Below are 112129 nucleotides of genomic sequence, written 5' to 3' on the forward strand. Positions count from 1 at the left end.
GGATCAAGGTACAAGGCCTGGGAATATGCCAGGCTGGATCTTTATAAACATCGCATAATGTGGCTTTATGTTAAGTCGCCTGTTTATTGGAATTTTTTATAAAGTAATTTAAGCAGAAATTTCGTTGATTTTTCAACGGGGTTTTTAAATGCTTACATTCACAACTGTTGCTACTAAAGGTGGCGTTGGCAAGACCACATTAACTGCCAATTTAGGCGGATTGCTTGCTGATTTCGGATATCGCGTTCTTTTAATTGATGCAGATATTCAGCCATCTCTGACACGCTATTTCAAACTGGCTCATCAAGCTCCTTATGGCTTAACACAGATGGTGATGTCGGGAGCACTCACCACGGATTGCATTAGTCACGTCGAATTTCCACCTGCTGAATATGAGGGTGACCGTTCAAGTTTGAATGTGCAGGGCGGCTTCTTGCATATTGTGTGCTCTGACACTCAGCGCGATGACAGCCCCCTCCAAATTTGGTTGTCAAATCAGCTTGATCGCCTGGTGCGCATTCGGATGGCTCTGAGTAACCCGGATATCCGTGCTCAATACGATGTCTGCATCATCGATACTCAAGGGGCAGTGGGCCATTTGCAAGACGCTGCAGTCAATGCAGCGGATGTGCTACTCGCACCTGTAGCACCGGATGTTTTGTCGGCCCGTGAGTTCGTTGACGGTACGATCAAACTGGTGGCTCGTCACGAATCTGCCTCCAATCTTGGCTACAAGGTGCCCGCCATTCAGTGCGTGATAAATCGTACCGAAAATACCGTCGATAGCCGCACCATGTCCAGCTTAATCCGCAATCAGTTCATTGAAATGAGCGGGCGTGTCACCGTGCTGGCCACCCAGATTCCACAAGCGGTCGCGTACAAAAAAGCCGCTACCGCTCAAGTCCCGGCTCACTGGATTGATCCGGTTAGGGCGGGCGATCACATGCACAGTTTGCTATGGGAATTGATCCCCAATCTGAGCAATAAATTCACTCCAAATCACCGCAATGAGTTAGCTCCCGCGCTAGCGGCATTGCATGTCCCTATCTCCACGTCAGACGAGCCAGACAGCCCGCTAACGACTAACTCGTAGAGCGTGCCATGTCTAAAACTCCGGAATTGCTGACCGCCAGTCAGCGTGCCGCGCAGTTGCGCATGAACGCTGAGTTGAGCTCAATATCAAGAGAGACCAGTCCCGTGTCCTCAAAAAAATCGAACTATCAAGACATTGCAAAACGTTCCCTGATGGGTACGCCTCCACCGCTAAACGCCATGGGAGCTATGACGCCGATGGATGTGGTCGATGGCAGTATCTCAAATTTGGCGATTACCGATATTGATCGGTACGAATTTGATCCGCGTACCGAAATAAACCCACTCTATGACGAGATCAAGGCGTCGATTCGGGCCAATGGCATCTTGAACCATATCAGCGTTACCAGGCGTCCTGGTCAGCCGCGCTATATGGTCTACGGTGGAGGAAATACACGGCTGCGTATTGCGAAAGAGCTTTACGAAGAGGGTGACCAACGCTTCGCACGTCTGACGGTCATCGTCAAGGTCTGGAAAGGGGATGCTCCGACTATTGCGGCGCACCTGGCTGAAAACGAGCAGCGTGGCGATATTTCGTTTTGGGAAAAAGCCCAGGGAGTGCTGTCGTTTAAGGAGCATTTCGAGAAGGAATCGGGCAAAACACTTTCGACTACAGAATTGAACCGAGAGTTGCGCCAGGCCAGTGGCCTGAATTTCGGCATGAGCATGCTGCAAAACTTCCTTTTCGCTGTTGAGTATTTAGCTCCAATAGGTCCTTGGCTCAAAATTAGTGACGTTAATCTGGTTCTTAAACCTCGTTTAACACAGCTTTTAAAACTAGCTGACAAATTCAACCAACAGCCTATTGCTGAAACAGCATTACAAACAATCCTGCATAAATATGCCGCGTTGCTTAGCCAGCAATCCGCTGCCCGTCAACTGAGTAACCGTACTAGTGCGGAAGAGGTCAGCGATCGGGATGTGCCTGCACTTTTACAAGTGGAGCAACTACTCGAAGAGGTCACCATAGCGGTTGCTGCGGCTTTGGAGGTGATTCCCGATAAGTTATTAGCCATGGCTCAGGCTTTGGAAGCTAACCCACGTATGGCGGTTGAAACCCTTACGTTGATTGAGGCGACAGTTTCAACCCCCGTAGGCCAATCGTCCGCTGTTCCTGAACCGACATTAAAGCAAACTCCAACGCAACCTCCGCTAGGTCGAATGTTGGCCAGTGTGCCCCCGCCTATGAGTAAGCCCGACAGTTCTGGCGGTGTCTTCCTACCAGTCTCACCATCGGTTTCGCAAAGCGTGATTATGAGCGGAGAGGGTGAAGGGTTCGATCCACAGCCGATATTTACGGTGTTAGGCGAGTTTCAGAGCCTGATCGACATGTCGGATGTGCTTTTTAAAAGCGATCAGCCACACCACATCTTTGGCTTTTACCTGGACTTTCCTTCACAAGGTATTGGGTATGTCGATGGGATTGAGCTGGAACCAGAATTGGTCATTTACCGCAGAGCCCTATGGAAAATCCTGGTCAGTCTCACCGGTCAGCTTGATCGTCGATTTACGCAGCTCATCCCACACGAAGCCGACGGCTTCACCATTGCTTGGAAACAGCTTTGGGAGCAGGGCGAGGAGCAGTTTCAGGCAGGAGCACAGGAGTTGCTGGGCGAGGCATTTGAGCATGTCTCGCTCCAAAGCGTGAGCCTGGTATTGCGGCATGAGCAATTGGGGCCGTTGGTCATACGTTTGCTCTCAGAAATGGAGCGGGTTCGGACCTGTTACCCAGAGCGTCAACTGGACGGGTTTGTGCCCTTGTTCATGCCGGATGTGACGGAGGAGATTTCATGAACAAAATTCCCATTCAATGTCCTGTTCTACGGCGCATGTTGCTGGCCCACATTATTGAGCAAATCGATGGCGGGCACATGGACTCTCTACTGCGTGCGGGCTACTCACCCGAGTTTCTCGATGATTTGCGTTACCGAACCACTCGGGACATCACGAATCTAGCCAACTCTCCGCAGGAAATGTGGTTCTCACTTTCTGAACAAGTCATCAGCAAGGGGCTACATCTGCTCGATATGCGTCGTGAACACGCCAAGTTACGCGAATACTTTGTGATTCATGGCGCTTCGCGTCGGATGGTGTGTGCGTACTTCAAGTTGTCCCACGAGGAGTATCGGGACTTGCGCGCTCAGCTCAGACCTGGAGGGGAGCCCGGTGGCCGTACAGCCCTACCTCCAGTCGCTGTGCGTGATGCCATCCATCGAGCTTGGTTCGATATTCAGCAATCGATGTCTGATCAACCCTGCCGAGACCGAATCTACGCCTTACACCAACAGTTTCCTGAGCTGCGAATCAGTGTACTCCAGCAAACCATTGTCGAGTTTGCTGAAGATGATGAGCTTGGTTTGGAAATAAAGCCGACGACGCCACCACTGCAAGGATAAAGCCACATGGACGAAATTATGACTATGCCAAGTACTTCTACAACTGCGTTGCATCCGGCGACTGTCCCTGCGTCAGAGCGTGATTATTGTGGTCAGTCTCAGGGCGAGTGGGCCTTACCGTCTTCTCATGTCGGTGGCTCTCAGAACAGTAAAGACGCGCCAAGAGAAGACTTTCTAGCGCAGGCGGCGCTGTTGAATTTGATGGGGCAAACGCCAATCAGCTTTCATCGTCTGTATGTCGACATTACGGGCAATGTCATCACGGGCTTATGGCTTTCGTCTGTGTTGGAACGGGTTGCTCAAGCTAAGCCCGAGGAGTTCCAGGAGGATGATTATGTGTTTCGACTATCAGCGACGCAGTGTCATCAGGTCACAGGGATTACTGCCTCTCAGCAGCGGACATGCCGACGAGATTTGATCTCATTGGGCATGCTAAGTGAACAGTCGGGACCTGGCCGTGTACCGGAATACCGCTTGCATCTGAATGTTGTCGCAGATGCCATTCTCCAAGCGTCCGCTTCATTGGCCAACTCGCTCGAGGAGGTTCATCAACAACAAGGTTCATCGTCGTCACAACCCGTTATTTCCAAGCGATACGGATGAGATGGCTATGGGTGCCGCATTAAACACCGATACAACAACGGCGTCTCTAATTGATGAGGCTATGCAGTTGCTCACCAGCCAAGGGTTTGTACAGTACTACCCAAACCTGGCTGAAACGCTGGGCAATTTCAAAGCTGCTTTGTTTTTGGGGCATGCGCTCTACTGGGCTCGGCATACTGCCGTTCACTATAAAAATCGTGATGGCTGGTTTTTTCTGACGGCAAAACAGTGTACGCAAGCAACGGGATTGACCACCCGAGAGCAGGAGAGCGCTCGTCTCTTGCTCGTTCAACATTCGTTGATCCAGGAAAAGTTGGCTGGTAGACCGGCCAAGCTCCACTATCGTATTAACCTTGATCGTCTCGCTTCTTGCCTGGGGATCTCAGTTGTTGATCAGAAAGCAAACTGGGCGCAACTCGCACCATTGCTGAAACGCTACGTGAGCTTCTATCGGCCATTGGCGGACATTGCGGGCAATGTGGCCTCTGGCTTGTACCTATCGTATCTGCTGATTCAGCAACGGCATGTTCTTACTTACAGCCGAAGCATCGAAGGTGAATTTACGCTGTCTCAACAGGCGATTCGTAACGCCCTATGCTTGACCAGTAAAACACAACGCAATGCCCGTGATCGCCTGAAACAAATGGGTTTACTCCAGGAGGCAGGTAATCGCATACGCATTAACTTGTTGGCCTTATGCCCTTTGTTACACGGTCAGGAGCAGTACCCCCTCAAGTCTGAGTCTACCGATCAGCCACCCATTGCTGCTACACCGAAACTGACACCGGTATCCAAACCTGACCCTGTTAATGGGCAGAAGCCTGCACCATCACGATCAAGCAAATTATTTGGAGCTGGCACACAGTCACAAAGGCAGCTGTTTGATTTGGATAGTGCTGGCGCAGCACGGGCGAAGGCTACCCTCCAGCACGCGCTGCGTGACCCTGCCAGTATGAATCCTGGACGTCTCTTTGCTCAGGCCTCAGTCAGTCCTGGTGCAGCTTGTGGACAACTCACAAAAATTAGCGATCTCCCAACTGGCCCAGTTGCCCAAACCGCGAAACTTGATGCCCAAACCGCAAAACTAACTTGCCCAAAACGCGAAACTAAGCTGCCCAAACCGCGAAACAACAATACAACAATATCTCTTCAAACAACTACAAGACCCGTCATCATCACGGCGTCTGCAGGGGATAAGTCCAAGGCACTGGCCGAGATAGCGGGTTGTCGTCGTGACGATTTGAATTTTCAAAACGACGAGGTTGATATCAACCTACCCAGTGTGCTTGGCAAGCAATGGCATGAGGCTGTGCGGAAAGTGCTGGCCACAGCTAAACCCGAACATCGTCAGTGTTTACTGGATGAACTGGAAGGCCAGTTGCGCAATCCAGGTAAGCAAATCGCAAATCCTCCTGGTTACTTGCATTCGCTGCGTGTTGGCTTGGAATCGGGGCGTGTGCATCTGGCGTATGCACAAAGCATCGCGAGCCAGCGTGAACAAAATCGACATGCGCAGGACGCCGTCCAAGAGCACATCAAGGCGCTCAATACAAACCTAACGACTTCTCTGCCTCCAATGACAAAAGAGGAGGCTTTTGCCCAGTTGCGCCAGCAAGTGCAAGCCATGAGGAAGCAGTCATGAGGACCTGGCTGACCAGAACTTCATTCAGTAGGACATTTTGTCCTAATCCCAAACAGTTGGGAGGTAGCCCATTTTGGGCCACCGCACACAGTGTGGGAGGTGGCCCGTTTTGGGCCACTTAACAGAACACATTCAGGAGATCGTATTAATGACCAACGAACAATTGTTTATCCATCTTCTGCATAGACTACAGAAATACAGCGATGCCCTGGTTCTTCATGTACTGCTACAAGACCACGGAGATGAGCGCCGAGTTCGGACGTCCGCTACCAAGATGGCTTTGGACTCATTGCGAGGTCAGATCAACCGTCGTCAAGTTCAACGTGCCTTCGAGCGATTGGAATCAATGGGGCTTATTAACGTGATGCCTCAGCCTAATTACCGCACCTTGGTCACAGTCAACAGTGACGCCTTGTTGGAATTCCTCAATCAAGACCCTTTGAGCGGCATGTTGCCTGGGTTCCGTACCAACACGTTTCCGTTTCTGGATGCTGTCAACGCAACACCGCTGGCAGATTTCAAGGGGTCGACGATCTGATGATGTCCGTCACCTCCTATTCATTTTTCTTCTCAGTGACTACCTATGCCTACTTCGACTGATAAGCAGCCACGACTCAAGTCCAGCGACAAGCCCGCTGCCATTCCCGCACCCAAGTCTTTTATTGGCTTCTCTACGGAGGAGAATTCCCCCTTCGCCGATGGATATTCGATCACCGGCGAAGGGGCCTTGCTGGCCGCGTATATGGCAGGGCCGATGCGTGAGGATGATCCACTTTATGAGCGGTATATCGAACTGGAAGATCGTAAAGATCAACTGGCACGTATGCAGGCCAAGTTCCAGACGCGCAAGGGTTCGGACCCTGACGTCAAACCAGCTGAGTTCTTCGCTATGGATGACCTGGGCTCTCTGGTCGATTCAGAAGACGATCTGATGACCCTGCATACCAAGGAGGCATTTAGGCTGTTTATGGGGCGTGTGCGTGAGCCTGGCTCAGATGTGGCCCCTATCGTAGGTGGTCGCCGTGTTGCCAGTTCGTTGCGCAGCTTATGGCTATTGACGGGCAATGACAATCCCTACGCTGACTGGTCTTTGCTGCGTCATGAGCAATCCATGGAAGAAGTGAATGAGCGGCTGCAAGAGGAGATCAAGGCTGCCGAGACTTTGCTGTCAAGCCAGCAGCAACGTGGGTTGAGTTATTCCGTGTTGAAGTCTGCTCAACCGCAGTCTTTGCAGTTGGGATTCCGATCCCCCTACGGATACAGCATCAGCCGCTTGATTGTTGATTATGACTACTTCATCCGTTTGCAGAAAACACTGGGTCGCAAGACGCTCTTAAGCGATCAGCAAATGCGCCGCTCGATCACAGAAATGACTCGCTTTATCCGTCGCGTATTCAATGAGGTCGCCAGGTTTTCACGTTGGCTCATGCAGCCAGACATCAATGCGCTGTCCCGACTGGACTTCATTACGGAACATGCTTCAGAAGAGGGTAAGCAGCGTGTGGAATTCGTGCGCGAAGTATTCGGCATGGTGCCTGCCGACGTCTTTACCGCCAAGCTGCAACCACGACATTCTCGGCGTCGGTACACATTAACTGAGAAGGAAAGGAGCCTGTTGCAGTCAGTAGGTGTGCAACTGGCCGAAGCTGAAGCACAGCGCGAAGCCAATCAGTTTCAAGATGCCGATTCGGATTTGGTGTGAAGAAAGGGATTTGTGAGGGAAGGGCGAAAGGATGACGAAGCGAACTCGAAGTCTACGTGTCAATGTGGTTGAGTGGGCAAGGAAGACCTTGGAGAACGAAACGTGTCAGAGTGTGATTGACACAAAGCCCTTTACGGGTAGGGGCACCGCCCAGTCGCTGCGCCACCATCTCATGCAAGTTGACCAGGTTGAAGCAGATATGGTCGCTCTCTGTGCTGCCACAAAGAAAGTGGCTGGCTATTCCATGTATCTGGCTGAGCACCGTCGTAAAGCGGACGGCTATATGGCGCTGCGTTGGCGAGAGATTGGCACAAGAAAGCATCTGTCATGGGAAGAGGCGCACGCAAGATATTCGGTCTTACCGACCGTGCTGCGGCAGTGGTACGAACAGGCCAATGCTCAGGCACAAGAATTCAATTCGCAACATCTCAAATTGCGTGGGCTCGTACGTGAGCTGAAGTTACTGAGTCAGCAACGCAAAGTGCCCACGTTTGCCAGGACAATTCCGAGACGAAGTGGGACGTGATCCAGTTAATGCAGGGCAATCCGACCATATGGTCAAGTCGTTTGTTTTTCACCGAAAGGAGTTGATATGCAGAACTTGTTTATTGGTAAGGGCAACCTGGGTGACTCACCCACCTTGAAACGTATTCCTCGTAAGAACAATTCGGGGGAAGAGTTTAGTGTGTGCAGTATGCGTGTGTACTTTGGGCGTTATGGGGTGGACCAGGCCACCGGCGAAGTTGGGCAGATTGGGGGCTTCTGGCGCGAGGTTGAGATCTACGGCAGCAAGGCCGAGGCGTGCGCACAGTTTTTGCGCAAGGGAGCTCGCGTGCTGGTCATTGGTGAGGAGCGGGATTTCTTTGCCAAAGATGAGACCACGAATGCCGAGGTACAGGTGATCAAGATCGTCGCTGAGGATGTGGCCCTGCAGCTCACACGCATTGAATCGATCACCTACAAGCAAGCAAACCGGCCTGCGGCAGCTCGTGATCAAGATGTGCCGTCGGATGAGGATGTTCCAGCGTAATTAACAAGATAGGGGGCAATGTTCATAGATATGGAGGTGTTATGAAAGTAAGGTGCTGCCGTTGAATATTGTCCCAATCTCGCTTAAGGCCCCTGAGTTACTTATTCAAGCTGTTTTTGATGGGCGCAGGCTTGGGCTACAACTGTTCAATATTTCAGGAATGGCCGCCCGGTTGTCTAAAGCTGGAGCATGGTGGTGCCCAGGACGGCGGATGTGGGTATTGGAGCAGGGCAGTGCAGACCATGCCCTGGCGTGGTTGCAGGCGCTCTATCAGCATGAGCACGTTGACTTTGAAAGAGCGTCTGCACTTTTAAGAGCGGCTATTAGGGTACCAGAGCCTGATTATTTTACCCAACTGCTCGACATTCAAATTTTTGAACTGGCTAGACGCGAGCTTATTAGCCATTCAATAACTTCGGGGGATAAAGCATGCCTGGAAGATCGATGAAAACGATCATGAGATTTCGGCTATTAAGCCTGACGACGATATCTTTGTTCCGGCAGGTCTAGAAAATCTTCCAATCAGCCGCGCATTGGCGAAGATTCGTTCATTTGAAGCAAGATAAGGATTCATCATCGATCTCATATATCCCATCAGCATAACCCTAGGGGCTTTCGAAAGATGACGCCCCAACTTTTAGCCGATAGCATCTCTATCATCACGAGTCGCGTCACGGTGTTAGCGGAGCGAGCATGCACATGTTGCCTCTATCGACAGAACATCTGTTCGAAATCGATGAGCTGTGAAGTTGCGGCCACGAGATCAATCTTGATTCATATGCTGACAAGCCCTGCATGTCTCGACTGCTATGCAGTAGCGTGGTCTTATACTCGTCTTGGATGCGACGTAACAGTCGCCGGTTGCTTTTAGCGCTTAATGGTAAAGTACGATAATGCGCTGCTCGGCCAGCGAATAGCTTTGTTACCCAAGGTGTTGCAGTTTCTCCTGGTAATCTGCTTTGAGCAGTAGGTCGTAGGAACGTTCTGCATCGTTTTGAATACGGTTCGACAAGACAGACTGGTACCAGCTACTCGATGCAACTTACTCGTGGCGAGGAGCAGGCCATCCTGTCTCAGGCTATCGATGGATACAGGGTGGGCCATAGCATTTAATAATCGCGCCTTTAACCTGCGCATGGGCGCTCAGAGCGTTTCACAGAAACTTACTATGATGTCACCAAAATATGACACCTTCTAATAACCAGCCGCTCGAACTTGACAATGAGCTTGCTCCAGATGTCGTCGACGACGAAGACACAGGAGGGGAGGGGTTCACCGTTCAGCCGTGGAATCCGTCGAAGATCCGGATCACGACGAAGAACTTCTCGCTTAGGGAAGTCGTCGAACAAATCCGAATGGATGAAATTGACCTGTCGCCCGACTTCCAACGCGAATACGTCTGGAAGCGGCGCCAAAGAACCCGTCTCATCGAGTCCATCTTGCTTGGGATTCCATTGCCCGCGTTCTACTTTAATCAAGAGGAAGACGCCACCTATCAAGTCGTCGACGGGGTGCAGCGTCTATCGACGATTCATCTTTTCATGAACAATGAGCACGAACTCGCCGCTGCCGATCTCGAGTACCTAAAGGAGCTCGACGGCCTCAGATATGACCAACTCGATCAAGCGGTGATGCGACGTTTCCGAGCTGCGCAGATCGTTGTCCACATCATCGAGCCTCAGACGCCCGACGAGGTAAAATACGACATTTTCAGTCGAGTCAACACTCTTGGTAGCCCCCTCTCTGCCCAAGAGATTCGCCACGCAATGAGCCGTCAGCGGTCGCGTGAGTTCCTATTAGTGCTGTCCGAACTCCCGTCATTTGATGAGGCGACAGCGCGGAATTTCTTTCGAAAGGACCGCAACGACTCCTCGCGCTGGGTGAGAGACACCGGCCGCATGATGAACCGGGAGCTGGCACTTCGATTTTGTGCCTTCTTGAACTTCGATGAGGAGGTCTACCGACAGTTCTCGAGCCTCGATGCTTATCTCGCCGACTTTACTAAGCGGATCGACGGTCGTCCCGCGAGCGGCCCAAGCTTTGACGACAGCCAACTCATCGACATGTGTCAAAAGTTCGACCTCGCTATGAGGAACGCCATCTGTGTCCTTGGCAAATACGCATTCCGACGAAACCCCGCTTACGCAAGCAAACGCGGACCGCTCAATCGGGCGGTCTTCGAGGCCCAGGCGATCGCGCTGGCAAAGTTCCCTCACGACTTGTTAGCTTCACACGCAGACGAGGTTCGGGGGAGACTGTTATCGCTTTTCGAAGAGGATGAGTACGTTCGTTGCATCACTGTTGGAACAGGCGATTGGCGCCGTGTTGCACTAAGGCTGCATTGCACATATGACGCGATTCGCGAGGCGTTCTTATGATCGATCATTTGACTATTTGTGGATTCAAGCGATTCGACACCGTCTTGTTATCGCTGAAACCGTTGACAGTCCTGACAGGTTTGAATGGCGCAGGGAAGACTTCCGTCATCCAAGCGCTGCTGATGATGCGTGAAGCTAATAGCAGCCAGCACGTCAAGCTGCGTGGCCCGTTCGACCTGGAACTTGGCACCGCAACCGACGTTGTCAACTGGCAACATGCCTCCGACGTCGAGTTTCATGTTCGCGAAGATGGCAGGACATTCGACTGGGTCCTCAAAGCTCCTAATGAAGAGGCACGTCATCTCCAGGTCATCTCCAGGCCGGACCCTCCGCCTATTGCCTTTCAAGCAGGGCCAGGCAGGTTTACCTACCTGTCTGCGGAGCGTATTGGTCCGCGTGTGCGCGTCGACGCATCGTCTCTACCAGTAAATGAGCTTGAGGTCGGGGTACGAGGCGAGTTTACTGCTGAGATAATCGAGACACGGGGTTTGCGACCTGGGATCGATGGCCGGCATCACCCGAATCTGGACGATCAGTCGTTGCTGAAGTATCAGATCGAGATGTGGTTGGGAGAGATCACTAGGCCGTTGCAGATCAACGCCGAACATCACGCGGGCGCGGATGCGTACGCGCTGAGCTTCCAGGCGCCCGATGGAGAATGGGTGAGGGCGCCGAATATGGGTTTTGGGGTGTCCTACTCCCTTCCGATTATCGTGGCAGGACTGACAGCGGCGACAGGTGGCTTGATGATTGTAGAGAACCCCGAAGCTCATCTCCATCCCGCAGGACAGTCACGGATGGGGGCCTTTCTCGCTTGGCTGGCGTCCAAGGGAGTACAAGTAGTTGTCGAAACGCATTCGGACCACGTCCTTAATGGCATGCGCCGCGCAATCGGCGAGCATGCATTCTTGAGTCCAGATAAGGCCATAGTTCATTTCTTTGATCATTCGACACCTCTCAACGTGCAAGAGCTTTGCTTCACGGAGCGCGGTGGCATCTCGCATTGGCCACAAGGTTTCTTCGACCAGTATCAGATCGACGTCGCTGCGCTAGGACGCCTGCGTCGAAAAGGGACGACCGATGGCATTCGTAGTTGACGGTAATGATTGGAAGTTTGACGGGAAAGCCACTGCTCAGATTCAGGCCGCGATCGAACAGTTCCTGGGGATTCTCGGTGACGCCAAGAATGCGGGGGTGCCAGTTTGGTTCGGTGAGGATTTTCAAGTTGATCCTGTTCTTGGAGACCAAATTATCTGGGATCTGATGAGCTCAGACTCGCCTTTGCCTTTGCCGACGGAGGTTTGGCAAGAGTTGACAGTATACCTTGCTCAACCTTTACACTACGTCGACGAAGAGAGGCAACCGCCAGATTTTCCGACCTACGTTGACATTGCAATAGATGTCGGCCCTACTGTACTCAATCGAGACGTTGCCTGGGCGCACCATTCGGTTCGTGATGGGCGTGCGGTCGCCTGCATCGGATTGTGGCGCGAAGGAGTACTTGATACGTCATCAGCCGTTGCCACTCAACGCCTTCACTGGTTAAGCAATCCCAGTTCGGTTGTCGAATTTTGGCGTGAGGGCATCGACATTGAGGGTAATTCCCCTAGGGCATTCGAGCGTTTGGCGACTCGTGCTTATCCTGAGCTACATTTTGTCGGTAACGTGCTCCATCAGGCAGGCAATTTTGTTGGTGGATATTACGCCAACGCACCGAATCTGAAGCGGCATCTGGCCGTTCTCAACGACTATGGTCACTGGGCGTTCACTGCTGCACCTCCAGCGCAAGATCCTGCTGATTCGCCCGGCAATGCAGGCGACCATCCCTCGGACCAACTCGTGCAGATTAGATTCTCGCGTAAGCAAATCGACATCGCCCCAGAGCATGCGAATGTTAAGTCGAATAAGAGCTGCCGGGTTGCTCGGGAAGTGACTTTGAATGGAAAGGTGCTGTACTGCGAGTGGCATTGCAAGTTAGAGGGTCATCAGAACCGTATCCATGTCCATCGGCCCGTCACGGAGAGCAACGACAAATTGGTCGTCGCTATCTTCGCCGATCATCTCCCTTTGCCGGGCGTTTGATCGAAAGCTCTTTGGAAGAACTGCTCTGTAGACTGCCATCGTAAATAGATAAAGACCGCCCGATAGTTTGTCGGCCGTGACTCTCTCCGCTGCTGGCTGGAGGCGGGCATTTCTAGGCCGCTGAGAACTGATCAGTTAATACTTTCCAGTTCAAGTCTGAGTTTATGTATTTACCTCGTGCTCTTGACTTTATCATTACTCATTGATAACTTTGCTACGTGAATCGCCATAAGGCACCCCGCAGCGGCGTCTCAACTCTTGAAAGACGCACGTACTGATCCTCTAAGACAGTACCAGAGTACATCTTCTTCTTTGCTACCCGGACAGGGAACCCGCTTTCCCTGTCCAGGCCATTCGGCTCTTGGGTGGGTGCGTGTTCCTCCAGTCCATTTTTCTGGAGTTCACTATCATGACTAACGCTTCCACTCAAACTTCTAACCACTTCAATCTTCACGTTAACGGTGTCGGTTATCTGAACCGTATTCGTTGGGTTGAAACCAAGGGTTCTGGCCGCAAAGCAAAGCCTTTTCTTTCTTGCTCGATTTCTGCCATGCGTGGAAAAACGGACGAACCTGACTACACCTACTTTGACCTCCGGGTCTCGGGGAGTGAAGCCATCGAAATGGTGGAAAAACTCAAGGGTGATGTCGAGGCTAAACGCAAGGTTTTCGTCTCGTTCCGTGTGGGTGATATTTACGCCCATTCCTACATGCGCAACCTTCGAGATGAGAATGGGCGCACTACTGGCGAGCAAGAGCCTGCCGCACTTATCAAGGGACGTCTGTTGTTGATCAACAGTGTCACTGTTGATGGCGTTAATATTTTCCGACGTGAATCGCAAGAAGAGTCCAGCGTGGATGACACTCCTTTTCAAGAGGAGACTCCTCTGCAGAACCCCTCGACCGATGATGAGTCTTCTCAGGATGTGCCTGAGCAAGTGCAGTCTGAAAATAAAGCACCACAGGAAAACGCTCAAGGTACAGCAACGCCAAAGTTCAACAGCACTCCGGTGCCCGTGAACCAAGGCGCTGCGGCATATCAAGCAGGATATGGAGCAAGTAGTGCGCTTCGATACGCTGCAAGTTATGCCCATCAGAGCGTCGCTTAACTTTTAATGCCTCATCAAAACCCTCGTTGCTGTTCCCACTAGGGGCTGTGCGAGGGTTTTCTTCTCCTTGATGCTGCAAAAATTAGCGACTAAACTAATTCGGTTTTGCGAGTGTTTTCAGGTGTCACTTGAATAACCTGGTCGCCTTCGGGCACGACACGTCAACCCCTGAAACGTGAACGCTCTGTATAGAGTTGGGGTACATCTCATACGAGTACGTCCGTTGAATTGCACGTTCAAACAGGAACCTCACGTGCTCTAAAGTACTATCCGATCGCAAGTTGGATGGCCACCATTCAAGCCCCCCTGTACCCGTCCGGCGTAAGCTGAACGGGTACTTTCATTTCACACCCCACCGGGAGATCTCTTCCGGCTGGATGTGGTTTCCCTATCTTTATGAAGGAGATCACGATGATCCGTATAGATGGAGCGCAGTTGCGCGTAAAGCGGATTCGACAAAGTCGAAATGGTGCGTTCTGCGTTGCAGACCTCTCAACTGCTTATGGTGAGTTCAAGGTCAAAGACCCTCTCCTGGATCAGTTTGAGGAAGGTGAGTACCAGGCAACTGTGTGGATTAGTGAAATCTATCTGTCGCAATACATCGCGTTTGGCAAAGGTGTGACAGAAATTCGTGCTCGTTTGCACGATTTACAAGTTGAGAGCCAGGCCGAATTATCGACTGCTCATGAGCAAGCTGAGCCTGACCCCATTGACGAGCAAAGACCTGTACGGGTTGCACCACCTAAAAAGCCAGTACCCCCGCCATCTACCGCAAAAGACTTTAGCCACTTTAACAAGGGTGGGAAGCCCCAGTCAGGGTCTTCGGGTTCTGGACCACAAGAGTCAACGCAGGGAGGGCACGATGGGTTGCTTGACGCAGAAATGCTCCGAGCTATTGCCAACCGAGATCCCATCAAACTTGATGCGACTGTAGAACGTGCGCTGCTACGACGGCAAGCAGCTGAACTTGGCCAACGTCATGGCTACCGTTTCGATGCGAAACAACAAATCTGGTTTGCCCAGTAAACCCTCATTTCTAAACCGCCCGAAGGTGGCGGTTTGACTTATGTTCTTGATGATATCGAGACCATGAGCCAGACCGCACAGTGCATTGGTGCATCGTTGAATCTGGGAGGCGGCGTCCTTATGCGTCCGCAGCTTTTGCGCTAAGCCGGAGCTGGTGATAGCAAAACCAGCCACGTACCTTGCGCGCCGTTTCTTTTGTCACCAGGACCTCCATTTCGGTGACGCACACCTTGGGTTCGCCAAGGGGAGTGAGGGGGTATGAATTTTAATTTGTTATTTAAGCCCGGAACCTAGATGGGTTCCCTTGCGAGCCAGGACAATCATTCCCGGCCTTCAAGGGAAATCATCTAAGCAAACCAACGATGGTTTCAAACAGGTGCGTTCAACCCTGTAAACGCACCAAGGTGGCTTTGGCTACCTGGGTATTTGCTTTTAACCGATGCATGCGGGGTTCTCCTGCGCTTCTTATTCATCCCATGGGGACACCGTGTCCCTGGGGGCTTGGTCGTCCCCTTTTCTTAGAGGACGATCATGGCTCAACTGCATTTTTTTCCTATCACCGTGGCTCAGCGTAAGAATCTGCACTCGATCTTCAATGACTGGCTCTCTCAAGCGAGTGATGAAGGTTTTGAACAGTTCCTGGCGGTTCGACATGAGCTTGCACCTGCACAGGTGTGCTCCTTCGTACGCCTCGTTCAAGGTTGCTCCGTTCGGCAGGATGTGGCTCAGCGTCTACCTGGCGATCTTAAACAACGTCTGCAAGCTCATCGTTGGCTGCGATCCGGGGCTACAGTCGTAGCCGCTTAACGTATTAACTCACCCTTGAGGGCTTTGACCCTCAAGGGTAATAGCCCTCTTTATTTTTTAAGAGGTACTATATGTCAATGAGTCCATCTGACTTGTTCCTGCTACGGCAAGGTCTGGTCGATGCCGGTATGAAGCAAGAGGTTGCCGAAAAGGTGGCCATCGCAATGGAGGGTGCAATGGCACTCACACTTGATCAAGTGCTGGAGAAGTGGTCAACCAAGGTTGAACACGACATTGCCGCGCTTCGCACTGAACTGAAGCACGATATTGAAGTGACCAGAAAAGACATCGAGGTGACCAAGCGGGATATGACCATCCGTCTTGGCTTGATGCTGGCTGGTTTTGCCGGTCTGATCTTAAGCGGCATGAAGATGTTCATGCCCTAGCGTTTAGCACGCGACCATTTCAGCACACCTCGGTGTGCCCGATGAGGAGTCCGCTCCTCCAAATTAGCGAATGTCTACCAGGTCTTTCATAGGCTTGGTGACATTCGCTTTTCTTTTGTTTTTCCATTTTCACCCCTGCGGGCACAGACCCGCATGGGTATGGCCTGCGCATTTTTTAGTGAGGCCGACTATGACTGAACAGACTCAACCAGTGTGCAGAGATTTCTTCGATCTCTCGCCTCTTGCCGATGTGCTGCCGCGCTTTGAGCTCGGTGTGGTTGTGGCTACGCCAGGTGTTACCAAGCTGGATCAAGAAGGCACGATCAACGCTTGTGAGTACCTGGCTCGTCACGCTGTTGGTGATTGGGGGGATCTGTGCCACGAAGATTGGCGATTTAACCAGCGGTCCCTAGCGTGTGGAGGGCGACTGATGTCGTCGTATCGCGTCAATGACCAACTCAAAATCTGGATCGTTACAGAATCGGATCGATCCTGCACCACGCTGACATTGCCATCGGAGTACTGATCCTCTAACCCATGCAAACCCATCTGAATGGGTTTGCATTATCTCTATCACTTTCCCGGCGGGACGATCCGTCTGGGTCTCTCGTCGTTTATTTTTCGGAGACCTACATGCTCGTTGTCCGCTATTTCACCTTACCGCTGTACACAACTGACAGAAACCGTACCGATGATCGACTGATCTGGACCGGGCCAGAACCTGTTCCAGCCATTGGCGAAACTGTGATGGTCAGGTTTAACAATATTGGTAAATGCAGAATCGTTTGCTTTGCCTCACAAGGTCCATACCTTGGCCTGCTTGTTTACCCCCTTCAACCACCCAGTTGGTGGATATCTCAGAATGGCGAGCCATCGCCTGAAACAGCAGGTTTGGTGTTTGGCCGCGAGATCTCACTCATTGATGCTCAGGAGGCGTGACATGGCTCTTTTGTTCACTCGCTTGGCACGTAACTTCGTCAAAGCCGGGTACTACCCGACCGATGATGAGACTTTGCAGCGGATTCAACACTTCCTCATGCCAGCATCAAAACCTATGCGATTGCTTGACCCATGTTGCGGGGAAGGTGCGGCGCTGGCTGACATTCGTCTTGGCCTACAGGAGCGGGCTGGTGAGGTTTCAGTAAGCATTGAGGCTCTGGGTGTTGAGTTTGATAAAGAACGTGCCTGGCATGCGAAAACCCTCTTGGATAGGGTTATTCACGCGGACCTTCATGACGTTGTGGTTAAGGCTCGTAGTATTGGCCTACTGTTTCTGAATCCTCCTTACGGGTTTGGAATCAGTGATGCGGCGAACATGGCCAACGCCGACTCTGACAAAGCCGAACGTCTGGAGCGTACGTTCTTAAAGAAAACGGCATCATTCCTGGTTGAGGGCGGGGTACTTATCTACATCATTCCGTACTACGCCTTAGATGCTGAGATTCGGACATTTTTGGCCCGTAATTTCGACAATTTACGGTTCTTTATGGCCCCTGAGCAGCAATTCAAACAATGTGTCATTTTCGGGACCAAAATCCGAAGCACACATCCACGTAAAAGCGTTCTTGACTGGCTTGCGCAGGCTCAGGCCGGAGAGTTTGTAGATCAAGTATTGCCAGAGGTCTGGGATGATGAACCCTACCAGGTGCCAGCAGCTGATGCGGAGCTTGACTTTCATGCGGTGCGAATCGATGCCGCTCAATTGAAAGACGAGCTCAATACATGGAAGGCGAGTCTATTGTGGCAAGGCTTTGATGTTCATTTCTCTCAGGTGCGGACCAGTCACAGAAGACCACTTCGTACGATGACTCAATGGCACCTGGCGCTTGCGCTGGCGGCCGGCCAGGTGACTGGCTGCATTAAATCGAAAGACGGCCGGATTTTTCTGATAAAGGGGGATACCTTTAAGAAGAAAGAACGTATCCAGAACCTGGAGGTGGATGAGAAAGGGAATGTCTCAGAGACCATCACGATGCTGGATAAGTTTGTACCTACGATCAATGCCATTGAATTTACTGCCGATCATCGGCTTGGTCAGATAGTAAAGATCAGCTGATGCTTTATTCCTCGGTGCCAATAGTTGGCGCTATTCACCCTTCGTTAGAAGGGTTCCTCAAGGGGCCTGGTCCAGGCCATTTGGGGAAACCTTCTCATCAAGCCAAAAGTGGTTTCAAACAGGTGCGTTCAACCCTGAAAACGCATCAAGGTGGTCTTTTACTGCCTGGGTAGTTTTTTTTTATCTGCTGCAGTCATGCATGGTATGTCAGCAGCCCGTCTTATCCCTTGGGGACATCCGTCCTCAAGGGGCCGGCTGTCTCCACTTTTTGGAGATACCCATGTCTTCTTTTGATACGTCGATTTTACCCATTGCGCCGCCTGTCTACGCTCAGGCAGCGCCTGAACCCGCGCAACTGCATGTTGCTGATGCGCATGGGCACTACGTGTTGGCGACGCCAGGGCAGATATTGGAGGCCGCACGTGAGGCGATTGTGTCTTTAGTGCCTTCGGGAACTCCCATGTCAACGCCGAGCATTGCGGAACGCTATGCCGTCGCTCGTTTGGCTGGCCTAGAACACGAGGTTTTTGCTGTCTTCTTTTTAGACAACCAGCTTCGCCTGATCCAGTATCGGGAGTTGTTCCAAGGCACCCTGAATCAAACGGCTGTCTATCCTCGTGAGGTCGTTAAAGAGGTGCTCAAAAACAATGCTGGCGCGGTCATTTTGGCTCACAACCATCCAAGCGGAAAATTAGAGCCTAGCCAGGTAGACCGCCAACTTACTGAGCGGCTTAAAAAAGCATTGGAGCTGATCGATGTAAGGGTTCTGGATCATTTGATCGTCGGGCCTTCAGCCGACAACACTAGCTATTCGTTCGCTGAGCACGGCGACCTGTAACTTGAGTCATTTCTTGTTTGTTTAGCCCGCATTTGGGCGTTTTTAACCTGTACCCATAGGGTCGCTGCGGCCCTTATGGGGCCTTGCGACTCATTTTCTGGAGTTTGTCATGAGTCGTCATTACTTTGAAACCACGTATAAAGATCATCCCGTCACTGTGCTCTTGGGCTGGGATAGGCCTTTGGGTCATTATTTTCTGGTCATCGAAAAGCAGGTGGATTTTGTGGATCCGGATGTGACCGGGTTCGATGATCAGTATCTGTATAGCAATCTTTATGAGTCCAACCCATTTGGTTTGAGCCTGGAGCATTTTAAAGCGGTGTTGCACCGGCTCAAAATCACTGTGCCAGCAAATATGTTCACTGAGGTCGAACGCGACTCCTGGAACAACTTGGGGAATCGAGACATCACCCATCAAGCTGACGGCTCATTTGCCGTGCGCTCGGCTTGATCATCTCTCTAAACGACGCGGCCTGGCCTCTTCCTCCTTTTTGCGAGGAAGGGGCTAGTCGCATAACTATGGAGCTCGGTGATGTACCAAGTAGAGGAGTTTCCTGAAGTCTGGGCAGATGCCTGCATCCGAGAGTCGGACGGCCGCTTTTTATTCGTTTCACTGTATGGGCGCGATGGATCGCTGATGCAATTCATGGCTGCGATGCAGTTGGGCAATAAGGAAGGCGGTATACAACGCTTTCACTTGCGCGGCGATGATGGCCAACGCCACTTAGTGGAGGTTGGCGGTGTGGATCGCTTAGGTAAACACACCGGCAGGTTGCCTAAGCAAAACCTGTTTGGTCCTCTGGGGCAACTGTGGGTATTTGACAAGAATCTACAGGAGCCAGACCGTGCGAATCGAATCGGTTGGGCTCTTCACTACTCAGCAGAGAGCGACCTGGCCAGCCTTAACGAGGCTCAGGAGCATGATCTTGATGATCGTGCCTGGCAACTGATCAAAAGCTTGTCGCCGGTGGCCCTTCTGGACCATTGGCGTGCAGAGGTTTTGGCGTGGTGCCGTGATAAGCAAGCTGTGCAGATAATGGGCAGCGATCTGTATCCCACGCTTGGCCCTGTCAAGGCAGTTCGGGTGAGCCTAAGTGAGCATTTTCTTGATTTCATCTCTGATGGGGTCAGGGTAGGGCGCCTACGTTTGCAGTTGTAGTTTTTCTAAGCTGATTGGCTGATTTCCGGATCCAGCCTTTTCTACATTTTTTTCTAACCCATGCGGGGAGCAGCCCCGCTGGCTCCCCGTATCCCTTTTGTGGAGAGCCAGTATGGGCGCTATACATCCCCAGCTAGATACCCTAGAGCAAGATGCCGATGAGCTGCATATGCCTCTGGCCAATTTTATTGATCAGTTTGGTGAGGGCTTGTTGGAGCAAGTCCGTCGCCAGAACCCGCCTATTTACGATCCGGACCTGGACACTCAAACTCCCGTTTGGCGTGCGCGGCAACACGTTCTGGACAATCTGACTCGTCAGCCATTTGAAGCCCAGGCCCATGCTGTACACGCCGTTGTGAAGCTGTTGTTGGATCACAATGAACCGGCCGCGGTACTCAATGCGGATATGGGCACGGGCAAAACCATGATGGCCATATGTGTTGCGGCTTTAATGCAGAGTACGCATCCACGTACCCTGATCGTTTCGCCGCCTCACCTGGTCTATAAGTGGCGACGTGAGATTCTGGCCACCGTCCCTGGCGCCAAGGTTTGGATTCTGAACGGGCCGGATACGTTACGCAAACTGTTGGCGTTACGAAATGCCCTCAGTTTGAAAACCAGCAAGCCAGAGTTCTTTGTGCTTGGGCGTGTGCGTATGCGCATGGGGTTTCACTGGAAACCGGCATTTTTGACTCGCCAGGTATTGCAAGATGGTCAACGGTTTAGGTTTGCTTGCTGCCCTGATTGCATGGAACCCATCGAACGTGAGAATGCGGATGGTGAAATGATGCCGCTCTCCGTTGAGGCGGCCGCACTCATGCTTGCTGATAGACGCTGCAAATGCAGCCACTGCGATAGCACGTTTTGGACGTTGATTCGTGCAGGTAAGCGTATCGACTCCATGCACGATCTGGTGTTGGGTGCTTTGAAGCAAATGCCGACGATCGGAGATAAAACCGCTCGCAAGTTGCTCTCGATTTTTGGAGAGGATCTGCTTGGGGGAATGCTCGACGATAACGTCTATGAGTTTCTCAACCTCATGGATGAGTCTGGCGAGCTTGTTTTCTCCGATCGGCAGGCCATGCGTATGGAGCGATCCCTCGCGTCCTTTGAGTTCAGTATAGGGGAGGGGGGCTATCAAGCCACTGAGTTCATCAAACGCTACTTGCCTCGTGGGTATTTCGGTCTTTTGGTTGTAGATGAAGGCCATGAATACAAAAATGAGGGCTCAGCCCAAGGCCAAGCCATGGGCGTGCTGGCCAGCCAATGCCAAAAAACACTGCTGCTCACTGGGACACTGATGGGGGGCTATGCCGATGACTTGTTTCATCTTTTGTGGAGAATAAATCCGACACAGATGATTCAAGATGGCTTCAAACCTGCTCGTAATGGGTCAATGGGAAGCGCAGCTATGGCGTTCATGCGTGAGCATGGCGTGCTCAAAGACGTGTACAAGGAAAGTACTGGCCCATCGCATCGCACCGCTAAAGGTAAGCAGATGACGGTACGGACCAGTAAAGCTCCTGGCTTTGGTCCGGTTGGCATTATGCGGTATGTAGTGCCGATCACCGTTTTCCTGAAGTTGCGCGACATTGGCCAGAACGTCTTGCCTGACTATGACGAGCACTTCATTAACGTACCAATGAGCCAGGCGCAGGATGAGGCCTATCAGCGCATGGCAAAGCACCTGGTGTACGAGCTCAAGAAGGCGTTGGCCCAAAAGGACAATAGCTTGCTTGGGGTTGTGATGAATACGCTACTGGCTTGGCCAGAGTGCTGCTTTCGCCCAGAAACCGTCCGGCACCCTCGAAGTAAGGCAGTCTTGTTTTCGCAAGGGCCTGTTTTTCAGGAGTCAGAGCTTACCCCCAAAGAGCAACAGCTCTTGGATCTGTGCAAACAGGAGAAAGCCCAAGGAAGAAAGGTGCTGGTGTACTCGATTTACTCGGGTACACGTGACACCACCGCTCGACTCAAAAGCCACCTTGAGATGAACGGCTTCAAAGTTGCTGTGTTGCGTGCTTCTGTTGACGCAGCTCGACGCGAAGACTGGGTTGCTGACCAGGTGGAGCGGGGTATTGACGTCCTTGTCACCAATCCAGAGCTGGTCAAGACTGGCCTGGATCTGCTGGAGTTTCCTACGATTGTGTTCATGCAGTCTGGCTTTAACGTCTACACGTTAATGCAGGCGGCCAGACGGTCATGGCGGATTGGCCAGAAGCATCCAGTCAAGGTCGTGTTCTTGGGCTACTCAGGTTCCAGCCAGGTGGAGTGTTTAAGGCTGATGGCCAAGAAGATCGCTGTTACGCAGTCAACGTCAGGGGATATGCCTGATTGTGGTTTGGATGTTCTGAATGATGCTGGTGACAGCATTGAGGTCCAGTTGGCCAAGCAGTTGTTGGCCAACGCTTAGCATATTTTTTCCTTACACTTTGCCCCTCAATATGAGGGGCTTTTTTTTGTTTCACGATGACTCCAACATCGCAATTCGCTGGACTACGCCAAGGCTTCACCTTCGTCGGGCGGCAACGTCGGTTGCGTATCGACCGGACCTGGTACTGGATGGATCTGTTGTTCTTCCATAGCAAGCTGCGCTGTCTGGTCATCATCGACCTGAAGTTGAGCCGCCTGACTCATGCCGATATGGGGCAGATTCATATGTACTGCAATTATGCCAAGGAGCATTGGACCTACCCGGACGAGAACCCGCCGGTGGGCCTGATCCTGTGCGCTGACAAGGGCCATGCTTTGGCGCGAGATGCGTTGGACGGCTTGCCGACCAAGGTGATGGCAGCGAACTATCGCACCGTGCTGCTGGATGCCGAGTTGCTACAAAAAGAGTTGGAGAACACGCGGCGTCTGCTCGAATCTCGTGGAGCCGCGCTCGCTAAAAAAGAACAAAGACTCTTCCGTAGACTCTGACAAGTCTCAGAACTAATGACCACGTAAGTTTAGGTGGCGAGAACAGGGGGCCTGCCAATCTCTTGGAAACCGCTCGCAACTAATTTAGGCCGTAGTTCAGATAGCGAATTGGCTGGAACGCCCAGCCACAAGAGGTCCCTGGCGCGCGTCACCGCGACGTATCCTATGCGTCCTACCTCTGAGGTCACTCCATCCAGCATGGCCGTGACATGTTCTTTGGTTGCTATGTAGAGAACAGCGTCCAGGCTTTCGCCTTTCACCTGATGAACTGTATCCACACGAATTCTGGCATCATTGGATGCCGACAGGTCTGCGGCAGCGGCAAGAGGTGCATTGGGCAATTTCGTCTTGGCGAGTTTCATGCCTATGTTGTCAACAATCTTGATCTGCAAGGGAATGATCGCCATCGACGCCCAGGACTGAGGCAGCAGTTCGAGTGCGCCGTTGAGCAGCGCGTAGTTGAGGATGGATTTGTCCAGTTCGGCATCGCTCGCCAGGGCTGGTGACGCAGCGACCGCTGCGGCGCCAGCCGCAGGGGCGAGCGGAATGACTGCGCTCGCTTGATCGGCAAGCAGGTCTGCCTCGCCTTCGATCAGGTCGGTTTCGCTCGCCGTCAATGCCAGCAGGCGTTTCAGTTCGTCGAGAAAATGCCGCTCGCTGTCAATCAGACGGCCATCGGATTCGCACACGCACAAGGCCATTTCATAAGCCAGCTGGCGCTGGCTGGCGTCGGCCACCGCCATACTGGCCGACGCCAGCGTCAGGCGCTTGAGCAGCACGTCCTGATACAGACGGGCGAGATCCGGCGCCGCCGTCTGTTCGGCCAGGGATTCCGCGATACGCCGAATTTCCTCCCGTTCGCGATCATCCTTGTTGCTGTCGGCAAAAGCGGCGTGAATGGCTATGGCAAGAATGGCCTTGATGTTTTCCTGAGTTATGGATTTACCTTTCATGTCCGGTGGTGGCGTTGGTGTTGCTGCGGCAAACAAGCGAAACGAGCAACTTGCGTAGCTCTTCAATGAAGAGCACCGAGGAAGCCACGGCGGTTGCCAGCAGCCATTCGTTCAACGACAGATCCACCGTGTCAAAAATCACCTGTGCCGGCGCCCAATGCACCGCGACGATCTGCAGCAGGACTACGCCGGCCAGCGCCAGCCACAGCTTGCCGTTGGCGAAGAACTGCCGGTTGAAGGCACTGCCGTGTTCGGCACGGGCATTGAAGATGTTGAAGAACTGGAAGAGGACGAAGGTGGTGAAGGCCAGGGTCATCGCCTTGGCTTCGCCGGAGGCCTCTATCGCCCAGGCGTAGAGGCCGAGCGTGCCGACGGCCATGGTCGCACCGTACAGACCGATGCGCCACAGGCGCTGCACCGAGAGGATGCCGGCATCGGCCTGACGCGGCGTATCGCGCATGATGCCCGAGCGCGCCGGTTCGACACCCAGGGTCATGGCCGGCGGGCCGTCCATGATGATGTTGACCCAAAGGATCTGGATGGCAGTGAAGGGCGTGGCCAGGCCGAGGAAGGGCGCGCCGAGGACGGTGAGAATCGCCCCGACGTTGGTCGATAGCTGGAAACGGACGAACTTGATGATGTTCTCGTAGATGGTGCGACCTTCTTCCACGGCGCGGACGATAGAGGCAAAGTTGTCGTCGGTCAGCACCAGCGTGGCTGCTTCCTTGGTTACTTCGGTGCCGGTAATTCCCATGGCCACGCCGATGTCGGCGGTTTTCAGGGCCGGCGCGTCGTTGACCCCGTCGCCGGTCATTGCCACGACATGGCCCTTGGCTTGCAGGGCTTCGACAATGCGCATCTTGTGCTCGGGCGCGACCCGGGCGAAGACGGCACTCTTTTCGACCAGCCGGGCAATTTCGTCCTGACTCAAACCATCGAGATCGCGTCCTTCGTGAACTTCGCCCTTGAGTCCCAGTTCGCGGGCGATGGCCGCAGCCGTCGCTCGGTGGTCGCCGGTGATCATTTTCACCTGAATGCCGGCGGCGTTGCAGGTGGCGATGGCCTCCTTCGCTTCGGCCCGCGGCGGATCGATGATGCCGACCAGCGCATTCAGGGTCAGGTCCTGCACCCAGAACAAGAGGTCGCCGGCCGGATCGAAATCCGCCGCTGGAATGACCCGGCCAGCCAGCGCCAACACGCGCAAGGCCTGATCGGCCAGCGCCTCGTTTTCGGCAACGAAGGCAGCCCGGATCGCTTCGTCGATCGGCAACGCACTGTCGCTTGTCCCGATATACGAGGAGGTGCGCGCCAGCAGCACGTCAGGAGCACCCTTGACGCACATCATGACTCGGTCGCCATCGTGGTGGAAAGTGGCCATGTACTTGGTGGCCGAGTCGAACGGAATTTCGGCGATCCGCGGCCGGTGTTCAAGCACTTCATCGGGCAGCAGCCCCGCCTTGGCCGCCAGGGTCAGCAAGGCTCCCTCGGTTGGATCGCCGATCAGGGCGCCATCCTTGATCCGGGCATCGACGCACAAGGCCGCCGGCAACAGGACATGACCCAGTGTTGGCGCGCCGGAGGCGACGCCTTCGAAGCGGCCTTCACCGCCGTAACCCTCGCCGCTGACCAGGTAACGCTGGCCCTGGGTGTAGACGGCGCGGGCGGTCATCTGATTGAGTGTCAGCGTGCCGGTTTTGTCGGAGCAGATTACCGTCGTGCAGCCGAGAGTCTCGACTGCGGCCAGCTTCTTGACGATGGCGTTACGCTTGGCCATCCGGTGCATGCCCAGGGCCAGCGTCACCGTCACCACCGCCGGCAGGCCTTCGGGAATGGCGGCCACGGCCAGGGCGATGGCGGTCATCGCGGTCTTGATCAGTTCATCCCCGCGCATCAGGCCCATGAAGAACATCAGGCCGACCACGACGGTGGCGATGATCGCCAGCCGCTTGCCCAGGCCATCGAGTTGAATCTGCAAGGGGGTTTCGCCTTCTGCGGTCTCGGCCAGCAGACCGGCCAGGCGCCCCATTTCGGTGTGCATCCCGGTAGCGGTTACCACGGCTTCGAGGCGGCCCCGGGTGACCACGGTGTTCATGAACACCATGTTGTAGCGTTCTGCCAGCACCGCCGATTCCGCCACCACATCCGGCAGCTTCGCCACGGCATGGGATTCGCCGGTCAATGCCGCTTCCGCGACCTCGGCACTGTGCGCGCTCAGCACCCGGGCATCGGCCGGAATGCGGTCGCCGGCTTCGAGCAGCAAAATGTCGCCGGGCACCAGATCAGCCGCCTCGATCTGCTGCATCTGACCATCGCGACGCACCCGGGCGCCGGGCGCCAGCATGTTTTTCAATGCCGCTAGTGCCGCCTCCGCACGATGCTCCTGGAAAAACCCAAGGGCAGCGTTGAGCAGCACGACGATGCCGATCACGATGGCATCCTTGAAGTCACCAATCGCACCTGCCAGTACGGCAGCACCGATCAGGATCAGCACCAACAAGCTCTTGAACTGGTCGAAGAATTTCAACCAGGCGGAACGCGGTGGCTTTTCCGCCAGGCGGTTGGGGCCGTGTTCGGCTAGGCGGTTTATCACTTCCACGCTGCTCAGTCCGGCGGTCGGATTGACCGCTAGTTGCTCAATGCAGTGTTCATGGGCTTGTGCGTGCCAAGAGTCGGCCTGGTGTGTCGCCATGGTGTTTCTCCCTTATGTGGCGCCAATCATGGCTGCCGAGTCGTGATGCTTACCAAAACCCTGTTTTCTTTCTGCTGCACGAAGGTTACGCCAATACGTTCTTCTCCCTTGTGGTAATCATGGCGCTCCTCGCTTGGTGTGGCGGCGAGGAGTTCCTGTCGATAACCATGCTCGGCAAAGCCCTTGGCATAATGGTCCAGGACCGCTGCCAGATCAGCCTTTCCTTCGTAACGTACCGTGATGCCTTGATCTTCACGTTGCCAGTGCGTACGGGCTAGGCCAGGAAAACGCGCCACGGGAATCGGGTCGGTTCCTGAAACATCGCGGGCAGGCGGCGCCGCTTGACCGATCGCCCGCAGATCCTCGATGGCCTGGGTTGCCCCCGGCACGACTTTCTCAACTTGTTGAACGGCACTGCGCGCGACATCCGGCACAGCCGAAACCCCCTCCTGAGCCATGCCGAACAGCCATCCAGCCAAGCTGATCGTCAGCCAGACGGCCAGAATTGTGAACATCAGGATGACGACCGAAATCAGAATCCAGGTCCGGCGGCTGATTGCAAAAATCCGGCTCGCCAGCATGCTGAACAGGGAAAGTTTGGAAAGGCTCATTTCAGTCCTCCGTCGGGCAGGATGGCGGCAACGGGCCGAACTCACGCTGTCGCGACAAGCGACGCTCCAGACTACGGGACGCCCGGTCGACGGATCGGGCGATAGCGATCTGGAGATCATCGGCAACTTCCTCGATCACGACATCGCGCATCCGGGGTAGCGGTATTCTTAGCTGACACCGCTTATCGTTGCCACCACGCGGTCCATTGATGTCAGACAGTGTGATGACGACGCGATCTACATCTTGCTGGGCCCAATCCAGGCCAAAATTGAGGCAGCGCTCGGTATGATCACGCAAGCCTTCGCTCATTTCGATGCCTTTGGCGCGGATGTCGATCTGCATGTTTGCTCCTTCGTTGTGAATATGAGAGCACGATAGGAGCAAAAAATGCTTTAATAAACACGAATTTTTATTAACAATATTTCGGCAATTAACGAACAGTCACATGAACCTCAAGCATCTTCGGTATTTCTGGACGGTTGCCCAGGTGGGTGGCATCAGCCGTGCTGCTGAGACGTTGAATCTCACGCCGCAGACCATTAGCGGACAGATCCGCCATCTTGAAGAGGACCTCGGGGCGGCGCTGTTTCGTCCGGCTGGACGTGGCCTGGAACTTACCGAAGCGGGCCGGCAGGTTCTGTCCTACGCCGATGAAATCCTGCATCTGAGCGGGGAGTTGAAGCAGGCATTGTCGGCCCGCCAAAGACAACCGATCCCGGTACTGCGCATTGGCATCACGGACGTCGTCCCGAAAACATTCGCATACCGTTTGCTGGCCCCTGTTGGCAAACTACCTGAGTCCGTTAGGCTGGTTTGCCGGGAAGGCACTATCGACATGCTGCTGGCCGAATTGGCCTTGCAGCGTCTTGACATGGTCGTGGCAGATCGTCCGATGCCGTCCGGGCTGGCCATCCGCGGGCACAGCCATAAGTTGGGGGAAAGCCCCTTGGCGTTTTTCGGGGGGGCGTCTTTGTGCGCAGAACTTGGCGATTTTCCGCAATGCCTGAACGATGCGCCGCTGCTTCTACCGGGGGGACATTCCGCTATTCGTGGTCATATCGATCGCTGGTTGAGCGACCTGCGCTTAGTGCCGCGGCTGATGGGCGAGTTCGACGATGGTGCATTGATGAAAGCTTTTGGGCAGGCGGGCGCTGGGTTTTTCCCGGGGCCCGCCGTTCAGAGGGATGAAATATGCACACGCTACAATACGCGCTGCATCGGCGTGGTCAATGAGATTCATGAGGGGTTCTGGGCCATAACGGCCGAGCGACGGGTTGTTCACCCGGCGATCATGACAGTCATGGAATCCGCACGTTCAGCATTATTTCCCAGCATCACCCAGCCAGTTCCAACAACGTGAGTTTCCTCAATCGGCAGCCATCATGCAAACAAACGAACAGTCAAATCACCAAACACAGGATCCTGTACTGTCCTTCTTCAACAGGGTAATCTCCCAAGTTGCACGCGTACTCGCTGCGGTCATGGTAATGGTCATCATCTGGGGCGTGGCGGATGTGGTCTATGTGCTTTACCAGCGCTTGATGGCACCGCCATTCATGCTGCTTGAAATCAAGGATATTCTCGCAACCTTCGGTGCATTCATGGCAGTGCTGATCGCAGTTGAAATATTTCACAACATCATTCTTTATGTCGAAGACAACCATAACCGGCAACTGGCCGTTGAGATTGTCCTCGGGACGGCTCTGATGGCCATTGCTCGCAAGGTCATCGTGCTGGACTTCAACGAGGTGGGGGCTGAGCATGTCTATGCAACAGCCGCGGTAACGCTGGCATTGTCCGTGGGATACTACTTGATCGTTATCCGGAGAAAAGGCTCGAATTCGTGAATGCCAGGCTCCATTATTCCTTCTGTCAATGGCTGACCGGAGCGCCGCGTTGATGCCCATGCTGCATGAACTGTTTGTCGCCATTCCTGGCCAATGGGAGAGGGTCATTGCGACCTTCTTCCTGATTGCCGTAGGTGCCGCTCTCTCTCACCTCTGGGCGCGCTATCTTGTGCGAGGGGAAATTTCCGCCGAGAAGCGTCGGATGCATCTGGTCTGGGCCCGGAACGTCATCTGGTTCCTGGTTTTTTTCGTCATCATCTCGGTCTGGGCGTCGACGATTGCCGGTTTTGCCCTGTCCCTAGCAGCGGTTGCCGGGGCCGTCCTGATCGTCAGCAAAGAACTGCTGATGTGCGTGCTGGGCTATCTTTACATCACCTTCGTCCGGCCGTTCAAGGTAGGTGATCTCATTGAAATCAACCAACTTCATGGCCAGGTCATCGACATCGACATATTTGCCACGACGTTGGCGGAGTTAGGCTATGCCGGGCAGCAGACCGGCAAGATGGCTGAGTTTCCGAATGGCTTGTTGCTGACCACGCCTTTGAAAAACACATCTCTCACCGGAGATTACGTATTGCATCTGTTTCGCATGCCGATCCCCGATGAAGCAATGTGGGATCTTGATCGCGTGGAATCTGCGGCGCTGGCGGCTGCCGATGAGGCGACACAGACTTGGCAAAGCGAGGCCGAAGCGCATTTCCGCAAAATTTCCGACGAAAGCTTCATCGCTTTTCCCTCTGGCCGCAACAAGATTCTGTGGGATTTTTCCGACCCCGAGCAACTAATGCTCGTGATCAGAGTGGCCTGTCCGAGTCATCTGCGGCTGAAAGTGGAGCAGGCCGTGTTTCGCGATACCTGGCGAATATTGAGACCGGGTCAGTTAACCAAACCGCACTGCGACATCAGCGCACAGTAGCGTCCGGTTCACCCGATTGCGCCAGGATGACTGCCCGCGCGGTGTCGCGCAGTACAAGGGCTGCGTGCCAGTTTGCTCCTGCGGGAATGATCGGTGGATGGACGGTAACCGTCAATTTGCTGTAGCGTGGCCACAGACTAAGGTCAGGAAGAAGACGGCGGGTGCCGCTCAAAGTGACAGGAATGACCGGAACATCGGCGCGGGCAGCGGCCAGGAAAGCCCCCATGCGGAAGGGCAATACACCGGGCGGTTCACGGAAGGTTCCTTCGGCAAAGACTACAAGGGCGTTGCCTGCTCCAGCCCGCCTCTCCAGTGCATGCGTGTCTTCAACACCGCGCACAGTATCAAAGCGCTCAACGAAAACTGCGCCTAGGCGTTTCAACGGTATCGCGGCCAGCGGGTGAGCAAGCAATTCCTGTTTGGCAACAAAAGCGAAACGTGCGGGTAGCGCAGCCGATTGCTCGTGGCTGGATGCCAGTCGCAGTCAGGGCAAGGCGTGATCCGATTCGGGCGAGACGCCGCGCGGCGAGCGTTGGCGCAAGCGCTATCGCAACCCAGAAGACCGGTGCCAGGAGGCCGAAAACCATCCACACCCAGAGTCCCCAGAGTGGGCCGGTGAGTTCTATAGCCAATTGCTCTACCTCAGCGCGAATTGCTTCATTGCCATCCTGCGCCGTACGAGTTTCGGCCAGTACCACCAGGCGCTCGGTCCCGGCGCGCACGCCCGTGACACGACCGACAGCTTCTTCCAATTCTTGCGGGTAGCTGGAACAGGCGCAACATATTGAATTCCAGTGTAGCCAGAATGTCCGTTCGTAATTATGTTCAAGACTTTGGGGTCACCATTGCGTATTACAACAAATAATCAACCATTATCGCGTCTTATATTTGCTACTTTCGCTGCATTGAACTTCGTTTGATTAGTATGTAATATCGTAATACGTAATACGGTATGAAATACGAGGATGCCATGGCCAGAGCAGGAATCTACAAGTCAGAAGTCGTCAGAGCGCGTAACAAGCTGTTGGCGATGGGGCGCTACCCATCGATCGACGCAATTCGCAGCGAGTTAGGCGATACCGGCTCGAAAGGCACGATTCACCGCTATCTGAAGGAAATCGAAGAAGAGGAAGGCGGCAGTACCGGTACCCAGGTCGCGGTCAGTGAAGCCATCCAGGATCTGGCTGCCAGGCTCGCAGAACGCCTGCATGAAGAAGCTGATCAGCGTTTGGCGGCTCTGACCGATAAGCACAAGGCAGAAATTGCGGCGCTGAACGACACCATCGCCACATTACGTAATGAAGTGGAATCCTTTCGCAGCCAGTCTGAACGCCAGGCCCTGGAGTTGGGTGCAGAGAAAGCAGCCCACAGCGAAATACTAAGCGTGCTCCAAGAAGAGAGAATCGTTCGGGCACAAATGGCTCAGCGCATCCAGGACATGGAAGGGCAACTGGTAAAGGAAGAAGCGCACCGTGTGTCGCTGGAGGAAAAGCACCAACACGCCCGCGAGGCACTGGCGCATTTCCGAACCGCAGCGAAGGAACAACGGGAGCAGGATCAGCGCCAGTTCGAACAGCAGATCCAGTTCTTGCAGGGGGAGTTGCGTAATGCCAAGGAAACGGCAAACGCGAAACAGCAAGAACTCATCCGCAGTCATGAGGACAATGCCCGTCTATCAAGCGAGCTCACCCATGCGCACAGTGAACTTCATCGACACGATGGCGAAGTACGAACATTGCGCTCGGTCAAAGAGCAGTTGGCCGTTGCCGAGGTGAAAATCCAACAGTTGACGGATCAGTTGGCGCAAGCCAACGGGCGAGTGTCCGATCTGGACAAGGAAAACCAAGCGAACCTCTGCAAGCTAAGGGAGAGCATGGAAACGGGGCAGCGGCTGGCAGCCGAACTGATGGCGGCAAAAGCCGTTGCCGCTAGCCACGAGAAAGTCTTTGAAAAGCTCGCGACATTACAGTCGCCACAGGCGAAGAGCACCAACGCCAAGAAAAATAGCGTTGACAATCAAGATTCGCTTTTTAATTCAGAAGAGTAGGCAGTTTTCGGGGAATTTTTCATGATTCCCGGCCGACCCTCATGGAGATCTTTACATAAGCTGTTTATTTGGTTGGGTGCTTGCCCCACGATCCCATCGCTGTAGGTGAGCTCACGCCGCCGTTATTGGCAGCGTGATCGCAGGCATCCAATTGCTGCTGTCGCCGAAGGTTCTGGGGCAGCGCCCGCTTGTCAGTGAAACCGTGAGCCTGAGTGTTCATCGTCTCTCTACACCTTGCGATTTGTTGACTGTGCTGTCTGGTTGAATTTAATGTGATCGGGGGATCATGAAAATCAGATTGTTCTGATGCAAGTATCCGAAAAAGCAGAGCCATCAATCGTGGCTGCGCGACATGGCTGCTGGCGGCTCATGTCAAGCATGGAGGATGCGCGCGCGTCACGAACGCTACCGCGCGTCCGTCGGTTCTTATGCCTGGTCATCCCGCTTCTTCACATCAAACGGATAGGCGCCGCCTGGCGTCCCCTTGGGCGGAATCTTGAGTGACAGGATCATCGTCACTGCCAGCGTGACTGCGGTGAATCCGAGCGAAAAAACCACCGGGATCTTATAGACGTCGATCAACAACATCTTTGCACCGATGAACACCAGTACGATCGCCAGCCCATAGCTGAGCAGGTGGAAGCGCTCGTGCATGTTGGCCAGAAGAAAGTACATCGCGCGCAGGCCCAGGATCGCAAACACGTTGGAGGTGAGCACGATGAATGGGTCGGTCGTGATCGCAAAGATGGCCGGGATCGAGTCCACTGCGAACACAATGTCAACGATACCGATGAGCAGTATCACCACCAGCAAAGGCGTGGCCATCCTGACGCCGCCAAACATGGTGAAGAATTTCTCGCCGTCATAGTCCGGCGCAATCTTGAAGCGGCTGCGAATCCACTTGAGAGCTGGATTGTTGTCCAGGTCGGGCTCTTGGCCGGCGGCCCACCACATCTTGATGCCAGTGAACAGCAGGAAGGCGCCAAACAGATACAGGATCCAATGGAACTGAGCAATCAGCCAGGCGCCCACGAGAATCATCACCGCGCGCAGCACGAGCGCGCCGAGGATGCCGATCATGAGTACGCGCTTTTGGAACTCTGCCGGCACTGCGAAGTAGGTGAACAACATCAAGAACACGAAGATGTTGTCGACAGCAAGCGCCTTTTCGATCAAGTAGCCGGTCAGGAACTCCAGCGATTTGGCATTGGCCAGCGAGCGCGCGGCCTCATCCGTTCCGGTGCCGCCAAGGTGCCACCACAGCCATCCCATGAAGACGAAAGACACGCCGACCCAGACGAGCGACCAGATGGCAGCCTCGCGGGTGCTGACGCGGTGTGCGCCCTGTTTGCTCATCGCAAAGAAATCGACCAGCAGTGCGACCAGCACAAAAGCCGTGAACAAGGACCACATGAGTGGAGAGCCGATAGATTGCATGACCGCCATTGAAGTGAGTTGCAGAGAGTCGCCCAGATTTGAGAACGACGACGGGGACAGGACGGGCGATTATACATGTCATTTTCAGAAGGCGATAGCACGAATTATCAAAAGTCGGCCGCACGGTTTTTTCTGACGGTTGACGTCACCTCAGAAAACGGAAAATAAAGCACGCTTAGGCGTAGTTCCCTTGGCTACACCGCGTCGGTACTGCGCGGTTCTTTCTTCCCTTGCAGTGAAGCAATCAGCGGGCAAGAAACATTCCCCTGCCGCAGGTGGCAGGCACACACAAGTTCGGAAAGCACCGACTCCATACGCGCCAAGTCAGTCATTTTTTCGCGCACGTCCTTGAGCTTGTGCTCGGCCAGACTACTGGCTTCCTCGCAATGGGTGCCATCCTCCAGCCGCAGCAGTTCGGCTATTTCATCCAGACTGAAGCCCAGCCGCTGGGCTGATTTCACGAACCGCACCCGCGTTACATCCGCCTCGCCATAGCGGCGGATGCTGCCGTAAGGCTTGTCCGGCTCCGGCAACAAGCCCTTGCGCTGATAGAACCGGATGGTCTCTACGTTGACCCCGGCCGCCTTGGCGAAAACGCCGATGGTCAGATTTTCCAAATTGTTTTCCATATTGCTTGACTCCGTACATGACTACGGAAGTAAGGTTACGCTATCCAATTTAAATTCGAAAGGACACGCGCATGTCTGAACCACAAAACGGGCGCGGGGCGCTCTTCGCCGGCGGGCTGGCTGCCATCCTCGCCTCGGCCTGCTGCCTGGGGCCGCTGGTTCTGGTCACCTTGGGGTTCAGCGGCGCTTGGATCGGCAACCTGACGGTATTGGAGCCGTATCGGCCGACCTTCATCGGCGCGGCGCTGGTTGCACTGTTCTTTGCCTGGCGGCGCATCGTCCGACCGACCGCAGCCTGCAAGCCGGGCGAGGTGTGCGCGATTCCGCAAGTGCGCACCACCTACAAGCTCATTTTCTGGTTCGTCGCCGTGTTGGTCTTGGTCGCGCTTAGTTTTCCCTACGTCATGCCATTTTTCTACTAATCAGGAGTTCATCATGAAAAAGCTGTTTGCCTCCCTCGCTCTCGCCGCTTTCGTTGCCCCCGTGTTCGCCGCCACTCAGACCGTCACGCTGTCCGTGCCTGGCATGACCTGCGCCTCTTGCCCGATCACTGTCAAGCACGCGCTTTCCAAGGTTGAGGGCGTGAGCAAGACCGACGTAAGTTTCGACAAGCGCCAGGCCGTCGTCACCTTCGACGATGCCAAGACCAACGTCCAGAAGTTGACCAAGGCGACCGAGGACGCGGGCTATCCGTCCAGCCTCAAACGCTGATCCGTTAACCGAACTCGGGAGCGACACATGGGACTCATCACGCGCATCGCTGGCAAAACCGGCGCGCTCGGCAGCGTCGTTTCCGCGATGGGCTGCGCCGCCTGTTTTCCTGCCATCGCCAGCTTTGGCGCGGCCATCGGACTGGGCTTCTTGAGCCAGTACGAGGGGCTATTCATTGGCATCCTGCTGCCGATGTTCGCCGGCATCGCGTTACTCGCCAATGCTATCGCTTGGCTCAATCATCGACAGTGGCGACGCACGGCGCTCGGCACGATAGGCCCGATCTTGGTGCTGGCAGCGGTGTTTTTAATGCGGGCTTACGGCTGGCAGAGCGGTGGACTGCTCTATGTCGGCCTGGCCTTGATGGTTGGGGTGTCGGTCTGGGATTTCATCTCGCCAGCACATCGCCGCTGCGGGCCGGACAGCTGTGAATTGCCAGAACAACGTGGCTGACGGCAACAGCCGTAGCCACCACAGAAAAGGAAAAATACATGACCACCCTGAAAATCACCGGGATGACCTGCGACTCGTGCGCGGCTCACGTCAAGGAAGCCTTGGAGAAAGTGCCCGGCGTGCAATCGGCGCTGGTGTCCTATCCGAAGGGCACAGCGCAACTCGCCATTGAGGCGGGCACGTCATCGGATGCGCTGACTACCGCCGTGGCCGGACTGGGCTACGAGGCAACGCTTGCCGATGCGCCACCGACGGACAACCGCGCCGGCCTGCTCGACAAGATGCGCGGCTGGATAGGGGCCGCTGATAAGCCCAGTGGCAACGAACGCCCGTTGCAGGTCGTCGTCATTGGTAGCGGTGGCGCGGCAATGGCGGCAGCACTGAAGGCCGTCGAGCAAGGCGCGCACGTCTCGCTGATCGAGCGCGGCACCATCGGCGGCACCTGCGTCAACGTCGGCTGCGTGCCGTCCAAGATCATGATTCGCGCCGCCCACATCGCCCATTTACGTCGGGAAAGTCCGTTCGACGGCGGTATCGCGGCGACTGTGCCTGCGATTGACCGCAGCAAACTACTGGCCCAGCAGCAGGCGCGCGTCGAAGAACTGCGCCATGCCAAGTACGAAGGCATTCTGGACGGCAACCCGGCCATCACCGTTGTACATGGTGAGGCGCGTTTCAAGGATGAGCAGAGCCTGGTCGTCCGTTTAAACGATGGTGGCGAGCGCGTGGTAGCTTTCGACCGCTGCTTAGTCGCCACGGGTGCCAGCCCGGCCGTGCCGCCGATTCCGGGCCTGAAAGAGTCACCCTACTGGACTTCGACCGAGGCCCTGGTCAGCGACACCCTTCCCGAACGCCTAGCCGTGATCGGCTCGTCGGTGGTCGCGCTGGAACTGGCGCAAGCCTTCGCCCGGCTGGGCAGCCAGGTCACGATCCTAGCTCGCAACACGCTGTTCTTCCGCGACGACCCGTCCATCGGCGAGGCCGTCACAGCGGCCTTCCGTGCCGAAGGGATCAAGGTACTGGAACACACGCAAGCCAGCCAGGTCGCGCATGTGAACGGCGAATTCGTGCTGACCACGGGACACGGTGAAGTACGTGCCGACAAGCTGCTGGTCGCTACCGGACGGACACCGAACACGCGCAGCCTGGCACTCGACGCGGCGGGAGTCACCGTCAATGCGCAGGGTGCCATCGTCATCGACAAGGGCATGCGCACCAGCACGCCACACATTTACGCGGCCGGCGACTGCACGGACCAGCCACAATTCGTCTATGTGGCGGCAGCGGCCGGCACCCGTGCCGCGATCAACATGACCGGAGGGGATGCTGCCATCAATCTAACCGCGATGCCGGCCGTGGTGTTCACCGATCCGCAAGTAGCAACCGTGGGCTACAGCGAAGCGGAAGCGCATCACGACGGGATCGAAACCGACAGTCGCACGCTCACGCTCGACAACGTGCCGCGTGCGCTTGTCAACTTCGACACACGCGGCTTTATCAAGCTGGTCATCGAGGAAGGTAGCGGACGGCTCATCGGCGTGCAGGTCGTCGCCCCGGAAGCCGGCGAATTGATCCAGACGGCTGTTCTCGCCATTCGCAACCGCATGACGGTGCAGGAACTGGCCGACCAGTTGTTCCCCTACCTGACGATGGTCGAGGGGTTGAAGCTCGCGGCGCAGACCTTCAGCAAGGACGTGAAGCAGCTTTCGTGTTGTGCCGGATGAGGAAAAGGAGGTGTTCGATGAACGCCTACACGGTGTCCCGGTTGGCCTTTGATGCCGGGGTGAGTGTGCATATCGTGCGCGATTACCTGCTGCGTGGATTGCTGCGGCCAGTCGCCTGCACCACGGGTGGCTACGGCCTGTTCGATGACGCCGCCTTGCAGCGACTGTGCTTCGTGCGGGCCGCCTTCGAGGCGGGCATCGGCCTCGGCGCATTGGCGCGGCTGTGCCGGGCGCTGGATGCGGCGAACTGCGATGAAACTGCCGCGCAGCTTACTGTGCTGCGTCAGTTCGTCGAACGCCGGCGCGAAGCGTTGGCCAATCTGGAAGTGCAGTTGGCCGCCATGCCGACCGCGCCGGCACAGCATGCGGAGAGTTTGCCATGAACAGCCCCGAGCGCATGCCGGCCGAGACGCACAAACCGTTCACCGGCTACCTGTGGGGCACGCTGGCCGTGCTGACTTGCCCCTGCCACCTGTCCATCCTCGCTGCCGTGCTGGCCGGCACAACCGCCGGTGCATTCCTTGTCGAGTATTGGGTCATCACGGCGCTCGGTTTGACCGGCCTGTTTCTTCTGTCACTGGCGCGGGCGTTGCGGGCATTCAGGGAAAGATCATGAGCGCTTCCCGGCCGGATGGATGGACTACGGCGGAGGGCCCAAGCGTTCGAGCGCGGGCAAGGCTTTCTGTTCGCAAAGCCGATGCCGGCGGCGGCATTCGCCGTCTTCGTCAGTCAATGGAGGGGTGCCACCATGAATGCAAATGATCCGACCGCCACCAGTTGCTGCGTGTGCTGCAAGGAAATTCCGCTCGATGCCGCCTTCACACCGGAAGGCGCGGAGTACGTCGAGCACTTCTGCGGGCTGGAGTGTTATCAACGTTTCCAGGCGCGGGCCAGCACTGCGACCGAAACGAGCGGCGAACCGAACGCTTGCGGTTCGCCGCCGTCAAATTGAGACAAACCACGCTTTCGCTACGTCGCCTGGTAATCCCCCCGCAAAACCATCATTTTGAGAAGTAGAGATATCCAAGGAGAATCTCTACTATGAAGAAGTCACGTTTTACAGACAGCCAAATCATCGATGCCCTCAAACGCGCAGAAGCTGGCTTGACGGTTCCCGAGCTTTGCCGTGAGCTGTGCATCAGTTCGGCGACATTCTACAAGTGGCGAGCCAAGTTCGGTGGGATGGATGCCTCGCTCATGGCCCGCATGAAGGAGCTCGAAGCGGAGAATGCACGACTTCGTAAGATGTATGTCGAAGAAAAGCTCAAGGCTGAGGTCGTTGCTGAGGCACTCGCAAAAAAGTGGTGAAGCCATCTCGCAGGCGCGAGATGGCTCAACAAGCTGTTGCGCAACGGGGCCTGTCCATCCGGGCTGCCTGCCAAGTATTTCAAATTAGTCAGGCTTGCTATCGATACAAAGCGCTGCGTTGTCACGAGGACGATGAGATTGCCCAGTGGCTGCTGCGCTTGACGGACAACAACCGCAATTGGGGCTTTGGCCTGTGCTTTTTGTATCTGCGTAACGTCAGGTGCTTCAAATGGAACCACAAGCGTGTGTATCGCATTTACCGCGAGTTGGAGTTGAATCTGCGCATCAAGCCGCTTAAGCGCTTGGTGCGTGACAAGCCAGAGCCATTGGCAGTGCCGGCTAGTCGTGATGTCGTTTGGTCTGTGGACTTTATGCATGAGCAGCTTGAAGATGCTCGCAGCTTCAGGCTGCTCAATGTCATTGATGACTTCAACCGCGAAGCACTCGGTATTGAGGTGGACTTCTCGCTGCCTGCGCTGCGCGTCATTAGAACGCTAGAGCAGATCATCCAGTGGCGTGGTAAGCCTGAGGTAATTCGTTGTGATAACGGCCCTGAGTACATCAGCGCAACGTTGCAAAACTGGGCGGCAGCCAAAGGAATTCATCTGCAATACATCCAGCCAGGCAAGCCTCAGCAAAACGCCTATATCGAGAGGTTTAATAGGACCGTGCGCTACGAATGGCTGTCACAGTACCATTGGCGCAACCTCGATGAGGTGCGAGATTATGCTACCCAGTGGATATGGCAATATAACCACGAACGCCCAAACATGGCCTTGGGCGGCATCACCCCTAAACAGCGGCTGGCCATGGCCGCATAGTTCTACTTCTCAGAGCTAGGGTTTATGGGGGGATTACCCTCGCCTTCGAGAGAAGTCACGAGTAAACGAGAATAACGGATAGAAGTCAGGATATTGGTCTCACCAGGTCTGACGTCTGTAATGAAAGTGATCATTGATTTTGAAAAACAGAAATCGCTTTTTGGTCAATGATTAATCTGTATCAGCGTTATTTCCTCAACGGTATCCACTTAGCCTCCTTTTCATTGATATCGCGCTAGTCACAGCATAGAGAGTCATCAATGCACCGATTAACACAAAAATATAGTATGGGTAGGGGCCTAGCGCTCCTCCAATGGTCACAAAAGCTGAGTCAGGTGGATCTGGTTTCCACTCATAGATGGCGATTAATCCAAGAATTAACGAGGCTAAGCCTCCCACAAATGTTAAGCCGTAGAATCGAAATAAAAGAATTACTGTGGATGTACCCATTTTAGTTGGCTCCTTCGCAGGTTTGTGTATTTATCAAGGTTTGAGTTCAATTACTGCTAACAGCAAAGTCTTCACGGGAACGGCCTTCCGATTCAATTTGCTTGATCCATGTCGGCGTGCGTCCTCTACCAGTCCACGTATGACCATCTGGGTGCTGATACCTGATTTTCGATACTGCTTTCGTCTTTAACGGGTTTTTGTGAAACGCCTGGGCAATATCTTCAGGTGTTAGGTCGTGCTCCTTCATCGAGCGAAGAATATCGCTGATTACTTTAGATCTTGTTTTCTGTTTCAATTTATCGGCATCACGTTGTAGTCGAGCAATTTCATTTTTTATTTCGGTGATGGAATTAAATTCTTTTCTCATGCGTTCCTCTTTATTATCTCTCAACCGGCGAAACTGAGAGGTGGCCTTTCTAACGTGGATGTTGGCCAGGCACCAGCGGCCTGGCTAACTTTTTTTCTTGAGTTAGAACAACGACATCACAACAATGAATGACATTCCGATCATGATGGCTTTCTGTACGCCACTTACAAGCTCAACCTTTTCGATTGAACCAGTTGAGTAGTTTCGAAAAAGCGCCGTAATAAACGACATCAAGATAAGGGTAACAAAAGCAGTTGATATCGCAAAAATGATCGCTCTTAAATTGCCCATGCTGACGCCAGATCCAGATGCAAATCCTTGCTCCAGGCTTTCGGTTAAAGGCAGGCAGGCTTCACCTTCACGGATACACGGATCGATGGGTGGTCGGTAGGTGCCACCTTGATCAGGGTTTGGTCGAATGATGTCGTCTACTGGATCGCCGTTATTACCCGTAGGCGGGCCATTTCGTATTCGGTCAGCCATTTTGCAGATGGTCGTCCCATTGATATCCGCAAAGCCGTTACAACTGCCTGAGTTGATCATTTTCTGGCAATTCCCGATTCCGAGCTGGACGCATGCCAGTACCATATCACCATCGACTTCTCGGCCATCGAACGTTCCCAGTCCCGCAAGAGTCTTGGGAGCCCGTGCTTGCATGGCATCAGTGGTCAGTTTTGTCCAAGCATCGACTTGGCGTTGCAAGTCCCAAGTTGCAAAATCATCAGGGGTTGTTTTTGCATATTCACGGATATTGGTTTTGTTCATCTGCAGGATGCCTGTACAACAAGACCCGTTATAGATGTCAAGCTGCCCACTCGATTCAAACATGGCCAACCGGCCTACGGCATCCGCATTTGCCTTGAGCCATGGGCTGGCGTTGGGTGAGTTGCGGACAGCATCCGCCACTTGTGCTGCCGTAACAAGTGCTGCTGCGAATGCTACCGCTGAGGCTGTATATAAAAGCCACCCTGAGATCGATCGCTTGCGTATCACTGTTTTGCCTTTTATTGGATTCGTAGGGTTCTATCGCACGATTTCACGTGCTTGCCATGTTGGATAATGCGAAAATAAGCAGTCATCGTGTTTCGGTCGAAAGCAATTTGAGATTGATTGATTTCTCCCGGTTTATCAGCTGGCTCAGGATAGAGATGGCAGTATTCAGGAAAATCCTTCGATACGGACTTGCTGCTATTCATTTGAGTCACGCGCATCGGGCAGACGGAATACATATCTTCAATTCCACGACCGTTGGCGGGAGGAATGCAGCCATTAGAAAAACCGGAGCTAAAGATTGAAAAAACGAATTGGCTGCCGTTTACTGAATACGGTTTTATTAAGATGAAAGACGCCATTTTCGATCCGGGCGTTAAGCCAGATCCAGTTGATTCAATTTCCTTTTCCCAAATATTTCTAGCAAGACTCATTTCCGCACGAGAAGCGTGAGGAAGCTCCATAGATCCTGTATTAAAACCGACCACCGTCATCGGCTCCCACTTAAGCCCAGGCGGTAGATTGCTTTGGCTGTTAGTGCCTTGTGCCTGTACTAGGTTAGAAATTACTAGCGAGAATGAAATTGCGATGCTGGCTAATTTATTAAACTTCATCTTTATCTTCCCTTAGTTTTTTGATAACTCTGAAGCATCTAATTCTGCAATAAATTGCTCTGGAGGTGTTGCGCCAACTAACCGCTTTCCGTTGCCCAATATAACTGTCGGTGTGTTAGCGATATTGTTTGCTTCTCCAAACTTTAAAATCTCCACCAGACCAGAAATGTCGCAGTCCTCACGGCCATCAATATTTCGACCATTCATGACTATGTTCCAAGCGGTGTTTCGGTCTGTTGAACACCAAGCTTTACGGGCAATGGGGGCTGATTGCGGGTCAATAACGGGAAAGATAAATCGATAGACCGTTACGTTTTCAAGCTGATCGACGAATTTTGTGAACACGCGGCAGATGGGGCAGAGCGGATCCTCAAAGACGGCCATCTTGCGTTGCCCGTTGCCATGGACCTGCACAATGGCTTGACTCAGCGGTAGTGATTCCCATGGGATCGTGTTGAGCTTTTCAAGGGCTGGTGCGGTCACGTCACGGCGGTCTTTCATGTCCATGAGGGCCCCCCCGACAAATGCGTACCGTCCGGTTGAGTCGCTATAGAAAATCTCGTTGCCACTGACGACCTGGTACATGCCGGCAATAGGCGTGGTTGAGATGCTATCGATGGGGACAGAACCTTGAGTGTGTTCCTCAATAGCTGCTTGCACGTCAGACGGTACGCCTTGAGCCCAGGACGCTGTGGCCAGTCCCAGGCTAAGGCTTGAACTGGCTGCCAGGCGAATCAGCAAAGAAGAAGGGGAATAGGTTGAGGTAAGCATGGTTCGGAAGAATCCTGGTTGTCAGTAATCAAAGGCGCGAACGCCTCGGGCGACACGGCATTGTTCGACCGCGTCACGAATAAGTTGGGAGACGTGCTGAGGGCTAGCGATCGCGCTGATGTGCACGGTCGGCGTCGAGGTGTCAGTGGTTTGCAAAACGACACGGCCATGGCCAAACAGGGCTTGAAAGAGGGTGCCGGAAACGGCGATGTCTTTTACCAGGTATAACTCCAGGGTTTCGACACGTTTGACGAGGATCCCGCTGTATTCCAGTAGGCGCTGGTTCGTTAGCTCATACCGATGATTGGCAACTTTAAGATAACGGTATATCGCCCATAGGACAGGAATGACTGCCCAGCAAAACAGGATGGCGACAATGAACCAGCCCGCATTGACGAGCTGGCCTTCAGTGCCTGCCCAGATAAGTTCTGTCTCTCGCGTGGATGCAGGAGGCGCAATATGGCTGGCAGCTGCCTGTGATAATTGAGTAGGAGTGTCGAATGGGTCCATGTGGCCACTGTAGGGCCGCATGAAGTGTGTGTCTGTTCAAACCCTTGGGCACATAACCAAGGGTTTCGACTTGACAAGCCGTTAAATCAATTCTAGGCCGATCCGCTGTTGGTGCTTAGTCGAGCTGCGTCCGGCGATGTGAATGTGCTTTCACAGGATCCGCAGATAATCTTCAACTTTGGTTTACCCCAGACGCTTGTGCCGCATGGGCAGACGTACTTCCAGCGGTTTGAATTGCCGGTGGGTTTTACCGGCATACTCTCGCCGCCCTGGGCGGCGTTGCTCGTGGAGGCGGCATTGGATGCCAAAGCTTGAGTGAGTGCTGGAAGTGCGATATATGGAGGAGCTCCACCTCCTACTGAGATGTCCAAGCGCTCAGCGGCGCTACGAGGTGCGTCGGCATGTGAGAAGCGATCGTACCAGGTCAGACAGAATGACTGGGTGAGCAGATCGGCGCACGCTTTCACAAATTTACCATCCTCAATCGCATAATCAGCCATGAGTTGGCCAGTGCGAGCGCCACCAGGTTGGCCAGTCGAAGAGGGCATCAGTCCAATCGCTTCCATCTTCGAGGCCCACTCTTCATTGTGATACCTGCCACGCCCAGGCTTGCCGAAATGGAATTGCCAGAGATGGCACATTTCATGTACCAAAGTCTGCATAGTTTCGATCAAGGGCACGACGGCAAAGTAGGCCGGGTTCATCGCTATTTCGTCTGTATAGGTGCCTTGAGCATCTACAAATCGCTGGCTTGAGAAATAGCCCATTGAGCGTTTCTCTCGTTGCAAGGTAATCAGACAGTTGGGCAACCCTCCGTCGAATAGGGCGGTATTAAAATGATCGTAGGCTTGTTGCAGCTCGGTATATGTTTGATGGGTCGGTGCCGTTTTCATGTTCATGGCGGTCTTAAGGTATGAATTTGTATTGCACAATACACTACATTTGGCGTCAAAGCATTGGCCGAATTTGAGGTTGGAGACAGTTAAACTAGTCACCGCGTGAGATCTCGTGCTCCTGAAATTGCAGTTTTTTTTAAGTCTATATGGAATGAAATGAGTCCATCCAACATTGAGGCCCTGGCCAGCATTTGGGCACGGATTGCTGAGGAAACGGAATTCCCAACCGACTACGAAGGGACGGCCACGCCTGCGGCACACCAAGCCAGCGTAGCAATACAGGAACGGATTCGGGATCATATCGTCGCGACCAACGACATGCGGTTGTTCGGCCTGCTGCACTTGCTGGGGCAGGCGTCGCTGTGCATGGAGCAGGTGCTATGGCCGGAGGAATACGAGCGGATGGCCCGCGAGGTTGAAGAAGCTCTGGGTGAAGTCAGTGATCCCAATGCCAGGTTGTACACCCATGAGGAAGTAATGCAGGTGATGCAAGAGCGGAACCACCAGGCACGAAGCAAGCTCCGTTGATGGGTTGATGTAATTGATGGCTGTTTCGGCTTGAGCGGGGGATGCTGGGCTATCGATCACGAACTCAAGGAGTCTTGTCTTGGCGTTGCATACAACTGTCGAAGCATGTTGCATGTTGCATGTAACGGGTAATGGCCGTACTATAAGTGCATAGTTATGGAGGACAAGATGGCAAATGTAAACGCGAGAGTTCAGAAGCACCGGGATTCCCTCCGGCAAGCAGGATTGCGCCCAGTGCAGCTTTGGGTGCCTGATACACGTCGGCCTGATTTTGCGGCGGAATGCCGCCGCCAGGCGCTGCGGGTAGCCAAGGCAGACAAGACCGATGTGGATACAGAACATTTTATGGATGAGGCTCTGGCTGACCTGGATGGTTGGACAGAATGAGACGTGGGGATCTAGTTACTGTTGCAATGCAAGGGGATTTTGGAAAACCACGGCCTGCGTTGGTTATTCAAGCAGATTTATTTGCTGCCCATTCCTCGGTCACTGTACTTCCAGTGACCAGCACAATAGTGAATGCGCCCTTATTGCGCATTAGCATTCAGCCAGACCCAGAAAATGGTCTACAAAAACCATCACAAATTATGATCGATAAGGCATTGACCGTTAAACGGGATAAGATTGGCCAAGCCTTTGGATCTGTTAGTGCTGATACACTGGTGGAAATTGAACGATGCCTTGCTGTTTTCTTGGGAATCGCTAAGTAATACTGGGTGTGAGGAGGGCTAAGGTAAATGAAGTACGCTCTGAAACTAGCACGACATGGAAGTATTTTTCTTGCACGAGTGGCATGGATAGGGGTGGTGCTCGCTATCGATTTTATTTTGTTACTGGTGAACTCAAATAGCCCTCGGGATGCGGCTGCCGGACCAGAGGTTTCTGACGGTCTTAATCGGCTCCACCCTAATTATGACCTTGACTGGGGTTGGCAGGAGAGTGATTCTGATAAAAGTTAGGTGTTGCTCTTCAATTAGATCAAAAATAATCGTTGCTGTAAGACAGGAAACGCCATAGGGTTTCAATAAACATGTCAGGCAGTAATCGTTACCAGGCTATGAACGAAAACTGATGAGTGAACTTTCTAACATAATCACACGCGCAACAGCCTCAATTCAGAAGGACTACTTTCAGCTCCAGATATGTGGAGGCGATCCTATATACCGTGAGCGCGTATATTGTTATGAGCTATATCATCAGATGAGGCTTCTGTGGCCGAAAACCACCGAGTTTTGTTTGAATGGTGAAATCGATAAAGCAGCACACCCAATTTTACGTAAACTTGGTGCTGCCCAGGTGAAGCCGGATTTTCTTGTTCACAGACCTGGATGCATGAGTGGAAACCACGCAGCTATCGAAGTTAAATCGTCAGAAGCCAAGCCTAAAGGCATAAATAAAGACTTAATAAACCTTTCGCTGTTTAGAGATAAAGTTCGGTACGAACGCGCCATTTACTTGATATATGGATATGAAGCAGAAAAGACTTTGCAGCTGGTTCTAGAAGTTAAAGAGCAATTGGATAATTTGTTGGAGATTGAATTTTGGATCCACAAGTCTCCAGAGCAACCCGCCATACATGTCCAGACAATGTAGCGGCACGCCGCAAGCGGGCTTTCCAAGATAATACGACTGAGCCAACCATACATGGCAATGAATATCTGAACTAAGCTCAACTCAGGCGGTGCCCTAGGCTTCATATAACTTTTGTAGAGCTATAGGTATGTTTTCCAGAACGTTTTCTTAGTCTGCAATAAGCCTTTATTTCTTTCCCCCAAAAAATTTTCCTAATAATGGGGGACGACCAGAACTAGCTGCAGCATTACCATCGTTACGCATCATGGTATCAATACCCCCTGCAACTTTGAATCCGGCCCACGCCATCATCGACGACCAAATGATCGGTAGACCGACATACAACGACAATAATATCGTGTTCAGTACCATTCTCTTGTAGCCAGCCGGAATAGCTCCTTTACCGATCATCATGGCTTCTTGGACAAATATATTGCCCAGAGCGCCAGGGTACATAGCATTGATTAGGTGGCCGTCGATCCAGGTGGCGATGTACCACATCGACGCCCACATCTTGATAGTAAGAATGGCCATGGCACCTAAGAACAAGACGCGAAGACTGAAGCCGCTGACCAAGGTGGCCAAAGGAAGAAACGCGTAGATACCCATGAGGACCAGTGCTTGGATCATGGGTAAAGAGGTCACTAATGGCATCCATGCCATGCTGGCCATGAAAGCTGCCCCACCAACACCGATTGTGCTGCCAGCCCCCGTTATTGTTCGACCTGCGATTGTGGCCGCGTCATAAGGGGAGCCCATTACCTGGTCGAAATCAACAAAGACTGGATTGGCGGCGGTTGACGCCAAACGAGCCACTTCATCCTTTTGTTTGTCGAACGACGTAAAGGTGAGAACGTTCGCCGCTCTGGATGCGAACGCTCGAACACCTGGGCTGCCATCGATCAGCTTTTCTCGTAGCTGATCCTCCCACCATTGCTTGCAGGTTGGGCGTCCAAACTCTGGGTTTACGGCACCGGTAACTTGTGGGTCCACGTCGCTCGATGGGTCGTAGTACTCCGTATCGCGGGAGTAATCGATCGCAAAACCAGTTACTGGAGCACGACTGCGCATGGAGGCGTAATACCCAGGCTCAGTTCTGAAAAACTGGCTGCCCATCCAATCCACATCGGTAGGCCCATAGTCGGTATTGGATTCTGCCAAGATCGAGGCACCTGATGCACTGATTCTGCTGCGATCGCTGCGCAAATACTGACTGCGTGCCGGGATAAAGCATTCGCTATAGAAGCGTTGCACATCACCGAGCAAGGCGGGGTCTTCGATTGTGGCATTCTTGGCCATATCCTCCAGAACCCGCATATCAGATCCAGAATTATTCATGCCATTGCGAAAGGCATTGTTGATCCCAGAGCTGATGGACATGATGGAATACCACCATAGGGGCACGTTGCTCAGCCCGCTGGCCTGGCTCATGCTCCCATCAATAGCATCGCGTAGTGCCGTATCGTAGGTGCTGCCACTGGCTCCAGGCGTTGCCTCTACAGGGTTAGGGTTATCAATCGAAGGAGGGGGCATGTACGACAAGCGCGCATACGTTAGGCTTGTGATGGGCGATGTGAAAAAGCAAACAGACATCACAAACAGCATGACGATGAGCTGCGTCTGTACGCTTTTGATGACACCCATAACGCCGATGTCTTGCATTCCCCGCTGGCCAGCTTCGCGCCAGGCATTGATGATTACCACCAGAAAAGGGATGACGACCAAGCCGATGCCGGTCACGATCTCGCCAAAGATATTGGCAAACGCCCATCCGTAGAAAGTGGTGAAGAGCTCAAGATAACTGTCTAGTTGCATGGCGTATTCCCCAGCTAAGCCGCAATGAGCGCTGTCACCCAGCGCCAGATGCGGTCAAGGCCAATCGGAATCAAAACTAAGTACAGCGTGGCAAATGCCGCCACCTTCCGGCGGCTGGCCAGCACGGCGTCATATTCGAATCCTTGAACAATATGTCTGGCCTGGAGCCAGCGCACGACGGCTGGCCAGCGCCAAATAATGAGTAGTGCTGCCAGACATTGCGCGATTGCTCCAATATCTCGTACTGACGATGTCCTCTCAAGAAGGCTCAGAAGTTTATGTTCCTGTCCGATAAACGACTGCGCTAGTGCGCCGAGCAGCCCAATGAGCAGGAGAAATCCGGCCAAACCGATGGCGAGCCATATCAGTGCTCGCCACAGCCAGCTGCGTTTTTTGGTGAGAGAGACTTGTGTCATAGTCCAGGCACCCGTCCACCCACTGCTGGGGCAGGATCAACAGGGTTGCCACCCGGTACGTTCAGTGATTGTGTGTCAATGGCGGACTGGGTGTTGATGATCGACAATGCCGTCTGGGACGTCAGATCCTTGCGGATCCGAGCCTCATACATCAAGTCGTCAATGTAGCCACTTAAGCGATCGACCGAAGCCTGGGTGTTTTGGATTGCATCTCCTGCGGCCGTAACCTCCGGTAAGGTCAGACCTGTCATCAACACGCTACGCGCCACCAGTGCTTTATTGATCACCCGGTGCATCGCCATTTCCTGAGCAATGCGGTTCACAGCGATGCTGCGGGTGTCAGGCGGCATTGCTCGTAAGGAGTCAAGCAACTGAGGAGACACGGCAAAGCCAGGAGCTGAGATTTCTGCGAGATCGGCATAAGTGGCCGAGTTCGATGGGTTGGCCATTGCCTCTAGCTTAGGCTGGACGAAATCGACTTCGGCTTCATATTTGGGCCCCAGGCCGCTGGAGGTGACGACCGTGGTTGGGGCGGGGCAGTGATGCTGGCCGCAGGTATAGACCTTCTGATCCCCAAGGACTTCGGTTGTCCATTGGGCAAGTTCTGCCGGTGATTTAAACGCACGAACCAGGCGAGAGTTTTTCTCGGCAGGTGAGTTACTGTAGTCCGTGGTCTCTGATGCTGTGATTGGTTTGTTGAGGGTAGCGTTATAGCCTGCCACAGAGAGATCTCGCACCGGCTCAATAGGTCGGCCTCCTACACCCCCGGCATTTTGGCCAAAGACCCATGGCACCCCGGCTTTATTGGCCTCTTCATTCTTCTCAATGTCGATTTTTGCCTGGTAAATATCACCTTGCGCGGAGGCCTTGATCTTCCAGCCTTCACCTTTGGCCATCTTGATCCAATCCTCATAGGGGTTCTGCCCCGCTTTGACCATGGCCTCCATCTCTTCGCAGGATTTAAGGCTGGCCCCGAGCAGGAGATCCACCTTTTGCGAATAGTTTTGAAAAATCTGATACAGGCCTGGCTGTGCGCGTTGCAAGACGTACAAGGGGAGGGCAGCGATACCAGATTGAATCGCCCCAGTCACCGTCTGGCCCAGATTGTTGAGGTTGTTCATGATGTTGGCCCAAGATAGGCCTATATCAAACTTGCCACATGAATAGTTCAGTCGAGCATTTCCTCCAAAGCCTAAGTTGTGAGCGACCTGGCCGCGATAATTTGCAGAGCCGCCGGGCGAGCCGCCTCCCATTCGGTAATACAGCGAAGAGCCGCGTACGGGTTGCGCGTAGGCGTCGGGCATCACGCTCATGGAGGTCAACGCAAGAGCCAGCATCATGGCGGCTGGTTTCAAGCGCAGTGTGAACGGGCGTTGTGGTTGTTGCATAGATATTCTCGTCCTTCGCTTAAGGGATGCTGTATAAAAACTCACCACGGATGCGGCAGCAGTCATAGTGGTTCCACATATTCCACATATAGCCATCGGCACCATCGGTTTTGTAATCGCCAAAGCTGGCCAGGCTCATTGAGTCATCTGCACCAAAGGTCATGCAGGACCGTTGAGCGCTCGGATAGATCATCTGCCAGGTAGTGGGCTTGGAGGTGGGGAAGTACTTGTAGCCACTACCGGGTTGCAGACGCTTGTAAATGTGGGGCTGTGCCGATTGCGAGATGATGCTTCCGACACGCGTGGCCAGCACGGCGGAGGCCTTTACTGGGTGTGACTGCACAAGCTCGCCGTTACGTGGGTATATAGGCCCCCAGGTAGTGGAAAGGGGCGAGGTGCTTACTTCCCCTGTACCAGGCACCCATGATTGGGGGTAGAGCATCTCTAGCGGCCAAAACCCTCGCCAGCTCATCGCGTCCATGTCTGACTGAAAATGCAGATTGAACACCGACGCTGAGCCGGGGCAGAACATTTCAGATAGCCCACCGGAGGCACCCAGGCGCTGAGCGATCTGCACCATGTCTCTGATTGGCCCAAGATCTGCACCCACCATATCGACGCCGGACAAGCCAATGGCTTGGGTGCTGACGCTTCCACCAAAGACATTGCCTAAATTTCCAATTGATGAGCTCAGCTCGCCAAGTTTTGCCGGAAATGCAGAGACGGAGGAAATAATGTCTGCTGGTGCATTGGCCATGGCACGGGCTGCTTCGATGAATTCGTTGCCTAGCTGTTGGGGGACTTGCCGCCAAGACTGCGCGATACGAGGCAGTTCTGTGCGAGTGAAGGCCAACAATTCGCTATAGCCCGGAAACTGGAATGAACTGCCAAAGCTGGGGATGTAGCCGCTGGCGATGCTGGCAATCAAGCCTGCGGGGTTACCAATGGCGTCCGCACTTTTATAGGTAGTCACCTCTGTGCCTTCGCGCTGTGTTCCTGCTGATGCGTCGATCGGGGCGCCGACTACGGCTGATCCCACTGAGGATATAGCTGTCGCCAATGGCTTACCCACCTCAGCCCAAGGGTGAGCCAGAGGATCGTTGTAGGTGCTGATCACGACATCGGGCACGTAATGTGCAACCCGAACCGACGTCCGGATGAAGCAGCCAATGAGCGGGATGCAAACCAGCCAGACGCAAATGCCTTTGACCTGATAGGATGTGCAACTGGGTAATGCTGCGACCGTATTGGTGACGACGCCCGCCGTGGTTGTGGCAGCTGTTGCTGGAACAGGCCGCAGTGCGGTTGCCAGCACCAGCAAACTAATCGCCAGCATGTGCCGAAAGCGCAAAGTAGTGATTGACATGAGCGCTCCTTAATTTTGGCTATCACGCCAGGCCATCAGTGCCTGATCAACGTCGACATAGCCAAAGACTACATAGCGCTGGTTGATGACCACCGCTGGTAATCGGTCAATCTGATAACGCTGTGCGCGTGCCAGGCCGTTAACGGCACTCGCGACCATGGGTTGGATCATTTGTCGCAAGCGGGCTTCATTGTTGGCAACCCATAGACGTGCTTCTGCTTCGTCTTGTGGCATACCTTCATTCATCTGAGCTTCGAGATTATTCATTGCATCCAAGCGATAGATGGAAAGAGCATAGTGAGGAGACGTAGTCGGGGTGACTGGCATCGCGGTATTGGCAAACACCTCTACGGTCATGACGCCTGTATACAGATCCTGGCCAAACTGTTGTGCAAACGATGGTGTAACAACTGCAGAAAGTGCAGACATCACTACCATGCGAGCTGTAAGACGAGAGGCGGCGATGAAAAATGAGCGTGTCTTAGTCATGAACGACTCCGCGCCAGCTCTTGTGCCACCATTTGAGCAGCCCCCATTTCGTTGATCCCATGCTTTTCCATGAGGCGACGTCGGTGTGCTTTCTCATGGCCCTCAGTCATGGCCAATGCAATCGGGAGAGCTGGAGGGACGTTGCGAAAGAGCATCTGGCCGGTCGCAGAGATCAGAACCCCTTCCGTGTATTTCGGGGGCTCCTTTTGGGCGGATTCCATCATGGCTCGCTGCTCGTTGGTGAGCGACCGAAACCGCACCACCTCTTCAATCTCCGCTTTGTCCATGGTCAGCAGCATCCAGTACTCACACATCGAGAGCACGCGCTCCATGGAGTCGGGGAAGTCTTTCAGGTTTTGTGTGGCAAGCCAGAACCAGGTATTGAATTTGCGCCACATTTTGGTGCCCTTGGCTATCTTGGGGCCAAGCAGCTCATTGGTGGTGATCAAGTGACCCTCGTCCGTAAGGAACACCATCGGGCGACCAGAGTGTTGGTTCAGCTCGGCACGGGACTGTACGGAGTCGATGAGGCTTGTGTATGCAACTGCCAAGGCGTCTTCATAGCCGTCTTGAGTGAGCGTACCCATCTCAACTAGAGTGACATCTGCATCAGGCCAGTCCTGGCCCTCGCGATTGAATAACTTGCCTCGCAGTGCCTGAGTGAATGTCATCATGGACTGGCCCATTTCTTCGGCGCGGGCCCGCCGCGCCGGTGACATAGTCTGGTCTTTATTCATGTGCATGAGCTGCAGGGCCACATCTTGCGTCAACGGGTGCTTGGCTCCCCGTTCTTTGCAACTGATCGCGGCCATGATGATGGCGCGTGATACCAAGTACCGGTCGGCTCGACTCATCTGTGCGACTTCGTCCGCTTCACCGCCTGTGATCATCAGGATCGCGGCAATCAGCATCTCGCCAAGTAAGTCTCTTTTATCCAGCTCGTCGTCCTGCTCTTCGTCCTCTTCCCTGGCCTGGAACGTTTCATGAAAAGACACGTCGGCAGTCGACGGCTCATCATCTTGGCCAAGCAGGGCATTGAGCAGCTCGTCATCGGGCAGGCCTGCGTTGCTTCGTGCCTGCTGCTCTGCGGCCACAAAACTCTCCATGACCTCACTATCATCAAGTAGCTGGTACGCATGGACGAACGGTGGCAATGACACTTTTGCACTACTGTTCAGTTCTACTTTGTATGTTGATAACCCTCTGTCTTTAAAAAAATCCACCAAAAGGCCGAAGGAGTTCCCGGCATCGACAATCACCAGCCGTGGCCGATGAATGGCCATCGTCATCATGGCGATGTAGTTCAAGGTGGCCGATTTACCGGCTCCGGTCGGACCCAGCACCAACATATGGGCGTTCTTTTTACGATCGCGTTTGTTGAGCGGATCCACAAACAAGGGTTCCCCGCCGCGATTCCAGAACCACATGCCAGGGTGGGGTGTGCCACGGGCACGGCCATACAGCGGTAAGAGACGCGCAATATGGGAGGCGAAGGTCAGACGGGATCGACGAAGTACCTGGTTATCGAAGGCGGGGTCATAGTTAAACGGCAGAGCACGCATGAATGTGTCCAGCGGGACCAGGTCATGCTGATTACTGATGAACTTCAGGCCTGATGGGATCAACAGCGCATTAATTGTGTTGATGTTGCTATCGAGTTCATCCGTGCTGGTGGCGGTCGCGTACAGGGTCACCATCATTGGAAACAGGTGGTTGCCCCGAACTATTTCATTCAAAACGTTGGAGCATTCCCGGTATGTTTCGATGGCCTGCGCCGTCTTAGCGCGTGAGGCATCACGGATCCGCTCAATTTGTGACTCGACGATGTGCTGCGGCGCAATCGTGATGGAGACCGAGAGCATCGAGCCAGGAGGTAGACGGTCAAACCGTGCAAATCGCTCTTTACCGTTGGCCAGCTCCGCCGTGAAATGACCAATCTCAGGTTGCTTACGCATATTTTGCAGGGTCAACGCCTTGACGGGTACGCCATCAAACTCAAACAATCCCTGTTCCAGGTTCGAGCGGGGCTCATTGATGCTCAATAGCTCTGACAAGTCCCATCCAAAAATGGGCGTGCCCTCGTCATCGGTCAACGGGGAGTCGCCGGGATAGGGTAATTCACGCATCATTTGTGTGCCAGGCGCCCAGGGCAGATCGCGGTTAAAAAACGGCAGTAGCCACTCATAGAGGTCCTTGCCGGTGCAGCGGCGAACGGCCACACCGGCTTCGGAAAACGTGGCCATGATGGTGTTGGCCACCGACTCGATTTGCTGCACCGGCGTTTGTGGGTCATCGGCTGCACCGCCAAATCGACGATACAGGCAACAACGGACACGGCGGATCTGCCCGCGCCAGACTTGACCAGTGACAAGCGTATCGGTGAACAGGCCATTGGGTTGCGAGACATTCGACAGATGCGAGCGCACCTCATCCAATACCGCCTGGGTAAACGGCGAGTTCAGGATCTCCTGGCCCAGGCCATCGTCCTTGTGTTGCTCCAGGATATAGTCGGTAAAAGTGTCATTAAGATGATCCAGGTTACGGTCATCATTGACAAAAAACTGAGCAATCCACGGTGCGCCGTTGACCGATGGCATGGCTTGCAAGGCCTCCTGAATCTTCTGGGCGTGTTCATTCAGAATTTCGATAGGCATGGCCTCGGTCGCAATCGGAGAGAGCTCAAACAGTGCACCGAGCGTATTGCCATCACGCAACACGAAAATGCGCTCATCAGGGGCATAGCTGATATAGGGCAGCATGTCGGTAAACGACGGTGGCCGTAGGGCCATGCGTCGACGATCTGCAACGGTCTGGCCAGGAGACGATGCCTTTGCGGTGACTTGAGGAGCGCGCTTACTGCCTGGTTGCGCTGCACGTTGACGCGTGAATCCGAGCAAGCTGGCCACATTAGCGATCATCTGCGCCTCCCTTTTTCTTGGCGCTGGATTTAGCCTCAAAGTAGTCACCTCGCCACTGCAGCAGATCTTGGGTGACTTCACCAGGTAGCGCATACTGTGTCTGGTCATACATCGGGAAGACGGTCACGTAGCCAGGAACCGGATACTGGCCCTTGGCCAAGTGAGGAAACACCACCATTACCAGGTCAGGGTTGGGCAGCCGAGCGAATCGCTGGTTCATGGAATCAACAGCTGACCAATATCGCTGGGTTAACTCATCACCTGGATTAATCGGTCTAGCCTGAGTGCGCTCACGCATCCGCTCCTGGGGGGTAATGCGCGACTGACGAGTCGCTTCGTTTCGATAATCAGTACCCCGGTAGACGTCCAGCACCGTTGGCGAATCCTTAGTGACCTCATTAAGTGGGGATTCGCGATCCATCATGACGGTGCAACCGCTGAACATGGCGGTGGTTATTAGAGTCAGCGCCAGGCGTTGGGCAGTTTTATTCCAGACCATAATGTGCTCCACGAGAAAGCTGCTGCGTCCCTTGCTGGCGGTACACCAGCTTGCGGGCGTTGGGCATCTTGTCAATTTGCAGTTCTTTATCCAGGTGAATAACTATTTGCTTGCCAGCCGGGGTTACAACGGCGTCGAAGCTATTCTTCAAACGGGAGGTCATCCATGCGACGATCTCATTGGTTGCGCCAGAGGCCGCTTGCCCCATGGCGTAGCCACTGCGTGAGCCGGTGATTTGAGAGGTGGTATTGCCCGTGCCCAGATTGTTGGAGACGGTGCGCTGGGCATCGGAGTAAGCTTGTGCGGCGACATCCAGCCCCTTGAGCATGGCCAGGTCGGCCAGATAGGCCGGGGCATTGGTGACGAATTTGCCGGGAATGCAGGGATTGCCGTGTACGTCAGAGATGTAGCCCAGGTCCTGGGTGCTACCGCCGCCATTGACGTTGGCATTCCCCCCGCCTTTGGAGCGCTCAGAGATGGTGCGAACCGTGCCGTCATTAAAGACAAAGGTGACCGAGCGCACTTTTCCTTCTGAGCACGACAGCGCCATATCGCCGATTGCCACACCGGTGACGATCATCCCCTCAATGTCTGCTGGTAGTTCAAAGCCATTGGCTGCCAGGTTGTCGCGGCCGACAATCGCTTTAAACTGCATCGGGTCAGTGACACGGCCATCAATGGGCACACGTCCGATGAGACTGGTCATCGATACTGCGCCGACCAGTGTCGAGTTCTCGGGAACAGTAAAGTACGGAATCGGTTCAGGCTTGGCGGCTTGTGGTGCTGACCGTGTTTGTGTGGCGGTGGGCCTGGACACAGGGCCCATGGAGCTATTGGCATAGGCCTGATTGCCACTGGTGCGGACATAGCGCGTAATGGCTGGTCCGTCATTGCCATTGCGGCCCTGCTCGGACTGCGTTACCGCGCTATACCCCATGGGAGGTAAAACACGGTATGGCCCTGATGAGGTAACAGTCGGAGTGGGCGATTCTGTTCCCAGGGAAAATGATTGTTGTGGGACCAGGGGAGTCGTTCGCATCTGAGCAGCTCGATTGGCTGCTTCGGTCTCAGAGCGGGCCGGTGACAGTTGAAAGGCGCGTGAAAACGTATCGACTGCTTCGGAGCCACGCTGCAACGTTAGGTTGACAGCGCTTTTGGCGCTTGTCTCATCGCCAGTTGGATCGATCGAGTCCGTCCGAGGTCCGTCAAGGTTGAGTGTGTCGCGCTGTTCTTGTTCGATTCGACGCGAGACCGTCGCATTAGCGCCTCCCATGCGCTTATTCTCAGCGATGAGTTGATTGTTCATCTCGATCACGCGTGCCACATCACGCCGCAACTGTTCATTGCTGGCGGTGACGGTGCGTAGGGTTTCGGCGGCGTTGTCGTTGTCCGCTCCTTGCGCGGTAGGCAGTGTGGCACTTTCAGGTGTAGGAATGGAGGTCAATACCGAGTTGGTAGATTCTCCTGAACCCGTAAATTGCCTGTATATCACCACGCTGACTATTAAGACGGCGACACCACCGAGGATGGGGATCAGTTTGTTGCTGGACGTGCTGCTCATGCTGTTGTTCCTTTATTACCGGCAGGCTTCAAATCGGCGCTGGCACACCAGATAAATGGCGGTGGTGTCCGTCTCGGAACCGGCTGGGCCAATTCGACCGTGCTGCGCGGTGGCTGCAATCCATTGGCCGCGCACTTGCTCAAGTGGAATCTCCAAGGGGTTATGTGACCGGTTCTTGATGAGAACGGCTGTCACATAGAGCTGGCCAGAACGCCATTGACCGACGGGGGTGGATACAACATTGACGCCGCGTATTAGGTTGGCAATTGGCTCAGCAGTGACTTCGACCTGCTGCACACCAGAGAATGGCGTGGCAAGCCGCTTTGGGGCATAAAGCTGGCGTGCGGCGTAGCGGGTGAGCTGGACCATATCTGTCGGTGCCGATTCCGCCATTTGCTGGCTCAATGTGTGTGCATTCGCCATGCTGGTCGCTTGCGCTGCCGCTTGGGAGGCGGGACCATCACCTCCGATCCCCTCTGTACCAGGCGATGATGAAGCAACGACAAAAACCTGAAGTTCGCTACGGGCACTGGCTGTTGTGCTGTCGGCAACCAGATCGAAGGGAATTTGCTGCCCAGAATCAATGAGCTCTGCAATGATTCGCACGGGTGTGAACTGCTGGAGGGCCGTGATGTACATCGTGCGATCAATGACTTCGATTCGGGCAATCTTGGACATATCCGATGGCACATGCAGGGCGGCAGGCGCAGGCAAAGTAATCATGCGTTCGATGCCCACAGGCAGTGGCGCACGTACTGGAGCTCGATTAAACACGGCTCGCTCGACGCCATGCGGTTTGTTTTGTGGCGGTTTGCGGATGGTCGTGCCGCTTTCGTCCTGATTATCCTTGGCCTGTTGAATGGCCGCATCCACAGTGCTCACCACCATAGCTTGGTCACCCATCACATTGACGCTAGGGTTTTGATACTCAGCGTTAGAGGGTGAGGAGCCAAGATTGGGAATCTCTCCCAGATCGGGCGCGTTATTCACTGCTGCGTTTGTTGCAGAACCCACATTGACACTTGAGTTGACGCTGTCAGGGGCTGGAGCAATAAGATCTGCTGGTACGCTCTCCAAGTTTGGCCCCAAGTCTCGCACTTGTGCCTGTGCGTACTGGGCCAGCCCCAAAAGAGCGCAGGCCAGAGCTGTTTTGCGAATGCTAAGAATGGCTTTCATGGATGACAATCTCACTCGCTTTGAGGTTGGACGGGTCGCACCTGGATAGGTGTCGGAGCGGGGTCGGTCACGTTGGTTGCCGGGTCGGTGATCGTGCCGGGCAATGTGGCGGGCACGATTTCTGACTCAGTTGGCAGCTCGGGACTTTGGTTGTTCTTCTGGACTGCGGCGACTTCGTCAGGATTCAGGCGGGCAGGGCGGTTGTTGCCATAGCAGTCAATGGCCAGCTTCCAGGGGTTTTTCTCGGGGTCAACGTCATATCGCACGACACGCATCGGATACCGTATGTAGATGTCTTTGATTTGTTGACCGCGAAATGTCTCTTGCAATTGCATGTCGAGCAGTACTGTCCAGGTGTTGGTGCCTTGCGAAATGACTCGTCTGGGTGAAAACCCAAACCCTGGAATCTCGGTCATGATGCGTGTGCGTGATCGCAACTCACCGGCTCTATCTCTTGTGTTCATGTCGTTCTCTAGCTGAGCGCGACAAGACGGGGTGATGTAGGCCTGGTAGTAGTAGATTTGCTTGCCGTAGTCCTTGTACCCGTCGGCTTGCCAGCGGTTGACCTGCTGCCAGATGTAGTAGGCAAAGCCATACACATTGACGTCAGGGACCGGCGACTGGCCGTCGGTCACGGTGACGACATCCCCGCCTTGAATGTTGGGGTGCAAATTGACGTCGATTCGATGCGGTGTGCGGGCAGCAAAGTACATACCCACAGCCCCAAGAGCGGCGACAACTAAAACAAGTGCGCCCAGTCTTTTATTTGTCGCCTGAACAGTGGCCAGGGCGTTTAAATATTTTGAACTCATACGTTGTTGCTCGCTTTATCCGCTATCGATGTCACACCTTGAGCAGCGCAAGAAGAGGGGATGGCCGTTTCGCCCGTAGAAACAACGTTCTGACGGGACGGTTTAGGGTTGAATGAAGTGGACAAGCTAAAGGGCAAGGTCCGGCCCAAGCTCCAATAACCGTTGTGGCGGATGAATTTGGCTTTCACCCACCCACGAGAGGCCATCCAGTGGTGCATAGCCTGGTTGTAATAGCCGTCAGGACGGTTGCGCTTAAGTCCCGCCAGGTATTTAGAGGCAAACCACAAAATGACTAATGGTCCAAATAGCATGATGGCCAAAAGTGTTTGCCAGAAGCCGGTTATGGCCAGCAGTACCAAGCCCAGCAGCAGACACACCACGACGGAGATCAGACCGATGATTTGTGCTTCATCGACCGTCATACCGTTCAGAATGGCTGGTTGAACATTCACGCGATCGGTTATCGGCGTAGCGATGCCCTGGGTAACTTGCTCATCTAGCTGTTCAAGGTGTGGGGCAGAGGGCTTGCGAGCCATATCGACTTTTCCCCTTTACCCGAGCGTGGCGATGGCATACGTTGCCATGGCAACGAGTGCAATGGCCAACACGCCACCAGTAATCACGTACTCTTTCAGGTCACTGATATCAGCTTGACCGCGGGTGTATTGGTTCCACTTCGTGATCGCACCCATGACGACTTTCAGGAAAAAGTAGCCGACAAAGATCATGGCCAGAATAGTGATGCCCTGTTTCCAGTAAGCGCCCATCGCTCCAAGCCAATCGCCATCGGCAACTTGAGCCCCGTCAATGCCAGAACCCGGTGTCGGCATTGTGGGCAAAGCCGCCCTGGCAGGTGACGAAAGTAACGCTACAGCAGGGATCAAAGCGGCTTGCGCGAAGTGACGCTTGGCTTTTTGCCACCCCGCTCGGGGTGCCGCCAACAGAGCGTTCAGTGTGGTCATAGCTAAACTCCGTATGGTTTGATGTGTTAAGAAGTCCTGTGAGCGTCAAACCAACACCCACAGGATTAAGGACAACAGCACAACTAATTTGACGCAGGCCCAGACCACCTCTTCCTGCTTGAGTTGGCCCTCCCGGTAGTTATCCAGGGCGGTCATCACTAGCCAGGCAAAGAACAGAACCACAATCGCAACCGTGATGATCGTCAGCACGACTTTCATGGCGTTTGGGTCAACACCAGAGCCCGCTGCAAACGCCTCTCTCATGCTCGAACCCAGCTGTGCATTGTTCATGCCCATAAGGAGAACTCCTGAAGCTGCGTCATTGGCGGTAGTCGCCTCGCAGTGGCTCGACCGGGCGCGGCTGCATAGGGGCATTAAGGTGTTGTTGAATTCCCCGACGCATCACGTCCAGATCATTGATCAACCACTCATATCGAAAATTGACACGTTGAGATGGAGGGGCATCACGAGAGGCCGCGGCCACCATCTGCTGTACGACGGCCAGCTCGTTTTCAATTCGTGCCAGACTTTCGCGCTCACTATCGGCATCACCAGCCTGAACGGTGGCGCATGCGACGAGCATGAGCGCGGCTGCCCAGGCGCGATGAGTCTTACGTTCTGAGGGGCCAGATTGCTGTGGTTTCATTTCTGTCGTTTCTCCAATGTCGTGATGTGAGCGAGAGGCGCTACATATACTTTTTGAGGGAAGCCACTGTGGTGCTGAGCGTTGCAGCAACCAGCGCGGTGAAAATCAGAACCATGTAAGCGGGGTTGAAGCCACCGAAGGGCCAAGTCAAATACAGTCCGAATCCGCCAGTCAGCGCCCAGGCGGTGTATCGCTTAGCGTGGTGATATACAAAGGAGGACTCACGGCCGCCGCTCCACCGGCGCAAGTCACGCCGAACCAAGCCATCGACTGCACCGACAAGGCACGCAAGAACGAAGGCCGGTAGTGCGTAAAGGGCAATCGACAGCCGAAGCGCCACGTCCATCGCGACGTACATGGACAGCACAAGCACCGTGCTGATAAATTGGCTGGCATCAGCGCCTATCGTTTTGAGCCTAGATGAGAGGCTGTTGTCATTTGCCGCTGCCTCTTGTGCTCTGCGCATTGCGCGTTGACGTGCCATGACAGGGTCGTGACTGTCGGCATACCACTGCAAGATTCCGAATTTCTCGTAAGGCCATGAGATGTAGCCGAGCATCTTGTTTGAGAAGGCCACTGTATTGGGAATAATCAGGCTCTTTGGGGCAGCCTCGATATAGCTCAGGTCCTGTTCCACGATAGAGCGAGCATGGCCTGTGCCCTGGTCCTTCCAAATCGTATGAATGCCGGCCAGTTCTATGAACAATCCCAGTACACACGCTGAGACAGAGACCATAAGCAAACCCATGACCATCTCAAAGGTCATCAAAATGGGGCCGCGAGTGGTGGGCTTAACAGGGCGGCTGGTCGAGTTGGTACTCATCCGTGCCCCCTTGTGATCAGGCCCATCGTGTCAGTGTTTATCGCGCTGTTGCTTTGAGTGTCGTCATCGGGGTCAGGATCCTGCACCGCCAGATCAGTGGCGATCATGCCCGTGCCATCGGCGATTGGCTGGCTATTGAGCCAGTTTTCAGTGAACCAGTCGGTTTCACTGGCCCATTGCTCGGAAGTCCGGTAGCGGGCCTTCATTTGCGCGGCGACGTTTTGCAAAGACTGCGGTACAAATTCGTCGTTTCTTGCATCAGCCAATGGGATTCGGATCTTGAAGCGTCGATTGCCTTCAAGTAGCGCAAAGGCTTGGCCTTGCGGTAGTTCCAGCACATCGGCTGGTTCAATCATAGGGACCTTGGTTTTGGTCCAGATATCATCGTTGCGACTGATGAAATCGACGCCGGTGCCTTGGGCGGCGGTGTCTGTGACGCCTGACATTGGCGTGAGATGGACCACCTCGACTTCGGGAACCTGGTCCGTCAGCAGCTTGGCCGTAGTGACACTACGCACGCGCAGCATGACCAGGTGATTAAAGTTGTCCAGGATCTGGCCCGCTTTGGCCTTATCTCCGACTTTGGCCTCAATATCAAATGCTGACTGTGTGTACGCGGTGATCCGAAAGCCCGAGCCCCCCAGCTTGTTCACCATGGGCACAAATTCAGGGCCTGCAATCTCATTGACCTCGTCAAAGTGCGCACAAATGGTCGGCAACACGATTTTTCCGTCTGGGGCATGAGGGTCCAGTCCGGTCTTGTAGAGTTTGCCGCCCACACTGACCAAGTCGGCCAGCATGGAATTACCGACCGCAGAGCTGACCACGGAATCAGAGAGGGCATCTAAGCCTACGTAGACCACGCCTCCCTGCCGGATGACGCTCATCCAGTCGAAGATGGGACGCTTATCGCTTTGGTCGTAGTAGTCTGGTGAGATCAGTTTGCCCACCGCGCCGGTGGTCAGTTTCTCTAGGAATGGCCCCAAGGACGCGATGATCTTCTCGTAGAAGCTACGCTCATAGCTAAAGGCCGCTGCCAGTCCTGCGAGGACCGTATCGTTGATCTTGGCCTCTTTGATGAGCAAAAACATTGCTACAAATTCGGGCTGTCGATCGGCCAAGGCTCTTGGCACCGGCGGGGCGGTTTTGCGATCCTGCAGCGCGAGCTCAAGGCTGGCCAGCCTTACTTCCCAGTCGATCAGACGGCCTTGACGGGCTTGTTGGCCAAACACCATGCGGGCATAGTCCATGAACAGACCATCAATGCCGGTCACATCTTTGAGCAAGGCTTCATAGGTCGGGACACGACCCAGCGCAACCTGGGCCTGAGCCACAATATTGGTAAAACGCCAGGAGAACTCTTTAAAAGCGGCGGAGTTTCCGCTGCTGGGCAAGGCGTTGGTGGCACGGGTGGCTACCTCAGTGATGCGCGAGAAGTTGCCAATGCCGTTGTACCTGGCCGAGATCTCGGGATAGCCAAGATGGAACATGTAGAACTGGTCCAGGCGGCCTGCGCGTGCGCATTCTGCATACATACGCAGCATCAGATCGGCATCCCCTTTGGGATCGATCACGATAGTGACGTGCCCAGCATGAATGTCCTGGGTGGCAAATAACTCCAGCAGCCTGGTCTTGCCCACGCGCGTGGTGCCCATGACCAGCATGTGTCCATTGCGAGAAGATTGGCGAATCTTGACGGGGGCTTCGTCCATGCTGCCCACGCCATGCACGATGGGTGAGCCACCTAAATCTGGGTGAGGTTGCAATGGGTTGAGCCAATGATCAATGCCCGCAATTCCTGCAATGGCTTGAACAATGGGTTTAACCGGGCCTTTGCCTTGCGCTTGCTCGATGGCTTTTAAACCCAGGCTACGTAGAGCCAGCTCTTTGCCCGATGGACGTACAAAACGCTTGGCCTGCGGTTGCAAGGCTTCACGTTTACGTTGTGTGTGCGCTTGCGACCACTCGAACCCTTCGCCCAGGTAAAACTCGCCTAGTGCAACGGGGATTTTGGCGGGAGCAATTTTCGTGACTTTGTAGTATTTCAGGTGATGGTGATAACGCTTGATCCGCATCGCTTGCTTAAAGCGGACCCCGCCGAAGTACCCCGACCCTGCGGCGGCGACGTAGCCCAGAGAAGGAGGCATCATCAGTGCCCAAGGCGCCAGGGCAGCCGTGGCCGTGACGGACCAGGCCGTTGCCGCACTCCAGATCTCGACAGGCGGACGCAGTAACGCTTCCAAGACGGCGTTATTTTTCATGCGCTTCACCTCGCTCAAAACCTTCTGAGAAGATGATCTGTCGCGCTTGACCGTCCAAGCCAATCAGCACGGGATAGACAGTCACATGCGCTGCGGCAAGACGGCTCTGTAACCAGTGGCCGGGATCAGGGACGATTGGCAATGCGTTGGCTTGTCGCTGGATGTCTTTAAAGCGTTTTTCACTGGCTGCGGATACCACAATGACAGTGGCCTGCAGAGAAAGCAGGCGTTCCAAATGGAGCTTGAGCCATTCTTCTGAGCCTTTGTCGTCACCCACAATGGCTAATGTTTGGGTCATCCATTTTGGGTTAAATACTGGAACAGCCGATGGTTTGAGCACGCCAGGTTGTAGCAAGTTCGACGTCAGCGGAAACTGGATGCCGGCACCAACACCAGGTTGGTCTGCACCTGAAATTAAGGCCGAATAATAGGAAACAGCCGGAACCGAATCGTCCAGGACGACCGGTGCAGTCTGAGCGTTGACCGAGCTGGAGATCAGTGTGGTCGCTGCAAAGAAGGCGAGGGCGAGATTACGGTGCATATCGCCTCCAACCGGTTGAAGTGGCCAGTTCCGACGCATCTAAGCCCAGGTTGGCTAATTTATTGAAAACGCCACGGCTATAGCGATTGCCGCGGCTGATTCGTTCTTGCGTATTTCTGGAGCCCGTGTGATAGAGAGCGACCGCCAAACGCCAGGAACTGTTGCGGTCAAAGTGTTCACGCAGAATTTGTGCACCTACATCGAGATTGGGGTAGGGATCCAGAGCACGTTCAAAGCTTTGGAGCTTGTCGTTGTGGTAGCCCCAGTTCACCTGCATCGCACCGCAATCCACATTGCGGATACCTCTGACATCCACATACTTGCGCAAGGCCATGAGGGTGGCCTCATAGGAGCCATAGCGCTTAGCAGCACCTCTGACGCACAGAGTCCAAGGGTAGGGCAGCGTCTGCCGACCAAATTTCATTTGCGACTCTTGCAGTGCCACGCCGTAAAGCAGCCACGGATCTATGTTCCAGCGCTGTCCCGCCCAGTCATAAGCGCGGGGTGGCAACAAGGATGCCGTCACGATCGGCGCACCAGGACGGGTGCGTGTGCGAGGCATCTGACGAACATAGCCGTGGGGGATAGTCGTCTGCTCCTGGGGTGTGATCTTGGGCTCAATGCGCACAGCCGTATCTGACCAATATGGCCACCATTGCGGGTCCAGGCCTTCAGGCTGCGCCAGCTCCGATTGCGCAGGTGCAGCCATTGCCCACGAGCGCGTCATGACGCCACTGGCCGTCAGTGCCGTGAGGGCGCCAAGAAACTGTCGGCGGTGCATGGGGGTACCCATCACTTTGCAGAGCCCTGTGCTGGCACACTTTGAGTCAGAGGTGTGTAGCCCGGAGCGGGGGTCTCGATGATGGCCGTGCGCGGCACGTTCAATGTGTCAGCCGCACCTACCGTGGCGGGAACGGGTGGGATTTGACTGAAATTGACAACTGGCTCATTTGGGTAAAGGCGTGCCATCGCTTCGGTGAAAGCACGATTCCATGCCAATGAGCGCTCCACGTCGGCATGAAAGGCGCGGGCGAACATTTCGGCATACTTACGGCGCTCTGCTTCCGAGGTCGCGTGAATGCCCAGCGCTTCGATAGGCGAGAGGTTTTCCACCGAGAATGCTTTGCGAGGGCCTTCCAGCAAGGTTTTGGCGCGCAACATTTCTTCGTCGGTTAAGCCCCAAATATTGGCGCGCAGGCGATCTACGGCATCCAGCGCAATCGGATTACGCCCTTGTGACTGCGTAGCATTGGCGACTTCTTCGGTACGCTGCTGAGCGGTGGCCTGGGTTTGCGAATGCGCCATCGCAGGGAAAAACAGGGGCAGGCTGATGGCTACTGCTTTGATTTTCATAAGGCGCGGCATCACTGGCCCTCCACAGTTAATTTGGTGGTTTTTCCGTTTACGAGAAAAGAGGCGCTGCGCTCGGATGCGCTTGCGCTTTGCAGCGTGACGCCGTTGACGGTGTCACCTGGTCGCATCACTAAGGTTTGGTTGTCGCCTGCGCGTGTACTGGCGACGACAACGGAGGGTTTGCCATCCCACATATCGACTGAGACCAGACGAACGCTTGGCTTCGGTGCGGCCTTGGCTCGACGAGTGACCGGCTTTTTCACGGGGGCAGGTTCAACAACTGGCACCGCCTCTGGTTCTGGTTCAGGTGTAGGTGCAGGTGTGGACAGAGCAATCAACTGTTCGTTTTTTTGTAAGAGTTCATTGAGTAACTGCCTGATTTCGTTGACATCACGTTGCAGGGACGAGATTTGCACCTCAAATGTTGGTGTTTCTTGAACGGCGTACGAGGCTTGCGATGTTTCAAGGTTCGATGGGAACGACTCTCCGAGATCAATGGAAAGTTCTTGGAATTCCGTTGACTCTGCCGTGTCTATCGGATCTGTTCCCATGGGCATGTCAGAAGCTTTCTCTACATTGCCTAGTTCACTGGTGGTGGGAGCAGGGGAGGGCTCAGAACCCTTTTCCTCATCCTCAACAGGGGCGACCTGGTCTTCGATTTCAGCCAGTGAAGGTTCGGCTGCCGACAAGGCGGCTGTTTGCTCAACCACAGGTTGGTTAAACAGGTATTTCCAGCTCAAGAAAAGGACAGCAAAAAGCACCAACGCCAGGATTAGCTTCCACGGATAGCCTGTCTTTTTCTTGAGCGTTGGAGCATCGGTAAGCGCTGCGGATGCCAATGGGGATGGCGTAACGCTGGCTGCTTGCGGTTGATTTTCTTGTTCAGCAAAGAAATCGGTGACTGCTTCATTGTTTTGCGTCTCGGTCAGGGGATCCACTACAGACGAAAACACGGGCTCCACGTTCTGTTTTTCAACGCTTGCCGTTGGTTCTTTGCGAGAGAACAAAATTTGCATGAGTGTTCGCAAGACACCTGGCTTGTTTGGGGTAGCGTCCTCCAACTCACGACGGGAGTCATAGTCGTGCTGATCCAGCTTTTCTTGGCGTTCACGCTCAAGCTGCTGGTCTTGCTCCATTCGTTCATGTTCCAAGCGCTCGAGCCGTTCACGCTCTAGCTGCTCGGCTTGTTCCCGGCGGCGAAGATCGTCTTGCTGCTGTTGCCATTGTTGATCTTGTTGGTTCATGGCTGCACCCCGCTGATGCGCTCGGTCAGGGGCAACCACGGCTTTTTAGGGTCAACTGTGACGGGGTAGGTTTGGGCGTGGAGCCAATTCTGTGTCAGTTCGACGCCTGACAGAGTCGGCTGTGCCGCTAGACTGATCCACAGTCTGCGACGGATGGGGTCCTCGTCCCAGCGCCAGGTCTCACCTACGAGTGCATTTAAGACATCACGCACTCGATACGTGCCCAGCGACCGCTGGGACTCTGGAAGGGGTAAGCGAAGAAACTGCGCGGCTTCTAGCGACAGCTTGGAGCGATCAAGCTGCCAGCCAGTCCGTTTGAGGGTGTACTCAATCGCACCATCAATGGTGGCTACGTCTTGACGTGGGTAAGTCAGTGCCACAAACACAGACAGGGGATCAGAAACGCTATGCCCTGGTGTGCTGGCTTGTGTGCTGTATTGTCCTATTCGCACCTGTGTGCCGTTGTCGTAGGTATCCCCGACCTGGGCTTGGGCCTGCAACGCCAAAACAGCCAGTGGCGCGGCAACAGCGAGTCTAGCTGTCCAGCTCATGAAGTACTCCATCCGATTGAGAATGGCGTTCAGTGTTGCAAAGGCACCCCAAGGTGTCGCTCGTTAACCCAAGGTCACGTAACACGGGGTTTCAGCTTGACGAAAACAGTTATGTGCGTTATCCGCGCGGCCTGCTATATGCGTTTTTGAGTAAGTGAAGAAAGGGTATTCAAGTTAAAATGTTTTGCATTGCACAATACAACTAGAACAAGAATGTGTTGACGGACTGCCGGGGCGTCAATCCGCTACTGGGAAAAGGTTGCTACGGGTCAAGGGCCTTATCCAAAGGGCCGCCGTCCACCTAAAAATCCGGTGGCCGTCGGGAAAGGCTTTACAGGTAGGGGAAAAGGGGGCTTACGGGTTACGCAGCGCTTCACCCAGGGGCTGGGTGAAGCGCTGCAAATGGCCTCGGCCAGCATAGCGGGCTGTGACTTATCAGAACTTAACGTTGCGCGCAAGCGAGAACCCTAGGTTACGTCGCACCCGGTATCGCGTTGAGTGATAGCAAACCGCTTTGTAGAGTGGCCGCTATGACTATCCTCGCCCACCTCGCTGAAAACGAGCATCCATACCCCGATCCTGGGTTCCCCCATTTTGGGCGTGATGCGCACGACCGTGCTCATGCGATTTACCGCATTGTCGAGCTCCTGACTGAGCTCGGATTGGCTGAATGGGTCCCCCATTTTTCAGCCTGGCTATCGCGTTATGACGGATTAGAAATTTATGCCGAGGATGAAGATGATCCTCATCTGTGTGTGAGAGAGATTTTGAAGAATCATTGTCAGAACCTGGCGCAAGAAAGCAGCCAGGCCGTAGATCTGGCAGGGCGCAAAGAGAGCATTGTTGAAGATATTTTGCAGCAGCCATTTGTCCATTATCGGGCCCACTGGGGCAAAAATATGCTGCCTGATCCTGATTCAATTCAATGGAATCCACTGCAGATGAGCTGGTTCCATTTCCTGCAGCTGGGCGATCCGCAACATCCCACTGAGTCACTGCATATTTTGCTCACATTGCGACATCCTCGTCCGACTCTGGAGACGTTGCGAGCCCATTTGCTTGAACGTTAGAGCATGACTCACCGCCGAACCCCGCCTTGGATCTCGAAGTTCTCCACTTTTATTCCGCGACGCGCCTCCAGTACGACTAAGCCCGCACCGGTTCCGCCACCTCCAAGCCCCCCACCAGTTCCAGTTGCCCAACGTGTAGCAGGGCGGGAGGAAGGGTGGTTGCGTGTTCTTGAGTCTGATGACTTGATCCGTCTGCTGAAAGCTCAAAAAGCGGTTCATCAAATGTTCCTGCAGTCTCGCGTAGCAGATCCTGTTTTTCGACGAGATTTCATCCCAGCTATCCGACGATATGCAGAATACGTCCAGCTTATGCCTGCCTCAGAAGCACACCATCACGCCCACGCTGGTGGTTTGTTGGCCCATACGCTGGAGATGGTATTGGCAGCCATGACCTGGCGAAACGCGCATTTTTTACCGACGAATGCTCCCGTTGAGCAGATTGACGCCGAGCGCGATCAGTGGACCTATGTGGTCTTCTACGCGGCACTGCTTCATGACATTGCCAAACCGATGACGGACCTACGGATCTTATGGCGAGGCGGGGCGATGGATGAACCGTTGCGATGGAAACCGCTGGCGGGCTCCTTGTTCGAAGTGGGGCAGGGGCGTCTGGATCTGGAGTATCGAGTCGAGTTTGAGCCAAAAGCCAGCCGGGACTACCAGGCCCATAATCGCCTGGCACTGACCTTGCTTCATCAGATTGCCCCAAAATCTGCCTTAACTTTTTTGTCTCAAACGCCTCACGCCTTTGATGCGCTGACTCATTATTTGTCTGGCCATAAGGATGGATTATTGGCTGACATTATCAAACGCGCTGACCAGGCCTCCACCAGCAACGCATTGATGAAGGGCAGTAAGGCTCGTTTTGCGACAGCCAATGCAGTACCGCTGGTGGATTTACTCATGCAAGCGCTCAAAAGCATGTTGCAGTCTGGAACGGAATTGCCGCTCAATCGTACTGGAGCTGCCGGATGGGTGTATGACGGCTCTGTGTGGTTTGTGGCTAAGCGTTTGGCCGATGCCACGCGGGCCTGGATTAAAAAGCATGAGCCTGACGAGTCTGTACCTGGAGAGGCCAAGAACGATAGGCTGTTTGACACATGGCAGGAATATGGAATCTTGCAAGTCAGTCCTCATTCTGGCCAAGCTATTTGGCACGTTGAAATCAACGGGCAAACGCCGGCAACAGAAGAGGGCACAGAAGCCCATCAATATCGACACAGACTAAGTGTGCTGCGCTTTCCACTGTCAAAGCTCTATGATGATCCAAACTTATACCCACCGGCGATGTCCGGAGAGATCCATGTCCGGGCCAAGCGTGGCGATGATGAGTTTGAAACAGAGGCTGATCCAGCTGCGGTTGATTGTGAGCACAGCGCTGACACAATAGTCATTCAAGCCAAAGCTGCTCCAGAACACATTGATGAAGGAATATTGCCGCAAAAGGTGGCCACAACGGCCAAAACTGCTACAGCTCGTTCCCAAACTGCAGCACCCAAGCGTAATCTCGTACCAGCAATGGAGTTTAGAAAGCCCAAAAATGCGTCAACTGGCGCAGCCAAGCGTCAAACACCGAAAAATGGCGCAACGCAAAGAGGCAACCAGCCCAAACCTGTGCCAACCTCAAGCAATACTCACCAAACTGCTTCGATTCAGGCATACGACGACGAGACGGTGATTTTGCCAGCCGAACTCGCCGTAGATGGCTTTGATGTTGACGATGACTTTCTAGATGAAGCTGATACAGCATCCAACATTATTCATCGCAGCCCACCGCAAGCGTCTCATAAACCCACGCCTGTGCCAGGCAAAAAATTACATAAACATGAAGCAACAGCCCTAGCTGCGGCACAGGCTAAAAGTGTTGAGCCAGCCTCTGTTGAGCACACACCTGGAGCATTACCAGCCTTACCGACGCCTAAAGCGCCGGTTCTTGAGCCTGAGTCTGCTCCAAAGACACAGGCAAAATCTCAACGTATGTTCAGCCAGGCAAGCACCACGCCGGTCGTGTTGACGCCTAGCTTGCCAGAACTGCCGCATGAAGCACCTGTGAAGGAACCTAGCGAAGCGGCGATGGCGTTTATACAGTGGCTGCAGCAAGGCTTGGCCAGCCGTGAGATTAAGTACAACGAATCTGGGGCACCCGTGCATTTTGTAGAAGAAGGCATGGCACTGATTTCACCCAAGATTTTCAAGCTCTACGCGGCTCAAACAGGGCCTGAAGAACAGGCTGACGCCATGGGGATGCAGATTCAGCGAGAGGTTATCAAAGCTGGGTGGCATCGGATGCGGCAAGTAGAAGGTGGTGGCAAGGTCAACATCTTGCGCTACCAGATCATTGGCAAAGGAAATGTGCCGATCGCCTCGCTGGCGGCGGTGGTGTTGATGGACCCGGACCGGTTTGTTTTACCTGTGCCGCCCGTCAATCCAGTATTGAAGTTGGATCGTTGAATGAAGGGGATGTTTGACACAGGATAAAGTGCTGTGCTACCGTCCGATCAGTCGTGCAATTCAACGTTTCGACGGGGTTTCGGTTTAGATTACTGTGAGGTGCCTAACTTCACATAATGCAAAAGACTGCTGAACAGGCTCGTTTTCCTCCCTAGAGGACGGCTGGGAAACATCGCATAATGTATATTATGTAAAGTCACTGAATAATCGATTTTACTATCTGCCCACAAGAACGCCTTTCTACCTCTATTCTGGCTGCACTCTTCTTGCAGATTATTTTTCCTCCAAGGTAGTTAAGTTTTCCCTCGCATGGTTATAGTGACGGGCTATGTGAACCGGAGCGAAACACCATGGGCCATGTATTACAGTTTGCCGAACGCGATCCCAGCTTGAGTGATGAACAGGCCAAACCACAGATAGAAATGCTGCGCGAAGCGCTGTTGATGAAGCAATACGAGCGCCTGCAGAAAGCAGATCAGACGCTGCTGATTGTGGTAGCTGGGATGGACGGCGTGGGTAAAGGCTCTGCTATCAACACCTTGAATACTTGGCTGGACCCTCGTCACGTCCATACCTTGGCTTTTGGCAAGTTAAGTGAAGAAGAAGCCATGCGCCCTTTGATGTGGCGTTATTGGAATAGCCTGCCTGCTCGTGGCCAGACGGGTTTGGTGTTCGGCTCCTGGTACGCCCCTTTGATGAAAGAACTAGGCCGCAAAGAACCCGATCCAGCCAAGATCGCGCTGTATACCCACCTGATCAATCGTTTTGAGGCGCAGTTGGCCTATCAGGGCGTGCAGGTTTTGAAATTGTGGTTCCATCTTTCCGCCCAGGCGCAGTTGAACCGATGCGCCACCTTGTTGGCTGATCCCAATACCGCCTGGCGTGTCAGCAAGGCCGACCTGAAGGTTCACAAGCAGTTCAAGCACTTGCGCAATGCGGCTACGCAAACTATTAATCTGACTCACAGAAATTACGCCCCTTGGGTCGTGATCCCCAGTGCGGATCAGAATTTGCGGGATGTATCGTTGGCGAAAGTAGTTCTGCAAGCCATGGACAAGCCAATCGTGCCGCGACAGGTCAAGGAGCCTCATGCGTTCCCCTTCCGTTTGAATGTGCCGACCGCCACCTTGCAGTCCCCTCCTCCTGTTGAGCCCGTGCTGGATTACGATGCAGAGCTTTTGCATTGGCAGGGGCGTTTGTCCTGCGCGGTGCGCAGCAAAGCCTTCCGCAAGCATTCTTTGGTGCTGGTTTTTGAGGGACGGGATGCGGCGGGTAAAGGCGGTACGATTCGTCGTTTGACCGAAGCCCTGGATGTGCGCACTTACGACATCCACCCTATTTCTGCCCCTAATGCTGTGGAGCTGGCGCGCCCTTATTTATGGCGCTTCTGGCGCAAATTGCCGCGTCTGGGAGAAATATCCATTTTTGATCGCTCTTGGTACGGCCGTGTGTTGGTGGAGCGAGTGGAGAAACTGATCTCCCGCGCTGCCTGGCAGCGCTCTTACGAGGAAATTAACGAATTTGAGGCGCAGTTGCTGGCCAATGGCACGGCGGTGATCAAATTCTGGCTGGATATTGATAAGGACGAACAGCTAAAGCGCTTTAAAGCCCGTGAGGAAACGCCCTTCAAGGCGTACAAGATTACGGAGGATGATTGGCGTAATTGGGAGAAATGGACGGCCTATCAACGTGCGGCTGAGGAGATGTTTGCCCAGACCGATACCCACATGGCGCCTTGGCATATTGTGCCCAGCAAGGATAAAAAGGCGGCGCGTATTCAGGTGCTGCGTACAGTGGTCGAAACGCTGGAGTCCCTGGATGAACACATGATCAGCCTGAATGAGCCGGCCTTGTCTGATCAGGTCAGTGAGCAGGTATAAGGCTGCAAGTGGTTTTTACCGGCGAGGCTGGGCTGCGTACTGTATAAGGAAGCGACGGCTTTACTTTTGTTGAACGTATTGTCTGCTTGGAGAGACGACAAGCCTTATAAATCCTGCCGCGCTGCCAGACTAAGTATCTTGTGCCAACGTTTGGCTTCTGCAGCATGGGCAGGCTGAATGTCCCAGCTTTGCGCCGGGTTACGCAAAGTCAGTCTCAATCCCCTGCTCTGCAACTCGACCGCTTCTATATCCGCAAAAATAAACCCGCGTGTCCCCTGCCCGGTTTGAATCTGGCCGCGTTTTTGCAAGGCATCCAGGCGTATCGCGCCATCGGGTAAAGCCAGTTCCAGAATGCGCTGGCCTTGTTGTTTTTTGCCGTGGATGGCCAGATAACGGCGTCGCCATACGATAAAGGGAGCCACCAGAATGGCCGCCGCGATCAGCAGGCTCAAAATAGCGGCGATGACCCCGGCACTGGCGCTGACCAGAGTAAAGAGCTGCATTCCACCATACACAAGCGCCGCAATAATCCCTATGAACAGCAGGACGACGATGATGGGCATGGTGGAAAACTCCTTGTTTTAGCGGGCTTGGACTTTTACGGTGGCAGCAGCTTGGCGAGCGTTGGCGCGGGCTGTTTCCAGATCAGCGTCTGCTGCCAGGGCGACACCCATGCGGCGCTTTTCAAAACTCTCGGGTTTGCCGAACAGACGGATATCGGTTTGCGGGATGCGCAAGGCTTCGGCCACATTCAGAAAGTCCACGTCTTGTGCGTCTACACCGCCGTAAATCACGGCGCTGGCGCCGGGCATGCGCAAGGCGGTATTCACAGGCAGGCCCAGAATGGCGCGTGCGTGCAACTCAAATTCGGACTGCCATTGAGTAGCCATGGTGACCATGCCAGTGTCGTGTGGACGGGGGCTGACTTCGCTGAACCAGACCTGATCGCCTTTCACGAACAGCTCTACGCCAAACAAGCCCTGGCCGCCCAGGTTCTGGGTAACGGCTTGGGCAATATCGCGCGCGCTTTGCAGGGCTTTGGGGCTCATGGGCTGGGGCTGCCAGCTTTCCACGTAGTCGCCATCCACCTGCTTGTGACCGATAGGGTCGCAGAACTGGGTTTCGATCTGGCCGTCTGCGCCGATGGCACGGACGGTCAACAAGGTGATCTCGTAGTCGAAGTCGATAAAGCCTTCCACAATGACGCGGCATTGGCTGACACGGCCACCGGCCATGGCGTAGTCCCAGGCTTTGGCGACATCATCAGGGCCGCTGATTTTGCTTTGGCCTTTACCCGAGCTGCTCATCAAGGGTTTGACCACGCAGGGGTAGCCAATCTTGCCGTCGATAGCGGCTTGCAGTTCTTCCAGCGATTCGCAGAACTGGTAAGGGCTGGTGGGAACGCCCAGGGTCTCGGCGGCCAGGCGGCGGATGCCTTCGCGGTCCATGGTCAGGCGAGCGGCACGGGCGGTTGGTATGACGCGCACCTTGCCTTGGGCTTCCAGCTCTTCCAGCACGCCGGTAGCAATAGCTTCGATCTCGGGCACGACCAGAGTGGGCTTTTCCTGTTCGATCAGGGCGCGCAGTTGCTCGGCGTCGCTCATGGTGATGGTGCGCGAATGATGGGCCACTTGCTGGCCGGGTGCGTTCTCGTAGCGGTCCACCGCGATGGTTTCTACCCCCAGGCGTTGCAGCGCAATCAGCACTTCCTTGCCCAACTCTCCCGAGCCCAAGAGCATGATTTTGTCCGACGACGACGATAAAGGGGTGCCCAACAGGCTCATGGCGCGTGCTCCGCTGAAAATGAGAAATTCAAAAGCAGTATTGTAATGCAGGCGACGTCGGGTTTTTTTCAAGCAGGACTGCTTTGTCCGCCCTGCTGGCATACCAGCCAGCAGGGCGGACTTTCTCAAGACTTCAGCCTGAAAGGCGGACGATCCTTATTCCACCATTAGCTGCGCCATCATGCCCAGGTCTTCATGTTCCAGAATGTGGCAGTGGAACATGCGCAGGCCCGGCAAGTCCTGGCGGAATGCAAGGCGAACGGTCTCGTTGGGACGCAGATTGACGGTATCTCGCCAGGCGCGGAACGTCTCGGCAACAGATCTGCTACCGGTTTGGCGCTCCAGAACCTGAAACTGCGTTCCGTGCAGATGGAATGGGTGATCCATATGGGAGTCGTTGATGACATCCCAGTATTGCCACTCTCCGGTCCGGCATCGCAGGTCTATGCGCTCCATGTCGTAGACCTGATTGTTGATGCGGAACATGGAGCGCATGGCCGCCATGCCGGGCATCATGGTTTCCTGGTTCATTCCCCCCATGCCCTGATGGTTCATACCCGACGAGCTCTCCATGGCTGGCCCGTGCCCAGACTGCATGGACATATCATGATTCATGGGCATGACTTCGCTGAACACCACTTTTGCGGTACTGGCGGCAGCAGGAATCGCCGGAATTGTCCGTAGTTGCTTGGGCAGGTCGATTTCCTGATGGCGGATTGTCAGTCCCGCCAGGGCGAAGGTTTCGGGCTTTTCCTTGACCATCATTTTTTGCCTGTCGTAGTACAGCGCTTGCAAGGTGCTATTCAGGTCTTTTTCCGCCTGAATAAAGAACTCCACTCGTTCGGCAGGCGCCAATAGGATCGAGTTGGCGGCGGGCAAGGGTTGCTCCAGCAGGCCGCCATCCGTGCCGACTTGAATCAGCTGGGCGCCGGGGATGTGCAGCCTTAAATAACGGGCAGAACAGGAGTTCCAGACTCGGATGCGTTCTGCGGTGCTGGTCTGGATCAGTGGCTGGCGTTGACCATTCAGCAGTACGAATTGCCCTTCCCTGCCATTCATCCAGTCCGGACCAGTGTTGGCCGGGATATGACCGTTGATATCCAGTCGCAAATCACTGATGGCCCAGTGTTGCTCTGTGTATTCCTTCAACGGGTCTTTGGGAGAACGAACAATAATGGTGCCGCCCAGCCCATGAGCGACCTGCTCGCCACTTTTCCCATGAGGGTGCGGGTGATACCAGTAGGTACCGGCGCAGCCTTCGGGCAAGGTAAAGCGGTAGTAGCGGCTTTGTCCCGGCAAAACGGCATCTTGCGGGTTACCGTCCTGATCAGAGGGAACGGGCAAGCCGTGCCAGTGAATCGTAGTGGCTTGATCCAGCTGGTTTTCAAATTCGATTTCGACGTGATCGCCTTCATACAGTTCGATCAGCGGGCCGGGAGCTTGGCCGTTGTATAGCCAAAGCTCGGTCGTTTTGCCATCTGCGAGCACACGTTGGTGGGCGGCTGCGGTAATTTTCGCCTGAAACAGCCCTTTTTTCTGACTACTGTTTTTCAGCACTGGCAGAGCTTGCAGTGCCTGACCCGCCGGCATTTTTTGTATGGGCATCAAGCCTTGCCGAGCCATCATGCCGTGGCCTGACCTGTCTCCCGACATGGAACCGTGGTGGCCCATCATGCCTTGTGCCCACGTTCTCATGGGCAGGCTGCTCAAGAGGCTGGCACCTAAGGTCAGTTTGAAAAAGTCGCGTCGTTTCATGGGTTTATCCCTATTAATCATCAATACACATGTGCCGCCCGTACTTGGTGAGTACAGGCTTTGGAAGCTTGGGGCGGCCGCTAAGACGAAATGATCAGGACGAGCGCGGAGGTGGCTGGGCGGGGCCAATCAGCCGGGATATGTAGTTTTGATGCAGGGGAACGGGAGGGAACGCGGGCTGTAATGCGACCGTTTCAGGTGGTGAGGTCTGCGTTGCCAGGCAAGCGCAGCAGCCACTTTTCAGCGGAGTGCTGCAATGGTTGGGAGCGCTATGGTGCGACTGCCCCGACGAGGCGTGGTGCCCCTGAACGGTGCTGTGATCTGTATGTTGAGTTGTAGCGTGCGCGGCAAAGCTGGTGCCCAGGCCCATGCTGGCGAACAAAACAAGCAGGCCGACCAATAAAAGCCAGCCTATCGTTTTGCGAGATGAAATGGGTGCGCGCAGCATGGCCAAAAGCTTAGCACGAGACATCTGTGCATCGTTTGCGCAAAAACAGACCGTTACACGCAGTGGACCATTCATGAGGGCACTAGAAGCAGGAGGACGAAGGGACTCAAGGCATGAGGGGAACGATGAACTGCCCTTGCCTTCGGTGCGGTGGGCTGTTCATCAGAGTAGAGGATCAGCTTTGTCTGATTTTTGATTGAAATCCCGCTACATTTGCCGCGATCCATTTAGGCGATTGAAAGCACATCAAGCTAGCCGTCGTGCCTATTGGTATAGGCTTTATTGATCAGGATCGCTCTTGATCAACCGTCGTTTCAAGCGCACGGGTCGTACAGGCTGAGTTTGAGCCTGTTCCAGCTCCTGGCTGAGCTGCTGAGCTTTCTTGCGCGCCTCTTCATTCTCCCGCTCCAGCAAGGCAGTACGTGTGCGCAGCATTTGCAGTTGCCCCTGCATTTCTTTGGACAAACTGTGGCTGATATCCAGGGCCGCTTGCATGGCCCGCCGTTCGCCCTGCTCCTGTCCCAACTCCTGACGCAGTTTCTGCAGTTGATCCTGTTGTTTGTTCAGCTCTTGTTCGTGAGCCTGACGCTGGGTTTTGTTTGCTTGCTCGGCTTCTTCTATTTGCTGACGCAGTCGCGTCTGAATGGAACGTTCCTTGTCGATCTCCAACAATGCACGGCGCTCGTTGGCCTGGGCGCGTTCTTCAGTCAGTTCAATGGCTTTTTGCAGACGTTCCAAATCCTGGGTGAACTGTTCACTTTGGCGGCGCAGCTCTTGTTGAACCAGCTGCTTTTCAGTTTCCAGCTCGTTTTGGCGTTGTTTGGCGTGCAGCAAGTCTTGTTTTAAAGCTGCTTGCTCCTGACCGGTTGTCTGCAGCGCTTCTTTCAGTTTTTCTATAGTGGCTTGGGCATTTTTCAAGGCCCCCTGCTCTGCTTCCAGCGCCTGTTGGGCTTCACGAGTTTGGGCTTGAGCCTGGGCGATGCGCTCATCAGCCTGGGTCTGGTAATGCAGCATCTGCTGTTTTGACTGCCCAATCGCTTCTTGCCAGAGACGGCCCAGCAGATCCCCTGTCAGGGTTTGCAGCTCTTCGGGCATGTCAGCCACATCCAGCCGAACCCGGCTTTTGTCCCGCAAATCTTCCCAGAACGTCTGTAGTGCCTGAGCTGGAGCGCTCATGCTGCCTTTACGCACCAATTGGTACAGCTTGTTGGCCGTAGGCGTGACGCCATAGCGAAAAAACAGGAGCGCAGCCACTTCTTTGTACAAGGTCTGCGTATGGCTGAAGCGATCACGCAATTGGGCAACATCGGCCAGGATTTGGCTCTCGTTTGGCTGGCTTTGCTCCATTTTTTCACCTCGGTTGATCATTTAATTAATAATACAACGTAATATATAAAATTATCAACAAATCGGATTCTATAATTTGACATTATCCCTATAATGTCAAATATCTAGTCTTTAACAGGCCATATTGCACAGGGATGGGTTTGAAAGCCCTTCCCTGCTCTCTTAACGCCTCCGTTTTTCTGCCTAAGCATGGAAATAAGCAAAACTTCGCCTTCAACAGATCTGGGATCGGACGATATTGCGCAATTGCTGGCCCGTTTTGATGGGCGGCAAGGAGCAAACCGTTCTCTCGGTGGGCGGGCGCAGATTGAGGCGCAAACAGATATAGAGGCGCTGCGAGCCTGGTTGGCACGCTATATAGATAGCCCGCGTACCTACGCGAACTATCGCAAGGAGGCGGAGCGGCTTTTGTTATGGGCGGTATTGGAACGGCGCAAGGACCTGTCCTCGCTTAGCCTTGAAGACATACTGGCTTATCGTTTGTTTCTGACAGACCCCCAACCTGCCCATCGTTGGGTGGTTCAAGGACGGTCCCGCCCTGCCCGCCACCATGCGGCGTGGCGGCCCTTTGCCGGGCCTCTGTCTGAAAGCAGCCGAAATCAGGCTTTATTGATCCTGAACTCTTTATTTAGCTGGCTGGTGCAGGCGGGGTATTTAGCGGGCAATCCTTTGGCTTTGTCCCATCAAGGCCGCCGTCAAAAGAAAACCACCGCCCCCCAGCAACGGTATTTGAGCCGACTGCAATGGCGCTGGGTGCAGGATTACATCCAGGCTTTGCCCGAAGATACGCAGAGCGAGTTGCGCTATAAAGCTCGTGTGCGTTGGCTCTTCTCTATTCTTTATGGTGGTGCTCTGCGTATTTCGGAACTGGTTCAGGCTCGCATGGCCGATGTACAGGAACGTGCCGATGCGGGAGCGACCGCCCAGTGGTGGTTGCACATCCACGGCAAAGGCGACAAATGGCGTCGTGTGTCTTTGACGCAAGAACTGTTTAGCGAACTGATGCGCTATCGACAGGCGCATGGTCTGGGGGGCGCCCCGCAGGCGTTGGAGCCGTACCCCTTATTGATGTCGGCCGGTGCCAGCGACAAGCACCTGACGCGAGCCATGGCGCATGTGCTGGTCAAACAGGTTTTTCAGGGCAGTGCTGACCGCTTGCGGGATTTGCATCCGGACCAGGAGTCTCAGGCCCGGATTCTTGAGCAGGCTTCGGCACACTGGCTGCGCCACTCGGCAGGCTCTCACTTGGCTGACCAAGGGGTGGATTTACGTATCATCCGTGACACCCTGGGCCATGAGTCCATCGCCACGACCAATATTTATCTGCATGCCGATGATGACCAACGTCACCAGGCCCTGGAGCAGTCCCATAGCCTGGGCTGGAAATAAGGGCTTCCATCTTATCCGAGACAGGAAAATCAGGTGTTAAGCGCTAGCAGCAATGCGGTAGGATACGACTCCTGACGTGGCGGCGCGCCAGATCCAAGGAGCACGTCCCACCCAAGCCCTGCTATAGATGATTGTTGGAGCACCTATCCTTTATGGACACATTTAATGTCATGCGCACTTTCCGGCGCATTGTGGAGTTGGGCGGCTTGGCCAAGGCCGCCGAGGACCTGGGGATATCGGCAGCCGGCTTGAGCAAGCAATTGCGGAGCCTGGAGGCGCATCTGGACACGGTCTTGATCCAGCGCACCACGCGCAGCATGAGTCTGACGGAAACCGGCCGCAGTTACTATGCCGAATGCTGTCGATTACTGGATGAGCTGGACGCCTTGGAGCGCTCGGTCAAACAACAATCCCAACGCGTAGCGGGTACCTTGCGCGTCAATGCGCCCCTGTCCTTTGCGCTTAGCGTTCTGTCGCCCTTGATTACGGATTTTCTGCGCAAGTACCCGGACCTGAAGCTGGAGCTAGTCATGGAAGACCGGATTGTGGACACGGTTGCGCATGGTTTTGATGTGTCGGTGCGTTTGCGTACCAGCCTGGATGATTCCACCCTGATTGCCCGTCGTCTGGCCACCATCGAGCAAAAGCTTTGCGCGGCCCCTGCTTATCTGAAGCTCCATGGTCAACCCCAGACTTTGCAGGATTTACGGCATCACCAAATGATCAGCTACAGCCTGGCGCATACCCAAGGCATTGTTTTTGATAGTGATATAGACAGCGCCCCTAACACGCCGGCTCCCGGCAGCACGGCATTGCTGTTTTCAGGCGAACATAGTCAGGTGAATAACAGCCTGATGCTGCGCGACTTTCTGATTGCAGGTTTGGGGATCGGTGCCCTGCCTTCTTTTCTGGCAGATCCGGCCATTGCCAGCGGGCAGTTGCAACGCGTTTTGCCCGAGTTCGTGAATGAGCCACGGCATATTTATGCCGTGTATCCGACCAACCGACACCTGCAACCCAAGGTCAAAGCCTTCGTGGATTATCTGGCCGCCCAACTGCCCAATGCCATGTCCAAAGCCCGGTAAACAGGCCTTTCTGAACCCAGAGTAAAAACAGTCTGCACCGCCACGTGCTTATTCTCCGCTCCGGGGAACGCTATTGTGATGACCATCTTACAAGGACATCACAATGCACGATCACATACACCCTGGCACGACTCAGCCGCTGGTCTCCCCCTTAATTATTGATTTTTTCCATGATGCCGTCTGCGGATGGTGTTATGTCATGTCGCCACGTCTGCGGCAAGTGGCTGCTGACCTGGGTATCCAGGTCCGCCATCATACCTTTGTTCTGCAAGACAGCCGTGAGCAAATGCTGCGCGCCTTCGGTTCCATGGAGCGCGCCAAACGTGAAATCCTGGGGCATTGGGCCGCCTGCGCTCAACACGACGATACCCAGTCCATCAATATCGAGGGCATGCGGGCACAGAACTTCGAGTATCCCCACGGAATGCTGTCCGCCCTGGCTTGTCAGGCGGCCTATCTGCTGGCTGGTGAGCAAGGTCATTGGGACTACTTTGATGCCGTGCAGCGCGCGCATCTGGCAGAAAGCCGCAATATCGGCGATATGGACACCCTGTTGGCGATTGCCGTGGCTCAAGGTTTTGATGGTGAAGCCTTTCTGAGCGCCATGGATAGCGATATTGCTCATCAGCGGGTTCAAGCCGATCGCACTCAAGCCGCCAGGCTGGGTATCCAGTCCATCCCCACCGTCCTGGTGTCCTCGCGTGAGACAGGCCAGGAGCTGGCTCGCTTGCAGACCCAGCCTGCCGACATGCTCAAAAGCCGTTTGCTCGCCTTGCTGTAAACGCGGCTCTCCCCTCTTTCTTACTTACGTTCCCTATAAGGACATCCCATGTCGATTCGTTTCTCTCACCGTCTTCTCGGTTTATTGTTGGTTGGCGCAAGCAGCATGAGCGTCTCCCTGGCTCATTCCACTCATCAAGCGAATAACCCCCCGCCTCTTGGTACTCAGGAAGTAGGCATCAGCCCCTGGGGCCCAGATGATGAAATTGGTCGCCTGAACCTGATTACCCCTGCGTCGCGAGCCGCCATTCTGTCCCGCCTGGATGGCAGCAAAGTCTATGACCTGGCGACTGACTACTACCTGGGCATGCCCAGCTGGCAGGATGCGGGCGACCCGCACTATCAGTTCTGGATGACTCACACCCCTCGTGGCACAGAGGTGGATGATCCGATGGGTGTTGGCAAGGACATGAACGCGGTGCGTAGCTATACGGGCACGGCCTTTTCCATGTACAGCCATACGGGGACACATATCGATGCCCTGAATCACTTCGGAATTCATGGAAAGATCTGGAATGGCTTCAAGGCTGATGAGCATCTGGGTGACCGTGGCTGGAACCGCACGGGAATTGAAAAATTCCCGCCCTTGATTGCCCGTGGTGTCTTGATTGATGTGGCCGCCGCCAAAGGCGTAGACATGCTGCCTGACCAATACCGCATCACGCGTCAGGACTTGAAGGATGCCCTGGCCCGTCAAAAAACGGTGCTGAAAGAAGGTGATATTGTCCTGATCCGTACTGGCCGCATGAAGCTCTTCAATGATCCCAAAGCCTACATGAATGCGCCTCCCGGCATGGGCCTGGATGCGGCTCGCTACCTGGTGGAAGAAGGCGGCGCCATGATTGTGGGTGCGGACAACTTGAGCTTTGAAACCTTCCCTTCCGAAGTGCCCGACGATTACGTGCCGTTGCACACGTACCTGCTGGCACAACAAGGTGCACCGATTATCGAGCTGATTGCGCTGGATGAATTGTCCAAGGACAAGGTCTATGAATTTGCCTTTATTGGTGGCCCGCTCAAGATCCGTGGTGGTGATGCCGCTCCCTTGCGCCCTGTCGCCATCCCGATTCGCTAATCAAGGGCCGCATTCAATGGAACGGCTCGCCTGCCCGACATCCTGAATGTGTTTGCAAATAAGGGCTATCGCGTTTGTCTGCTGTTAGGCAGCGCTCAATATGCTACTGTTGGACGGGTTTGAATGCGCCGGGCGCCTGTTGAAGAGGCGTCCGGCTTTTCTTTATGGAGTGCGTAATGACTTACACCGTTTATCTGTCCGGCGAAATTCACACGGATTGGCGCGAGCAGATTGCTCAAGGTGCAAAGGCCGCTGGATTGGAGATCACCTTTACCAGCCCTGTCACCGATCACGATGCCAGCGATGCTGCAGGCGATCACCTGGGGCCGGTCAGCGAAGGTTTTTGGCGTGATCACAAATCCTCCAAAATCAATGCCATCCGTACCAGAACCTTGATTGAGCAAGCGGATCTGGTCGTAGTGCGCTTTGGGGACAAGTACAAGCAGTGGAATGCTGCTTTTGATGCCGGCTTCTGTGCCGCCTTGGGCAAACCCTACGTGACCTTGCATGCCGAGGAAATCATCCACCCATTGAAAGAAGTGGATGCCAGTGCGCAGGCCTGGGCGACCACACCCGAGCAAATCGTCGAGATTTTGCGCTATACGCTGAAAGCCTGAGCGATAAAACGGAATCCTGAGTGTGGCGATGCTGCCTTGCTCGATCAAAATGCCGTCCATCCGTGGCGGCATTTTTCTTCTCTCTTCTCTGAGAGAGCAGAGAGAAGAAAAAACCCGCTGTTAAAACAACGGGTTGTAAAGACCTGCGGTATGAGGTGTGTTGATGCGCTCTTAATTCAGCTTCACACGCCGCAAGCGCAAGGCATTGCTGACCACAAAGACGCTGGACAAGGCCATGGCGCCTGCCGCAAACATGGGCGAGAGCAAGGTGCCGTTAAAGGGATACAGTACACCGGCGGCAACCGGGATCAGCGCCACGTTGTAGGCAAAGGCCCAGAACAGGTTTTGATGGATATTGCGCATGGTGGCGTGGGACAGGGAAATGGCGGTGACTACACCCTGCATATCCCCCGACATCAAGACCACATCAGCCGCTTCAATGGCAATATCCGTACCGGTGCCAATGGCAATCCCCACGTCGGCCACGGCCAGCGCGGGTGCGTCGTTAATCCCGTCACCGACATAGGCCAGATGTTGATGGGTTTCTCGCAGAGCCTGGACAGCCTGGACCTTGCCTTCAGGCATGACTTCCGCCACCACTTCATCAATATTCAAGCGGCGGGCAATGGCATTGGCCGTGTGGCGGTTGTCACCGGTAATCATCACCACCTTGATACCACGGGCATGCAGTTGCTCAATGGCGCGCGGGGTGGTTTCCTTGATCGGATCAGCCACGGCCAGCAAGGCAATAACCTGCTTGTTGCGCGCGGCATACATGGGCGTCTTGCCTTCCTGGGCCAGCGTCTGAGCTCGCTCCGTAAAGGCAGACAGGTCTGCACCTAATTGAGTCATCAAGCGGTCTGCACCGACATGCCATTGATCGGCTCCGATTTGAGCCGTGACGCCCAAACCGGTCAGGGATTCGAACTGCTCGGCGTCAGGCAGCGTGATTTGCTTGTCCTTGGCTGCGCTGACGATGGCCTGGGCAATCGGATGCTCGGAGTAGTTTTCCAGAGCGGCGATGGCAGCCAGCGCCTGATCCTGGTTTTCACCGGGAGCGCAGACAAAATCAGTCAGTTCGGGTGCACCTTTGGTCAGGGTGCCGGTTTTATCCACGGCGACAACTTTCACATCGCGCAGTGCTTGCAGCGAGTCCCCTTTACGGAACAGTACACCTGCCTGTGCGGCGCGGCCGGTGCCCACCATGATGGAGGTTGGCGTGGCCAGACCCATGGCGCACGGGCATGCAATGATCAGCACGGCCACGGCATTGACCAGCGCAAAGCTCAATGCGGGCGACGGGCCAAAAATCAGCCAGACAATGGCGGTCAAGACAGCCAGTGTCATGACGGCGGGTACAAACCACAGCGTGATTTTGTCGACGACGGCCTGAATAGGCAGCTTGGAACCCTGGGCCTGTTCAACCATGGAAACAATATTGGCCAGCACCGTATCCTGACCCACTGCCGTGGCTTCAAACTCCAGCGAACCTTTTTGATTGACGGTGCCGCCAATGACTTTATCGCCCTGGGATTTGGAGACGGCAATGGACTCGCCCGTCACCATGGATTCATCCACGTAGCTTTGACCGGCTACCACGTCACCGTCGACCGGAATGCGCTCGCCGGGGCGAACCAGGACGATATCGCCCGTATGCAGATCGGCTAAAGGCAGCTCTACTTCCTGGCCGTCGCGACGTACACGGGCGGTCGGCGGTTGCAGGCTGAGCAAGCGCTGAATGGCCTCGGAGGTTCGGCCCTTTGCGCGGGCTTCCATGACACGGCCCAGCAAAATCAGGGCCACGATGACAGCAGCGGCTTCAAAGTAGACGTAAACGGACTCGGCAGGCAGCCACTGGGGGGCAAAGGTTGCAACCAGCGAGAAGCTGTACGCTGCCAAGGTCCCCACCGCCACCAGCGAGTTCATATCCGGGCCGCCACGCAGCAGAACAGGAATTCCTTTGGTATAGAACTCTCGGCCAGGAAATAGCAAGACCAGCGTGGTGAGAACAAACTGGATCAGCCAGCTGTTTTGTGTGCCGATGGTGCTGGCCACCCAATGATGAAAGGCAGGCACCATATGGCCTCCCATTTCCAGAATGAAGACAGGCAAGGCCAGAACCAAAGCGAGCCAGAACCGCTTGCGCAGGGTTTCGTAGGTTTGCTCGGCCCGTTCAAACTGGTCGTTTGTGACGGCGGCTTCGGCCAGGCTGGCGGGATAGCCGGCTTTGCTCACGGCTTGGATCAGGTCGGCAGCTTTTACGCCTTGCACGACCTGGACGTGGGCTTTGGCAGTAGCCAGATTGACCGAGGCTTTTTGCACACCGGACACTTTCAGCAGGGCTTTTTCCACCCGACCTACGCAAGAGGCGCAGGTCATGTCCTGCACATCCAGAACGATGTCCTGTTGGGAAACTTTGTAACCACCCTTTTCCACTGCCTGCATAATGGCGTCGATCGGGGCGGCACCCTCGAAGTTTACGGTGGCCTTGTTGGTAGCCAGGTTGACCTGGGCTGATTGCACCCCTGGCACCTTGCCAATAATTTTTTCAACCCGACTGACGCAGGAGGCGCACGTCATGCCTTCCACGTCTAAAGTCAGGCGTGAGCCCTGGTTTGAAGCGCTTGTTGTCATCGAAATCACCCTTCAATGGATCGTCAATGAGGCCACTTTAGGGCTTGACCCGATGGGAAGGTCAACACATGGTATAAAAAAACGCCTCCGAAGAGGCGTTTCAAGGGGGGAACTACGACTAACTAGGGAGCAATCAGCTTAGTAAGCAACAAAGGTGCCGTTGTTGTTGTTCCAGTCTTTGGCTTCTGCTGCTACCTGATCGCGGCTCAGTTCGGAGCGGGTGTCGATACGTGGGTAATCGCCCATCGAACCCGTGCTGATGTAGCCTTGCTCTTGAGCAGCAGCCAGTTCCTGAACCACTTGCTGACGGCTCAACGGAGCGTCGGTCGATTGAATCGTTGGGTAGTTCAGGTTTTCACCGGTGGCGGCGTTGTTGGTGGCTGCCATGGCAGTGCCGCTCAAAGCGGTTGCACCAAGAATCAGGCTGGCGATAGTTGCGCGTGCGATGTTTTTCATTATTTACTCCAAATCTACGGTGTGTTTTTCGGTGGTTCGCTGTTGTGTTTAGCGAATCGTTAGATGGAGTATGAGCCTTTCTAAACCTAGTAAAAACCCTTAATATTGCAAACGTATTTCCATTCATGGAACAATTCAAATGAGTACCATTATCGCCGGCCCCCTGCTCAATGACATCGCGATCTTCGTGGAAGTGGCTCGCGCCCGTCACTTTAGCCGTGCTGCTCAGGCCTTGGGAATGCCCGTCTCCACCGTGTCGCGCCGTATTCGTGAACTAGAAAAAGAAGTGGGTGTGGCTCTGCTTAAACGCAGCACCCGCAATGTGGATGTGACGGACGCCGGACAAGTGTATTTCGAGCGTTGCCTGGCCGTGGTTGAACAAGCGCGTCTGGCCCATGAACAACTACTGGATGTGGCACAAACCCCCAAAGGTCGCTTGCGCGTTTCCATGCCGGCCAGCTTCAGCATTGTGTTGATGCCGTCCATCATTCGCGGCTTCAATCAGCAATACCCCGATATCGAGCTGGAATTTGACCTGACGATCCGGCCTATTGATTTGCAGTCGGACAATTACGATTGCGTTATTCGTGTGGGCGCCCAGCCCGATTCCAGTGCGGTCGCTACCATGCTTGGGCAGATTCGATTGGGGCTGTATGCGACCCGGAATTATCTGGATCGCAAGGGGCGGCCAAAACACCCCTCGGAACTGGCGGGACACGCCTGTATCTGTGCCCGGCCTGCCGGTCCAGACCGTATCTGGTCCCTGCGCGGCCCGAACCAGGAACGTTATGATGCGATGGTTGAAGGATTGATCACCGTCAATAACGCCATCATGATGCGCAAGCTGGCCGTACATGATCTGGGGATTACCGCCTCGTCCTTGCTGGAGCGTCGCCTGGATCCGGATTGCGCTCAACTGGAGCGTGTCTTGCCCGATTGGGAGTTTGCGCCCTTCCCTATTCTGGCTTTGTTGCCTTCACGTTTGATGCCGCAAAAAACTCGCGTATTTTTGAACTATCTGCGCAATGAACTGGACCGTCTGATGTCGCAGCCGGAGCTGGATGTTGCTGCAGCGGTTCAGGTTTATCCATAAAAAATATAGGTGCTATGGCCATGATGCGGTGTTGGGCCAAGCCGAACTATGCTATTTATAGACGTTTGGTCCTGTGGACTGATGCCATGACGGGGGAGGCGCATGAGCGCAACAATGCAAAGCTTGCTGGCAGGTTTGGCAATCAGCTTGGCCTTAGGAAGTGGCAGCGTGTATTCGCAAACTGTATTGCTGGAAGCAGTAGAACAAGGCGATAGCGCCAAGGTGCGCGAAATTCTGTCAGAAAAACGGGCTCGCGGCAGCGTCAGTGTCAGCGACGATCAAGGGCAAAGCCCCTTGCTGCGCGCGACCTGGTTGAACCATATTGATATTGCCGGGCAGTTGATACGCGCGGGTGCGGATGTGAACCAGTCCGACTCCATTCACGACAGCCCCTATCTGGTTGCCGGCGCAGAGGGTCGCCTGGAAATACTGCGGATGACTCTGGAAAACGGCGCTGATCTGCGCAGTGTGAACCGCTATGGCGGTACGGCGCTGATCCCGGCCGCCGAACATGGCTATGTTGATGTCGTGCGCTTGTTGCTGGCAGCGGGCGTAGACCCTAACCATGTGAATTATCTGGGCTGGACCGCCTTGCACGAGGCGATTGTGCTGTCCGATGGGGGGCCGGAGCATCAGGAAGTGCTGCGCTTGCTGATCAAGGCCGGGGCAGATGTGAACTTGCCGGATCGCCAGGGTGTTCTACCCTTGAGCCTGGCACGCCAACGTAGCCAGACCGAGATGGCCCATATTCTGGAACAGGCCGGGGCGAATCCCTAGTCCCCCGCCGGGTCGACATCCGTTTTTTCTTCTAATCACAACAATAACGATTTTATGTCTTCTACTCAGACTGCTCCGTCGTCGACGGGCGTTCAGGCCAGCCCAGGTTTATGGCTGGCTTTTGTCATTCTGGTCGGGCTGAACCTGCGCCCCTTTCTGACCTCCAGCGGTACCTTGGCCAGGCAGGTGGCTGAAGGCTTGAACATGCCTTTAAGCAGCCTGGCCTGGTTGACCTTGCTGCCCATGATGGTGATGGGGCTGGGGGCTTTCTGCATGCCCTCCTTGCGGCGTGTCCTGGCGCTGCGCCATGTCTTGGTTACCTCCCTGCTCTTGCTGTGCCTGGGATGTGTGTTGCGCTGGTTTGTGCCCAACGGAGCCAGTCTGATCGCTACCGCCTTGATCTGTGGTTTGGGTGTGTCCCTGCTGCAGGCTGGCATGCCCGGTCTGATCAAGGAGCAGTTCCCGCGCCATATCGCCCAGGTAACCGGGGTTTATTCAGCTACCTTGATGGGCGGCGGTGCCTTGGGCGCGCAGATTACGCCCTGGGTCAGCTCCTTGACGGATAGCTGGCGTATCGCCCTGGCTTTCTGGGCCTTGCCGATCAGCGTTGCCTTGTGGATTGCCTGGAAAGTGGTCCCGCGTGAGGCACCGGGTGCGAATCTGTCGCCGCCCTCCTTGTCCTTGCTGGCGCGTCCTCGCACCTGGACCTTGATTGTGTGCTTTGGCCTGATCAACGGCGGCTATGCCTCTTTGGTGACCTGGCTGGCAACGTTTTATCAAGACCGGGGCTGGACGGCAGAAGCCAGCGGTAGCCTGGTGGCGGTCCTGTCGGTGGCACAAGCCATTGCTGCGTTTGGCCTGCCTACCTTGGCGGCCAAGAATAAGGATCGCCGTATGTGGGTGTGGTTGGCCTTGGCGTGTCAGTTCGTGGGCTTCCTGGCCTTTGCCTATATTCCTGACATGGCTCCGTATCTGTGGGCGATTATTATTGGCATCGGTCTGGGCGGCTGCTTCTCCTTGCTGCTTCTGGTGGCGCTGGATCATTTCCCCGACGCGGCGCGTGCCGGGACATTGAGCGCCTTGATGCAAGGGGGTGGTTTTCCGATCGCGGCTCTCTTTCCCATGATTAGCGTGCAACTGCGTGAGATCAGCAATGGCTTTCAGGCAGGCTGGATGTTGCATGCGGCAATGGCGGTTCTGGTTGCGATTATGGCTTGGAGCTTCCAGCCATCGCAGTACGCTAAAAAGATGAAGCGAGATGATGCGCCCTGAATAGCAGACAGCATCTAAAAATAGCCTGGATTCTCACGAACCCAGGCTATTTTTTTGGCCAGCGTTTACGGGGGGCAGCCCCCTTTTCAGCGATTTTGTACTTTCTCTGTCCTGTCATCTTGGCCGTTTCAGGCTAGAACTCGTCCGTTATGCGCATCCCGACCGAAAGTCTTTAATCAACAATGATGTCTCCACGATTACAAAAAAACGAGGAGACATCAGTGGAACATCAAGTCATTATTTCGGGCGCCGGCCCGGTTGGCTGCTGGTTGGCTTGCGAGTTGCAACTGGCGGGTGTGCAAACCTTGCTGATTGAACAAACAGCCGCCATCAGCCCCCAATCTCGTGCTCTGACGATTCATCCGCGAACCATTGAAGTCTTTGCCATGCGTGGCGCGCACCACGAGATGCTTGCACAGGCGGTGCGTATTCCCAGCGGACATTTTGCCGTTTTTGAACACCGCCTGGACTTCAAGCGGCTGGATACTCGCTTTGCCTATACGCTGGCTATTCCACAGGCACGCATTACCGCTATTTTGCAGGAACGTGCCCGCTCCCTGGGCGCTGACATCCGCCGATCTGAAAAAGTATGCCGTTTTGAGCAGAGCCAGGAGGGGGTGTCGGTCTGGATTGAAAACAGCGATCAAGAGCAATACGTCGTCACCGCGCAATGGCTGGTGGGTTGCGATGGAACGCGCAGCACGGTACGTCAACAGGCTGGGATTGCGTTTCCAGGAACAGACGCCACGGTGTTGGGGTGGCTGGGAGATGCCACGCTGACCGATCCGCCTGATGGCGTCATGATCGGTGAGTGGGGCTTGAATGGTACGGCCATGGTGGCGAAGTTGCCTGACGGTCAGCACCGTTTGGTGGGGCTGTCGCCAGACGATGTGAATCGTCCATGGCCAGGTGACTTGCCTTTGGAAGAACTCCGCGAAAAAGTCCGAGCCGTATTTGGGACAGATTTTGGATTGCACAGTCCCTCCTGGCTGTCTCGCTATAGCAATACCAGCCGCCAGGCCGAAAACTACCGTAAAAATCGCGTTTTTTTGGCGGGTGACGCCGCACACCAGCATATGCCAGCCGGAGGTGTGGGTTTGAACATCGGGATTCAGGATGCCATGAATCTGGGCTGGAAGCTGGCCGCTGTGGTCAATGGCTGGATGCCGGACTCCCTGCTCGATAGTTACCATCAGGAACGTTACCCCGTCGGGCAAGATTTGCTGGAGCACACTCAGGCGCAAACCGCCTTGATGAGTTGTTTCTCCGTTGAAGGCATGGAACTGCGTTCCTTTTTGAACAAGCTCATCAAGCAGTCCCCCGCTTTGGAAAAAACACTGGCGGAGCGGCTCTCCGGCCTGAACGTGGCCTACCCGCCGCCTGCTCCGGGTGCTCATGCTTTGGTGGGGCGGCGTGCCGCCGATCAGGATCTGGCCGACGGAAAAAGCCTCTTTGGCCTGTTGGAACAGGGATGCTATGTGATGCTGGACCTGAGTGGGCATGACGACGATGGCATAGCGTGCTCAGGGAGCTGGAGGGCTGTGTGGTGTCGCAGCTCATTGGGCGTTCGCAGTGAGGGTTGGGAGCGCGTGACTGCGGTATTGATTCGACCTGATGGCTATATCGCCTGGGCCAGCAATGAGCAAGACGCCACCCGCTTACGAGCAGCAATCCGGCAGATCTTGGCACCTTTCTCCTTTTCCTCTCATGCCCAGGGCATCACCGAGGAGCAGACGGATGAATAGCCAAGCGTCTACGTTCAAAATGTTGATTGACGGAGCCCTGGTGGATGGCGATCAGACCATGGCCGTGATCAATCCTTGCACGGGTCGCCCTTTTGTCAACAGTCCACGTGCCTCGCTCAGGCAAATGGAACAGGCGATTGAAGCTGCCAGTCGTAGCTTCCCGGCCTGGTCTCGTAGCACGATGTTGGTACGGCGTGCCTTGATTTTGAAGATTGCCGACCTCATTGAGGAACACTGCCAGGAATTGGCCCGACTCTTGACTCAGGAGCAAGGAAAACCCTTGCGGGATGCTCAGGCTGAAGTGCATGGCACCGCCGCATTTTTTCGGTACGTAGCGCAGTGCCGCATCGAGACACAGATCCTGGAAGAGAGCACGACCCGGCACGCGTATCTGCAACGCCAAGCTTTGGGCGTGGTCGCCGTGATTACGCCCTGGAATTTTCCCCTGATGCTGCTGGCCTTCAAAGTGCCTCATGCTTTGTTGGCAGGCAACACCGTGGTTATCAAGCCGGCGGCAAGCACGCCGCTGAGTACCTTGAGACTGGGTGAGCTTATTGCCAAGACGCTGCCTGCAGGGGTGGTGAATATTGTTACGGACCAAAACGACTTGGGCGATGTGCTGAGTAGTCATCCTCAGGTTGCGAAGATTTCTTTTACGGGTTCCACCACGACTGGCTACAAGGTGATGGCCAATGCGGCCAAATCCCTGAAGCGCTTGACCTTGGAGTTAGGGGGCAATGACCCTGGCGTAGTGCTTGATGATGCGGACCCCAGGCAGATTGCCCCAGGTATTGTGCGAGCCGCCTTTTTTAACAATGGCCAGGCTTGCATCGCCTTGAAACGTCTTTATGTGCCTGATTCGCTCTATGAGGACCTGAGCGAGGCGCTATGGAGTGAATGTCAGCGCCTGATTCTGGGCGATGGACTGGACCCAAAGACCACACAGGGGCCTTTACAAAACGAGCAGCAATTCCAGAAGGTGAAAGCCCTTCTGGAGGACGCCCAACAGCATGGGCGGGTCTTGAGTGGCGGGCCGGCGCCGCAGGGGGGCGGTTATTTTCTACCACCTGCTCTGGTGCTCGATATTGAAGATGGCACGCGATTGGTGGATGAAGAGCAGTTTGGTCCGGTTCTGCCAATTATCCGCTATAGCGACCTGGCTCAGGCTATAACCCGGGCCAATAACAGCCCGTATGGCCTGGGCGCGTCGGTGTGGTCTTCCAATCTGGAGCGTGCCAGGGACGTGGCCGAACAGTTGCAAGCGGGTACGGTCTGGATCAACCAGCATATTGATTTAGGGCCGCATATCCCTCAGTGCGGCAGTAAACAGTCAGGCTTCGGTATTGAGTTGGGGATGGAGGGGCTGCTGGAGTTTACCCAGGCCAAAGTGATCAACATTAATCCGGGCCTGGGGTCACAACGCCACGACCCGGCACAGGAGAGTACGAATGCAGAATAAACAAGCAGTTAACCCTGACAACTTGCCCAAGCTGCCTGGAGTGGTGTCTCACGGCATAGTGCTGAACAAGGCTGGCTTGGTTTATACCTCGGGGCAGCTATCCTGGGACGAAAATGGTCAGCTGGTTCCAGGCGATGTTTTTGCCCAGTTCGAGCGCGCCTACAACAATATCGATATCGTGCTCCAGACTGCAGGCACCTCCCGCTCCGAGGTAATTAGCGAGACGATTTATATCGTTGGTGATTGCACCGCCCATACTGCACAACTGGTTCAGGCCTTGACCCAGGCACGGCCAGCTGGCTCAGTCCCGCCAACCAGTACGCTTGTGGGTGTCCAGTCGTTGTTTGCCGAAGGGTTTCTGGTGGAAATTCAAGTGGTGGCAACGGTTTAAACGGCCTTGTCTGATCGGTTACCAGTGCATTGGGCCAGTCACTGGTAGCCATCCTGCGATTCTGGCCTGCATAGCAAGGCATTAACGATGAAGATTCAAGAGAAAAACCAGATTGCCAGCCAGGTAAATCAAGAGATGGGAGCCTTGAATACTGGTTCCTGGACTGAGCGGGAGAAGTTGGCCCTGGCGTGTCGTATTCTGTTCGAGGAAGGACATTGGCGTGGCTTGGCGGGACAGATTACGGCACGGCTGTCACCTGATGCAACGGACATGTTGACCTTGGGTTTTGGGGTGGGCTTTGACGAGGCCTGTGCGAGCTCCTTGGTGCAGGTGGACCAACGGTTACAGCCTCTGGGACGTAGTGACATGCCTAATCCTGGGGTGCGCTTTCATGCCTGGATCTATGCAAATCGTCCCGATGTTCACGCAATTGTCCATACGCATCCGCCAGCATGTGCCGCCTTGTCCATGACGGGAGAGCCTTTGGCTGTGGCTCATATGGACGCAACCCCTCTTTTTGATGACTGCGCATTTCTTCCTGAGTGGCCCGGTTTGCCGATTGGCGATGAAGAGGGACAGATCATTTCCCAAGCCATGGGTAGCAAACATGCCATTTTGCTGGCTCACCATGGTTTGCTGACTGCTGGCCGCAGCATTGAGGAGGCGTGCCTGCTGGCAGTGTGGATGGAACACGCGGCACAAATGCAATTGAGTGCAAGAGCCATGGGCCCAATCAAGCAGATTACGCCGGAGTTGGCACGAGAGTCCCGGGATTTTTTGCGTAAGCCAAAGGTTCTGGCGCTGAGTTTCGCGAATTTTGCACGTCGTGTGTTGCGAGCCGATGGCCGTGTGCTGTTGTAGGACTGAGACGCCTCTACACTTGGCCGGACTGCGATAGTAAATGGCCGTCAGCCGCAATTTCACGGCGCCGCCTTGTGTTACGGTGAGCTGTCTCAAGCACGCCTGCGACCCTTGAATGAAAGATGCCATTATTACCGTCCAGGATTACCTGGACCAGGTTGCTTTACCTGTGACGGGCTTGCAGGTAGAGCTGAGCTTTGTTGGCGATACCGAGCCGCATAAACATCGCAAGAACCAGCTGCTGTATGTTCTGAAAGGATTGATGTCGGTGCAGACAGAGCAAGGGCTATGGGCTGTGCCCCCTCAGTGTGCGATTTGGATACCCGCTGGCGTGATGCATTTTGCTCGGGCGACCCAGCAAGCCAGTGTTGCGAATCTGTACATTGAGGCTCAGCCCCCTGCCAATCTGGAGGCTTGCGGTGTTCTGTTCACACGACCCCTGTTGCGAGAGCTGATTCTGAGATTGCTGCCGTCATCCAACCCCGCGCCGGAGAACGAACTGCGCCATACGCGATTGGTCGCGGTACTGATGGATGAGCTGGCTCTGAGCCCCAAAAAATCTCTGCACTTGCCTATGCCTAGTGATCGTCGTTTGAAACGCTTGATTGATCAGTTAGCACAAAGTCCAGGGTTGAAATTGAGCATGGAGCAATGGGGGGCTATGGTTGGGGTCAGTACTCGTACCTTGGGGCGCCTGTTCTTGCGCGAAACCGGCATGTCTTTTGGCCGCTGGCTGCAACATTGGGATAGTTCTATTGCCTTGCAGAAACTGGCGAATGGAACCTCGGTGACGATGACAGCTCAGGATTTGGGCTACGAAAGTTTAAGTGCCTTTATCACCATGTTTCGTCGTACGGTAGGCACGACCCCTGCCCGCTTTTTTGCCCAGACCCAAACCTTGCCGCTTGAGTCAAAGGAACAGCCCTGTATCCATATGGATGGGCGTATTGAGGATGTCTTTGCAAAAATTCATGTCCCGATGGTGGATACAAGTGGCCAATAAAAACGGCCATCCTCAGATGACCGTGCTTCAGGATGCCGCTCGCCCTGTTTATTCTGTGGGGGCACCCGCCATGATCCAGTCCACTACCGCCTTGATGTCCGAGTCGGAAATGGCCGGGTTCGCGGGCATGGGCAAAGGGCCGTAAACCCCCTTGCTGCCTTGACGGATATGCTGGGCAATCACTTCAGCGTTGGCTGGATCATCCTTGCGCATGGCAGCAATGTCCTTGTACGCGGGACCGACTACTTTTCTGTCTACGGTGTGACAGGACAGACAAGCATTTCTGGTCAGCACATCCTTGACCGAGTCAAAGCTGGCCTCGGCCGCCTGGGCACTGAAACCGGCACTGAACAAGGCCGTACAGACCAGTAGCTGCTTCAAGCTCATGAGGGGGATCTCCTAAGTAAAACGGGCGCAAGAAACGGGAGTGTGGAGTGGGTGCTGCGCTTGCATTTTTCCGCACATAAACGGGACGATATGGCATCCACATCGTGATCATACGGTTATGATAGAACAGCCTTTCACAAATAGCGGTGGGTCTTGATGCTGATCAAGCTGGTCCGCGCGCTTATTCTGTAATGTCCTAGTAGAAGTTAGTGCTTCATACTTAAACAGTTCACACACTACAAGAGGTCTTCATGCTTAATGTTCTCGTTCCTGTCGATGGGTCTGATGCTTCCACACGTGCTTTGAAAACGGCGGTTGACATCCTAACGGGCAAACCAGAAGCCACTTTGCACGTGCTGGCTGTTCCTACACCGATCGTGTCGGGCAACGTCAAACGCTTTTTCTCGGATGATGTGCTACAGGCTTACTACCAAGATGAAGGTAGCAATGCGCTCTTGCCTGCTCGTTCCGTGCTGGCCGGTTCGACCCTGAAGATCAAGGAAAGCATTATTGCCGGTAACGCTGCCCAGACGATCAAAGAATATGTGGAAAAGAATCAGATCGATCACATTGTGATGGGTACGCGTGGCCTGAGTGCTCTGCCCGGCCTGGTTCTGGGTTCGGTGACCACCAAGGTGCTGAGCCTGGTAAATGTGCCAGTGACCCTGATCAAGTAATTGAGCTGATTTTTTTCAGTCTCCGCAGGCCGTCGTTGAGACGGCCTTTTTTATGTCCTCAAGCAGGGTTTTGATGGGCTGCTTAGAGCCTGAAGGCATAAAAAAATCTCCTGCGCGCTGCTGGATGCAAGATGACTGTGTTTCAATACAGCGATAGCCATTCCAAAAGAAGCAGGTATGTCAGATTCCTTTTTACTCAACCACAATGCCCGTGCCTGGGACAAACAGGCGCAAACCGAAAGCCCCTGGTCCCTGCCTGTCAGCAGCGAGCAGGTTGAGCAGGCCCGTCGCGGGCAATGGCAAGTGCATTTGCTGCCCTCCCCTGTGCCTGCCGATTGGCTGGGGGATATTCAAGGCAAATCTGTGTTGTGTCTGGCCAGTGCCGGTGGCCAGCAAGCGCCTATTCTGGCCGCTGCCGGGGCCAAGGTAACGGTGTTCGATCTGTCTGCCGGACAGTTGGACAAAGACCGCCTGGTGGCCGAGCGTGACGGCTTGTCCTTGCAGATTGAACAAGGCGATATGTGCGATTTGTCGCGCTTTGCGTCCGAGAGTTTTGATCTGATCTTGCACCCGGTCTCTAATCAGTATGTGCCTGACATTAGCCTGGTGTGGAAAGAATGCGCCCGCGTTCTGCGTCCGGGCGGGCATTTGCTGTCCAGTTTCTTCAATCCGGCTGTATTTATTGCGGACCGGGACCCCAGCTACGCCAAGCAGGGCTTGATTCGCCCTACCTTCACCGTGCCCTACTCGGATTTGAGCAGCCTGGATGCCGACGCACTACAAGCCAAGCAGGCTCGCATGGAGCCCTTGATTTTTGGGCATTCCCTGGCGCAGCAGATTGGTGGACAGCTGGAAGCGGGCTTGCATCTAGTCGGTTACATCGAAGAAATGCACCCCGCCCCGCGCTTTGAGATCGAGAAATACTTGCCCAGCTTTATGGCGACACGCAGTCGTAAATCGGCTTAAGGGTTCAAGACTTGGGCTGAATGCGCAGAAGCTGGCCGTCGTTTTCGTCGGTCAGCACATAGATATCGCCGTCTGGCCCAACACGTACATCCCGGATGCGCTGTTTCAAGTCTTGCAGCAAGCGCTCTTCTCCGACGATATGGCCGTCCTCTTCGTCAAATTGCAGACGAATCAAGGCTTGTTCTTTCAAGGCTCCCACAAACAGGCTGTGCTGCCAGTCCGGGACGCGTTCGTCGTTATAGAAAGCCATGCCGCTGATCGCGGGCGAGACTGACCAGTAGTGCAAGGGTTCAGTCAGGCCCTCTATCGGTGTGGAACTGGCGTTGGGAATGGGTTTGCCGTCGTAGCCTTGCCCCTCGGTACGCAAGGGCCAGCCATAATTGGCACCTGATTGAATTCGGTTCAGCTCATCGCCGCCTTGCGGACCATGTTCAGCCACCCACAGTTCATTCGTCCAGGGATTCCAGGCCATGCCCTGCGGATTACGATGGCCGTAGCTCCAGATTTCCGCCCTGGCACCGCGTAGGCTGCGAAAGGGGTTGTCGCGTGGGACCATGCCATCCGGACGGATACGCACGACTTTGCCTTGCAGATGATCCAGTTGCTGGGCGGTCGCGGGCTGGTTGTTCTCGCCCAGGGCGATGTACAGATCTCGTCCACCCGGATCAAAGGCCATGCGCACGCCATAGTGCTGCCCGGTGGACAAGGCGGGTTCCTGGCGGAAAATCGGGCGGAAGGCGTCGATGCGTTTCAGGTCTGAGGACAGCACGCCATAGCCGACAGTGGTGGCGGAATGTTGTTTATCGCGTCGCTCGGCATACGCCAGATAAATCCGGCGGCTACGGAAAAAATCCGGGGCCAGAGCCACATCCAGCAACCCACCTTGCGCTTGCGTGTGGACTTTAGGAACCCCGGCAATCGGTTCAGACAGGCCGTTTTCCTGGGTCCAAACCCGCAGGCGACCAGGGCGTTCAGTGATCAGGATTCCGGCATTGTTGGGCAAGAAAGCCAGGGCCCAAGGGTGCTCCAGCCCGCTGGCCAGGGTCTCGACCGACACAGCCGGTCCGCTGATGGCAGGAACAGGTTCAGATTGTGCCTGAGCGGATAGCGGGGCAAGGGCTGCAGCCAGGCCCAATACGGTGGCTGCCAATGCAGAGGACAAGCTGAAGGTTTTCTTTATACGCATAAGGCAGTGAAAGACGGATAGCTGGGATGAGACACTCCCCTACTCTTTCATAGGGACAAAGAACCACGCTGTTGATGTATTCGCCCCAGTGAAGAGGCGAATACGGTCAAGCATAGCCCAGGTAAAGGCTTAGCCTGGGTGGGTCATATCCAGTGGCACAATCCACTGATCGTATTGCTCGTTCGTTAGATAGCCGGATTTCAGGGCGGACTCACGCAGGGTCAGGCCTTCTTTGTGGGCGGTCTTGGCAATGTAGGCAGCCTTGTCGTAGCCGATGTGGCGGTTCAAGGCGGTCACCAGCATCAGGTTCTGGTCCAGATTGTGCTGGATTTTTTCCATGACAGGTTCCAGACCCTGGGCGCAATGCTCGTCAAAAGCCAGGCATGCGTCGCTGATCAGGGCAATGCTTTCCAGCACATTGTGCACCATCACAGGCTTGTAGACGTTCAGTTGAAAATTGCCTTGGCTGCCAGCAAAGCCCACAGCCGCGTCGTTACCGTAGACCTGCACGGCCACCATGGTCAGCGCCTCGCACTGAGTAGGGTTGACCTTGCCGGGCATGATGGAGGAACCGGGCTCGTTCTCGGGGATTTGCAGCTCGCCAATCCCGCAGCGAGGGCCGCTGGCCAGCCAGCGCACGTCGTTAGCCATCTTCATCAAGGCGCCGGCCAGGGTACGCAGGGAGGCGGACAGGTTCACCAGCGCATCATGGGCCGACAACGCAAAGAACTTGTTTTCGGCAGCCTGGAATGGCAGGCCTGTGATCTTGGCAATATGGGCGGCTGTGCGCTCACCAAACTGGGGATGGGCGTTCAGACCCGTACCCACGGCAGTGCCGCCGATAGCCAGTTGATAGATGCCGTCCAGTGCCTTGTCCACGGTTTGCAGGCCGAAATCAATCTGCGCAACCCAGGCACCAATTTCCTGGCCCAGTGTGATGGGCGTGGCATCTTGCAAGTGGGTGCGGCCGGTTTTCACAATGCTGTTGAATTGCTTGGCTTTGGCGGCCAGGGTGTCGCGCAGCTGACCTACGTCTTTGCGCAGGCGGCGCTGACATTCCAGACCCACAGCGATGTACATGGCGGTGGGGAACGTATCGTTGGAGGATTGGCCGCGGTTCACGTGGTCATTCGGGTGGACGGGCTTTTTGCTGCCCTTCTCGCCACCGGCCAGTTCAATAGCGCGGTTGGAGATCACCTCGTTCACGTTCATATTGCTTTGCGTGCCAGAGCCGGTCTGGAAAACGACCAGCGGGAATTCGGTGTCCCACTGGCCTGCAATCACTTCATCAGCCGCTTTGACAATCAGCTGGGCCAGCTCGTCGGGCAATTCGCCCAGCTCCAGGTTGGCCAGGGCCGTGGATTTTTTCAGGATGCCCAGCGACTCGATCATGCTGCGGCCCCACTGGAAGCGGTCACGGCCAATCGGGAAGTTCTGGATCGAGCGCTGTGTCTGCGCGCCCCAATAGTGGTCGGCGGGAACCTCAATGGTTCCCATGGAATCCTGTTCAATACGTGTCGTACTCATCATGGCTCCTGTAAGAATTCGGAAGACAGTTCAATGTGAAAATGGGGTGTTCACGGCTGGCGCAAAAAGCGCGCAGCCCACACACAGGCAATATCAAGCATGCGGTTGGAAAACCCCCATTCGTTATCAAACCAGACCAGCATATTGACCAGCCCGTCTCCGTTGGTGCGGGTTTGCGAGCCGTCCACCACGGCCGAGTGCGGGTTGTGATTGAAGTCGATCGAGGCATGGGCCTGATCGGAGTAGTCCAGAATCCCCGGCCATTGCTGGGCCGCCTTCTGGAACAGCTGGTTGATTTCGTCCCGGCTGGTGTCGCGCTCCAGATTGACCATCAGATCAATGGCTGACACGTTCAAGATGGGCACGCGGATCGACTTGGCCTGGACCTTGCCTTTTAGTTGCGGCAAAAGGCGCTCTACCCCCGTGGCCAGCCCGGTAGAAACCGGAATCATGGACTGCAAGGCGGAACGGGTACGGGCCAGATCGCTGCTGTGGTAGCCGTCGATCATGGGCTGATCGTTCATTACCGAGTGCAGCGTGCTTAAAAAGGCGTGGCGTATGCCGAAAGTCTTATCCAGTTCAGCCAGAACCGGGATGATGGCATTGGTGGTGCAGGAAGCGTTGGAGACAATCAACTCGTCGCCTTGCAACTGCTCGTGGTTAATGCCCAATACGGCGGTGAAATCCACATCCTGAGCGCTATTACCCGGATTGGAGAGCAGCACACGCGGGCAACCGGCGTCCAGAAATTGTTGTAACTGCGCGCGGCTGCCAAAGGCACCACTGCATTCGATCAGCATGTCCAGGTTCAGCGCCGCCCAGTCTATGGCGTTGGGGTCGGTTTCATGCAGCACGCGGATGGCTTTGCCACCCACAATCAGCTCGTGTTCGTTGTGCTCTACCTGCGCCGGAAACACGCCGTGGGTCGAATCAAAGCGCGTCAGGTAGGCCATGGTGGCAATTGTGGCGGGCTCGTTGATGACGACGACATCGAACTCCTGGCGTCGTGGGGACTCGTAAATGGCGCGCAACAGGCAACGACCGATGCGGCCATAGCCATTGATCGCGATGCGGATGGGACGAGGTAGCGGCATGATCAGGAAAAATCAGAAAGTAATGGAGAATCCGCCGTCTACAACCACGATATGGCCATTGACATAGGAAGCAGCCGGAGAGGCCAGGAATACAGCAGCAGCGCGGATTTCATCCGGTTGGGCCCAGCGCCCCAAGGGATTGCGGCCTACCACCAGGGGGCCTTTGACCGGATCCTGGGCCAGCGCCGCATTGCTTTCCGTGGCAAAGGTGCCGGGGGCGATGCCGTTGCTGGTAATGCCCTGCCCGCCAAATTCTACTGCCAGTGCACGTACCATACCGGCCAGTCCCTGCTTGGCGACGGGGTAAATGGCGTCGCCCGGACGAGCCAGCGGGCCTGCAATGGAGGTCAAGGTCACAATACGGCCTTGGCGGGTTTGAGCTTTCAGCATGGCCTGGGCCGCATATTTGGAAAGTTTCAGCGTGGCCAGCAGGTCTACCTGCAGCAGGTGCTCAATATCGTCCCAATCGGCGTCCTGCAAGCGGCTGCGTAGTCGCACGCCTACATTGTTCACCAGAATGTCGGGAGTGCCGACGCGCTGGCACAGGGTCTGGTAGGAATCGGGCAAGGAGTCCAGATCGGCCAGATCGTGCTCCCAGGTATCGACCTGGGCACCAGCGGCTTTCAATTCCTCGGCAAGCGGCCGGAGTTTGCTGGCGTTGCGGCCATGCAGAATCACATGGGCGCCATGGGCGGCGTAGGCACGGGCGATTTCCAGGCCCAGACCAGCAGAAGAGCCAGTCACCAGAGCGCAGCGGCCAGTCAGGGAGAAATTGGCTTGATAGGAGCTTAAATCAGTCATTATCTACAGCGTATGGCGTGCTTCGCCACGGTGGAAAGCCGCAATGTTTTCGATCAGCTGGTTTGCCAGGGCTTGCATGGCTTCCTGACTGGCCCAGCCTATGTGCGGCGTCAAAATGTAATTGGGTAAGTCTAACAAGCGCATCAGGATATGGTCAGCAGGCGGCGGCTCGGGCGTGCACACATCAATGCCTGCGCCACCCAGCCAGCCTTGCCGCAAGGCGTGCTCCAGTGCCTGATTGTCGATCAGCCCGCCACGGGCGGTATTGATCAGCAAGGGACGGCGTGGGGCCATGCGCTCGAATTCGGCCATGCCCAGCATGTTCTGCGTTTCTGCAGTCAGGGGGCAATGCAGGGAGAGAATGTCGGCTTGTTCCAGTACTTGCTCAAAGGGCAAGCGGTCGTCCGCATTGCTGACGATGGTCTGGCCACGGCGCTGGGCAAAGATGACCTTCATGCCCAGGGCGCGGCCCATGGTGGCAACGGCTTGCCCCAAGGAGCCCGAACCAATCAGCCCCAGGGTGGAGCCGGCCAGATCGCGGATAGGATAGTCGAAGTAACAGAACTGTTGAGCTTCTTGCCAGCGGCCTTCCTTGACGGACTGGCGATAGGCGCAGATATTGCGACGCAAGGCAAAGATCAGCGCAAAAACGTGCTCCGGAACACTACGCACGGCGTAGTCGCGGATATTGCTGACCACAATCTGGCGTTCGCGGGCGGCATCCAGGTCGATATTGTCGCTACCGGTGGCGGCCAGTGCGATCATTTTCAAATTGGGCGCAGCCTGCAAATGCCCGCGTCGCAGCGCCACTTTATTGCTGATGACAATCTCGGCATCCGCAATACGTTCGGCTACTTGATCGGGCGCCGTACGTCCGTAAACTTGCAGTTCATGCTTAAAGGGAACCTGTGGCAGCGCTACGCTGTCTGAGAGTGTTTCCCTATCCAGAAAAACGATACGAGTCAAAGAAGTCATGCCTGTCCTTGTCCTGAGCTGTCCTTGGCATTCTGTCCCTATTTTCAGAGGGTTCTTACCTTTTCCGGGGACCACGATCCGATATAGTAATGGGATTGATGCGGGCTTGTCCTTGGTCTCACCCTCATAACCCTGTTTTATAGGTTATTGCTTATGCTCTTGTCCCTCTTGCTCTCTTTGGGCGCTCACGCCCTGATACCGGATAACGTCGCTAGCACAACTCCCCCACTGTACGACATTCGGGATTTTTTCCAGAATCCCAAACGCAGCGGTTTCCGGATTTCGGACCAGGGGCGCATGATCGGCTTTATGGAGCCCGTCAAAATTGACGGCAACCCAGCCCGTCAGAATATCTTTGTGCAAGAGTTGAAAGGCAGTGAACCGATAGGTGAGCCCCGTCGTGTTACCGCCGAACACCAGCGCGATATTGCCGAATACTTCTGGAAAGGCGACGAGACTGTTATCTACGCCAAAGATGTCAATGGCGACGAGAACTATCACGTGCTGGCTGTGAACGTGATCACGGGCAAAGTCACCGATTTGACACCATTGGAAGGTGTGCGCGCCGGTGTGCAGGACGATTTGCCGGACGATCCGGAGCATATTCTGGTATCGCACAACGGGCGCAACCCGGAGGTGTTTGATGTCTACAAGGTGAATGTCCTGACCGGCGAAAGCACCCTGGCTGCCGAGAACCCCGGTGATGTGCTGGGCTGGAGCACGGACCATCAAGGACGTGTGCGTCTGGCGATTTCGATCTCCGGCGTAGATTCCGAACTACGTTACCGCGACAGCGAATCCGAGCCCTTCCGCAGCATTTTGCAAACGGACTTCCGCACTGACGTCAGCCCCCTTTTCTTCCACGCCGACAATCAGCGCTTTTACGCCTTGAGCAATCGTGGTCGTGACACTCTGGCTTTGGTCTTGATTGACCCCGCCAAGCCGGACGAGGAAGAAAAAATCTATGAATTGCCCAGCCACGATCTGATGGGGGCTGGCTATTCCCGCTTGCGCCAGGTGCTGACGTCGGTGGATTACTACACCGACAAGCCTGGTCAGCATTTCTTTGACGAGCATAGCGAGAAGATCCACGCGGCAATTGCGCGCCAACTGCCGGGCTACGAGATCAGCATTCAGTCCATGACGCGCGATGAAAAGAAGATGATTGTGGCCAGCTACAGCGACCGCAATCCAGGCTCACGCTATCTTTACGACGTGGACAGCAACAGCCTGCACAAGCTGGCTGTGATCAATAGCGCCTTGCCAGAAAGCGATATGGCGGTCATGCATCCCATCGAATTTACGGCGCGCGATGGCATGAAGATCCACGGCTACCTGAGCCTGCCTTTGGGTGTGCCCAGCCGTAATCTACCCGTCGTGATCAATCCGCACGGTGGCCCTTGGGCGCGTGACTACTGGGGCTTTAACCCCGAAGTGCAGTTCCTGGCCAACCGTGGCTACGCTGTCTTGCAGATCAACTTCCGCAGCTCAACAGGTTATGGTCGCAAGTTCTGGGAAGCGGGCTTCAAGCAATGGGGGCTGAGCATGCAGGACGACATTACTGATGGCGTTCAGTGGTTGATCGATCAAAAGATTGCCGACCCCAAGCGCATTGCCATTTACGGTGCCAGCTACGGGGGTTACGCGACCTTGGCCGGTATCGTCAAAACCCCGGACTTGTACGCTGCGGCGGTGGATTATGTGGGTGTATCCAACTTGCTGACTTTCATGAACACGATTCCCCCCTACTGGAAACCGTTGTTGGTGAAAATGCACGCTATGGTAGGTGATCCGGAGAAGGACAAGGAGCTGCTGGAAGCCAACTCCCCCGTTTTGCACGCCGACAAGATCCGCACACCGCTATTTATTGCCCAGGGCGCACATGACCCGCGGGTGAACAAGGCAGAAAGCGATCAGATGGTCGATGCTTTGAAGGCGCGTGGTGTGGATGTGGAGTACATGGTCAAGGATAACGAAGGCCACGGTTTCCACAACGACGAGAACAAGTTCGAGTTTTACGAGCGCATGGAGCGGTTCCTGGCGCGACATTTGCAGCCTTAATTGTTTTGGAGTGGCGCGACAAGCTCGCGCCATTTTTGTTTAGCGCACTTTTGGAAAGAGAACTTATGAAACTGTATTACATGACTGGTGCTTGTCCTTTGGTGACCCGCATTGCATTGGAGTGGATAGGCAAGCCGTTTGAATCCCAGCGCGTCAGCCGCGACGAGTTGCAACAAGAAGAATTCCTGAAACTGAACCCCAACGGCGCTGTGCCGGTTCTGGTGGACGGTGATCTGGTCCTGACCCAAAGCATCGCCATTCTGGAATACCTGAATGAGAAGAACCCCCAGGCCAATCTGCTGGGCAGCACCATCGAACAACGCTTTGAAGCGCGCCGCTGGCTGGCCTTCCTGAACGCCGAAATCCACCGCAACGTGGGTGTGGTGTTCGGTGTGCATCGCTACGCTGATCAGGAAGCGACACAGGCCGAGGTCAAAGCCAAGACCGCTGCTTTGCTGACCAAGCAGCTGGGCGTGATTGACAAGCACCTGGAAGGCAAAGAAACCCTGTCGGGCTCCTTGTCTGTGGCCGATGCTTACCTGTACGTTGTGCTGCGCTGGGCTGCACTGATGAAGCTGGACCTGTCGGGCATGAAGAATCTGAACGCTTTCTTTGCTCGTATGGAGCAGAACGAAGGGGTGAAGGCCGCTTTGCGTGGTGAAGGTCTGTTGAAGGATTAAGCTGTATCACGGCTAGCGATACAAGCTCTCAGGGGATGAGTCGGTGGTAGCCCACTGACATTTGAAGCAAGACTAGCGGCAAATGAATATGGCTTTTAGCTTAGTTGCCTGTGCTCTTGTCCTGACGTATAAGCCGAATAAAAAAACCTGAATCCAGCGCAAGCTGGGATTCAGGTTTTTTTTAGCGCATAAATTCAAGCGGTACTTGAAAGATACGTCCTGCTGTACGACTTCAAGGCTGTATAAGCTGGCTTTTAAGCCCCCAAATACGCCTTCCGAATATCCGGATTCGCCAGCAGATTGGCGCCGGTATCCTGCATCACCACTTTCCCGGTTTCCAGCACATAGCCACGGTCTGCAACTTGCAAGGCCTTGTTGGCGTTCTGCTCCACCAGGAATACCGTTACGCCTTCATCGCGAATGGTGCGGATGATGTCAAAAATCTGCGCAATGATCAGCGGGGCCAGGCCCAGCGTAGGTTCGTCCAGCAGCAACAAGGACGGCTTGCTCATCAGGGCGCGGCCGATGGCCAGCATTTGCTGCTCGCCACCTGACATGGTTCCAGCACGCTGCGCAGAGCGCTCTTTCAGGCGGGGGAACAGTTTGTAGACGTGCTCCTCCCCTTCTTCGATCTCGCTGCGGTTCAGAAAGAAACCGCCCATCTTCAGGTTTTCCGACACGGTCAGGTCTGGAAAGACGCGACGCCCTTCGGGAGAGATGGCGATGCCTTTGCGCATGATGCGGTGCGTGTCGGCTTGGGTGATGTCCTCGCCCATGAAGCTGATGCTGCCCGAGCTGGCTCGGGGCGAGCCGCATACGGTCATGAGCAAGGTAGTTTTGCCAGCGCCGTTCGCGCCAATCAGGGTGACGATCTCGCCCTGATTCACGTCCACGCTAACTTGATCCAGCGCCTGAATAGCGCCGTAATGGGTAGATACGGAGTCCAGCTTCAGCACTTATTCTTCCCCCAGATAGGCTTTGATGACGCGCGGATCATTGCGCACTTCTTCAGGCAGGCCGGTGGCAATGGGCTTGCCATATTCCATTACCAGGATCCGGTCTGATACGCCCATAACCAGGCTCATATCGTGCTCGATCAGCAGGACGGCGACGCCAAATTCGCGGCGCAGTTGGTCGATCAGCGCTTGAAGGTCGCGTTTCTCTTGGGGATTCAGGCCCGCTGCAGGCTCGTCCAGCATCAGCAAGCGAGGCTGGGTGATCATGCAACGTGCAATTTCCAGGCGGCGCTGGTGGCCGTAGGCCAGGTTGCCCGCTTCACGGTTGGCCAGATCAGTCAGGCCCATGAAGTCCAGCCAAGTGACTGCACGCTCCTTGGCCTCTTTCTCAGATTGCTTATAGCGCGACAGGTTCAGCAGGCCGGACAGAAAGCCGGCCTTGAGCTGGCTGTGCTGGGCGACCAGCAGATTTTCCAGCACGGTCAGTTTCTTGAACAAGCGCACGTTCTGGAAGGTACGCACCAGGCCTTTTTGAGCCACTTTGTGGCTGGACAAGCCGTGAATGGGCTCGTCTTCCAGGGTGACGGAACCGGAAGTGGGCTTGTAAAAACCGCCTACACAGTTAAATACCGTGGTTTTACCGGCGCCATTGGGGCCAATGATGGCAAAGACTTCATCTTTAGCCACATCGAAGCTGACGGAATCTACCGCCAGCAAACCACCAAAGCGCATCGACAGGTCTGATACTTGGAGTAATGGGCTCATGTACGCAACTCCACATGAGGACGTTGCACAGGCAGCAAGCCCTGTGGACGCCAAACCATCATGGCCACCATGACCAGACCAAAAATCAACATCCGATACTCCGCGAACTCTCGGGCCAATTCAGGAACCACTGTCAGCACAATGGCCGCCAGAATGACGCCGATTTGTGAACCCATACCACCCAGCACCACGATGGCCAGGATCAAGGCGGATTCGATAAAGGTGAAGGACTCTGGGTTGACCAGACCCTGACGGGCGGCAAAGAAAGCACCACCAAAACCGGCAAACATGGCGCCCATGGTAAAGGCGGACAGCTTGATGGTGGTGGGGTTCAGGCCCAGCGAACGGCAGGCAATCTCGTCCTCGCGCAGGGCTTCCCAGGCACGGCCAATGGGCATGCGCACCACGCGGCTGGAGACCAGCAAGGTAATCAGGGCCAAGGCCAGTGCCATCAAGTACAGATACACCACCACGTCCTGGTTGCTGAAGGTCCAGCCCATCAAGTCGTGGAACGTGGTCTGCCCTTCTTGTGCACGGCGCGCCATGGGGAAACCAAATACGGTTGGCTTGGGAATACCGGAAATACCGTCCGGGCCGCCGGTCAGCTCATACATATTGATGAGCAACAGGCGAATGATTTCACCAAAACCGAGGGTGACGATAGCCAGATAGTCGCCACGCAAACGCAGCACGGGGAAACCCAGCAGGAAGCCAAACAGGGCAGCCATACCACCGGCTAGTGGCAGCGCTTCCCAGAACCCCCAGCCTGCGTAGTGATAGAGCAAGGCGTAGGTGTAGGCACCCACGGCGTAAAAGCCCACAAAACCCAGGTCCAGCAGGCCGGCAAAGCCCACCACAATGTTCAGCCCCAGACCAAGCATGATGTAAATCAGTACCAGAGTGGCGATGTCCACCTGGGCACGACCACCAAAAAAGGGCCAGACCACGGCGCAAGCGATCACGATGTACAGCAGGATCTTCTTGTGCTGCATGCTCAGTTTGGGCAAGGTCCAGCGGCTTTCGCGTACCTTGGTGCGATTGATGCTAGGACGGATCAGCTGAACCACAAAGACCAGTGCCATACCGATCAGAATGATTTGCCAATCGCTTTCCAGGTGGGTGTTCATCCCGGCGCGCACAATTTGCAGGCCAAAGACGGGAGCCACAATAATGCCTGCCAAGACAGCGGCGATAAATGCATTGCTAAAGCGGTTCATCATTAGACTTTCTCCACCTCGGGTTTACCCAGCAGGCCCGTTGGGCGGAACAGCAGGATAAAGACCAACAGTAAAAAGGCCACGATGTCCTTGTACTGCGATGAAATAAAGGCAGCGGCAAAGGTTTCTGCCAGACCCAGCAAGACACCGCCCAGCATGGCGCCAGGGATGCTGCCAATACCGCCCAGCACGGCGGCCGTAAAGGCCTTGATGCCGGCGATAAAGCCAATGAAGGGGTTCAGCTTGCCAATGGCGGTAGCAATCAGCACACCGCCCACGGCAGCCAGCATGGCGCCGATGACAAAGGTGAAGGAGATGATTTTATTGGTGTCGATACCCAGCAGGTTGGCCATGCGCAAGTCTTGTGAACATGCACGCGAGGCGCGACCCAGACGCGAGTATTTGATGTAGAGGCTGAGCATGATCATCAGCACCACGGTCACGACGATAATCATGACGCGTGAATAAGGCGCGGTGACGGTAAAGCCGTCTGAGCCCAGGCTGAACTGGAAGGAGCCGGACAGCAGTGTGGGCACAGCCATATCGCGTGCGCCTTGGCCCAGGGCAACCCAGTTTTGCAAGAAAATGGACATACCAATGGCTGAGATCAGCGGAACCAGCCGAGGGCTGCCACGCAGCGGCGCATAGGCGACTTTTTCAATCGCATAGCCGTAAACCGCGGTTACCAGGATGGCAACCAGCAACATGATAAGAATGATCAGCCAGATGGGCAGACCCGAGCCTACGCCAATCGCAGTCAGGGTAACCAGCCCCACATACGCGCCGATCATGTAGATCTCGCCGTGGGCAAAGTTAATCATTCCGATAATGCCATAGACCATTGTGTAGCCGATGGCGATCAGTGCATAAATAGCGCCCAAGGATAATCCATTGAACAGCTGCTGCACGATCTGAGGGAGTAAATCAGACATGCTTGTTTTTTTCCGTTGAGTCCGTCGTTTTGTTCTGAGGCTTTGTGGGCATCCAAAAGCAATGCCCCCGTTCTTCGTAGAGAGCGGGGGCACATCATCCAGTCTTATTTCTCAACTAGATCAAAGTTACCTTCTTTATCCCACTTGAAAACGGCAAATTCGAAATGCTTCAAATCACCCTTGGCGTCGTATTCTACCTTGCCAATGGCGGTATTGAACGCATTTGCGTGCATGTAGTCGGCTCCCTTGGCCGAATCTTCACCAACTGCGTTGATGGTGTCGGCAATAATTTGCACGGCCGCGTAAGCCGGGAAGGTAAAGGCCCCGTTAGGATTGCGCTTGTATTTGCTGAAGTTTTCCATCACATCCTTGTTGGCCGGCATCTTGGTGAAGTCGGTTGGCAAGGTCACCAGCAAGCCTTCCACGGCTGGACCGGCAATGGCGACCAGGTCACGGTTGGCCACGCCTTCCGGACCCATGAAGGTGTTGGTCATGCCTTGCTCGCGAGCCTGACGCAGCAGCAGACCCAGCTCGGCATGGTAACCACCGAAATAAATCAGATCGGGGTTCACGCCCTTGAGCTTGGTGATCACGGCCGAATAATCGCTGTCACCGACGTTGATACCCTCATACATGACAATGTTCATGTTCTTTTTCTTCAGGGCATCACGCACTTGTGTGGCCACGCCCGAGCCGTAAGTCTGCTTGTCATGCAGCACGGCAATGGTCTTGGGTTTCAGAACATCGGCAATGTAATCGGCCGCGAACGGACCTTGCTGGTCGTCACGCCCAATGGTGCGGAAAAAGTAATGGGGCTTGATGGTGTCGGTTACCAGGGGAGAGGTGGCGCCGGGAGTAATGGCCACAATGCCTTCCTGCTCGTAAATGTTAACGGCAGGCACGGTGGTACCTGAGCAAGCATGAGCCACCGCGAATTTCGCACCGGAGTTCACCACGCGGTTGGCCGCCGGCACGGCCTGCTTGGGTTCGCATGCATCGTCAATCAGGACGGCTTCCAGCTGTTTGCCTTTGACACCCCCGGCTGCGTTAATCGCGTCAATCGCGGTCAAGGCTCCGGCCTGGATCTGGTCACCGTACTGGGTGGATGGGCCGGTCATGGGTTGAGGAATACCAATTTTGATGGTCTCTGCCGCATAGGCGGTGCTCATGGCCATTACGGTGGCCAAAGCGGTCAGAGCGGGGGTAAAGCGTCGAGTAAAGGTCATAGCAACTGTCTCCCGAGGCCGGGGTCTACCGGCATTGCTTTTTAGAAAGTGCTTGTTCTGGAGCTTGGGTTTACATTGTTCTGCACCAGGGGAACCCATTTTGGGGGAGCCGCCTAAAACTTGTCACTTCGTATAAGCCCTAGCGCCCCGCCAATTCATTTTTAAAATAACGCGGCATGTTAACAGGGTGTTTCCAAAACCCGCCCGCATACTAAAAGCCTTATTTATAAAAGAAAAGAGGAGCTCCCTTGGAAACTCCCCTGCTCTTTTTTAACTGCTTTTTTATTGCGCCATATCAATTTTTAGCGATGCTATAGGGAATAATCCCGGTGTCAGGAGAACTCCTTGGCCAATTCACCGGCCCGTACTTTGGCGGCATTGACGGCTTTTTGCACCAGAGGTGTAAAACCGCCTTCATTAAAGATATTCAAAGCGGCTGCCGTTGTACCCCCTTTGGATGTAACGCGCTCGCGCAAGACTGAGGGCTCTTCTGGCGACAGGGTGGCCAGCTGGGTGGCGCCGTGCAAGGTGGCCAGCGACAACTGACGGGCTTGTTCAGGGGACAAACCTTGTTCAATACCGGCTTTGATCAAGGCTTCGATGAACAAAAACACGTAAGCTGGACCGCTGCCCGATACCGCCGTGACGGCATCAATGGCGGCATCGTTTTCAACCCAGACCACTTCCCCAACGGATTTCAACAATTGCTGCGCAATGGCTTTATCGCTTTCATCCACTTGTTCAAGGGCCATCAGGCCGGTAATGCCACAGCCGATAAAGGCCGGGGTATTGGGCATGCAGCGGATCACACGTTGGTACGGCTTGCCGGGTTCGCCCAGCCAGTCTGCCAGGGCGGTTGCTGGAATGCCAGCAGCCACGCTGATCACCAGGGTGTCCTCTTGCAGATAGGGTTTGCAGGCCAGCACAGTTTCTTTCATGACCTGGGGCTTGACGGCAAAAACCCAGATACGCTGCTTGGACAAGGCCGGGCCGGGTTCATACGCGGTTTGTACACCTTGCTGGGCCCACGACTCCAGGGCTGGCGGGTAAATATCAATCGCCAAAACGTCCGAGCCGCCGCAGCGTTTCCCAATCAAACCGGCAGCCAGGGCACTGGCCATATTGCCCGCGCCAATAAACGCCAGCTTAAAAGAGGTATCGTGTGGATTCATCATCGCTCCCATTAAAAATCTGTCCTCTGACACGTTTTCTTAGCGTTTGAGGGTAATTAGTCATTGCTTATATGGCGCTCCCATGGATACATTCACGAGAGCGTCATAAACAAGTCATAAGCTTGAGTTTTAAAACCTGCTACACCTTAGCGGCACCTTTTATACAGGAGAAAGCCTGATGCGAACAAAACTATTTGCTCTGTCTCTAGCCGGTCTGATTGCTTCTATCGGCACTGCGCAAGCGGCCACAGAAATTCAGTTCTGGCATTCAATGGAAGGAGCCTTGGGCGAACGGGTTAATGCATTAGTCAAAGACTTTAACGCATCTCAGTCGGACTACCAGGTTAAAGCCTCGTATAAAGGCAACTATGGCGAGTCCATGAACGCCGGTGTCGCCGCTTTCCGTGCCGGCAATGCCCCCGATATTCTCCAAGTATTCGAGGTGGGTACCGCCACCATGATGGCGGCCAAGGGCGCGATTCAGCCTGTGCAGGAAATGTCGGAGAAAGTGGGCAAGCCCATCAATCCAGGTGATTTTCTGGGTGCGGTTGCCGGTTACTACTCTTCCAACGAAGGCAAGCTGATTTCCATGCCTTTTAACAGCTCCACCCCGGTGCTGTACTACAACAAGGACGCCTTCAAGAAGGCTGGACTGGATGCCGAGAAACCACCCAAGACCTGGCAGGAACTGCACGAAGCCGCCAAGAAGCTGCGTGAGTCCGGCCAAGAGTGTGGTTACACCTCGTCCTGGCCCTCGTGGATTTTGCTGGAGAACTTTGCGGCCTGGCACAACATTCCCTTTGCCAGCGAGAACAACGGCTTTGGTGGCCCCAGCGCCCGCCTGCAACTGGATAACCCGCTGTTCCTGAAGCACTTGACCTTCCTGGCGGATATGTCCAAGGACGGCTCCTTCTCCTACGGTGGTCGTGGTGATACGGCCAATGCCCTGTTTACCAGCGGCAAGTGCGGCATGTTTACCGGCTCCAGTGGTAACCGCGCCAACATCATCAAAACCGGCGAATTTGAATTTGGCACCAGCAGCCTGCCCTACTACAGCGATGTACAGGGCGCGCCTCAGAACTCCATTATTGGTGGTGCTTCCCTGTGGGTCTTTGCCAAGAAGTCCGATGATGTCTACAAGGGCGTGACCGAATTCTTCCACTTTATCTCCAGCCCTGAGCAAGCAGCGGCCTGGCACCAGGACACCGGCTATGTGCCTGTGACCAAAGCGGGCTTTGAAAAGAC

Annotated in this window: 113 protein-coding genes and 2 pseudogenes (1 of these 115 cut by a window edge); 63 read left to right on the forward strand and 52 right to left on the reverse strand. The window is 54.9% G+C overall.

The window, feature by feature from the left end; all coding sequences use genetic code 11:
- Positions 1-148: 148 nt before the first annotated feature.
- The 25 genes and pseudogenes from Q9R35_RS04270 to Q9R35_RS04390 form a co-directional block, all read left to right on the forward strand.
- Complete coding sequence (locus tag Q9R35_RS04270; protein WP_222667348.1) at positions 149-1093, forward strand: ParA family protein; 945 nt, start codon at positions 149-151, stop codon at positions 1091-1093.
- An 8-nt stretch (positions 1094-1101) separates the two neighbouring features.
- Positions 1102-2886 carry a ParB family protein gene (locus tag Q9R35_RS04275; RefSeq protein ID WP_311219381.1) on the forward strand — a complete coding sequence of 595 codons (1785 nt, stop codon included), beginning with the start codon at positions 1102-1104 and terminating at the stop codon, positions 2884-2886.
- Positions 2883-3488 carry an STY4526/YPO1902 family pathogenicity island replication protein gene (locus Q9R35_RS04280; protein ID WP_311219382.1) on the forward strand — a complete coding sequence of 202 codons (606 nt, stop codon included), beginning with the start codon at positions 2883-2885 and terminating at the stop codon, positions 3486-3488. Before Q9R35_RS04275 ends, Q9R35_RS04280 begins: the two co-directional genes overlap by 4 nt.
- Before the next feature lie 6 nt (positions 3489-3494).
- On the forward strand, positions 3495-4091 hold the full coding sequence (locus Q9R35_RS04285) for a hypothetical protein (protein ID WP_311219383.1): 597 nt from the start codon (positions 3495-3497) through the stop codon (positions 4089-4091).
- A gap of 7 nt (positions 4092-4098) precedes the next feature.
- Positions 4099-5733 (forward strand): hypothetical protein, encoded by a 1635-nt coding sequence (locus tag Q9R35_RS04290; RefSeq protein ID WP_311219384.1) that lies wholly within the window; start codon positions 4099-4101, stop codon positions 5731-5733.
- A gap of 148 nt (positions 5734-5881) precedes the next feature.
- Entirely contained in the window at positions 5882-6271 is a 390-nt protein-coding gene (locus tag Q9R35_RS04295) for a hypothetical protein (protein WP_311219385.1), read from the forward strand.
- Between the two features lie 45 nt (positions 6272-6316).
- Positions 6317-7435 carry a PFL_4669 family integrating conjugative element protein gene (locus Q9R35_RS04300; protein WP_311219386.1) on the forward strand — a complete coding sequence of 373 codons (1119 nt, stop codon included), beginning with the start codon at positions 6317-6319 and terminating at the stop codon, positions 7433-7435.
- 88 nt (positions 7436-7523) lie between these two features.
- Positions 7524-7961, forward strand: a complete 438-nt coding sequence (locus tag Q9R35_RS04305) for a hypothetical protein (protein WP_311219387.1) — start codon at positions 7524-7526, stop codon at positions 7959-7961.
- Positions 7962-8027: 66 nt separating this feature from the next.
- Positions 8028-8465: a single-stranded DNA-binding protein gene (locus Q9R35_RS04310; RefSeq protein WP_086060003.1), complete on the forward strand. Its 438-nt coding sequence runs from the start codon at positions 8028-8030 to the stop codon at positions 8463-8465.
- A gap of 61 nt (positions 8466-8526) precedes the next feature.
- A complete protein-coding gene (locus Q9R35_RS04315; RefSeq protein ID WP_311219388.1) occupies positions 8527-8913 on the forward strand; it encodes a hypothetical protein in 387 nt (128 codons plus the stop codon).
- Positions 8914-9649: 736 nt separating this feature from the next.
- On the forward strand, positions 9650-10843 hold the full coding sequence (locus Q9R35_RS04320) for a DUF262 domain-containing protein (protein ID WP_311219389.1): 1194 nt from the start codon (positions 9650-9652) through the stop codon (positions 10841-10843).
- Entirely contained in the window at positions 10840-11940 is a 1101-nt protein-coding gene (locus tag Q9R35_RS04325) for a DUF3696 domain-containing protein (RefSeq protein WP_311219390.1), read from the forward strand. Before Q9R35_RS04320 ends, Q9R35_RS04325 begins: the two co-directional genes overlap by 4 nt.
- On the forward strand, positions 11924-12925 hold the full coding sequence (locus Q9R35_RS04330; protein ID WP_311219391.1) for a hypothetical protein: 1002 nt from the start codon (positions 11924-11926) through the stop codon (positions 12923-12925). Before Q9R35_RS04325 ends, Q9R35_RS04330 begins: the two co-directional genes overlap by 17 nt.
- A gap of 409 nt (positions 12926-13334) precedes the next feature.
- Positions 13335-14033, forward strand: coding sequence for a DUF3577 domain-containing protein (locus tag Q9R35_RS04335; protein ID WP_311219392.1), 699 nt, complete (start codon positions 13335-13337; stop codon positions 14031-14033).
- A 411-nt stretch (positions 14034-14444) separates the two neighbouring features.
- Positions 14445-15059 carry a DUF3275 family protein gene (locus Q9R35_RS04340; protein ID WP_311219393.1) on the forward strand — a complete coding sequence of 205 codons (615 nt, stop codon included), beginning with the start codon at positions 14445-14447 and terminating at the stop codon, positions 15057-15059.
- Positions 15060-15590: 531 nt separating this feature from the next.
- Positions 15591-15866, forward strand: coding sequence for a hypothetical protein (locus Q9R35_RS04345; protein WP_311219394.1), 276 nt, complete (start codon positions 15591-15593; stop codon positions 15864-15866).
- 77 nt (positions 15867-15943) lie between these two features.
- Positions 15944-16252 carry a hypothetical protein gene (locus Q9R35_RS04350; protein ID WP_311219395.1) on the forward strand — a complete coding sequence of 103 codons (309 nt, stop codon included), beginning with the start codon at positions 15944-15946 and terminating at the stop codon, positions 16250-16252.
- A 190-nt stretch (positions 16253-16442) separates the two neighbouring features.
- The gene (locus Q9R35_RS04355) at positions 16443-16778 is read left to right on the forward strand and encodes a hypothetical protein (RefSeq protein WP_311219396.1); all 336 of its coding nucleotides are present in this window, start codon (positions 16443-16445) and stop codon (positions 16776-16778) included.
- A 107-nt stretch (positions 16779-16885) separates the two neighbouring features.
- Positions 16886-17191: a hypothetical protein gene (locus Q9R35_RS04360; RefSeq protein WP_311219397.1), complete on the forward strand. Its 306-nt coding sequence runs from the start codon at positions 16886-16888 to the stop codon at positions 17189-17191.
- A gap of 1 nt (position 17192) precedes the next feature.
- Positions 17193-18308, forward strand: a complete 1116-nt coding sequence (locus Q9R35_RS04365; protein ID WP_311219398.1) for a DUF6094 domain-containing protein — start codon at positions 17193-17195, stop codon at positions 18306-18308.
- Positions 18309-18588: 280 nt separating this feature from the next.
- On the forward strand, positions 18589-19146 hold the full coding sequence (gene radC, locus Q9R35_RS04370; protein ID WP_311219399.1) for a DNA repair protein RadC: 558 nt from the start codon (positions 18589-18591) through the stop codon (positions 19144-19146).
- Positions 19147-19255: 109 nt separating this feature from the next.
- The gene (locus tag Q9R35_RS04375) at positions 19256-19597 is read left to right on the forward strand and encodes a hypothetical protein (protein WP_311219400.1); all 342 of its coding nucleotides are present in this window, start codon (positions 19256-19258) and stop codon (positions 19595-19597) included.
- Positions 19598-19678: 81 nt separating this feature from the next.
- On the forward strand, positions 19679-20305 hold the full coding sequence (locus Q9R35_RS04380; protein ID WP_311219401.1) for a hypothetical protein: 627 nt from the start codon (positions 19679-19681) through the stop codon (positions 20303-20305).
- A 112-nt stretch (positions 20306-20417) separates the two neighbouring features.
- The gene (locus tag Q9R35_RS04385) at positions 20418-22715 is read left to right on the forward strand and encodes a DEAD/DEAH box helicase (protein ID WP_311219402.1); all 2298 of its coding nucleotides are present in this window, start codon (positions 20418-20420) and stop codon (positions 22713-22715) included.
- Between the two features lie 83 nt (positions 22716-22798).
- Positions 22799-23224: pseudogene (locus tag Q9R35_RS04390) on the forward strand (PDDEXK nuclease domain-containing protein); the annotation flags it as partial.
- A gap of 29 nt (positions 23225-23253) precedes the next feature.
- Here Q9R35_RS04390 and Q9R35_RS04395 read toward each other — a convergent pair.
- From Q9R35_RS04395 to Q9R35_RS04410, 4 genes are read right to left on the reverse strand one after another with little or no spacing between them, the layout of a single operon-like run.
- Positions 23254-24177, reverse strand: a complete 924-nt coding sequence (locus Q9R35_RS04395) for a TerB family tellurite resistance protein (RefSeq protein WP_311219403.1) — start codon at positions 24175-24177, stop codon at positions 23254-23256.
- Entirely contained in the window at positions 24167-26866 is a 2700-nt protein-coding gene (locus Q9R35_RS04400; protein ID WP_076097514.1) for an HAD-IC family P-type ATPase, read from the reverse strand. Before Q9R35_RS04400 ends, Q9R35_RS04395 begins: the two co-directional genes overlap by 11 nt.
- Positions 26867-26892: 26 nt before the next feature.
- Positions 26893-27477, reverse strand: coding sequence for a hypothetical protein (locus Q9R35_RS04405; protein ID WP_076097516.1), 585 nt, complete (start codon positions 27475-27477; stop codon positions 26893-26895).
- A gap of 1 nt (position 27478) precedes the next feature.
- Positions 27479-27820 (reverse strand): HPF/RaiA family ribosome-associated protein, encoded by a 342-nt coding sequence (locus Q9R35_RS04410; RefSeq protein ID WP_076097518.1) that lies wholly within the window; start codon positions 27818-27820, stop codon positions 27479-27481.
- A 103-nt stretch (positions 27821-27923) separates the two neighbouring features.
- Here Q9R35_RS04410 and nhaR point away from each other — a divergent pair, with 103 nt between their 5' ends.
- From nhaR to Q9R35_RS04425, 3 genes are read left to right on the forward strand one after another with little or no spacing between them, the layout of a single operon-like run.
- On the forward strand, positions 27924-28838 hold the full coding sequence (gene nhaR / locus Q9R35_RS04415; RefSeq protein WP_311219404.1) for a transcriptional activator NhaR: 915 nt from the start codon (positions 27924-27926) through the stop codon (positions 28836-28838).
- 22 nt (positions 28839-28860) lie between these two features.
- Positions 28861-29325 (forward strand): phosphate-starvation-inducible PsiE family protein, encoded by a 465-nt coding sequence (locus Q9R35_RS04420; protein ID WP_076097521.1) that lies wholly within the window; start codon positions 28861-28863, stop codon positions 29323-29325.
- 52 nt (positions 29326-29377) lie between these two features.
- Positions 29378-30241, forward strand: coding sequence for a mechanosensitive ion channel family protein (locus Q9R35_RS04425; protein ID WP_311219405.1), 864 nt, complete (start codon positions 29378-29380; stop codon positions 30239-30241).
- Here the strand turns inward: Q9R35_RS04425 and Q9R35_RS04430 are convergent.
- A complete protein-coding gene (locus Q9R35_RS04430; RefSeq protein WP_083651395.1) occupies positions 30228-30725 on the reverse strand; it encodes a 1-acyl-sn-glycerol-3-phosphate acyltransferase in 498 nt (165 codons plus the stop codon). The genes Q9R35_RS04425 and Q9R35_RS04430 overlap by 14 nt on opposite strands.
- A gap of 468 nt (positions 30726-31193) precedes the next feature.
- Between Q9R35_RS04430 and Q9R35_RS04435 the strand changes: the two genes are divergently transcribed.
- Positions 31194-32288, forward strand: a complete 1095-nt coding sequence (locus Q9R35_RS04435; protein WP_088179101.1) for a DNA-binding protein — start codon at positions 31194-31196, stop codon at positions 32286-32288.
- A gap of 426 nt (positions 32289-32714) precedes the next feature.
- Here the strand turns inward: Q9R35_RS04435 and Q9R35_RS04440 are convergent, their stop codons facing one another.
- Together Q9R35_RS04440 and merR are read right to left on the reverse strand one after the other, a co-directional pair.
- Complete coding sequence (locus Q9R35_RS04440) at positions 32715-33725, reverse strand: TerC family protein (protein ID WP_210931554.1); 1011 nt, start codon at positions 33723-33725, stop codon at positions 32715-32717.
- 194 nt (positions 33726-33919) lie between these two features.
- Complete coding sequence (gene merR / locus Q9R35_RS04445) at positions 33920-34354, reverse strand: Hg(II)-responsive transcriptional regulator (protein WP_005798840.1); 435 nt, start codon at positions 34352-34354, stop codon at positions 33920-33922.
- Between the two features lie 71 nt (positions 34355-34425).
- On the opposite strand from merR, the gene merT reads away from it, so the two are divergent.
- The 8 genes and pseudogenes from merT (at position 34426) to Q9R35_RS04485 (ending at position 39371) form a co-directional block, all read left to right on the forward strand.
- Positions 34426-34776, forward strand: a complete 351-nt coding sequence (merT, locus tag Q9R35_RS04450) for a mercuric ion transporter MerT (RefSeq protein ID WP_311219406.1) — start codon at positions 34426-34428, stop codon at positions 34774-34776.
- A gap of 13 nt (positions 34777-34789) precedes the next feature.
- On the forward strand, positions 34790-35065 hold the full coding sequence (merP, locus tag Q9R35_RS04455) for a mercury resistance system periplasmic binding protein MerP (RefSeq protein WP_004178136.1): 276 nt from the start codon (positions 34790-34792) through the stop codon (positions 35063-35065).
- 27 nt (positions 35066-35092) lie between these two features.
- Entirely contained in the window at positions 35093-35518 is a 426-nt protein-coding gene (merC, locus tag Q9R35_RS04460) for an organomercurial transporter MerC (RefSeq protein WP_000522996.1), read from the forward strand.
- A 38-nt stretch (positions 35519-35556) separates the two neighbouring features.
- Positions 35557-37242 carry a mercury(II) reductase gene (gene merA / locus Q9R35_RS04465; protein WP_311219407.1) on the forward strand — a complete coding sequence of 562 codons (1686 nt, stop codon included), beginning with the start codon at positions 35557-35559 and terminating at the stop codon, positions 37240-37242.
- Positions 37243-37259: 17 nt separating this feature from the next.
- Complete coding sequence (gene merD, locus Q9R35_RS04470; RefSeq protein ID WP_311219408.1) at positions 37260-37625, forward strand: mercury resistance co-regulator MerD; 366 nt, start codon at positions 37260-37262, stop codon at positions 37623-37625.
- Entirely contained in the window at positions 37622-37858 is a 237-nt protein-coding gene (gene merE / locus Q9R35_RS04475; RefSeq protein ID WP_005413392.1) for a broad-spectrum mercury transporter MerE, read from the forward strand. The genes merD and merE overlap by 4 nt, the downstream gene beginning before the upstream one ends.
- A gap of 48 nt (positions 37859-37906) precedes the next feature.
- Positions 37907-38194 (forward strand): annotated as a pseudogene (locus Q9R35_RS04480) (DUF3330 domain-containing protein); the annotation flags it as partial.
- Between the two features lie 89 nt (positions 38195-38283).
- Positions 38284-39371, forward strand: a protein-coding gene (locus Q9R35_RS04485) for an IS3 family transposase (RefSeq protein WP_311219409.1) whose coding sequence is annotated in 2 segments (ribosomal slippage) — positions 38284-38536 and positions 38536-39371 — 1089 coding nt in all. Because the reading frame shifts where the segments join, the coding sequence is not laid out codon by codon here.
- 496 nt (positions 39372-39867) lie between these two features.
- Here the strand turns inward: Q9R35_RS04485 and Q9R35_RS04490 are convergent.
- The 6 genes from Q9R35_RS04490 to Q9R35_RS04515 form a co-directional block, all read right to left on the reverse strand.
- The gene (locus Q9R35_RS04490) at positions 39868-40188 is read right to left on the reverse strand and encodes an H-NS family nucleoid-associated regulatory protein (RefSeq protein WP_045931302.1); all 321 of its coding nucleotides are present in this window, start codon (positions 40186-40188) and stop codon (positions 39868-39870) included.
- A 102-nt stretch (positions 40189-40290) separates the two neighbouring features.
- Positions 40291-41181 (reverse strand): hypothetical protein, encoded by an 891-nt coding sequence (locus Q9R35_RS04495; protein WP_311219410.1) that lies wholly within the window; start codon positions 41179-41181, stop codon positions 40291-40293.
- An 11-nt stretch (positions 41182-41192) separates the two neighbouring features.
- The gene (locus Q9R35_RS04500; RefSeq protein WP_311219411.1) at positions 41193-41792 is read right to left on the reverse strand and encodes a hypothetical protein; all 600 of its coding nucleotides are present in this window, start codon (positions 41790-41792) and stop codon (positions 41193-41195) included.
- A gap of 12 nt (positions 41793-41804) precedes the next feature.
- Positions 41805-42563, reverse strand: coding sequence for a DsbC family protein (locus Q9R35_RS04505; protein WP_311219412.1), 759 nt, complete (start codon positions 42561-42563; stop codon positions 41805-41807).
- A gap of 21 nt (positions 42564-42584) precedes the next feature.
- Entirely contained in the window at positions 42585-43073 is a 489-nt protein-coding gene (locus Q9R35_RS04510) for a PH domain-containing protein (protein ID WP_311219413.1), read from the reverse strand.
- A gap of 92 nt (positions 43074-43165) precedes the next feature.
- On the reverse strand, positions 43166-43972 hold the full coding sequence (locus Q9R35_RS04515) for a SprT-like domain-containing protein (RefSeq protein ID WP_311219457.1): 807 nt from the start codon (positions 43970-43972) through the stop codon (positions 43166-43168).
- Positions 43973-44125: 153 nt separating this feature from the next.
- Between Q9R35_RS04515 and Q9R35_RS04520 the strand changes: the two genes are divergently transcribed.
- From Q9R35_RS04520 to Q9R35_RS04535, 4 genes are all read left to right on the forward strand, one after another.
- The gene (locus Q9R35_RS04520; RefSeq protein ID WP_311219414.1) at positions 44126-44497 is read left to right on the forward strand and encodes a hypothetical protein; all 372 of its coding nucleotides are present in this window, start codon (positions 44126-44128) and stop codon (positions 44495-44497) included.
- 234 nt (positions 44498-44731) lie between these two features.
- Positions 44732-44884 carry an antitoxin MazE-like protein gene (locus tag Q9R35_RS04525; RefSeq protein WP_311219415.1) on the forward strand — a complete coding sequence of 51 codons (153 nt, stop codon included), beginning with the start codon at positions 44732-44734 and terminating at the stop codon, positions 44882-44884.
- Positions 44881-45207: a type II toxin-antitoxin system PemK/MazF family toxin gene (locus Q9R35_RS04530; protein ID WP_022983158.1), complete on the forward strand. Its 327-nt coding sequence runs from the start codon at positions 44881-44883 to the stop codon at positions 45205-45207. Before Q9R35_RS04525 ends, Q9R35_RS04530 begins: the two co-directional genes overlap by 4 nt.
- 361 nt (positions 45208-45568) lie before the next feature.
- Positions 45569-46090 carry a hypothetical protein gene (locus Q9R35_RS04535; protein WP_311219416.1) on the forward strand — a complete coding sequence of 174 codons (522 nt, stop codon included), beginning with the start codon at positions 45569-45571 and terminating at the stop codon, positions 46088-46090.
- Positions 46091-46255: 165 nt separating this feature from the next.
- On the opposite strand, the gene Q9R35_RS04540 is transcribed toward Q9R35_RS04535, so the two are convergent.
- From Q9R35_RS04540 to Q9R35_RS04640, 21 genes are read right to left on the reverse strand one after another with little or no spacing between them, the layout of a single operon-like run.
- Complete coding sequence (locus tag Q9R35_RS04540) at positions 46256-47884, reverse strand: conjugal transfer protein TraG N-terminal domain-containing protein (protein WP_311219417.1); 1629 nt, start codon at positions 47882-47884, stop codon at positions 46256-46258.
- A gap of 14 nt (positions 47885-47898) precedes the next feature.
- A complete protein-coding gene (locus Q9R35_RS04545) occupies positions 47899-48300 on the reverse strand; it encodes a hypothetical protein (RefSeq protein ID WP_026482544.1) in 402 nt (133 codons plus the stop codon).
- A complete protein-coding gene (locus Q9R35_RS04550) occupies positions 48297-49688 on the reverse strand; it encodes an integrating conjugative element protein (protein ID WP_003799934.1) in 1392 nt (463 codons plus the stop codon). Before Q9R35_RS04550 ends, Q9R35_RS04545 begins: the two co-directional genes overlap by 4 nt.
- 19 nt (positions 49689-49707) lie before the next feature.
- Positions 49708-51054: a TraU family protein gene (locus Q9R35_RS04555; protein WP_026482545.1), complete on the reverse strand. Its 1347-nt coding sequence runs from the start codon at positions 51052-51054 to the stop codon at positions 49708-49710.
- Between the two features lie 9 nt (positions 51055-51063).
- The gene (locus Q9R35_RS04560) at positions 51064-51543 is read right to left on the reverse strand and encodes a TIGR03757 family integrating conjugative element protein (RefSeq protein WP_311219418.1); all 480 of its coding nucleotides are present in this window, start codon (positions 51541-51543) and stop codon (positions 51064-51066) included.
- Positions 51540-54461, reverse strand: a complete 2922-nt coding sequence (locus Q9R35_RS04565; protein ID WP_311219419.1) for a conjugative transfer ATPase — start codon at positions 54459-54461, stop codon at positions 51540-51542. The genes Q9R35_RS04560 and Q9R35_RS04565 overlap by 4 nt, the downstream gene beginning before the upstream one ends.
- Complete coding sequence (locus tag Q9R35_RS04570) at positions 54451-54960, reverse strand: TIGR03751 family conjugal transfer lipoprotein (protein ID WP_045931315.1); 510 nt, start codon at positions 54958-54960, stop codon at positions 54451-54453. Before Q9R35_RS04570 ends, Q9R35_RS04565 begins: the two co-directional genes overlap by 11 nt.
- Positions 54947-56521: a TIGR03752 family integrating conjugative element protein gene (locus Q9R35_RS04575; protein WP_311219420.1), complete on the reverse strand. Its 1575-nt coding sequence runs from the start codon at positions 56519-56521 to the stop codon at positions 54947-54949. The genes Q9R35_RS04570 and Q9R35_RS04575 overlap by 14 nt, the downstream gene beginning before the upstream one ends.
- 15 nt (positions 56522-56536) lie before the next feature.
- Entirely contained in the window at positions 56537-57697 is a 1161-nt protein-coding gene (locus Q9R35_RS04580) for a TIGR03749 family integrating conjugative element protein (RefSeq protein WP_219234819.1), read from the reverse strand.
- Positions 57698-57708: 11 nt separating this feature from the next.
- On the reverse strand, positions 57709-58509 hold the full coding sequence (locus Q9R35_RS04585; protein ID WP_080584946.1) for a PFL_4703 family integrating conjugative element protein: 801 nt from the start codon (positions 58507-58509) through the stop codon (positions 57709-57711).
- A complete protein-coding gene (locus tag Q9R35_RS04590) occupies positions 58506-59045 on the reverse strand; it encodes a TIGR03750 family conjugal transfer protein (protein ID WP_311219421.1) in 540 nt (179 codons plus the stop codon). The genes Q9R35_RS04585 and Q9R35_RS04590 overlap by 4 nt, the downstream gene beginning before the upstream one ends.
- Before the next feature lie 15 nt (positions 59046-59060).
- A complete protein-coding gene (locus Q9R35_RS04595) occupies positions 59061-59471 on the reverse strand; it encodes a DUF2976 domain-containing protein (RefSeq protein ID WP_081045521.1) in 411 nt (136 codons plus the stop codon).
- A 45-nt stretch (positions 59472-59516) separates the two neighbouring features.
- Positions 59517-59768 (reverse strand): TIGR03758 family integrating conjugative element protein, encoded by a 252-nt coding sequence (locus tag Q9R35_RS04600; RefSeq protein ID WP_045931317.1) that lies wholly within the window; start codon positions 59766-59768, stop codon positions 59517-59519.
- Positions 59769-59790: 22 nt separating this feature from the next.
- Positions 59791-60117, reverse strand: a complete 327-nt coding sequence (locus Q9R35_RS04605) for an RAQPRD family integrative conjugative element protein (RefSeq protein ID WP_003799953.1) — start codon at positions 60115-60117, stop codon at positions 59791-59793.
- Positions 60118-60157: 40 nt separating this feature from the next.
- A complete protein-coding gene (locus Q9R35_RS04610) occupies positions 60158-60940 on the reverse strand; it encodes a TIGR03747 family integrating conjugative element membrane protein (protein WP_311219422.1) in 783 nt (260 codons plus the stop codon).
- Entirely contained in the window at positions 60937-63201 is a 2265-nt protein-coding gene (gene traD / locus Q9R35_RS04615; protein ID WP_311219423.1) for a type IV conjugative transfer system coupling protein TraD, read from the reverse strand. Before traD ends, Q9R35_RS04610 begins: the two co-directional genes overlap by 4 nt.
- Positions 63191-63742: a PFL_4695 family integrating conjugative element protein gene (locus Q9R35_RS04620; RefSeq protein WP_045931319.1), complete on the reverse strand. Its 552-nt coding sequence runs from the start codon at positions 63740-63742 to the stop codon at positions 63191-63193. Before Q9R35_RS04620 ends, traD begins: the two co-directional genes overlap by 11 nt.
- The gene (locus Q9R35_RS04625) at positions 63732-64523 is read right to left on the reverse strand and encodes a transglycosylase SLT domain-containing protein (RefSeq protein WP_262479192.1); all 792 of its coding nucleotides are present in this window, start codon (positions 64521-64523) and stop codon (positions 63732-63734) included. Before Q9R35_RS04625 ends, Q9R35_RS04620 begins: the two co-directional genes overlap by 11 nt.
- 11 nt (positions 64524-64534) lie before the next feature.
- On the reverse strand, positions 64535-65095 hold the full coding sequence (locus tag Q9R35_RS04630) for a hypothetical protein (RefSeq protein ID WP_223254036.1): 561 nt from the start codon (positions 65093-65095) through the stop codon (positions 64535-64537).
- Between the two features lie 11 nt (positions 65096-65106).
- Complete coding sequence (locus Q9R35_RS04635) at positions 65107-66339, reverse strand: hypothetical protein (RefSeq protein WP_149721213.1); 1233 nt, start codon at positions 66337-66339, stop codon at positions 65107-65109.
- Positions 66336-66890 carry a hypothetical protein gene (locus Q9R35_RS04640; RefSeq protein ID WP_045931322.1) on the reverse strand — a complete coding sequence of 185 codons (555 nt, stop codon included), beginning with the start codon at positions 66888-66890 and terminating at the stop codon, positions 66336-66338. Before Q9R35_RS04640 ends, Q9R35_RS04635 begins: the two co-directional genes overlap by 4 nt.
- 530 nt (positions 66891-67420) lie before the next feature.
- Here Q9R35_RS04640 and Q9R35_RS04645 point away from each other — a divergent pair.
- The 3 genes from Q9R35_RS04645 to pap all read left to right on the forward strand — a co-directional run bounded on the left by Q9R35_RS04645 (position 67421) and on the right by pap (position 72291).
- Positions 67421-67960 (forward strand): hypothetical protein, encoded by a 540-nt coding sequence (locus Q9R35_RS04645; RefSeq protein ID WP_131071802.1) that lies wholly within the window; start codon positions 67421-67423, stop codon positions 67958-67960.
- 159 nt (positions 67961-68119) lie between these two features.
- The gene (mobH, locus tag Q9R35_RS04650; RefSeq protein WP_311219424.1) at positions 68120-70411 is read left to right on the forward strand and encodes a MobH family relaxase; all 2292 of its coding nucleotides are present in this window, start codon (positions 68120-68122) and stop codon (positions 70409-70411) included.
- A 350-nt stretch (positions 70412-70761) separates the two neighbouring features.
- Positions 70762-72291 carry a polyphosphate:AMP phosphotransferase gene (gene pap, locus Q9R35_RS04655; protein WP_311219425.1) on the forward strand — a complete coding sequence of 510 codons (1530 nt, stop codon included), beginning with the start codon at positions 70762-70764 and terminating at the stop codon, positions 72289-72291.
- Positions 72292-72395: 104 nt separating this feature from the next.
- On the opposite strand, the gene Q9R35_RS04660 is transcribed toward pap, so the two are convergent.
- The 3 genes from Q9R35_RS04660 to Q9R35_RS04670 form a co-directional block, all read right to left on the reverse strand.
- Entirely contained in the window at positions 72396-72854 is a 459-nt protein-coding gene (locus tag Q9R35_RS04660) for a hypothetical protein (protein WP_042480685.1), read from the reverse strand.
- An 18-nt stretch (positions 72855-72872) separates the two neighbouring features.
- A complete protein-coding gene (gene purT, locus Q9R35_RS04665) occupies positions 72873-74075 on the reverse strand; it encodes a formate-dependent phosphoribosylglycinamide formyltransferase (RefSeq protein WP_311219426.1) in 1203 nt (400 codons plus the stop codon).
- Positions 74076-74231: 156 nt separating this feature from the next.
- Positions 74232-75830 carry a multicopper oxidase family protein gene (locus Q9R35_RS04670; RefSeq protein WP_311219427.1) on the reverse strand — a complete coding sequence of 533 codons (1599 nt, stop codon included), beginning with the start codon at positions 75828-75830 and terminating at the stop codon, positions 74232-74234.
- A 256-nt stretch (positions 75831-76086) separates the two neighbouring features.
- On the opposite strand from Q9R35_RS04670, the gene Q9R35_RS04675 reads away from it, so the two are divergent.
- Complete coding sequence (locus Q9R35_RS04675) at positions 76087-76233, forward strand: hypothetical protein (RefSeq protein ID WP_157664297.1); 147 nt, start codon at positions 76087-76089, stop codon at positions 76231-76233.
- Between the two features lie 324 nt (positions 76234-76557).
- On the opposite strand, the gene Q9R35_RS04680 is transcribed toward Q9R35_RS04675, so the two are convergent.
- Positions 76558-77625, reverse strand: a complete 1068-nt coding sequence (locus Q9R35_RS04680; protein ID WP_311219428.1) for a DNA-binding protein — start codon at positions 77623-77625, stop codon at positions 76558-76560.
- A gap of 189 nt (positions 77626-77814) precedes the next feature.
- Here Q9R35_RS04680 and Q9R35_RS04685 point away from each other — a divergent pair, with 189 nt between their 5' ends.
- The 5 genes from Q9R35_RS04685 (at position 77815) to Q9R35_RS04705 (ending at position 82571) form a co-directional block, all read left to right on the forward strand.
- Complete coding sequence (locus Q9R35_RS04685; RefSeq protein ID WP_311219429.1) at positions 77815-79014, forward strand: tyrosine-type recombinase/integrase; 1200 nt, start codon at positions 77815-77817, stop codon at positions 79012-79014.
- Between the two features lie 152 nt (positions 79015-79166).
- Positions 79167-80099, forward strand: a complete 933-nt coding sequence (locus tag Q9R35_RS04690; protein ID WP_311219430.1) for a LysR family transcriptional regulator — start codon at positions 79167-79169, stop codon at positions 80097-80099.
- A 103-nt stretch (positions 80100-80202) separates the two neighbouring features.
- Positions 80203-80880 (forward strand): DsbA family protein, encoded by a 678-nt coding sequence (locus Q9R35_RS04695; RefSeq protein WP_063690290.1) that lies wholly within the window; start codon positions 80203-80205, stop codon positions 80878-80880.
- Positions 80881-80985: 105 nt separating this feature from the next.
- Positions 80986-81954 (forward strand): cyclase family protein, encoded by a 969-nt coding sequence (locus Q9R35_RS04700; protein ID WP_372407007.1) that lies wholly within the window; start codon positions 80986-80988, stop codon positions 81952-81954.
- A 176-nt stretch (positions 81955-82130) separates the two neighbouring features.
- Positions 82131-82571, forward strand: a complete 441-nt coding sequence (locus Q9R35_RS04705; RefSeq protein ID WP_311219431.1) for a YtoQ family protein — start codon at positions 82131-82133, stop codon at positions 82569-82571.
- A gap of 171 nt (positions 82572-82742) precedes the next feature.
- Here Q9R35_RS04705 and Q9R35_RS04710 read toward each other — a convergent pair whose 3' ends face one another.
- Positions 82743-85205 carry a heavy metal translocating P-type ATPase gene (locus Q9R35_RS04710; RefSeq protein ID WP_311219432.1) on the reverse strand — a complete coding sequence of 821 codons (2463 nt, stop codon included), beginning with the start codon at positions 85203-85205 and terminating at the stop codon, positions 82743-82745.
- Positions 85206-85343: 138 nt separating this feature from the next.
- On the reverse strand, positions 85344-85661 hold the full coding sequence (locus Q9R35_RS04715) for a DUF4148 domain-containing protein (protein ID WP_042480664.1): 318 nt from the start codon (positions 85659-85661) through the stop codon (positions 85344-85346).
- Between the two features lie 139 nt (positions 85662-85800).
- Between Q9R35_RS04715 and Q9R35_RS04720 the strand changes: the two genes are divergently transcribed.
- The 8 genes from Q9R35_RS04720 to Q9R35_RS04755 all read left to right on the forward strand — a co-directional run bounded on the left by Q9R35_RS04720 (position 85801) and on the right by Q9R35_RS04755 (position 94262).
- Complete coding sequence (locus Q9R35_RS04720; protein ID WP_311219433.1) at positions 85801-86754, forward strand: LysR substrate-binding domain-containing protein; 954 nt, start codon at positions 85801-85803, stop codon at positions 86752-86754.
- A gap of 102 nt (positions 86755-86856) precedes the next feature.
- Positions 86857-87531 (forward strand): ankyrin repeat domain-containing protein, encoded by a 675-nt coding sequence (locus tag Q9R35_RS04725; RefSeq protein ID WP_086046107.1) that lies wholly within the window; start codon positions 86857-86859, stop codon positions 87529-87531.
- Positions 87532-87585: 54 nt separating this feature from the next.
- Positions 87586-88803 (forward strand): cyanate transporter, encoded by a 1218-nt coding sequence (locus Q9R35_RS04730; protein ID WP_063690279.1) that lies wholly within the window; start codon positions 87586-87588, stop codon positions 88801-88803.
- 221 nt (positions 88804-89024) lie between these two features.
- Positions 89025-90548 carry an FAD-dependent monooxygenase gene (locus tag Q9R35_RS04735; RefSeq protein WP_311219434.1) on the forward strand — a complete coding sequence of 508 codons (1524 nt, stop codon included), beginning with the start codon at positions 89025-89027 and terminating at the stop codon, positions 90546-90548.
- Positions 90541-92007 carry an aldehyde dehydrogenase family protein gene (locus Q9R35_RS04740; RefSeq protein ID WP_311219435.1) on the forward strand — a complete coding sequence of 489 codons (1467 nt, stop codon included), beginning with the start codon at positions 90541-90543 and terminating at the stop codon, positions 92005-92007. Before Q9R35_RS04735 ends, Q9R35_RS04740 begins: the two co-directional genes overlap by 8 nt.
- Positions 91997-92398, forward strand: coding sequence for a RidA family protein (locus Q9R35_RS04745; protein ID WP_063690270.1), 402 nt, complete (start codon positions 91997-91999; stop codon positions 92396-92398). Before Q9R35_RS04740 ends, Q9R35_RS04745 begins: the two co-directional genes overlap by 11 nt.
- A gap of 87 nt (positions 92399-92485) precedes the next feature.
- Positions 92486-93259, forward strand: coding sequence for an aldolase (locus Q9R35_RS04750; protein ID WP_063690267.1), 774 nt, complete (start codon positions 92486-92488; stop codon positions 93257-93259).
- Between the two features lie 115 nt (positions 93260-93374).
- Positions 93375-94262, forward strand: coding sequence for a helix-turn-helix domain-containing protein (locus Q9R35_RS04755; RefSeq protein WP_063690264.1), 888 nt, complete (start codon positions 93375-93377; stop codon positions 94260-94262).
- Between the two features lie 48 nt (positions 94263-94310).
- Here Q9R35_RS04755 and Q9R35_RS04760 read toward each other — a convergent pair whose 3' ends face one another.
- The gene (locus tag Q9R35_RS04760) at positions 94311-94649 is read right to left on the reverse strand and encodes a c-type cytochrome (RefSeq protein ID WP_081251420.1); all 339 of its coding nucleotides are present in this window, start codon (positions 94647-94649) and stop codon (positions 94311-94313) included.
- A 251-nt stretch (positions 94650-94900) separates the two neighbouring features.
- On the opposite strand from Q9R35_RS04760, the gene Q9R35_RS04765 reads away from it, so the two are divergent.
- Both Q9R35_RS04765 and Q9R35_RS04770 read left to right on the forward strand, forming a co-directional pair.
- Positions 94901-95326: a universal stress protein gene (locus Q9R35_RS04765; RefSeq protein WP_045931339.1), complete on the forward strand. Its 426-nt coding sequence runs from the start codon at positions 94901-94903 to the stop codon at positions 95324-95326.
- A 177-nt stretch (positions 95327-95503) separates the two neighbouring features.
- Entirely contained in the window at positions 95504-96292 is a 789-nt protein-coding gene (locus Q9R35_RS04770; RefSeq protein WP_125304467.1) for a class I SAM-dependent methyltransferase, read from the forward strand.
- Positions 96293-96296: 4 nt separating this feature from the next.
- Here the strand turns inward: Q9R35_RS04770 and Q9R35_RS04775 are convergent, their stop codons facing one another.
- The 5 genes from Q9R35_RS04775 to Q9R35_RS04795 all read right to left on the reverse strand — a co-directional run bounded on the left by Q9R35_RS04775 (position 96297) and on the right by Q9R35_RS04795 (position 101875).
- Positions 96297-97454, reverse strand: coding sequence for a PQQ-dependent sugar dehydrogenase (locus Q9R35_RS04775; RefSeq protein WP_080723707.1), 1158 nt, complete (start codon positions 97452-97454; stop codon positions 96297-96299).
- A gap of 153 nt (positions 97455-97607) precedes the next feature.
- On the reverse strand, positions 97608-99005 hold the full coding sequence (gene fumC, locus Q9R35_RS04780) for a class II fumarate hydratase (protein WP_063690259.1): 1398 nt from the start codon (positions 99003-99005) through the stop codon (positions 97608-97610).
- Between the two features lie 50 nt (positions 99006-99055).
- Entirely contained in the window at positions 99056-100099 is a 1044-nt protein-coding gene (locus Q9R35_RS04785; RefSeq protein ID WP_045931342.1) for a type I glyceraldehyde-3-phosphate dehydrogenase, read from the reverse strand.
- Positions 100100-100111: 12 nt separating this feature from the next.
- Positions 100112-100900, reverse strand: coding sequence for an SDR family oxidoreductase (locus Q9R35_RS04790; protein ID WP_042480630.1), 789 nt, complete (start codon positions 100898-100900; stop codon positions 100112-100114).
- Positions 100901-100903: 3 nt separating this feature from the next.
- The gene (locus Q9R35_RS04795) at positions 100904-101875 is read right to left on the reverse strand and encodes a D-2-hydroxyacid dehydrogenase (RefSeq protein ID WP_125304468.1); all 972 of its coding nucleotides are present in this window, start codon (positions 101873-101875) and stop codon (positions 100904-100906) included.
- Between the two features lie 153 nt (positions 101876-102028).
- Between Q9R35_RS04795 and Q9R35_RS04800 the strand changes: the two genes are divergently transcribed.
- Together Q9R35_RS04800 and Q9R35_RS04805 are read left to right on the forward strand one after the other, a co-directional pair.
- A complete protein-coding gene (locus Q9R35_RS04800; protein WP_052362859.1) occupies positions 102029-103936 on the forward strand; it encodes a S9 family peptidase in 1908 nt (635 codons plus the stop codon).
- A gap of 65 nt (positions 103937-104001) precedes the next feature.
- Positions 104002-104616, forward strand: a complete 615-nt coding sequence (locus Q9R35_RS04805) for a glutathione S-transferase family protein (protein ID WP_042480625.1) — start codon at positions 104002-104004, stop codon at positions 104614-104616.
- Between the two features lie 254 nt (positions 104617-104870).
- Here the strand turns inward: Q9R35_RS04805 and Q9R35_RS04810 are convergent, their stop codons facing one another.
- From Q9R35_RS04810 to proC, 6 genes are all read right to left on the reverse strand, one after another.
- Positions 104871-105572, reverse strand: coding sequence for an ABC transporter ATP-binding protein (locus tag Q9R35_RS04810; RefSeq protein WP_045931346.1), 702 nt, complete (start codon positions 105570-105572; stop codon positions 104871-104873).
- Positions 105573-106337: a high-affinity branched-chain amino acid ABC transporter ATP-binding protein LivG gene (livG, locus tag Q9R35_RS04815; RefSeq protein ID WP_063690246.1), complete on the reverse strand. Its 765-nt coding sequence runs from the start codon at positions 106335-106337 to the stop codon at positions 105573-105575.
- Positions 106334-107557 (reverse strand): high-affinity branched-chain amino acid ABC transporter permease LivM, encoded by a 1224-nt coding sequence (locus tag Q9R35_RS04820; RefSeq protein ID WP_063690243.1) that lies wholly within the window; start codon positions 107555-107557, stop codon positions 106334-106336. Before Q9R35_RS04820 ends, livG begins: the two co-directional genes overlap by 4 nt.
- Positions 107557-108486, reverse strand: coding sequence for a high-affinity branched-chain amino acid ABC transporter permease LivH (gene livH, locus Q9R35_RS04825; RefSeq protein WP_026482578.1), 930 nt, complete (start codon positions 108484-108486; stop codon positions 107557-107559). The genes Q9R35_RS04820 and livH overlap by 1 nt, the downstream gene beginning before the upstream one ends.
- 104 nt (positions 108487-108590) lie before the next feature.
- The gene (locus tag Q9R35_RS04830; RefSeq protein WP_080723679.1) at positions 108591-109712 is read right to left on the reverse strand and encodes a high-affinity branched-chain amino acid ABC transporter substrate-binding protein; all 1122 of its coding nucleotides are present in this window, start codon (positions 109710-109712) and stop codon (positions 108591-108593) included.
- Positions 109713-110044: 332 nt separating this feature from the next.
- Positions 110045-110884 (reverse strand): pyrroline-5-carboxylate reductase, encoded by an 840-nt coding sequence (proC, locus tag Q9R35_RS04835; RefSeq protein ID WP_226348657.1) that lies wholly within the window; start codon positions 110882-110884, stop codon positions 110045-110047.
- 178 nt (positions 110885-111062) lie between these two features.
- Here proC and ugpB point away from each other — a divergent pair, with 178 nt between their 5' ends.
- A protein-coding gene (gene ugpB, locus Q9R35_RS04840) for a sn-glycerol-3-phosphate ABC transporter substrate-binding protein UgpB (protein WP_063690237.1) crosses the window boundary here: on the forward strand, positions 111063-112129 show its 5' portion. It continues 241 nt past the right edge of the window; the window shows 1067 of its 1308 coding nt (coding positions 1-1067); it begins with the start codon at positions 111063-111065; its stop codon lies beyond the right edge, outside the window.

Source organism: Alcaligenes sp. AB3, from assembly GCF_031844565.1.
Taxonomy (GTDB): domain Bacteria; phylum Pseudomonadota; class Gammaproteobacteria; order Burkholderiales; family Burkholderiaceae_B; genus Alcaligenes; species Alcaligenes faecalis.

What these genes read in the sequence shown, in the direction of transcription:
- Q9R35_RS04570 (WP_045931315.1), bottom strand. Translation starts at nt 54,960, where the DNA reads ATGGTCTGGAATAAAACTGCCCAACGCCTGGCGCTGACTCTAATAACC.
- merT (WP_311219406.1), top strand. Translation starts at nt 34,426, where the DNA reads ATGTCTGAACCACAAAACGGGCGCGGGGCGCTCTTCGCCGGCGGGCTG.
- Q9R35_RS04380 (WP_311219401.1), top strand. Translation starts at nt 19,679, where the DNA reads ATGTACCAAGTAGAGGAGTTTCCTGAAGTCTGGGCAGATGCCTGCATC.
- Q9R35_RS04715 (WP_042480664.1), bottom strand. Translation starts at nt 85,661, where the DNA reads ATGAAAAACATCGCACGCGCAACTATCGCCAGCCTGATTCTTGGTGCA.
- Q9R35_RS04325 (WP_311219390.1), top strand. Translation starts at nt 10,840, where the DNA reads ATGATCGATCATTTGACTATTTGTGGATTCAAGCGATTCGACACCGTC.
- Q9R35_RS04630 (WP_223254036.1), bottom strand. Translation starts at nt 65,095, where the DNA reads ATGAAAATCAAAGCAGTAGCCATCAGCCTGCCCCTGTTTTTCCCTGCG.
- Q9R35_RS04420 (WP_076097521.1), top strand. Translation starts at nt 28,861, where the DNA reads ATGCAAACAAACGAACAGTCAAATCACCAAACACAGGATCCTGTACTG.
- Q9R35_RS04800 (WP_052362859.1), top strand. Translation starts at nt 102,029, where the DNA reads ATGCTCTTGTCCCTCTTGCTCTCTTTGGGCGCTCACGCCCTGATACCG.
- Q9R35_RS04580 (WP_219234819.1), bottom strand. Translation starts at nt 57,697, where the DNA reads ATGAAAGCCATTCTTAGCATTCGCAAAACAGCTCTGGCCTGCGCTCTT.
- Q9R35_RS04725 (WP_086046107.1), top strand. Translation starts at nt 86,857, where the DNA reads ATGAGCGCAACAATGCAAAGCTTGCTGGCAGGTTTGGCAATCAGCTTG.
- Q9R35_RS04610 (WP_311219422.1), bottom strand. Translation starts at nt 60,940, where the DNA reads ATGAGTACCAACTCGACCAGCCGCCCTGTTAAGCCCACCACTCGCGGC.
- Q9R35_RS04530 (WP_022983158.1), top strand. Translation starts at nt 44,881, where the DNA reads ATGAGACGTGGGGATCTAGTTACTGTTGCAATGCAAGGGGATTTTGGA.
- Q9R35_RS04360 (WP_311219397.1), top strand. Translation starts at nt 16,886, where the DNA reads ATGCTCGTTGTCCGCTATTTCACCTTACCGCTGTACACAACTGACAGA.
- Q9R35_RS04680 (WP_311219428.1), bottom strand. Translation starts at nt 77,625, where the DNA reads ATGGAGCAAAGCCAGCCAAACGAGAGCCAAATCCTGGCCGATGTTGCC.
- Q9R35_RS04410 (WP_076097518.1), bottom strand. Translation starts at nt 27,820, where the DNA reads ATGCAGATCGACATCCGCGCCAAAGGCATCGAAATGAGCGAAGGCTTG.
- Q9R35_RS04790 (WP_042480630.1), bottom strand. Translation starts at nt 100,900, where the DNA reads ATGACTGATTTAAGCTCCTATCAAGCCAATTTCTCCCTGACTGGCCGC.
- Q9R35_RS04660 (WP_042480685.1), bottom strand. Translation starts at nt 72,854, where the DNA reads ATGCCCATCATCGTCGTCCTGCTGTTCATAGGGATTATTGCGGCGCTT.
- Q9R35_RS04275 (WP_311219381.1), top strand. Translation starts at nt 1,102, where the DNA reads ATGTCTAAAACTCCGGAATTGCTGACCGCCAGTCAGCGTGCCGCGCAG.
- Q9R35_RS04515 (WP_311219457.1), bottom strand. Translation starts at nt 43,972, where the DNA reads ATGAACATGAAAACGGCACCGACCCATCAAACATATACCGAGCTGCAA.
- merD (WP_311219408.1), top strand. Translation starts at nt 37,260, where the DNA reads ATGAACGCCTACACGGTGTCCCGGTTGGCCTTTGATGCCGGGGTGAGT.
- Q9R35_RS04545 (WP_026482544.1), bottom strand. Translation starts at nt 48,300, where the DNA reads ATGACACAAGTCTCTCTCACCAAAAAACGCAGCTGGCTGTGGCGAGCA.
- Q9R35_RS04565 (WP_311219419.1), bottom strand. Translation starts at nt 54,461, where the DNA reads ATGATCGCTAATGTGGCCAGCTTGCTCGGATTCACGCGTCAACGTGCA.
- Q9R35_RS04740 (WP_311219435.1), top strand. Translation starts at nt 90,541, where the DNA reads ATGAATAGCCAAGCGTCTACGTTCAAAATGTTGATTGACGGAGCCCTG.
- merR (WP_005798840.1), bottom strand. Translation starts at nt 34,354, where the DNA reads ATGGAAAACAATTTGGAAAATCTGACCATCGGCGTTTTCGCCAAGGCG.
- merP (WP_004178136.1), top strand. Translation starts at nt 34,790, where the DNA reads ATGAAAAAGCTGTTTGCCTCCCTCGCTCTCGCCGCTTTCGTTGCCCCC.
- Q9R35_RS04290 (WP_311219384.1), top strand. Translation starts at nt 4,099, where the DNA reads ATGGGTGCCGCATTAAACACCGATACAACAACGGCGTCTCTAATTGAT.
- Q9R35_RS04540 (WP_311219417.1), bottom strand. Translation starts at nt 47,884, where the DNA reads ATGCAACTAGACAGTTATCTTGAGCTCTTCACCACTTTCTACGGATGG.
- Q9R35_RS04285 (WP_311219383.1), top strand. Translation starts at nt 3,495, where the DNA reads ATGGACGAAATTATGACTATGCCAAGTACTTCTACAACTGCGTTGCAT.
- Q9R35_RS04405 (WP_076097516.1), bottom strand. Translation starts at nt 27,477, where the DNA reads ATGAGCCTTTCCAAACTTTCCCTGTTCAGCATGCTGGCGAGCCGGATT.
- merA (WP_311219407.1), top strand. Translation starts at nt 35,557, where the DNA reads ATGACCACCCTGAAAATCACCGGGATGACCTGCGACTCGTGCGCGGCT.
- Q9R35_RS04625 (WP_262479192.1), bottom strand. Translation starts at nt 64,523, where the DNA reads ATGCACCGCCGACAGTTTCTTGGCGCCCTCACGGCACTGACGGCCAGT.
- Q9R35_RS04320 (WP_311219389.1), top strand. Translation starts at nt 9,650, where the DNA reads ATGACACCTTCTAATAACCAGCCGCTCGAACTTGACAATGAGCTTGCT.
- Q9R35_RS04750 (WP_063690267.1), top strand. Translation starts at nt 92,486, where the DNA reads ATGAAGATTCAAGAGAAAAACCAGATTGCCAGCCAGGTAAATCAAGAG.
- Q9R35_RS04270 (WP_222667348.1), top strand. Translation starts at nt 149, where the DNA reads ATGCTTACATTCACAACTGTTGCTACTAAAGGTGGCGTTGGCAAGACC.
- Q9R35_RS04585 (WP_080584946.1), bottom strand. Translation starts at nt 58,509, where the DNA reads ATGAGTTCAAAATATTTAAACGCCCTGGCCACTGTTCAGGCGACAAAT.
- fumC (WP_063690259.1), bottom strand. Translation starts at nt 99,005, where the DNA reads ATGAGTACGACACGTATTGAACAGGATTCCATGGGAACCATTGAGGTT.
- Q9R35_RS04560 (WP_311219418.1), bottom strand. Translation starts at nt 51,543, where the DNA reads ATGACTAAGACACGCTCATTTTTCATCGCCGCCTCTCGTCTTACAGCT.
- Q9R35_RS04760 (WP_081251420.1), bottom strand. Translation starts at nt 94,649, where the DNA reads ATGAGCTTGAAGCAGCTACTGGTCTGTACGGCCTTGTTCAGTGCCGGT.
- Q9R35_RS04745 (WP_063690270.1), top strand. Translation starts at nt 91,997, where the DNA reads ATGCAGAATAAACAAGCAGTTAACCCTGACAACTTGCCCAAGCTGCCT.
- Q9R35_RS04295 (WP_311219385.1), top strand. Translation starts at nt 5,882, where the DNA reads ATGACCAACGAACAATTGTTTATCCATCTTCTGCATAGACTACAGAAA.
- Q9R35_RS04635 (WP_149721213.1), bottom strand. Translation starts at nt 66,339, where the DNA reads ATGAACCAACAAGATCAACAATGGCAACAGCAGCAAGACGATCTTCGC.
- Q9R35_RS04620 (WP_045931319.1), bottom strand. Translation starts at nt 63,742, where the DNA reads ATGCACCGTAATCTCGCCCTCGCCTTCTTTGCAGCGACCACACTGATC.
- Q9R35_RS04605 (WP_003799953.1), bottom strand. Translation starts at nt 60,117, where the DNA reads ATGAAACCACAGCAATCTGGCCCCTCAGAACGTAAGACTCATCGCGCC.
- Q9R35_RS04670 (WP_311219427.1), bottom strand. Translation starts at nt 75,830, where the DNA reads ATGAAACGACGCGACTTTTTCAAACTGACCTTAGGTGCCAGCCTCTTG.
- radC (WP_311219399.1), top strand. Translation starts at nt 18,589, where the DNA reads ATGTCTTCTTTTGATACGTCGATTTTACCCATTGCGCCGCCTGTCTAC.
- Q9R35_RS04595 (WP_081045521.1), bottom strand. Translation starts at nt 59,471, where the DNA reads ATGACCACACTGAACGCTCTGTTGGCGGCACCCCGAGCGGGGTGGCAA.
- Q9R35_RS04300 (WP_311219386.1), top strand. Translation starts at nt 6,317, where the DNA reads ATGCCTACTTCGACTGATAAGCAGCCACGACTCAAGTCCAGCGACAAG.
- pap (WP_311219425.1), top strand. Translation starts at nt 70,762, where the DNA reads ATGGGCCATGTATTACAGTTTGCCGAACGCGATCCCAGCTTGAGTGAT.
- Q9R35_RS04355 (WP_311219396.1), top strand. Translation starts at nt 16,443, where the DNA reads ATGACTGAACAGACTCAACCAGTGTGCAGAGATTTCTTCGATCTCTCG.
- Q9R35_RS04310 (WP_086060003.1), top strand. Translation starts at nt 8,028, where the DNA reads ATGCAGAACTTGTTTATTGGTAAGGGCAACCTGGGTGACTCACCCACC.
- Q9R35_RS04365 (WP_311219398.1), top strand. Translation starts at nt 17,193, where the DNA reads ATGGCTCTTTTGTTCACTCGCTTGGCACGTAACTTCGTCAAAGCCGGG.
- livG (WP_063690246.1), bottom strand. Translation starts at nt 106,337, where the DNA reads ATGAGCCCATTACTCCAAGTATCAGACCTGTCGATGCGCTTTGGTGGT.
- Q9R35_RS04765 (WP_045931339.1), top strand. Translation starts at nt 94,901, where the DNA reads ATGCTTAATGTTCTCGTTCCTGTCGATGGGTCTGATGCTTCCACACGT.
- Q9R35_RS04395 (WP_311219403.1), bottom strand. Translation starts at nt 24,177, where the DNA reads ATGAAAGGTAAATCCATAACTCAGGAAAACATCAAGGCCATTCTTGCC.
- Q9R35_RS04700 (WP_372407007.1), top strand. Translation starts at nt 80,986, where the DNA reads ATGAGCGTCTCCCTGGCTCATTCCACTCATCAAGCGAATAACCCCCCG.
- Q9R35_RS04400 (WP_076097514.1), bottom strand. Translation starts at nt 26,866, where the DNA reads ATGGCGACACACCAGGCCGACTCTTGGCACGCACAAGCCCATGAACAC.
- Q9R35_RS04690 (WP_311219430.1), top strand. Translation starts at nt 79,167, where the DNA reads ATGGACACATTTAATGTCATGCGCACTTTCCGGCGCATTGTGGAGTTG.
- Q9R35_RS04280 (WP_311219382.1), top strand. Translation starts at nt 2,883, where the DNA reads ATGAACAAAATTCCCATTCAATGTCCTGTTCTACGGCGCATGTTGCTG.
- Q9R35_RS04350 (WP_311219395.1), top strand. Translation starts at nt 15,944, where the DNA reads ATGAGTCCATCTGACTTGTTCCTGCTACGGCAAGGTCTGGTCGATGCC.
- Q9R35_RS04820 (WP_063690243.1), bottom strand. Translation starts at nt 107,557, where the DNA reads ATGATGAACCGCTTTAGCAATGCATTTATCGCCGCTGTCTTGGCAGGC.
- Q9R35_RS04720 (WP_311219433.1), top strand. Translation starts at nt 85,801, where the DNA reads ATGAGTACCATTATCGCCGGCCCCCTGCTCAATGACATCGCGATCTTC.
- Q9R35_RS04785 (WP_045931342.1), bottom strand. Translation starts at nt 100,099, where the DNA reads ATGCCGCTACCTCGTCCCATCCGCATCGCGATCAATGGCTATGGCCGC.
- Q9R35_RS04730 (WP_063690279.1), top strand. Translation starts at nt 87,586, where the DNA reads ATGTCTTCTACTCAGACTGCTCCGTCGTCGACGGGCGTTCAGGCCAGC.
- Q9R35_RS04770 (WP_125304467.1), top strand. Translation starts at nt 95,504, where the DNA reads ATGTCAGATTCCTTTTTACTCAACCACAATGCCCGTGCCTGGGACAAA.
- Q9R35_RS04440 (WP_210931554.1), bottom strand. Translation starts at nt 33,725, where the DNA reads ATGCAATCTATCGGCTCTCCACTCATGTGGTCCTTGTTCACGGCTTTT.
- traD (WP_311219423.1), bottom strand. Translation starts at nt 63,201, where the DNA reads ATGAAAAATAACGCCGTCTTGGAAGCGTTACTGCGTCCGCCTGTCGAG.
- Q9R35_RS04710 (WP_311219432.1), bottom strand. Translation starts at nt 85,205, where the DNA reads ATGACAACAAGCGCTTCAAACCAGGGCTCACGCCTGACTTTAGACGTG.
- proC (WP_226348657.1), bottom strand. Translation starts at nt 110,884, where the DNA reads ATGAATCCACACGATACCTCTTTTAAGCTGGCGTTTATTGGCGCGGGC.
- Q9R35_RS04490 (WP_045931302.1), bottom strand. Translation starts at nt 40,188, where the DNA reads ATGAGAAAAGAATTTAATTCCATCACCGAAATAAAAAATGAAATTGCT.
- Q9R35_RS04425 (WP_311219405.1), top strand. Translation starts at nt 29,378, where the DNA reads ATGCCCATGCTGCATGAACTGTTTGTCGCCATTCCTGGCCAATGGGAG.
- Q9R35_RS04345 (WP_311219394.1), top strand. Translation starts at nt 15,591, where the DNA reads ATGGCTCAACTGCATTTTTTTCCTATCACCGTGGCTCAGCGTAAGAAT.
- Q9R35_RS04705 (WP_311219431.1), top strand. Translation starts at nt 82,131, where the DNA reads ATGACTTACACCGTTTATCTGTCCGGCGAAATTCACACGGATTGGCGC.
- Q9R35_RS04375 (WP_311219400.1), top strand. Translation starts at nt 19,256, where the DNA reads ATGAGTCGTCATTACTTTGAAACCACGTATAAAGATCATCCCGTCACT.
- merC (WP_000522996.1), top strand. Translation starts at nt 35,093, where the DNA reads ATGGGACTCATCACGCGCATCGCTGGCAAAACCGGCGCGCTCGGCAGC.
- Q9R35_RS04675 (WP_157664297.1), top strand. Translation starts at nt 76,087, where the DNA reads ATGGTTGGGAGCGCTATGGTGCGACTGCCCCGACGAGGCGTGGTGCCC.
- Q9R35_RS04755 (WP_063690264.1), top strand. Translation starts at nt 93,375, where the DNA reads ATGAAAGATGCCATTATTACCGTCCAGGATTACCTGGACCAGGTTGCT.
- Q9R35_RS04685 (WP_311219429.1), top strand. Translation starts at nt 77,815, where the DNA reads ATGGAAATAAGCAAAACTTCGCCTTCAACAGATCTGGGATCGGACGAT.
- Q9R35_RS04695 (WP_063690290.1), top strand. Translation starts at nt 80,203, where the DNA reads ATGCACGATCACATACACCCTGGCACGACTCAGCCGCTGGTCTCCCCC.
- Q9R35_RS04555 (WP_026482545.1), bottom strand. Translation starts at nt 51,054, where the DNA reads ATGTCAATCACTACTTTGCGCTTTCGGCACATGCTGGCGATTAGTTTG.
- Q9R35_RS04645 (WP_131071802.1), top strand. Translation starts at nt 67,421, where the DNA reads ATGACTATCCTCGCCCACCTCGCTGAAAACGAGCATCCATACCCCGAT.
- Q9R35_RS04640 (WP_045931322.1), bottom strand. Translation starts at nt 66,890, where the DNA reads ATGAGCTGGACAGCTAGACTCGCTGTTGCCGCGCCACTGGCTGTTTTG.
- Q9R35_RS04500 (WP_311219411.1), bottom strand. Translation starts at nt 41,792, where the DNA reads ATGAAGTTTAATAAATTAGCCAGCATCGCAATTTCATTCTCGCTAGTA.
- merE (WP_005413392.1), top strand. Translation starts at nt 37,622, where the DNA reads ATGAACAGCCCCGAGCGCATGCCGGCCGAGACGCACAAACCGTTCACC.
- nhaR (WP_311219404.1), top strand. Translation starts at nt 27,924, where the DNA reads ATGAACCTCAAGCATCTTCGGTATTTCTGGACGGTTGCCCAGGTGGGT.
- Q9R35_RS04575 (WP_311219420.1), bottom strand. Translation starts at nt 56,521, where the DNA reads ATGAGCAGCACGTCCAGCAACAAACTGATCCCCATCCTCGGTGGTGTC.
- Q9R35_RS04600 (WP_045931317.1), bottom strand. Translation starts at nt 59,768, where the DNA reads ATGGGCATGAACAATGCACAGCTGGGTTCGAGCATGAGAGAGGCGTTT.
- Q9R35_RS04340 (WP_311219393.1), top strand. Translation starts at nt 14,445, where the DNA reads ATGATCCGTATAGATGGAGCGCAGTTGCGCGTAAAGCGGATTCGACAA.
- Q9R35_RS04590 (WP_311219421.1), bottom strand. Translation starts at nt 59,045, where the DNA reads ATGGCTCGCAAGCCCTCTGCCCCACACCTTGAACAGCTAGATGAGCAA.
- Q9R35_RS04830 (WP_080723679.1), bottom strand. Translation starts at nt 109,712, where the DNA reads ATGACCTTTACTCGACGCTTTACCCCCGCTCTGACCGCTTTGGCCACC.
- livH (WP_026482578.1), bottom strand. Translation starts at nt 108,486, where the DNA reads ATGTCTGATTTACTCCCTCAGATCGTGCAGCAGCTGTTCAATGGATTA.
- Q9R35_RS04335 (WP_311219392.1), top strand. Translation starts at nt 13,335, where the DNA reads ATGACTAACGCTTCCACTCAAACTTCTAACCACTTCAATCTTCACGTT.
- Q9R35_RS04805 (WP_042480625.1), top strand. Translation starts at nt 104,002, where the DNA reads ATGAAACTGTATTACATGACTGGTGCTTGTCCTTTGGTGACCCGCATT.
- Q9R35_RS04385 (WP_311219402.1), top strand. Translation starts at nt 20,418, where the DNA reads ATGGGCGCTATACATCCCCAGCTAGATACCCTAGAGCAAGATGCCGAT.
- Q9R35_RS04550 (WP_003799934.1), bottom strand. Translation starts at nt 49,688, where the DNA reads ATGCAACAACCACAACGCCCGTTCACACTGCGCTTGAAACCAGCCGCC.
- Q9R35_RS04435 (WP_088179101.1), top strand. Translation starts at nt 31,194, where the DNA reads ATGAAATACGAGGATGCCATGGCCAGAGCAGGAATCTACAAGTCAGAA.
- purT (WP_311219426.1), bottom strand. Translation starts at nt 74,075, where the DNA reads ATGAGCCTGTTGGGCACCCCTTTATCGTCGTCGTCGGACAAAATCATG.
- Q9R35_RS04795 (WP_125304468.1), bottom strand. Translation starts at nt 101,875, where the DNA reads ATGACTTCTTTGACTCGTATCGTTTTTCTGGATAGGGAAACACTCTCA.
- Q9R35_RS04535 (WP_311219416.1), top strand. Translation starts at nt 45,569, where the DNA reads ATGAGTGAACTTTCTAACATAATCACACGCGCAACAGCCTCAATTCAG.
- Q9R35_RS04330 (WP_311219391.1), top strand. Translation starts at nt 11,924, where the DNA reads ATGGCATTCGTAGTTGACGGTAATGATTGGAAGTTTGACGGGAAAGCC.
- Q9R35_RS04505 (WP_311219412.1), bottom strand. Translation starts at nt 42,563, where the DNA reads ATGCTTACCTCAACCTATTCCCCTTCTTCTTTGCTGATTCGCCTGGCA.
- Q9R35_RS04520 (WP_311219414.1), top strand. Translation starts at nt 44,126, where the DNA reads ATGAGTCCATCCAACATTGAGGCCCTGGCCAGCATTTGGGCACGGATT.
- Q9R35_RS04510 (WP_311219413.1), bottom strand. Translation starts at nt 43,073, where the DNA reads ATGGACCCATTCGACACTCCTACTCAATTATCACAGGCAGCTGCCAGC.